We start from the raw sequence: 88,051 nt of genomic DNA on the forward strand, positions 1-88,051 counted from the left end.
GAGGTGCAAGCACCTCATCAACTCCGCTCGACTTGCATGTATTAGGCACGCCGCCAGCGTTCGTCCTGAGCCAGGATCAAACTCTCCATAAAAGTGTTTGACTTGCTCATTACTTAACTAGCTTAACGTTTCATTGAACCGGCTAGGCCCGTCCAATTCGACGTTATCTTTTGTCATTGGATTATGACATGATCCATTTGTTCAGTTTTCAAAGAACTTGTCTTCCGCAATTTCTCGCGGCGTCTGTATACTTTATCAGCTTCTCAATTCAGTGTCAAGCGTTTTTTATTCTCGCTTGTCACTGTTTTGTTGATGTCTCAGAAGCGACAAGAAATAATGTACCATATCCACAAAAGGAACGCAAGCATTATTTTAAAATTCTTTTCTCGATTCATTGCAGGACTGATTGCCGCCTCATATCTCCTTCTTAAAACCTACGGAGAGCAGCCTTTCGAAAGCGAGTGAATCCGACTTAGATGATTAAGCATCCGTATTTTCGCCGAGATGTGCATATATTGTAACGCAAGCCGGCAAAGGCGTATACTTTTCTTGGAAGCCGCTTTTTCAAAGCTGCTGTTTATGAATGAGCTACGCTCACTTCGCTTTTATCGAGGCCCGAATAAAATTATTGAGGGAGGAATTCTGCCATGGTCCATCAGCTTCAGCCTTATCGGCTTATACAGGAACAGAATATTAAGGAATTGCAGTCACAGGGTTATCTGCTTGAGCACAAAAAATCCGGCGCCAAAATTGTTGTGTTATCCAACAAGGACGACAACAAGGTATTCAGCATCGGTTTTCGTACGCCTCCAAACGATCATACCGGCGTAGCGCATATTCTTGAACATGCAGTATTGTGCGGTTCGCGAAAATTTCCGGCCAAGGACTCTTTTGTTGAATTGCTGAAGGGTTCTCTTAACACGTTTTTGAATGCCTTGACGTTTTCCGATAAAACCGTCTATCCCGTTGCCAGCCGCAACGACAAAGATTTTCAAAACCTGATGGATGTTTATCTGGACGCCGTCCTGCATCCCGCCATTTATAACAGGGAAGAAACGTTTCTTCAGGAAGGCTGGCATTACGAGCTTCAATCGGAGGATGGAGAGATTACTTATAATGGCGTCGTATACAATGAAATGAAAGGCGTCTTTTCCTCTGCCGAAGATGTCGTATACCAAAAGACGTTAAACGCGCTATTCCCGGATACGACGTACGGTTACGAGTCTGGCGGCTTGCCCGAATATATTACGGACTTGACCTATCAGGATTTGCTGGACTTCCACACTCGTTACTACCACCCTTCCAACAGCTACATATATTTGTATGGGGATATGGATGTGGAGCAAAAGCTGCTTTGGCTGGATGAAGCCTATTTGAGCGATTTCGATAGAGGGATCGTTGTTGACTCCGCCATTCCCTTACAGGCGCCTCCCCCGGAACGTGCCGACATCGTCATTCCATACTCCGCCGGAAGCTCGGAGCCGGAAATCGACAACAGCTTTTTGACCTGCAGCGCCGTTGTCGGCACCAGCCTCGATCAGGAATTGTCCATCGCTTTCAAAATATTGCTTTACGCTTTGCTGGACGCCCCGGGTGCGGTGTTGACGCAAGCGCTGCTGGACAAGGGCATTGCCGGAGATGTATACGGCAGCTACAACGACAGCATATATCAGCCCGTATTTACGGTTACGTTAAAACAGAGCAACCTGTCGAGCAAGGAGACGTTCCTGGATACGTTGACCGAGGTGCTGCAGCGAATCGTGAAGGACGGCTTTGACAAAAAATCGCTGCTGGCGGGCATTAACTCCCGGGAGTTTAAACATAGAGAAGCCGACTACGGAAATATGCCGAAGGGACTTGTCTACAATTTTAGCGCGCTAAAAAGCTGGCTTTACGACGATAACGCCCCATTCACCTATCTTGAAGCCAATGAAGTGTACAATCGTCTGCGGCAAAAGGTGGACGAAGGTTATTTCGAGCAATTGGTAGAGCAATATTTGCTCAATAACAGTCATGTTTCCTTTGTTGCCGGCATACCGGATCACGGTCTGGGGGAACGCAAGGAAGCAGCTCTTCAGGCCCGGTTAAAATCTTTGAAGGACGGACTGAACCACGAACAACTTGTGGAAATGGTTCAAAAAACAAAGCAGCTCGAAGCTTATCAAAACGAACCTTCGACTCGGGAACAGCAGGATTGCATTCCGCTTTTGGCCAAATCGGATATTAAGCCGCAGGCGTCTTCCTTGCAGTTGAAGGTGCATGAAAACAATGGAACAACCATTCTGCATCATCCTGTGTACAGCAATGGAATCGGCTATCTGAAGCTGCTCTTTGACGTTAAGGAGACGCCTCGGCATTTGCTGCCGTTCCTTGGCCTTTTGCCGCACGTCCTGAGTTTTGTGGATACAAAAAACTATGCTTTCAGTGAACTGGCGAATGAAATTAATTTGAACTCCGGCGGGATCGCGGTCAGGCTGAAAACGTTCAATAACGCCAATGATCCAAAGGAATATAGCGGACTGTTGGAGTTTGATGCCAAGGTATTGTACGACAAGCTTGGATTTGCATTTTCGATAATGGAAGAGATCATTCAAACCTCCAACCTGGATGATAGCAAAAGACTTCTTGAAATCGTCTCCCAGCTCAAAGGGCAGCTTCAGAGCGATCTCATTAGCGGCGGGCATGTTGCGGGCATTCGAAGATCCTCCGCGAATCATTCTCCGTCGGCCGCCTTCCGCGAAGCAACGGCCGGCATTGCCTTCTATCATTGGCTGGAGGAGCTGCATGCCAACTTTGCGGCCAGAAAAGGAGAGCTTTCCTCCGGCCTGAAGGAACTGATTGCGGTCGTTTTCCGCCCGGAGAACTTGCTGGTCAGCTACACGTCGGATGATGCAGGGTATGAGGGGGTAGAGGAATTGACGACCTCTTTTGCTCAAAAATTGTCCTCTCAGGGAGAACGTCCAAAGGCGGCTGCTTTTAACTCCGCACATAGGCGTGAAGGCATTAAAACCTCATCCGAGGTGCAATATGTCGCCCAAACCGGAAACTTCAGGAACGATGGCTACGGCTATACGGGAGACCTTAAGGTTCTGGAGGGTATTCTCTCGCTAGACTATCTGTGGAATCAAATTCGCGCCAAAGGCGGCGCCTATGGATGCATGGCTGGCTTCCAGCGCAACGGCGACAGCTATTTTGCTTCCTACCGCGACCCCAATCTGGAGCAGAGCTACAAGGTATACGAAGAAATCCCGTCATACCTGAGGAAATTCAAAGCAGACGAGCAAGAGATGACTCGTTATATTATCGGCGCCATTCAGAAGCTGGATATGCCAAAAACGCCGCGCGGCGAAGGCGAGTTTGCGCTTGCCTGCTATTTATCCAACGTAACAGAGGCCGATTTGCAGAAGGAGCGCGACGAAGTGTTATCGGCAACGGCTGAAAATATCGCTGCCTTTGCGCCTTTGACTGAAAAACTGCTGGAGCAGGGACATCGTTGCGTAATCGGCAACGAAAACAAAATTGCACAGGCGCGCGATCTCTTCGATTCCACACCAAACCTAATCCAAACGCACGCTGCAAAGGAAAACGAATAAGACATAAGCAGCTAAGAGAAGAAAACAGGGTGTGCGGGGGAAATGAGAGGTAACGACCAGTGATACAGTAGCGATGTGAAAGATGCGATTAGCAATTACACATCAATACACATCAATACACATCATTATAACCACAAAAGGTGTCCCTTCTGACCATGTCGGTATGAAGGGGCACCTTTTTTCAACTTTATTGCTATCAGTAAGCGCTTTGTTTAGTTATCATGACTCAATCAAGAATTCAGCGCTGGACTGTTTGCCTGACTAAGTAGCGAACTGGTAACGGAACTAGTAGCCGCTCTCTCTGACAACACTCCATTGATTTGGCAAGGAGTCTTGTTTGCAGTCCCTGCCTACTTCAGCATTTCCAGCATTTCCTCTTCGGAAATGACCGTAACGCCCAGCGATTCCGCTTTGGTCAGCTTGCTGCCGGCATTTTCGCCCGCAAGCACAAAATCGGTCTTTTTAGAGACGCTGCCGGAAATTTTGGCGCCGTTAGCCTCAAGCATCCGAGCAGCCTCATCCCGCGTCAGAGTAGGGAGCGTACCGGTGAGCACCACCGTTTTGCCGCTGAATACACTGTCGACGCGAACGACAGGAGCTTCCTCCGCCTCCGCTTTTACACCATATCCGCGCATTCTTGCGATGCTGTCTGCCATAATAGGATCACGGAAGAAACCAACGATGCTGTCCGCAACGATAGAACCAACATCAGGAAGCCCCACAAGCTCCTCTGCCGTAGCAGCCATTACCGCATCCAGGCCGCGATAATGATCGGCGAGCATTTTTGTCGTGGCTTTGCCTGTGTTGGGAATACCCAAAGCGAACAAAAAGGCAGCTAACTCGCGGCTTTTTGATTTTTCGAGCGCCTCCAGCAGCTTTTGCGCTTTTCTTTCACCAAACCGCTCCAGCTTGATCAAATCATCAAATGCCAGGCCAAACAAATCAGCGGGATCGCGGACTTCGCAGTCGTCATAAAGCTGTTCCGCCGTCATAATGCTGAAGGATTCGATATCCATGGCGTCGCGCGAAGCAAAATGCGTAATGCGCCCGATAATTTGCGGCCGGCAGCCAAGCTTGTTATTGCAGAACAGATGGGCTCCGCGCTGCTCCAATTCCAAGCCGCAGGACGGACAAACCGTTGGAAAAAGGATCTCCTCGCCCTGCTCTTCATCGGCCTTGCCCAAAATTTCGGGTATAACATCGTTGGAGCGGCGGATGGACACCAAGGTGCCAAGCGCATGCTTCAGGCCTTTACGCTCAATATCGCCGATATTGTTCAGCGTACAGTTTTGTACGGTAACGCCCGCCAGCTCAACAGCCTCGACGCGCGCAACCGGCGTTATTTTACCGGTACGGCCTACTTCCCAGGAAACGGACTGCAGCACGGTAGCCGCTTCCTCCGCTTCAAATTTAAACGCAACCGCCCACCGGGGAAACTTGTCGGTATACCCCAGCGCCTCGCGAGTGCGCATATCCGTTACCTTTACGACCGCTCCGTCGATCAGAAAATCAAACGTATGCCTCTTCGACTCTATATCGACGAGCTCGGCTTGAACTTCCTCTATGGTTGCTGCATATTTTACATACGGATTCACCCGGAAGCGGTTGTCTCGCAAAAATTGCTGCATTTCGGCATGATCCTGAAAAGCGACGCCTTCGGCAAAACCAACATTGTAGAAAAAGGCATCCAGCTTCCGCTGAGCGGTAATGGCGGGATTCAGGTTGCGCAACGCGCCGGCTGCCGCATTCCGGGCATTTTTAAGCGGCTCAACCGCCGTTTCGTTATATTTGGCCAGCACGGACAAGCCCATTATGCCTTCTCCCTGCACTTCAATAATCCCATCCGCAAATGGAATTGAGAGGGGTACGGAACGGATCGTGCGGACTTGCTGCAATATGCCTTCGCCTACAGTGCCATTGCCGCGTGTCGACGCCTGGATCAACTCGCCGTTTTCATAGGTCAAGTTCAACGTCAAGCCATCAAACTTCAGCTCGATGACATAAGCGGGATGAGGCAGCGGCTCGACATCAGGGTTTTTGGCATTATAGTCCGTGACGGCTTTTACAACCCGATTATGCCACGCCAGCAAATCCTCTTGATTCTGTGCTTTATCCAAGCTCCACAATCTCGCCCGATGACGATGCGGCAAAAAGCCCTTCAGCAGCTCGCCGCCCACCCTTAGCGTGGGAGAATCCGGCAACACCTGTCCCGTTTCCTTCTCCAACGCTACCAGTTCATCGTACAGCTTGTCATAATCCGCATCGTTGATCCGGGGTTGATCCATTGTATAGTAATAATAATTGTGCTCCGTAATTTGCTCCACAAGCTCTTGCATCCGAGCTAAAGGCTCCATAACGCCATGTCTCCCCTCATAAATCAATGATACCCGGCATCACAACTTGGTGATGGGGGCAAAGCTGGCAAGCAGGCGCTTGATGCCTACCGGAGCAGGGAATGCAATCTGCAATTCCATGTCCTGCCCCGTCCCTTTGACAGATACGACGGTTCCCTCGCCCCACTTGCCATGGGAAACGCGATCGCCCGCGCCATAGGAGACGCTTCCTCCTCCATTTGCCGCCGGTGCTCCCGCCGCTTTTTTCGCTGCGGCGTCAAGCGGCGTTGTAACAGTAACTCTGCCTCTGGAGGTTCCGCCGGCTCCTGTCGATCCGGCTGGTCTTCCTGCGCCAAATCCGGAAGCAGCAGGTTTGCCATCCCGGTTGGGCGATTGGGCGGAACCGCCCCTGCCGGACCATGATCCCGATGCGCCTTGGCTTCCGCTTCTCGACGAAGCTCCAAACTGCCCGCCGGATCTGCCTCCGATGGTATGCCCCGACTGCCCGGAATATCCTCCGCCCTGCGAGGATCCGCCTTCCCTGACCGTTTCGGGAATTTCCTGCAGGAACCGGGAAGGCATATTCATATTCGTTCGGCCAAACAGAGTCCGCATTCGGGCACAAGTCAGATACAGTCTTTCCTCTGCCCGCGTAATGCCCACGTATGCCAGACGCCGCTCCTCTTCCAGCTCTTCATTGTCGGTCAAGGCTCGGCTGTGCGGAAATACGCTTTCTTCCATCCCGATGATGAAAACAATCGGAAACTCCAATCCTTTGGCGCTATGCATCGTCATCAGCACGACGGCATCGTCGGGCTGATCCTTGTCTTCCTCGTCCTTGCCCATGGAGTCGATATCTGCGATCAGGGCCAAATCGGTCAGGAAGGATACAAGCGACTTGTCTTCATTCCGTTCTTCGAAGTCTTGCGTCACCGACAGGAACTCGTCAATATTTTCGATTCTCGCCTTGGACTCTAGCGTATTCTCGCGCTGCAGCTCCAAGCGGTATTGCGACAGCTCCAGCACTTTCTCCGTCAGCTCCGTCACGGTCAAATAATCCACCATGGCCGTCAAGTTGTAGACGAGTTCAAAAAAGTCCGCCAGCAAGGAGCGCGTGCGGCTATTGATATCCAGCTCTCCGAGATCGGACAACACGCGATAAACGGATACGCCTCTGCGAGCAGCCTCTTCCTCAAGCTTGCCCACCGTTGTATCTCCAATACCCCGCTTCGGCACATTAATGATCCGCGTAAGGCTGATATCGTCATCGGGATTGGAGATCAAGCGCAGGTAAGCCAATAGATCCTTGATCTCTTTGCGGTCGTAGAACTTGATACCCCCGACAATTTGATAAGGGATATCCGATTTAATGAGCGTTTCCTCGATAACCCGGGATTGCGCATTGGTCCGGTACAGGATGGCATGGTCGCCGAATTTGCGGCCTCTGCCTGTATTTTTCAGTATTTCTCCCGTTACAAAATAACCCTCGTCATGCTCGGAGTCCGCCTGGTATAGCCGGATGAGATCGCCGGGACCTTGGCTGGTCCACAGGTTTTTGGGCTTGCGGCCGCTATTCAGGGAAATGACGGCGTTGGCCGCATCCAAAATATTAGAAGTGGAGCGATAATTCTGCTCCAGCATAATGGTCCGAGCTTCGGGATAATCGCCCTCGAAATTGAGGATGTTGGTGATGTCAGCGCCGCGCCAGCGGTAGATGGACTGGTCGCTGTCGCCGACTACGCATATGTTGTGATGTTTGTCCGCCAGCATGCGGCAAAGCATATATTGGGCGCGGTTCGTATCCTGATACTCATCCACGTGAATGTAGCGAAATTTATTTTGATAAAATTCCAGCACTTCCGGCATTTCCTTGAATAAGTCGATGGTTTTCATGATCAGATCGTCAAAGTCCAGAGAGTTATTGCCTTTTAGGCGCTTCTGGTACATGCTATATACCTTTTCGACGATCTCCTCGTAATAATCCCCGGCTTTTTCGCCGTAGCGCTTTACGGAAATCAGCTCGTTTTTAGCAGAGCTTATCGTTGCCTGAACGGCTTTAGGCTCTATTTTTTTGGTGTCGATCTTCAAATCTTTCATACAATTGCGGATAACCGAAAGCTGGTCGGAGGAATCCAGTATTGTGAAGTTGGAGGAGTAGCCGATCCGCTCGATATCTTTGCGCAAGATGCGGACGCACATGGAGTGAAAGGTGGAAACCCATATATCCCTGCCGGAAGGTCCAACAAGGGAGCCCACTCTGTCCGACATTTCCCTGGCAGCCTTATTCGTAAACGTGATGGCGAGAATGCTCCATGGCGCTACCCGTTTTTTTTCGATAAGGTATGCGATACGATGCGTTAATACGCGCGTCTTGCCGCTTCCCGCTCCGGCCATAATAAGCAACGGTCCATCCGTGGCCTGAACCGCTTCCCGCTGGGGTGGATTCAGGTTTTGGACAGCCTGCTCGATCCCGATATGATTAAACATGATAGAACTCCTTTGTTCGCCATTTTGTTCGCCTATCCACAGTTTAGACAACACCGCACTGCGTGTCAATTTCCTCCCGCAAAATAAGCCGCCAGTCCCTGAAAGGCCGCTGCCGCATGCCGTTTGTCCGGTTCAGGCAAGTCTCGGCCAGCATCTACTGGGATAATAGGAGGTGATGAGGAATGGCTAGTCTGATTTTGCCCCGCGCCCTGTCGGTTACCGTTGATTACTCCATTTACAACTACTTCCTTCAAGCTCCCGCAGGAGGCATTACGCTTCCTGCCGCTACGGCTACGGACATCGGTCCCGGAGAGGAAACCTGGGCGGACGACAACGGCGCCACGATCACCGAGTTTGCCGTTGATATTAGCACTCCGCCCGCCGGCACGGTTTACGCCTACCAGCTGATTGTAGACGGGCAGGTGCAGGAGGAAGAACTGGTAACCAGCGCAACGGACACCGTATTGTCTTTGACTTCCGCGTCTGCAGCCGTAATTCCCGCAGGAGCCCGCGTCGTGTTTACGATTTTCGAAGTCGTTACGACTACCGTCTAACGCAGTATTTTTCACAGCATTGAAGCCACTAGCAACAGCAAAAAGCCTTCCTCGCCCGTTTTATGTTATGCGCGGGCCGGAAGGCTTTTGTCCGGCTTTTGCAGTATCGCGTTTGCGATGCATGCGCGGAGCTGGGACAGACCGCTATTTACCTTGCCCCTAAAAACGCCGTTCATTATGCCGTGGCGTTTTTTCGAGAAATACACCGATCCTTGAAAATAGAAATAAATTGAGCAATGATAACGGCATTGTTGACCGGTGGAGAACTAAAGCTGAGCTTGCCCGGCTCCAGCCGGTAAACGTTCGGAGGCTGAAGCATTCCGTCCACGAATACGTTAATGAACGACATCTTCCGGGAATCGGGCAGCCTGTTGTCATAACCAGGCGTAGCATCGGCAAGCGTAAATTGGCTCGATTCTCCATCACCAACCGCATAATAATAAAATACTTTTGTTTTCAGGGCGCGCTTTATCGCCTTATGTCTTCTTCGTTTGAAAAGCCGCCTTTTCGCCGGTCCGCAACGCCGTTTTGTTCGCGCTTCCGTTGATCTCCTGCATCGTTGGCCCATCCCTTCACCTCTGCCTGGCACGTTTTCGGTTATGCCATTTTATGCAGAACGGGCTGGAAATAAGGACGATATCCGTCCTTATCCGCTGTTGTCCGGCTCTTTGCCCGGCGTGGCAGCGTTCCGCGATTTCACAAACCGTGGGAATATTGACTTTGAGCGCAGACTAAAAGCTAACTCCTGCTCGCCGCTTCAAGCCGCTCACCGCATCGCGCGTTTAAGCCTGCTTAACCGCGTCAACCGTCGATAATGCCGCCTCCAGATTGCTGTAGACAATATTGCCAACTACGACGGTATGGGCATATTTCGCGGCGGCAGCCGCTTTTTCGGCATTATCAATACCCCCGCCGTAGAAAAGCCTGGCCTGGCTGATCAGGGGCCGCAGCCGTTTCAGCAGCTCCATATCGCCAAAACGTCCGCTGTATTCAATATAGACTACCGGCAGCCGCATCAGTTTATCGGCCATTGCGACGTGGGCAATGACCTGCGATTGGCTGATCTCCGTCTTCGCAGACGTCAAACGAGCAACCGTGGAGTCCCCATTCAAAATAATATAACCTTGTCCAGCCGTCGACTCCCAGGGAATAAACGCGCCGTATTCCTCAAGTCCGCGAAGCTGGTTCCCCATAATCCATTCCGGCTTGTCCGTATTCAGCACAACGGGGACAAAATAGCCGTCAAATCCCGGCACGGCTCCGTCCAGCGTAGATACTTCAAGCGCGCAATCCACTTCGTAACGACGGACTCTCGACATGAGCTCAACCGTGTTGCTAAACGTAACGCCGCTTGAGCCGCCTAGCAGGATCGCATCCGTTCCGGACAGACATACAGCTTCAAGATCGTTATCGGATATCTCCCGTTCGGGATCCAGCTTGAAGACATGCCGCCACTGCCCGTACCAGGACCCGCTTTCGCGGGATGTGAATCCTTGTTCTCCCATCATAAAATTGCCCACTTTCCCCAGAGCCGCATACTCGGCCCAGTAACTCTCAGTAACTCTTCCTTATATTTGACAGGCAGGTTTAGCCTACTTCACAAGCTGCCCGCGCGTAACGCCAAGCTGGTTCGTTGCTTTAAGATTGCGCCATACGCTGGTGCCGGTAATTTTGCCATCCAACGCATCCCGGTACAGCTTCAGAACCTCTTTCACCTTGTCTCCGCTCTCCTCCAGAAACTCCACGCGGTAGTGGGAGACGCCAAGAGAAACAAAGTTGGAGATGTATTCCGCGCCGGATTGCTCGATGGCGTTGTAAACCGTATTGCGGCAGCCCTCGTCTACGCGTACCGGATGCGACATGCCGATCCGGTCTTGCAAGGAAGCACGCTTCTCTTCGCACGGACGGCCGCAGTTCGTGTAGTTGGTGCCTTCGCTCATAAAAGTGCAGTATACGCAATGCTCCGTATGGAACATCGGGAGATGCTGATGGATTACGACTTCGACGGCCGACGTATCGGCGTGTTCCAGCAAATCAACCATTTGCTGAATGTTCAAGTCATAAGACGGAGTCACCAGATCCAATCCGGCTTCCGTAAACAGTTTAATCGCTTTATGATTAGCCGCGTTCAGCGAGAAGTCGCCGATCAGCTTCGGAAACGGCGCATCCGGCTGCGAAGCCCGAGCCCTCAAGTAATAATACAAAGCGCCCGTATTCCGCACCAAAACGGCGTCCGGCTGCAGCTTTAATATATTGGCATGGTAGCCGTTTTCTCCCGGCATATGGATGCGCGGAGTTGCCAGCGCGATAGGTTTGCCAGCCCGGCGCGCAGCTTGAACGGCGGCAGGGAATTGCTTGATGAATTCAAAGTCGGCGTAGATATAAGCAACGTCGGTCTCCAGCGCCGCTTCTACCTGCTCTACATTTCGGCACAACGCTGCAAGCTTTGCGCTTTTGCCGCTGACAGGCTCAAGCAATCCTCTGCCGTTGTCCGAAGACTTCGCCGTATCGGCAAAGGCGTCGACCTCATGTTTGATATAAACGGGAGGCAGCGGCCGCTTCCCAGCCAACTGCTCGACCGCTTCGCGACGCAAACGATTCAGTTCCCGGATCGGCAGAATCACATCGCCTGCAAGGTCGACTTGCAATTCCTCAAGCTGATATACGGTCCCGCCCAGCCGGCCAAGCTGATCTTCCAATAACGCTGCATCCATCGGACGTTTCTGTGCCTGTTCAAGCAGCAGCTCTGATTGCAGCTCGACGGTTGTGCCCTTCTGGACGTCGCTCCACCAGGTACGCATCGGTTCGCCTGCCGAACCAGTGACGCGCACGGACAGAGGAAATACGCGGTAGGGCTTTTCGGTCTCAAAGCTTGCCCGCAAACGCTTGTCGAGCGCGGGGTCGTTCGTTTTCCATACACGGTCTCCGACATGCACTTTGCGAAGGTCGACATCGCTGCGTCCCGGAACCAGCTCGATCAAAACGCCCTCCGGCGCTTCCCCCTCCAGCTTGACTCCTTGGCGGCGAACGTCGTACACGCGCCCGCCCTCTTCCTTTTTGGTCGGATCGCCGGCATCGAATACAATCCCGTCTCCACGCTTCAGCGGGGCCTCCAAACGAACGGTGACGGCATCGCGCATCACTCGTTCAACTTTTCCGAGGTAAACGCCCCGGCTTTTGGGGAAGGTTCCTTCCACCAGCTGTTTGTTATTGGTCCCATCCAGGAACCCGTGCGTGAATCCGCGCGAAAAGCTTTGCTGAAGCTCGCGGATTTCCTCCTTGGATGGTCTGGACTTGTCGCCGTCAAAATAGAGGTCGATCGCCTTGCGGTATTTGCTCACGACATTGGCTACATATTCCGGGCTTTTGAGTCTGCCCTCTATTTTAAAGGAGGTGACGCCGGCTTCAATCAGCTCGGGCACCAGATCAATTGCCGCCAAATCTTTGGGCGACAGCAAATAAGCAATATCCCCCATTGGCTGATGGACGCCGTCCACCATCAAATCGTAGGGAAGGCGGCATGCCTGCGCGCATTCTCCCCGATTCGCAGAGCGTCCGCCCCACATTTCCGACGTCAAGCATTGACCGGAATAGGAGACGCACAGGGCTCCATGCACAAAAACCTCCATCGGCAGTTTGGCTTGATCCCCGATCGTACGAATTTGCTTCAGGTTGTTTTCCCGTCCCAGTACAACCCGCTCCATGCCAAACGGCTTTGTAAACTCGACCGCTTCGGGAGACGTAATCGTCATTTGCGTGGAACCGTGGATCGGAAAATCCGGAGACATCTCCCGAATCAGCTTGACCAGCCCAAGATCCTGCACAATGACCGCGTCTACGCCAGCGTCTATGCACATGTCGATCAATTGCTGCGCATCCCTCAGCTCATCCTCAAACACAAGGATGTTGAAGGTCAAAAATCCCTTAACGCCATAGGTATGCAGGAACGCCATAATTTCCGGCAGTTCCTCGCTGCGGAAGTTGTTGGCGCGGGCGCGCGCATTGAATTTTTCCACGCCAAAAAATACGGCATCAGCGCCGTTGGCCACGGCTGCCCGCATACATTCCCAATCTCCGGCGGGCGCCAGCAGCTCTATATCCATTCTTGTTAATGCTGTAGATGTCATGATCTCAGTATCCTCTCAAAACGCTCTTTTCTTGTTATAGTTTAGCAAAGCTATCGCTCCTAATCCACCATTGCTTACTGGCAGATTCAGCATGTGCCTTCTTTTGTCCATTTGTTATGCGATTTTGCTCAAATGAATGTCCTGACATGTACGTTCTCCACAAAAATGATATACTGATAGTGATTTTTAAATCTAATCCGGCTAAAGGATCAGGGAGGTAACTTCAAAATGAAATTAGGCGTTTTTTCCGTCTTGTTTGCACAAAAATCATTGGAAGATGCACTCGATTATATTGCTTCCAAAGGGCTTAACGCTGTTGAAATCGGAACCGGCGGATATCCCGGCAACGCGCACTGCGATCCCGACACTTTGCTTGCAGACGCTGGCAAACTGAAAGCGTTTAAGCACGCCGTGGAATCCCGCGGTTTGATCATCAGCGCGCTTAGCTGCCATGCCAACCCACTGCATCCGCAAAAAGCCATTTCCAGCGAGCACGACAGCGCTATTCGCAAAACGATTGAGCTGGCCAACCGTCTTGAGGTTGGCGTTGTAAATACATTCTCGGGTTGCCCAGGCGATCACGAGGATGCCAAATACCCGAACTGGCCGGTAGCTCCATGGCCTAATGACTTCCAGGACATCCTGAAATGGCAATGGGAGCAAAAGGTTATTCCTTATTGGTCCGAAATAGGCTCCATCTCTGAAAGCGCAGGCGTAAAAATCGGACTTGAGCTGCATGGCGGCTTTTCCGTTCATAGCCCAGGCACCCTGCTCCGCCTTCGCGAGGCAGCCGGCAAAGCCATCGGCGCTAACCTTGATCCAAGCCATCTGTGGTGGCAAGGCATTGATCCTGTACAAGCCATTCATATTTTGGGCCGCGAAGGCGCGATCCATCATTTCCATGCCAAGGATACAACGATCGATCCCGTAAACGTAAATAAACACGGGGTAACGGATATGCAATCCTACGCGCTGATGCTGGATCGTGCTTGGCAGTTCCGCACCGTTGGTTACGGACATGATCTTAAAGTATGGGCTGATATTATTAGCGCATTGCGTCTGGTTGGCTATGATTATGTGGTCAGCATCGAGCATGAAGACGGCCTTATGTCCGTTGACGAAGGCTTCACCAAAGCGGTTCAAAACCTTAAGCAGGTTCTGATCACGGAGCCGCTTGGCGAGATGTGGTGGGTTTAATCCTCCGCTACAGCATCTACGCAAGATGATAACCTCTGACTGACGAGATCTTGCGAGGATGTAGTTATGCGTGGCAACAAAAAAAGTTCCGCTACCGCGGAACTTTTTTTGTGCGCAGCTGTCCATAATGACTGCTGTAACACAGTCATAGGTTCAGCTTTCCTTAACCAGCCGGCCAAACTTTAAAAATCATCACGTAATCGATAAACAAGAACAAACCTAAAGCCACCGTAGTAAACCCGATCGCAAATACATTTTTTCTTGGCCGCGCCGTCACAAGACGAACAAAGCCGATTGCAATAATAACCGTAAAGGCCAGCATAAACCAGTCAAACGGATCAATATTCAAACCAGCCGACTTTACTGCTTCCTCAGCGAGAAACATAAGGGACCCCCTCTTAATGACACGCAGCCTTATTTCAGCGTAGTCTAGTCTGAGTCTATGTTATCGTTTCGCCGCTTCTGATGCAAGTCTGAAACATTTTCGTAACAAATTTGTCACATCTAAGAATTGGAACCTACCTGCTCCTTGCTCTTATAACGGTTTTCTGTTCTTTCGCGATCACGCTCAAGGACCGGCTTAAGATAACGGCCTGTGTAGGAGCCTTCCACCTCAACAACCTTTTCCGGTGTACCGGCAGCCACGATAGTACCGCCGCCGCTGCCCCCTTCAGGACCAAGGTCAATTAAATAATCCGCTGTTTTGATAACATCCAGATTATGCTCAATGACCAAGACCGACTCGCCCGACTCTACCAGACGATGAAGAACGTCAAGAAGCCGGTCGATATCATGAACATGCAAGCCTGTAGTCGGCTCGTCCAGGATGTAGAGCGTTTTGCCTGTACTGCGGCGGTACAGCTCAGCAGCCAGCTTCACGCGTTGCGCTTCGCCGCCGGACAAGGTTGTGCCGGACTGGCCCAGCTTCATATAACCCAAGCCAACATCCATCAACGTTTTGATTTTGCGGTGAATGCGCGGAATATTTTCAAAGAAAGCACAGCCGTCTTCAATCGTCATATCCAATACATCCGCGATGTTTTTCCCCTTATAGCGGACTTCAAGCGTCTCACGGTTATAGCGTTCTCCCTTGCAAATTTCACAAGGTACATAAACGTCAGGCAGGAAATGCATTTCAATCTTAATAATGCCGTCCCCCCGACAAGCTTCGCAGCGCCCGCCTTTGACGTTAAAGCTAAACCGGCCCTTTTTGTAGCCGCGCACTTTGGATTCGGTCGTATTGGCATACAAGTCGCGGATATCGTCAAAAACACCGGTATACGTAGCCGGGTTGGAGCGCGGTGTCCGGCCGATCGGGGACTGGTCAATGTCAACGACCTTCTCCAGATGCTCCAGGCCGCGAAGTTCTTTGTATTGTCCTGGACGGGTTTTCGCTCTGTTCAAGTCGCGGGCTAACGTTTTATACAAGATTTCATTAACAAAAGTCGATTTGCCGGAACCGGACACGCCGGTGACCGCCGTAAATACACCCAATGGAATTTTGACATTAATATTCCGCAGGTTATTTTCCTTGGCCCCGCGAACCTCCAGCCATTTGTCGCCGGTATCGCGCCGCTGCAGCGGTACCTCGATAAATTTGCGTCCCGACAAATATTGTCCCGTCAAGGATTCCTCATGGCTCATCAGTTCCGTAGGCGTTCCTTGGGCGATGACTTGTCCGCCATGAATGCCGGCTCCAGGCCCGATATCGATAATATAATCCGCCGCCATCATCGTGTCTTCGTCATGCTCGACAACAATCAGCGTATTGCCGAGGTTGCGCATATGCTCCAGCGTCTGGATAAGCCGGTCATTGTCGCGCTGATGCAAGCCGATGCTTGGCTCATCCAAAATATACAAAACGCCCATCAAGCTGGACCCGATTTGCGTCGCCAAGCGGATCCGCTGCGCTTCGCCGCCGGACAACGTGCCCGCCGCCCTGCTGAGCGTCAAATATTCAAGGCCGACGTTTACAAGGAAGCCAAGCCGGCTGTTGATTTCCTTCAGAATCAAGTGAGCAATGGTCTGTTCCTTCTCCGTTAGCGAAAGTCCATCGAAATACCGCTGCGCATCGCCGATGGACAACGATGTTACATAAGCGATATTTTCGGAAGCGATCGTAACCGCCAACGTTTCTTTGCGCAGCCGTTGGCCTTTGCAGGTGCCGCAAGGTTTGGCGCTCATATAACCTTCGATATGCTCCCGCATGGATTCCGACGGCGTATCCCGGTAACGCCGCTCCAGATTGTTAACAATCCCTTCAAACGGCACATGCGCTTCCTTGCGGTGGCCAAAGTCGTTTTCATATATAAAACGGACGCGTTCTCCTCCGGTTCCGTACATCAGCTTTTTCATATGCTCCTGATCCAATTCCGAAACCGGAACATCCTCCGGAATGCCGTAGTGCTGGCAAACCGCGCTTAAAAATTGCGGATAATAATTGGAGGTGCTGCCTGCCCAGGCCAAAAATGCGCCTTCCTGAATGCTCTTACTGGAATCAGGAACCAGCAGCTCCGGGTCAACAATCATTTTGGCGCCGAGACCGTCGCATTCCGGACAAGCCCCAAATGGGCTGTTGAACGAAAACATACGCGGCGCCAGCTCTGGAATGCTGAAGCCGCATTCCGGACAAGCCAAATTGGAGCTGAACAAGAGCTCTTCCTGATCCATGACGTCCACCAGAACGCGGCCCTCGGCAAGCTTCAACGCTGTTTCCAGCGAATCCGCAAGGCGGGCATGAATGTCCGGCTTGATGACGATACGGTCCACAACCACTTCAATGTTGTGTTTTTTGTTCTTTTCCAGCTCGATCTTTTCGCCTAGGTCGCGCAGCTCTCCATTCACGCGAACACGAACAAAACCTTGCTTCTGAATATCGGCAAACAGCTTGGTATGCTCGCCCTTGCGCCCGGACACAAGCGGCGCCATAATTTGCAGGCGAGTGCGCTCCGGATATTCCATAATCCGGTCTACCATCTGCTGAACCGTTTGGGACGAAATTTCAATGCCGTGCTCCGGGCAATGGGGTCTGCCGACGCGCGCAAACAACAGGCGCAAATAATCGTAAATTTCGGTGACGGTGCCTACGGTTGAGCGCGGATTGCGGCTTGTTGTTTTCTGGTCGATGGAAATCGCGGGAGACAAGCCGTCGATGGAGTCCACGTCCGGCTTCTCCATCTGGCCCAGAAACTGCCTTGCGTACGCGCTTAGCGATTCCACATATCTGCGTTGTCCCTCCGCATAGATGGTATCAAATGCAAGCGATGATTTGCCGGAGCCGCTAAGCCCGGTCAACACGACGAATTTATCGCGAGGAATCGTTACATCAATATTTTTTAAATTATGGGCGCGAGCGCCTTTAACTACAATTTTGTCACTTGCCACCGGTTATTCCTCCTACGATCCCGTTTCTGCGCGCAGCTCCAGCAGCGCGTCGCGAAGCTCGGCCGCCCGTTCAAACTGCAGGCCTTTTGCCGCTTCCTTCATCTCTGCTTCCAGTCGCTGAATGAGCGACTGACGATCTTTCTTGGACATCTTGCCGCCATCCGCTCCGGCCAGATAGTCCGCTTTGCTCTCCGCAACCTTGGTTGCTTCGATGACATCATGGACCCGCTTGCGAATAGTCTGAGGCTCTATTCCGTGTTCGCTGTTATAAGCCATCTGAATAGCGCGGCGCCTCTCCGTTTCCTTCATCGCCCGGTCCATGGAATCCGTTATTTTATCGCCGTACATAATGACTCGGCCTTCGCTGTTGCGCGCTGCGCGCCCAATCGTTTGGATAAGGGAGCGGTCGGAGCGCAGGAATCCTTCCTTGTCCGCGTCCAGGATCGTAACCAGAGACACCTCCGGCAAATCCAGGCCTTCCCGGAGCAGGTTGATGCCGACCAGCACATGAAAAACGCCAAGCCTCAAATCCCGCAGGATGGCAAGCCGCTCCAATGTTTTAATATCGGAGTGGAGATAACGGACTTTAATGCCGACCTCTTTCAGGTAATCCGTCAAATCCTCCGCCATTTTCTTCGTAAGGGTAGTAACCAGCACTCTCTCGTCCTTCGCCATCCGATCTCTGATTTCGCCCAGCAAATCATCAATTTGTCCCTTGGTGGGGCGTACTTCGATGATGGGATCAACCAGACCCGTCGGACGAATAATCTGCTCCGTCATATAAGGGCAATGCTCCAGCTCATAAGGGCCGGGAGTCGCCGAAACGTAGATCAGTTGCTTGGTCTTTCCTTCAAACTCTTCAAACCGCAACGGCCGGTTATCCATGGCCGACGGCAAGCGGAAACCGTGATTAACAAGCATTTCCTTGCGGGCGCGGTCGCCGTTGAACATGGCGCGAAGCTGCGGCAGCGAGACGTGGGATTCATCGATCACAACCAGCATATCCTCCGGAAAATAGTCCAGAAGCGTATACGGCGTTGCCCCCCGTTCCCGGAACGTCAGCGGACCGGAGTAGTTTTCGATGCCGGAGCAAAAACCCATCTCCGCCATCATCTCCAGATCATAGCGGGTGCGCTGCTCCAGCCGCTGCGCCTCCAGCAGCTTGCCGGCTTCGCGCAATTCCGCCAGCCGCTCCTCCAGTTCCCGCTCGATATTAACCAGCGCCAGCTTCATCGTCTCTTCCTGGGTAACGAAGTGGGAAGCAGGGAAGATGGCGATATGCTCGCGGTCACCCACAATTTCGCCCGTCAGCACATCGATCTCGGAGATTCGTTCGATTTCATCGCCGAACAGCTCTACTCGAATGGCGCGTTCGTTATTGGCGACGGGGAATATTTCGATAATGTCTCCCCGTACACGGAACGTGCCCCGCGTAAAGCTGATATCATTTCTGGCATATTGAATATCCACAAGCTTGTGCAATATGGTGTCCCTCGGCTTTTCCATGCCGACCCTCAGCGACAAAACCAGGCTGGCGTATTCCTTGGGCGAACCCAAGCCGTAAATGCAGGATACGCTGGCGACGATTATGACGTCTCTCCTGTCGAACAATGCGCTTGTCGCGGAGTGTCTGAGCTTGTCGATTTCGTCATTGATGCTGGAGTCTTTCTCAATGAAGGTGTCCGTCGAAGGAATATACGCTTCCGGCTGATAGTAGTCGTAATAGCTTACAAAATATTCCACGGCATTTTCGGGGAAAAAGGTCTTGAACTCGCTGCACAACTGCGCCGCCAGCGTCTTGTTGTGGGCGATGACAAGCGTTGGCCGGTTCAGCTCCGCTATGGCGTTGGCAATGGTGTAGGTTTTGCCTGTGCCGGTGGCCCCCAGCAGCGTCTGATGGCGTTTGCCGGCCTTGACGCCTTCCACCAGATCCTTGATCGCCCGCGGCTGGTCCCCTTGAGGATTAAACTCGCTCCTCAGTTGGAATATGCTTTCTCCTTGCCCGGCTTTAGCCAATTCTATTCCCCCCAGCCCATTTCATATCAATTTGAATTTCGCTTATAGCTACAGTATAGTCGATTTTCAATTCATGCAGTCTCTTTACAAAATGAGAATATGTGTTCCTATCATTATAACGCCAAACCGCCATTGATTGCAATGGCGGTTTGAGGGAATATAAGCTACTGCCGGCTTCTCCACTGCTCCATCCAAGCAGCAAGACCGGCCGGAATCGGAAGGTCCAACTCTTCTCTGAACGCCGACTCCAAATAATTATAATAGGAAAGAACTCTGTCGTATTGCCCCAAACGGTCATATAGCGTCAAGACAGCTTGCCCCTCCGCTTCGTGAAACGGGTCCGTCTCCTGAATTTTCTCCAGCAGCCGAAGCACTTCCTCCATGCGTCTCTGCTCTTCCAGGTAGCTTGCCAATTGCCGCGCTTGTCCCAGCCATAACTGCCGGACTCTCTCCCGCTCGTGCTCTGCCCACAAATAATCATGATCGCGCAGATATCCGCCATCATATTCCTGAAGCAGCTCCGCGATTGCCTCATAACCTGCGGGAAGGTTTTCGCGGGCCTGCGTTATTTTGCGTTCCCATTGCTCGGATTCAACGGTCACATTTTCGCCCAGCCTCAGAATATAGCTTTCCTGAATACTGACATTGCTGATGGTCACATCCAGATCCAGCGCCTGCAGGCATTGCCTGATCTGATAAATTACCGTGTACAGCTGGGTCATGGCCCGCTTCTTATCCAGCTCCGGCAGCATCAGATCCAGAATGGTCGATTTATGGACGGCCTCGCCTCTCCGCATCAGCAAATAGGCAAAAAGCTCCTGCGCCTTGGTCGTTCGCCATTTCGGCAGCTCCGGAGGCTGGCCCGGCTTCCCGACAAGAATGGTACGGGAGTTGAGCAACATTTTGGGCTGACGTTCCTGACCCGCCCTCTGACTTTCCTGTAACGGTCTTGACCGCAGCAGCAGCCGTTGAAAGGTTTTCTCCAGCCTCTGCTTGACGAGCGGCTTTAACAAATAATCAATCGCGTTCAGCTCAAAGGCTTTAATCGCATAGTGGTCATAAGCCGTGAGAAACACAATGTTGACATGGGGAAATCGCTCCTGCAGCTGCTCGGCGACCTGCAGACCGGACAGCTCCGGCATATGAATATCCAGAAACGCTACCTGCGGCTTAAAACGTTCAGCCAGCTCCATCGCTTCAACGGGATTTTGCAGGGTCACGATTTCGATCGTTTCCAGAAACGGCTCCGCAATGGAGCGCAACGCTTTTTCCAATTGGACAAGAGCCAGTCTCTCGTCGTCTACAAGCATCATTTTCAACGGTAGAGCACCTCTATTTCGAAATCTGTTAACTGCAAAACATTAGCTTTATATATTTACGGCATCTGATAGCAAAAAGTTGTGTCCCAAAAACAGACTGTTTGTCCTTTTCGTCATTGTAAACGAAATTCTGACAAATTAATGTTCAGAAATTGTCTAGATGTGTTCAGTATAATCTCATATGTTCGCTTATTGTCCTACTCTCTGCCTCATCGTTTGAGTTTTTGACATACATAGACACAGAGAAGTGCAGAATCAGCGGCCAGATCAACACGTTTACTATCTTGAAAGGAATGATAACATGAGAGCTTCACGACTAAGACGAGGAGGCAATTCCCTGCAGCGGAGGATTCTCCACTGGATGGGCATCAGCGGGGCTCCCCTTGGCTCCAAAGATACTTTGGTGAGAAAAAGCATCGCGCTGGCGCTTGCTCTGATGATGGTGCTGCAGACGGCGCAGCTTGCGGGAGTCATCCAGCACTCATCGGCCGCAGGCGCTACGGTGCCGGACAGCATCATGAAGCAAACCCTGCTTCTGAACGGGCCGAGACTCGGCTCCGCGGAGGAAATTCTGGACTATTTCTCATCTCCTGCCACAGGTTCAAAAACGCTTGCGTATTTTGATACAAATGGCGCCATTTTGGGATATCCCAATGATTTTGAGGCTCAACTGGGTCAATCAAGCTATCCCTTCACGCTTCTCTATGAGTGGGAAATCGATCCAACAATCGCTACGCAAGGCGGCGACTACACCTTTAGCTTGCCGGCAAGCCTGAAATTGGAACGCGATTTGAGCGGCTCCCTGGGCAATGCCGGAACGTTCACCGTTAACAGGGCATCCAAGCAAGTCACTCTTAACTTTGCAGCCCAGAACGTTGCAGCGCCCGAAGATCTCTATCTGCGCGGCGGTCTGCAAATCGAGACGCTGCTGGAGGAAACGACGGTTATTACGGACAATGAGCTTATCATTGAAATTCCCGTAAATGCCAGCAACACGGTAACGGTTAATTTGCCGGTAAAATGGAATGGGGCAAATCCAACCATTACGAAAGATCTTGATCGTTCCAAAGGCACGAACAACAGCGGGCTTGACCGCCTGGTAAATACTTCCCGGGTTTATTGGACGATGGATGTCAACACCAAGCTGAGCACCATTGATAAACCGGTCATTATTGATACGCTTCCCGAAGAGCTTGAATACATCAGCCTGGAAGTATATCCGTTGACCGTCAACCTGCAGGGCAACGTTTCGCAAGGCGCGACCGCGCTGGACCCTGCCACGGAATACTCCGTTTTGTATACGCCATCCGTCCCTGACGCGCCTGGTGTTCCGGGAACGCCGGGCACAATTGCAATCGAGCTGGCTCAAAGCCATCAGCCTACTTCGAAAGCATATCGCATCCTGGTTACAACGGGTGTAAAAGGCACTGCGGACATTACCCAAGACGGCAAAAGCTTAACGAACTACATCGCCTTGCTGGATGATGCCTCGCAAATCGCGACCAGCAGCGCAAGCGTAACCGTGAAACGCGGACCGCTGACCAAAAAAACAAAAGGTTCTTACACTAGCGATACAAACGGCGCCGGAGACAATCAGACGGTGAATTGGACGCTGGACTATAACTTTGGGCAAATCCAAATGGACGATCCCGTCATTACGGATATCCTGCCTGTAGGCCACGAGCTGGTGCCAGGAAGCCTCAGAGTTACCAAAGTCGGCGTTGCGGACAACGGCTCGGCAACCGATCCCCGGGACCCTGTTGCGGCCGGTAACGGAGCTGATCAATACGCATTGGCGGAGACCAAAGCTCTCGCCGTCGACGCCTTTACTGTGGCGGATCAATTTGCATTGACGCTGAACGGCACCATCGATTCGGCTTATGTCATTGAATATGCGACCCGCTCCAAGGACATTGTTCCGATTACCGCAAACAACAACAAAACCAACACGTTCAGCAGCAGCTTTGATCCCGGCAAAAGCAGCAGCGAGTCCCACCAATACGTACAACGAGTGATTGACAAGTCCGGTCAGTTGACGAACTATGCCAGCAAAAAGATAAGCTGGACCATCGACCTGAACAGCAATAACTACTGGTTCAAAGGTACTGCTTCGGAACCATTGAAGCTTGTCGATACGTTTAATCGTCTTGGCCTTTCCCTTGACGCAGGCTCGCTGGTCATTACGAACAGAAGCGGAACTCCGCTGACGGAAGGCAACGAATATTCGCTTTCCCCAACGGTCAATGTCGAGAACAAGGAAACCGGTTTTGTCATTACGTTCAACAACAATTACGACTTTAATCAAAAGCATACCGTAACGTACACAACCACTTTTGACTACGAATTGTACGCTTCCAGTAATCCTTGGAATTCAACAAACAACAATACTTTCCAAAATTCAGGGGAGTTTTATTGGGAACAAATCGTAGATAAAGCAACCGGCACAACGGAATTGCAAGGCTCCGGCAGCCAAAGAGATTCCGATACAATCACGCCTAATTCGAATACGCTGCATAACGGATACAAAAACGGCAGCTATGATGCTAGAACAAAAGAAATTACGTGGAATGTACTCTTTAATTATCATAATGAATCCGTAGATGACGCCAGACTGGTGGACATTTTGCAATCCGGTCAGGAATACGTCGCCAACTCGCTACAAATTAGAAGCATGTCTCTGGCTGCCAATGGGAACTTGAATAACGGCGCGATCGTTCCTGCAGCCAATTACGATCTCGGCTACACGCCGGGCAGCGGAAACACAAACGGACAATTGCAGGTCGACTTTAAAAATACCATTAACGGCCCGCATCTGGTCACCTTCAAAACAACGCTGAGAGGCAAGCTTGTGCCGGATATCGTCCATAATACGGCTACCTTCAGCAGCAGCAACAATCTATTCCGCGCGACATTGAGCGCAAGCGTGTCCCCTTCGTTCGGCGACACCTTCGTCGACAAGGAAATCAGTCAACCGGCAGGAGCCAACGGCTGGAAGCTGGCGGAATGGACCATCTGGATTAACCCTGGCATGTCCCAGCTAAGCAACATCAAGCTGGAGGACCGTCCGGATCAGTATCAAACACTGCTTCCCGACACCTTCAAGCTGTTTGAGGCCGAGCCGAACACAGCGAATCCTAATGATTCCGGCGCGCCTCGGGACGCCGACTTTACATTGATAGAGGTTCCGATCGACAATGTGAACTACAAGCTGACTTTCAGCAATGATACATCGGCTCCTTTTAATCCAATGTTTACGCTGGAGGTACTGAATCCGCAAACGACGGAAAAGGCCTATAAGCTGGTTTATCGCACTTTGCTGGCCGACGGAGTAGGCAACAGCACTTCCAACAGCTACGCATTCAGCGCAACTGAAAAGTCCGTAACCCGTAACCATGCCCAGGAAACGCATGGCATTATTAAAAGCAACGGTGATGGCTTCTCGTTCCCCGGCAGCAACAACTACAGGGGCGGCGTGACGCTGAAGAAGGTAGCCGCAGACAAGCTGGACGAGCTGCTGGCAGGCGCCGAATTTACGCTTAGAGCTAAACACGGCAGCTTCACCCAAACTTTGACTACGGATAACAACGGCTCCATTACGTTCAGCGATGTGCCATTTGGCCAATACGAGCTGGTTGAAAAAACCGCTCCGACCGGCTACCAATTGGATACGACTCCAATCAACGTCGTCATTAATACAACTACGGACGTGGAGCTTACGGTCGAAAACGTAATCGGCTCCGGACGTATCGGCGATTACGTGTGGTGGGACAAAAACCGCAACGGCCTTCAGGATGCCGATGAGGACGGAGTTTCCGGAATCACGGTTCGACTCTTCAAGGAAGGCGATCCTGACACCGCCATTGCGACAACCACAACCGACAATGACGGGAAATATTTGTTCGATAATCTTGAGCCAGGCGACTATTATGTTCAGTTCCAATGGCCGCAGGATTACGAGCTGACCCGTAATGTCTCCGGTTCTCCGGGCGAAGATTCCAATCCGCTGGACAACAACCGGAAAACGGACAAAATTACAATTGACCGCAGCAATAACTTCCAAGACCTGACCATCGACCTTGGCCTCGTGCCAAGAGGCGCGATTGGCGATTACGTATGGCTGGATTGGGACATTGACGGACGGCAGGATACACATGCCAAGGAAAGAGGACTAAACGGCATTGAGGTTGTTCTGTACAAAGAAGTTGGCGGAGCTGCCGTTGAGGTTGAACGCGCAACAACCGGCAATTACCCTGCAGGCCATGCCAAAGCGGGCGAGCCAGGCTATTACTGGTTCGATCAATTGCTGGGCGGCAAGTATTGGGTAGAGTTCCTGCTTCCTGTCAGCTACAATCCGACAACAGAAGGCGTTGGAACGAACACCCAGGACTCCAACCCAACAACGGACGAAGGCACAACAGCCGATAGCCGCACCAAATACAGAACCGGAGAAATTAATATCGGACCTGCCAACTGGGTAGATCCAACCATCGATTTTGGCGTTGTAGCCTTGGGCAAAATCGGCGACTACGTATGGTTTGACAGCAACGACAACGGCATTCAGGAAACCGGCGAACCCGGCATCCAGGGTATCGAAGTCAAGCTGTACAAGGACAACGGAGCAAGCCGCGAGCTTGTGGATACCGTTTATACCGACCTGGACGGAAAATATCTGTTTGAACATTTGGAAGCCGGAAATTATTATGTGTGGTTCCAAACGCCATCCATTTACGACCTGGCCAAAATGGAATCCGCCGGCTCCAACAGCGGCAATGACTCCAACCGTATCCATGCAAGCGGAACAGACAAAGGCCTGACCGTCAATCCGATTCCAATCGGCCCAAGCGGCTGGGAAGATCTGAGCATCGACCTCGGCTTCACCGGCAAAGGCGCCATCGGGGACTATGTATGGCATGACCGCAACTGGAACGGCATTCAGGACGAAGGTCCGGAGCATGGCATCAACGGCGTCAAAGTCTATTTGTACCGCGACACGCCTACAGGAACGCCTTATAAAACCGACGTAACCAAAACCGTCGACGGTCGCCCTGGCTACTACAATTTTAAAGAGCTTCCACAGGGTACGTATTACGTGAAATTCGAATACCCTGAGGAATATGCAAAAACGGTTGCCGAATCCGATAACGACGCACCGAACGGCTCCAACTGGACCGATAACGACCACATCACAAGAGCCATTCACATTGGCGAAAACGAAACTCCTTACGGCTGGGTCAACCCAAGCATTGATTTGGGACTTGTGGCAAAAGGCGTGATCGGCAACTACGTCTGGCTGGATCGCAACCGAAACGGCATTCAAGACGAGGATGCTTCAGAAGGCTTAAACGGCATCACCGTGAAGCTGTTCAAAAACGGCACCACCGGCACAGCTTATGCCGAAACCGTAACGGCCAACGGGCCTGACGGCAAACCGGGATATTATCTGTTCGACAACCTGGCAAGCGGCAATTATTATGTTCAAGTCGTATTTGATGAAAACTATGAAGTAACGCTTGCGGAGCAAGGCAGCGGCGCTGGTGCCGATGAGCTTGACTCCAACGCAACACACGGAAACGGCTTTACCGATGTGATCAGAATCGGCGAAACGGCTCCAAGAGGCTGGGAAGATCTCACGATCGACTTCGGCTTGGTCCGAAAGGGCGCGATCGGTGATTACACATGGCTGGATGTCAACTATAACGGCAAACAGGATGAAGAGGATGTCCGGGGAATGAACGGCGTCACCGTGAAGCTGTTTGATTCCGACAAAAAGCTGATTGCCCAAACCATTACAGCAGACAAAAACGGCAAACCAGGGTACTATCTGTTTGACCATCTGTTCGCTGGCGACTATTACGTGACGTTCACAGCTCCGACGGGTTACTTAACTACAAAAGCGGGAGCTACTGGCGTTGCTGCCGATGAGGATTCCAACCCGATATTGGGCGGATACACAGAGGTTATCACGATTGGTTCCGGCACCGTATGGCGCGACATGACGATTGACCAAGGCTATTATTTTGTCGTCTATCCGCCGATCTTCCCGACACCTACACCGACGCCAACGCCGGGAACGGAAGAACCGGGAGAAACGCCAACGCCGGGCGAACCGACGCCTACACCAGGCGCGCCGACACCAACTCCGACGCCAGGCGTAACGCCGGCACCTACACCGACTACCGGACCGACTCCAACTCCAGTGACAGAGAAAACGGATGAGGAAACGCCGGTGGGCGGTACAGTGGAGGTGCCATCGGAAGGCACTACCGAAATCGGAACACCGCCAGCTAACGGCGGAATTACCATTACGCCGGATGGCAAATGGACCTACACGCCAAAACCAGGCTTTGTAGGCAAAGACAAATTCTCTATCATTGTCGTAGATAAAGATGGCAATGAAGAGGAAATCTGGTTTGAGATCGACGTTGATCCGATTCCGGAGGGCGGTACGGACAGTTCGCCAGACGGCGTCAACACGCTGCCAAAAACCGGACAGGAAAGCTATCTGCTCTTCTACCTGCTAGGTTCCATCCTAGTAGTTGGGGGCATTGCTCTCCGATTGGCGAGAAATCGTAAAACCAGCTAGTATAAAAAGGGTAGATTAAAACGGAAAAAGGCTTCCGCATCGGAATGATGCGGAAGCCTTCTGTTTTATCTATACAGCGTAATTACGCCTGCCGCCGATTGGAGGCCTTTCGCCCTCTTAACCAACCCGCCAGCGAAACCGACAAACCACCGGCGTAGAAATTAGCTGCTTCATCCGGGGCCAAAATTACGCCTAATTGATGATGCTCTCCGGCATATCGGGCACGCTGCGCAAATTTCAATTCACCGGATTCATTCAAAGCTTCCAGCTTGCAAAACGCCGGATTTAATGCCAAGGCATCATATAGCTCCGCTTTGGAATAGACTTTTTTGCCGTTAACCTTCTGGAGAATTTCTCCTGGCAGCAGCCCCATTGCTTCCGCAGGCGTGCCCGGCACAATGCCCAAAATCCTCAAACCTCTGGCATCATGGACAAAAAGCGGCGTCCCGCGATTTTCCGCAATGGAACTGCGCCAGACCAACGCTTCATGCAGCGAAATGGCTAGTACAGCCGCCACCGGCAGTAGGATCGGCCATTGCCAGGCCGCAACGGATGCCGCCGCAAGACAAAGGCTGTAGACCAGCAGGCCTTTTGCCGTATGTTTGGCTTTTCTGTGCGGCAGCATGGTTTTGGTCAGTTCCGTAAAGCCGATAACCATCGGCAAGGCCACTACCGTCCAGCCTGCCGAGCCGCCTCCGGCAAACAGCGGAGCCCAAGGCAGCATATCCCATGAACCGGCAGCCGTTCCGGTTCCCGCTCCCGCTGGAACCAGCAGCAGCAGCGGAATCGGCCAGAAGCCTTGCAGCACATAGCCGCCAACCAGCTTCCCTCTTTTTCCTTCAAGAAACAGCGGCGTCTTTAACCTGTCCCCATGCCAAAAGACAAGATGCGCTTCGGCCAGATGGAGCAGCGCTACCAACAGCAGCAGTCCTGCCGCATCAATGGCGGTTAGCGTTGACACGAGGCCCCCCAGCCAATCGCTTCTGTCCGCCAGCTCCGTAAAACCCGCAATCCATTGCAGAAGAGCAATGATGCCCGCGCTGTAGGCGAAGCATAGATAACGGATTCGCACCAGCATGAGCAAAGCCGCAATGCTCCAAAGCCATAATACGGCCGCAGGCGTAATCGCCGAGCCCAAAAACATGCTTACTGCCGAAAGGCCCAGACCGATCAGCAATCCGACGCCTACCGCCGTCAGGGTAAGCCGGACCCAATTGTGCAGCTTAACGGCAAACAATTGGCGCTCCACTCTGATTTGACGCAAATACTGCATGGCTATGAGAAAAACCGCTATATAGTAAAACGGCTGCGCCGCCATGCCCAGAACAGCCTCGCCTATCGAAGACAACATCGCTTTTACCGTATCCACCGCTTTTTCATCTCCCCTTGTGTAAAAAGCAAGAAGGCCCTGCTTCAACAAACGAAGCGGACCTTCTACTAATTCGACATGCGGGAGCTATTTCCTTCCCACTTCTTTAATCGCTTCCTGCAGCTGGATGTCATTTTCGTCCTTCTGCAGCCACGCGATAACTTCCTGCTCCAGCTTCTCCGCCGTTGCCTGATCAATTTCTCCGCTGTCAGGCAGACCGTGTTTTTGCTGGAATTTTTTGACCGCTTGTACGGTTTCCTGACTGTAATAGCCATCTTCTCTCGATGGGTCAAATCCGAGGCCATGCAGCATCACTTGAGCGCTGCGCACCGATTCGCTCAGGCTATCCGGCTTCAATGCCTCCTCAAGCGAAAGGCGGGCCACGGTGTAAAGCTCATGCGGGCCCACGGCAACATCGGGAGTAATCCCTTCACCATGAATCCAATTGCCGTTCGGCGTCAGCCATTTGGCAATTGTCATTTTGACCAGGCTTCCATCGCCCAGCGCTTTATTGTAGCTGACCTGGACCGTGCCTTTGCCAAACGATTGTTCCCCAACCACAACGGCCCCAGCTGCTTCCTGCAAAGCGCCCGCCAATATTTCCGATGCGCTTGCGCTGCCTTTGTTGGTTAATACCGCAATTGGATAATCCTTTTGCTCCCCGCCTTTGGCCAGCGTTTTCTCGCGGTTTCCGTTCCGATCCTCCACCTGCACCACGGTTGCGCCTTCCTTCATAAAAAGCTGGGACATCTCCACAACGACCGGAAGAACGCCGCCGGGATTGTTGCGGACATCCAGCACCAGCCCCTTCAGCCCTTCCCCTTCCAGCTTCTCCAGCTCTTCTTTGAACCGTTTGGCCGTGTTCATGGAAAACTGGCGGATTTCAATCACTCCGATACCATCTGGTCGCAAAGTTCCGTAAACCGTTTCGACATCGATATCGTCCCGAATCAGAACCAGCTGTATGGGCTCCGAAAAACCGGTGCGCTGTACAACGATTTTGGCCTTTGTCCCTTTGGGACCCCTTATTTTGGCAACTGCCTCCTGCAGGTTCAACCCCTCCAGGCTTTCGCCGTTGACGGAGATCAACACATCTTTGGCAAGCATCCCGGAGCGTTCCGCAGGGGAACCCTTAATGGGAGACACCACAACGATTTTGTTGTTATCCAACGTTACCTCGGCTCCGATTCCCGAAAAAGAACCTTCGACCGACTCCGAAAAATGCTGCGCGTCGTCTTCCTCCATATAGACGGAGTAGGGATCGCCAAGCGCATTCATGATGCCGCTGACCGCTCCGTCAACCAGCTCTTCCCGATCTACCTTTTCATAAAACTTGGTTTCGATCAATTCCAACACAGCGTTGATCTTCGCCATTTCTTCCTGCTTGAGCGAACTCGACTTTCCTTCATCGGCAGCGGCGACAACCGCGGTTATCGGCTCCTTCGTCCCCAGCCATTGATCCGCCATCGTTATTGTGACAAACACGGAGGCAATCATGGTCAATAAAACAAACGTTATGACTGTACGTCCTTTAAAGTACACCCCGGTACACCACCTTCTTGATTTCGAAGCTGCAAGACCACCATAGTATATGACAGGCATGGCATCATTATTTACATTAGCCCTTAATGGACAACAAGGGCAGCCCTAGGGCTGCCTCTTATTGATTGGTGTAAAGCTATTTTATCATTATTTCAAATATCCGCCAGGATTAACCGCTACTTCATTTTTTCTCACTTCAAAATGCAAGTGCGGTCCCGTGGAGTTGCCCGTACTGCCGACTTCGGCAATTTTGTCGCCTTTTTTGACGCTGTCGCCGACATTAACAAGCAAGCCGCCATTGCGAATATGCGCGTACAATGTCCACAAACCGTTGCCATGGTCGATAACAACAGCATTGCCATAACCGCTCCAGGCTTGCGACACGATGACAACGCCGGACTCCGCCGCATAAATGGCCGTTCCGGACGGCGCCGCAAAATCAATGCCGGTATGCGTATGCTTTTGTCCCGTTATTGGATGAATTCGAGTGCCAAAGTTTGAGGTTATCCGGTAGTTTCCTGTAATCGGCATTCCCAGCTTCCCGCCGGAATATGGGTTCTGGATACGTTTTTTCTCGCTATTTAATTTGGACACTTTTGCGGCAAGCTCCAGCAGCAGCTTCTCTTGCTCCTCGCTGATGACAACCAGCTGCTCCAAGGTATCCGACATTTCGCTCAAGTTTTGATTATAGCTGGCGATAAGCACTTCTTTCTCCGCTTCCTTCTTCACCAGATCCGCCTGCTTCAGCTCCAGCTCATGAAACAAATCCTGCACTTCAGCAAGTTGAATCTCAACCTGGGCTTTCTTCTCCTCGACAAGTTCCTTATCCTTTTTGTGCGCTTCCAGAATATCCTTGTCGGAATTCAAAATGGTCTGCAGAGCATCAAACCGATCCAGAAAATCGCTAAAGCTGTTTGCGCTAAGCAATACATCCATATAGGATACAAAGCCGTTTGTATACATCAGGCGCATTCTGGACTGAAGCAGCTCGTCCCGTTTTTCGACCCGCTCCACCGCTTCGTCCAACTGAATGCCGGTTTCAATCAATTCGTCTTCCTTAGCCTTTAATTCGGCTTCCGTCTTGTTTTTTTCCACGACAACTTTGTCGATTTCCGCCAGAAGCTGGTTAATTTCCTTCTGGGCATCCTCTTTTTTGACCGTCAAGTCCTGTTTCTGCTGTTCGACCGCGCCAGCTTCCCTCTCCGCAGCCGCCGCTTTGCTTTCGGCGTCTTTGATCTGCTGTCTTGCATTGGCGAGATCACGCTCGATTTGGGAAAGCGAAGAAGCTTCGCTGTCTCCAGGCTCCACGACAAAGCTGGTTAGCATAACAACCGCAATCAGCAATAAAAACAACCTTTTCATCCACCGGTTCACCTACACTTTCAGATACTTTCGGATCGAAATCGTGCTTCCCAAAATGCCAATCAAGGTGCCAATGCCAACAATGAGTACGGAAACTGCCAACGCCGCTTCTTTAAGCGGAACAAGCGTAATCAACATTAACGAAAATTCCGTTTGCGTAAGTTTCAACAGCTGGGCGTAACCCAGGATCATAATTCCCGAGGTAACGACCGAGCTGACCAAACCAATCAATGCTCCTTCGATAAAGAAAGGCCAGCGGATAAACGCATTTGTTGCTCCAACCAGCTTCATAATGCCGATTTCGCGGCGTCTTGCCACAATGGTCATTTTGATCGTGTTGGAAATGAGCAGCATAGCCGTTACGCCCAAGCCGATGACAATAACAAGGCCGATATACCGGAGGGCATTCGTAATTTTGAACAACGTTTCAACGGTGCCTTGTCCATATTTGATTCTATATATAGGCTCGTCGCTGTCCGTGCTGTTGATTGCTTGTATGGCGTCTGCGACGACCTGTACCGACTGAGGATCGTATACTTCGACCGTATAAGATACCATCAGCGGGTTGTTTTCATCGGAATAACCTTCCAGCCAATCCCCGTTTTCGTCCCCCATGGCTTCCCGCAAAATTTGCAAGCCTTCTTCCTTGGAGACAAAAGTCACTTTGCTCACTTCCGGCATGTTGCCGATCGTGTTTTGCAAATCCGCCACCTTGGCATCATCCACATCCGTATTCAGGAACACTCTGATTTGAACTTTGCTTTCGATTTGGTCCGCCATCATGTTGACGTTCATCGCCAGCAGGACAAAAACGCCCAAAATAAACAACGATATAAAAATAGAACTCATAGAAGCAAAAGACATCCAGCCATTGCGGATAATATTTTTCAAGCCTTCCCGTATATGGCGGAGCAACGTGCTAAACTTCATAGCCGTACTCCCCTCTTGCTTCATCCCGCACAATATTGCCGTTTTCGATCGCGATAACCCGCTTGCGCATGTTGTTTACAATATCCTTGTTGTGGGTAGCCATTACTATGGTCGAGCCTCTAAAGTTGATTTCTTCCAGCAAGTTCATAATGCCGGCCGATGTCTCGGGATCCAGGTTGCCCGTAGGCTCGTCCGCAACAATAACCGAAGGGTTGTTCACGATGGCTCGCGCGATGGACACTCGCTGCTGCTCGCCGCCGGAAAGCTGGGAAGGGAGACTGTTGTGCTTATGCTTGAGTCCAACCAGATCCAGCACTTCCATCGTCCGCTTCTTGATAATGCGGCGCGGCGCCTCTATGACCTCCATCGCAAACGCGACATTTTCATAGACCGTCAGCTTGGGCAACAGCCTGAAATCCTGAAAGATAACGCCTATGTTTCTTCTGACATAGGGGATTTTTCGCGATTTCAGCTTTCCGATATTAAAATCGTTGACGGAAATCTGGCCTTTGGTAGGAACCTCTTCCCGATAGATAAGCTTCATAAACGTCGACTTGCCCGCACCGGAGGGGCCTACCAGATACACAAATTCATTGCGATCTATACGAACCGATACGCCGCGCAGGGCATGTGTGCCGTCGGCGTAAGTTTTCCAAATGTCGTGCATTTCTATCACGGTATCACATCCTGTTTGTAGTCAATTTTACTATTTCGACAGCGTCCGGCTAATTCCTTCAACAGAGGCCCCTTTTCCGCTTTTTTCACAATTCTAATCTTTGAGACGGCTTGTCGATTTCTGCTGGCTGGCACCTCAAAACGACCATTATCCCCAGCAATTGACTCTGCCTCGCCGCTAACGTAACGCAAAAAACAGCCCGCAGCGCGAAAGCCGGGGCCGTTAATTGTTTATTCGCCATAATCGGCGATGATAGGACAGTTATTTATTTGCTGCGCTCGGCATATTCCGTTACCCAAGCACCGGTTTCCGCAAGACCGGCTTCCGCTCTGCCGATTGCGGCGAGCACCTGCTCCTTAGCCGTTCCGCCGTAAACGTTGCGCGCGTTGACGACCTGCTCCGGTTGAAGCACGGCATAGATCCGATCATCAAACAGGCTGGAAAATTGCTTGAATTCCTCCAGCTTCAGATCCAGCAAATATTTTTTCTCCTGGATGCAATACAGAACCGTTTTGCCGATGACTTCGTGCGCTTGGCGGAAAGGCATGCCTTTGCCCACGAGGAAGTCCGCGATATCCGTAGCGTTGGAGAAGTCCTGATTGACCGCCTGGCGCATCACGTCGACATTGACCTTCATAGTCGCGATCATCGGCGCAAATAGCTGAAGCGCGCCTTGCAGCGTTTTGACGGTGTCGAACATGCCTTCCTTGTCTTCCTGCATGTCCTTGTTGTAGGCCAGCGGCAGCGACTTCAGAACGGTCAGCAGGCCGACCAGGTTGCCGTATACGCGGCCTGTTTTGCCACGGACAAGCTCCGGCACGTCCGGATTTTTCTTCTGCGGCATAATGCTGCTGCCCGTACAGAACGCATCGTCCAGCTCCACAAAGCGGAATTCCGTGCTGGACCATAGAATCAGCTCTTCGCTGAGACGGGACAAATGCATCATGATGATGGACGCATGCGACAGAAACTCCAGAATGAAGTCGCGATCGCTAACGGCATCCAGGCTGTTTTCATAGACGCGGTCGAATTGCAGCTGCTCCGCTACAAAATGACGGTCGATCGGGAACGTGGTGCCGGCCAGCGCGCCTGCGCCCAGCGGGAGCACATTAATTCGCTTGTAGCTGTCCTGCAGCCGCTCGATATCGCGGCCAAACATAGACACATACGCCATCAGATGATGGGCGAACAGGATGGGCTGCGCCCGCTGCAAATGCGTATATCCCGGCAGGATTGTATCGCTGTTCGACTTGGCTTGCTCCACCAGTGCCGATTGCAGCTTCTGGAGCATATCCACAAACTCGACAACGCGCTTGCGCAGCCACAAATGCATATCGGTCGCTACCTGATCGTTCCGGCTGCGTCCGGTGTGCAGCTTGCCGCCGACCGGGCCTACATCGTCGATCAGCGTTTTTTCGATATTCATGTGAATATCTTCGTCGCCAATCGTGAATTCAACGTCGCCGCGGCGAATGCGCTGAAGGACGCGGTGCAGGCCGTCCTTGATTTTTTCCACATCGTCCGCAGGCAGTATGTTTTGTTTGCCCAGCATGGTAACATGCGCCAGGCTGCCTTGAATGTCTTCTTCGGCCAGCTCCTTGTCGAACATGATGGAAGCTGTATATTCTTCAACCAGCTGATCGGTTTTTTTCGTAAACCGGCCGCCCCATAATTTGCTCACTGTAGCTCGCGCCCCCTTGCGTGATCTATTAAAGGCGGGAGCTGACCTCTCAGCCGATAGGGCTGTACGTCTCCGCATAACATCCCATGCATGGAGCTAGGTCAGCCTTCCCGCCTCTTCTGCGCTATCGCAGCCTGTTACTGGTGTTACTGGTTTTTGTTCTGCTCGACGCCCGAAGATACTTTCAGACGCAGCGCGTTCAGGCGGATAAAGCCCGTTGCGTCGCCTTGATCATACGCCTTAGAAGGATCGGCTTCCATCGTTGCGATATCGGGATTGTACAGGCTGACCGGGCTTTTTACGCCGGCGCCAATCACGTTGCCTTTGTACAGTTTCAGGCGAACAACGCCTGTGACGTTTTTCTGGGACTCCGCTACGAGCGCTTGAAGAGCCAGGCGCTCCGGCGCAAACCAGAAGCCGTTATAAACAAGCTCGCTGTATTTGGCGATCAGGGAATCACGCAGATGCATAACCTCGCGGTCCATCGTCAGGGATTCCATTTTGCGATGCGCGGTGAACAGGATCGTGCCGCCCGGCGTTTCGTACACGCCGCGGCTCTTCATGCCGACAAAACGGTTTTCAACCATATCCACGCGTCCGATACCGTGTTTGCCGCCAAGCTCATTCAACTGCTCCATAATTTCAAGCGGGGACAACTCTTTGCCGTTGATGGCGGTACAGTTTCCTTTTTCAAACGCAAGCTCAACGTATTCCGCCTGATTCGGAGCCCGCTCCGGCGATACGCTCAGCACGTACATATCTTCGTTTTCCTCGGAGCTAGGATCGAACCAAGGATCCTCCAGCATGCCGCTTTCAAAGCTGATATGCAGCAGGTTGCGGTCAGTGGAATAAGGTTTGGCGGCGGATGCCGTTACCGGAATGCCGTGTTTTTCGGCATAAGCGATCATTTCGGCGCGACCCGGGAATTGCTCGCGGAACGCTTCCAGACGCCATGGGGCGATTACGCCGATTTCGGGAGCCAGAGCAGCAGCCGTCAGCTCGAAGCGGACTTGGTCGTTGCCTTTGCCCGTCGCGCCGTGCGCGATCGCAGTTGCGCCTTCAGCGCGTGCAATATCGACCATGCGTTTAGCAATCAGAGGACGGGCAATGGAGGTGCCCAGCAAATATTGACCTTCATACAGCGTACCCGCTTGAAACATCGGGTAAATAAAATCTTTGGCGAATTCATCGCGCAAGTCGTCGATGTACACTTTGGAAGCGCCGGTCGCCAATGCTTTGGCTTCCAGTCCGTCCAACTCGTCCTTTTGTCCGATATCCGCTGTAAAAGCGATGATTTCGGCATCATAAGTTTCCTTCAGCCACTTCAGAATAACGGAAGTGTCCAGGCCGCCGGAATAGGCCAGCACGATTTTTTCTTTTGCCATAATTGTTTTCCGCTCCTTTAACGTTGAGATGATATGGATTACGACATGATTGCGGCCATAATGGCTTTTTGCGCATGCAGCCGGTTTTCGGCTTGGTCGAATATAATGGATTGTTTGCCGTCGATGACGCTTTCGCTCACTTCTTCGCCGCGATGCGCTGGCAGACAATGCATGAACAGGAAGTCCTGCTTGGCATGCTTCACCAGCTCGTCATTGACTTGATATGCGGCAAAAGCAAGCTCCCGCTCCTTCTGCTCCGCTTCTTGACCCATGCTCGCCCAAACGTCGGTGTATACAACGTCTGCGCCTTCGATGGCTTCCCGAGGATCGCGGCATACATGAATGACCGCGCCTGTCTCGGCGGCAACCGCATTGGTCTGACGGACGATATCTTCGTCCGGCTCGTAGCCTTCAGGCGTCGCCACGGACATATGAACGCCCAGCTTGGCCGCCCCCATCATCAGGGAATGCACCATATTGTTGCCGTCGCCGATGTAGGCCATTTTCAGCCCTTCCAGCTTGCCCTTATGCTCATAGATCGTCTGGAAATCCGTCAGCGCCTGACAAGGATGCGACAGGTCGGTCAAGCCGTTAATAACAGGAATCGTAGCTCCCCGAGCCAGCTCCACCACTTTGCGATGGGCAAAGGTGCGGATCATGATGCCGTCCAGATAACGGGACAGCGTCTGAGCCGTATCCCAAATCGTTTCGCCACGGCCGATCTGCAAATCGTTGCCGCTCAGGAACAGCCCTTGGCCCCCCAATTGGTAGATGCCCACCTCAAAAGACACGCGCGTACGGGTAGACGATTTTTCAAAAATCATACCCAACGTTTTGCCCTTCAAAATGTGGTGAGTTTCACCGGCTTTCACTTTGGCCTTCAGCTCGATGGCCAGATCGATCAGGTAACGCAGCTCCTGCTGCGTAAAGTCCACCAGCATGAGGAAGTCGCGGCCTTTCAGGCTTTGCGCGATTTCTTCTTTTGTTATAACCACGGATTAACCGCCTCCTTTATGTGCATCATTTACATTTACAATTCCATTTGCATCTATGCCTGAACAGCTTTCAGCAGCTCCGCCAGAATGGCGACTGCCTCTTCGATTTCGTCATGGGTAACAAGCAGATTGGGGAGAAGCCGGACCACGTTTGGACCGGCCGACAAAACCAGCAGCCCCTTAGCCTGCGCTTCGGCCAGTACGGACGACACCGGACCTGCGCATTGAATGCCAACCAGAAGGCCAAGTCCACGAACGTCCTGCACGAATGGGACGCCGCTTAACTCTTCGCGCAGACGGCGCATCAGATATTCGCCCGCTTCCGCCGCCTTGGCCGGAACCCCTTCCTCCACCATTGTCTCCAGCGTTGCTTTGACAACGACCGTTGCGATTGGCGTACCGCCGAAGGTGGAACCGTGGCTGCCCGCCGTAAAGCCCTCGCGCAGCCTTTCCTTCGCCACCATCGCGCCTACCGGGAAGCCGCTTCCCAATCCTTTTGCCAGCGTGAAAATATCCGGTTCAATGCCAAAATGCTCATATGCAAACAATTTGCCTGTACGGCCCATTCCCGTCTGGATTTCATCCACGATCAGCAAGATGCCTTCGCGTTGGCACAATGCCTGCACGGCATGGATGTATTCCCGGTCAACGGGATGAATGCCGCCTTCCGCCTGCACAAGCTCCAGCATAATAGCCGCCGTTTGCTCTGTAACGGCTTCTTCCAGCAGCTTCAGGTCGTTCAAAGGGATTGTTTTGAAGCCGGCCGGAAGCGGCGCAAACCCTTCCTTCACCTTGCTCTGGCCGGTTGCCGTCAAGGTCGCAAGCGTTCTTCCATGGAAGGATTGCTCGAAGGTAATAATTTCAAAACGCCCGTTGTTCTGAACCAGCTGCTGATAACGGCGCGCCAGCTTGATCGCCGCTTCGTTGGCTTCCGCGCCGGAGTTGCAGAAAAATACCGCATCGCCGCAGCTGTTGTCCGTCAGCAGCTTGCCCGCTTCTTCCTGATTCGGAATGCGGAACAGATTGGACACATGCCACAGCTCGTCAAGCTGTTTTACCAGCGCTTCCTTGACGCGCGCAGGGGCATGACCCAGATTAGTTACGGCTATGCCGCTAATGAAATCAAGATACTCCTTGCCTTGATCGTCCCATACCCGGCTTCCCTCGCCCTTTACAAGTGCCAGCGGAAAACGGGCATAAGTCGGCAGCAAACTTTGGCTCATTTTACGATACCTTCCCTTCCCTGGTTTTGACGATCGCCGTGCCGACGCCGCCTTCCGTTACCGCGCGCGTCAAAACGCCGCTCTCCGTGCCGCTGACAATAATAACCTCGCTCACAGCGCCCTGAATGCATTGCACCGCAGCCCGCACCTTCGGAATCATGCCGCCGTAGATCTCGCCGCTTTGAATCATTTCGTCGATTTCCTCCACCGTTACGGATGGCAGCACCTTTTTCTCGCCGTCGACGGTTTTCATAATGCCGGGTACATCCGTAACGACGATCATCCGCTCTACGCCAAGCTGCGACGCAACAGCGCCCGCGGCCGTATCCGCGTTGATATTGTAGCGTTGTCCCGCACCGTCGATGCCGATAGGCGCAATGACGGGTATGTAGCCCATATTCATAATGCCTTCAATAATGGAGGCATTCACTTCCGTTACATCGCCGACAAAGCCGATTTCATGGCTGTTGGCAACCGGACGAGCCTGGATCAGACCTCCGTCCACTCCGGATAGCCCAAGCGCCTGCGCGCCGTTTAGTCCTATTTTGCGAACAATCTCTTTATTGATGCGTCCGGCCAGCACCATTTCGACAACATCCAATACGTCGTTGCTCGTCTTGCGGAGCCCGTTCACAAATTCGGACGGAATACCCAGCGTGGTGAGCGTTTCCGATATCGCCGGGCCGCCGCCGTGGACGATGACGGGTTTAACCCCGGCCTCTTGCAGCTCCTTCAATTCCTGAAAAAAAGGATCCGGCAGCGCCGCAAGCGTGCTGCCTCCGCATTTCATTACAAACCGTTTATCCATCTGCTCCACTATCCCTCCGTCCCTTTATGTCCGGTAAGCCGCGTTGATGCGCACATAATCATAGGTCAAGTCGCAGCCCCATGCTTTGGCAGATCCGTCCGCCATATGCAAATCGACGTGAATAACAACTGTATCTCCCTTTAGATACTCCAACGCCGCATCCTCGTCAAAGGAAATCGGGCGCGAGCCTTGGAGAGTCACGATATCTCCCAGCGCGATGTCAACCGTATCAGGGTTAACCGGCTGCCCCGCTCTCCCTACGGCAGCGATAATGCGTCCCCAGTTGGCGTCCGCTCCAAATACCGCCGATTTCACCAGAGACGAACCGATGACCGTTTTGGCAATGGCTTGCGCCGCTTGGTCGCTAACCGCGCCTCTGACTTGAACCTCAACCAGCTTTGTAGCACCTTCGCCGTCGCGGGCGATGGCTTTGGCAAGCACCTCGCATACATATCGCAAAGCCGCGGCAAAAGCTCCGCTGCCTTCATGCTCCGGCGTCAGAGCAGCATTGCCGGCAAGACCGCTTGCCATGGCTACCAGCATGTCGTTTGTGCTTGTATCTCCGTCCACCGTTATCATATTAAAGCTCAGATCTGTCGCTTCCCGCAGCAGCTGTTGCAGGTATGCGCTGTCGATCGCTGCATCCGTCGTAACAAACCCCAGCATGGTCGCCATGTTGGGATGAATCATGCCGGAGCCTTTGGCCGCGCCTGCCACATGCACGATTTGGCCGTTCAGCTCAAGCTGGACGCATACCATTTTCTGCACCAGATCCGTGGTCAAAATCGCTTGGCAAAACGACTCGGCGCCGTCCAAATCGCCAGCCAGCTTCTCCGGCAGCGAGTCGATGCCGTTCCGTACTTTATCCATCTTCAGGTTTTCACCAATGACGCCAGTTGATGCAACAGCCACCTGCGAAGCCTCAACGCCGATTGCCTCTGCAAAACGGGAGCGCATCTCGTAGGCATCAGTCTCGCCTTGTTCGCCCGTGCAGGCGTTGGCGTTGCCGCTGTTCACCAATACAGCGCGCAGCAGGCCGTCCGAAGCAATGCTTTCGCGGGTAACCTTGAGCGGAGCCGCTTGGAAAATATTCGTCGTATAGACGCCAGCCGCCGCAGCCGGAACCTCGCAAAGAATAGCGCCCAGATCATGGCGAGTCGTTTTTTTCAGTCCGCAATGAAGTCCTCCAGCCGAAAAACCTTTGGGTGATGTAATGGAGCCGTCTTCGATGACCCGGAATGGTTGTAGTCCCATATTGTCTCATGTCTCCTTCTAATGTGCTTTAAGGATAAACAGGAACAAATTGCAAACCAAGCGTCTCGTCCCAGCCCATCATCAAATTTAGGTTTTGGATAGCCTGGCCGGCAGCGCCTTTGACCAGATTGTCGATTACGGACACGATTGTTACGCGGCCCGTGCGCGCGTCAACGGCAAAGCCGATATCGCAATAATTGGAGCCCCAGACTTCTTTTGTTGCGGGCAACTGACCTTCCGGACGCACGCGCACAAAGGGCTTATCGCGGTAGAATTCGCGGTATAACTGTATAAAATCAGCATTGCTTACGCTGGCATCGCTTGTAATTGAAGCGTACATCGTCGACATAATGCCCCGTGTCATCGGCACCAGGTGGGTAGAAAAGGTGGAAACCACCGTTTTTCCCGCGGCGTCGGACAATACCATTTCGATTTCCGGAATATGTTGATGCTGATTCAGCTTATAGGCTTTGAAATTTTCGTTCAGCTCGGAATAATGCGTGCCAAGCGAAGCTCCTCTGCCAGCTCCCGATACGCCGGATTTGGCATCGATAATGATCGTGGCGGGATCGATCAAACCCGCTTTGACCGCCGGGACAAGCCCTAGCAGCGTAGCTGTCGGATAACAGCCCGGGTTCGAAATGAAATCCGCGCCCTTTACGTTTTCGCCGTAAATTTCCGCCAGTCCAAATACGGCTTTCTTCAGGAAGGCTTCATCTGCCGCAGGCTTTCTGTACCATTGCTCGTATACCGCCGGCTGCTTCAGACGGAAGTCGCCCGACAAGTCAATGATTTTGAGCCCTGCTTCCAGAAGCTCAGGAGCAAGCTTTGAGGCAACGCCCGCTGGCGTAGCCAGAAAAACAACATCCGCTTTGGCTTTAATACTGGCCGGCTCTACATCATCCAGCAATTCCTCGGTAATGCCAATCAGATGGGGGTACCCTTCAGTAATCGGCGTCCCGGCGCTGGAGGACGAAATGACCGACGTTACTTCCGCAAGGGGATGGCTCGCTAACAAACGAATCAATTCCACGCCGCCGTACCCCGTCGAGCCCACTATCGCCACTTTTACTTTTTCGCTCATATAAAGCCTCTCCCCGCACCTTATTTTCCACTCATTATCTATAAGGAGTTGACCCGGTTTTGATCCAAGGTTCCTCTATTTGACGATGTTTCTAGCTTAACGCATTGCATTATTATACATCCATATTCATATTAATACAATTCAATTTTCAAGCTTAAACCCTTGCCCAAGCACCTCTGCCGTATTGCTAATAATGACAAAAGCTTCAGGGTCGATGCTGCGGACAAGCTGCTTTAATCGGGGTACTTCATTTTGTCCCACAACGACCATTAGAACGGTTCTTCCTTCGCCGGTATAGCCGCCGTGCCCGTCCAGCCGGGTCAAGCCGCGATCCAGATCATACAGGATGGCATCGGCCACCTGCACGGAGCGCTCGCAGATGATAAAGGCTACCTTCGACAGCTGCAGGCCGTTCTGCACAAAATCGATCGTTTTGCTGGTCACGAACAAACCAATCAACGCGTACAGCGAAACCTCCGGCGAAAATACAAACCCCGCCGCGATAATAACGCAGCCGTCAAAGCACACTAACGCGATACTATAGGGAAGGCCCGTATATCTGTGCAGAATTTGCGCGGCCAAATCCAGCCCTCCGGTAGAGCCACCGCTGCGAAAAACAAGACCCAAGCCCAGCCCTACGCCAATGCCGCCATAAATCGCCGCCAGCAGCGGAATATTAGTGGGGCTCGGGATATGGGCGCTCACCAGAACGAACAGCGGCATAACGACCGTGCCGATTGCCGTTTTTGCGCCGAATTTCCGCCCCAGCAGCAGCACTCCCGCCGCAAATAGCGGAATGTTGATCGCCCATTGCGTATAAGCCGGAAGAAACCCCGTCAAGCTTTGCACCAAAATCGAAATACCGGATACTCCGCCGGAAGCGATGCCGTTAGGCACCAGAAACATATTAAAGCTGATTGCTACTATTAAAGAGCCCAGCAGAAGCTGTACGATATTCCATACGCTCTGCACCTTCGGGTTTTTCGGCCTGGCGTCGGCTCTCCTTTTGCTTTTGGCCGTTCTCACGTACTCCATCTCCCTACACGAAAGAAGAGCCCCGCACCAAAACATGCCGGAACTCTTCATTGCTATTTATGATGCGGCTTCATGCAGCGCGCTTTATTCTTCGGCTTGCTTGATCTGGCTCCGCAGATATCCATCAATAAACATATCCAGATCGCCATCCATTACTGCGCCTACATTGCCGGTTTCCACCGAGGTACGATGGTCCTTCACCATACTGTAGGGATGGAACACATAAGAGCGGATCTGACTGCCCCAGGCGATATCGGATTGAACGCCCCGGATTTCCGCCAGCTGCTTCATCTGCTCTTCGATTTTTCGTTCATACAGCTTCGACTTCAGCATTTTCATCGCGCGATCGCGGTTGGCGATCTGCGAACGCTCCTGTTGGCAGGCCACGACAATGCCGGTGGGAATATGCGTAATCCGGATAGCCGACTCCGTCTTGTTGACGTGCTGGCCGCCAGCGCCGCTTGCCCGGTACGTATCCACCTTCAAATCCTCGGAGCGAACTTCGATTTCGATGTTGTCATCGATTTCGGGCATGACGTCACAGGAAGCAAAAGACGTATGCCTGCGCCCCGCGGAATCAAACGGAGAAATGCGGACCAGACGATGCACGCCTTTTTCCGCTTTCAGGTAGCCGTAGGCATTGTAGCCCTTGATCAACATGGCAACGCTTTTGATGCCCGCCTCGTCGCCATCCTGATAGTCGAGCAGTTCGACCTTAAAGCCCCTTTTTTCCGCCCAGCGGGTATACATCCGGTACAGCATCAAGCCCCAGTCCTGAGACTCCGTGCCGCCAGCGCCTGGATGCAGCTCAAGGATGGCATTCAGCCTGTCGTAGGGTTGATTCAGCAGCAGCTGAAGCTCGAAATCGGCTACTTTGGTCAACAGCGCTTTTACGCCCTCCGTAAGCTCTTCCTCCATGGACTCGTCTTCCTCTTCCTGAGTCAGCTCCAGCAGCATTTCCAGTTCTTCATGGTCATTATTCAGACGGCTGTATTGCTCCACAACCGATTTGATCGCGTTAAGCTCGGCAATGATGCCTTGCGCCCGCTCGTTGTCATCCCAGAAGTCGGGATAAGACATTTTTTCCTCATAGTTGGCGATCAATTCCTGCTTCAGGTCTAAGTCAAAGAGACCCCCTGAGTTCTTGGAGACGCTTCGCCATTTCACGCAAATCCTGTTTTACCGATATGTCCAGCATGGCTTGCTTCACCTCAAATTTAAAATTACTTGCCGTGGCACTGCTTGTATTTCTTGCCGCTTCCGCACGGACACGGATCGTTGCGCCCAACGCGCTCCTCGCGCTTCGCGGGACGTTTTTCCTGCGTTTCACCGCCGCCGCTAGTGGAAGTGGTTTGCCCCTTCACAACTTCTTGACGCTCCAGGTTGCTTTCCACGCGGGCTTTCATAATATATTTGGCTACTTCCTCTTGAATGGATTCAATCATTTCCTTAAACATCTCGAAGCCTTCAAATTGGTATTCGCGCAGAGGGTCGGTACCGCCGTAAGCGCGAAGATGGATACCTTGACGAAGCTGATCCATCGCATCAATATGATCCATCCATTTGCTGTCCACCGCACGAAGGACGACAACCTTTTCGAATTCACGCATGGTTTCTTGACCAAGCTGCTCTTCACGCTCGTCGTAAAACGCGATAACCTTTTCCAGGATGTATTCCGAAATTTCTTCTTTTTCCTTGCCCCACAGCTCATCTTTGGTAATGGATTCGTCATCAAGAAGGTTTCCATGAACGTAATCCACGATGGCCTGGATATCCCATTCTTCCGGAATATCAGCTTCACAGTGAGCTTCCACGATCCGCTCCACCACCGGCTTGATCATATCCATCACTTCGCCCCGGATATCCGCGGACTCCAAAATATCCCGGCGCTGCTTATAGATAACCTCGCGCTGCTGGTTCATGACATCATCATACTGCAGGACGATCTTCCGCGTGTCAAAGTTGCTTCCCTCTACGCGTTTTTGCGCGGATTCAACGGCACGGCTGATCATCTTGCTTTCGATCGGCTGATCTTCCTCCAGACCAAGCCGGTCCATCATGGCCATAATATTTTCGGAGCCAAAACGGCGCATCAATTCATCCTCAAGCGACAAATAGAACTGGGAGGAGCCTGGGTCGCCTTGACGTCCCGCGCGTCCGCGCAGCTGATTGTCGATCCTGCGGCTCTCATGCCGTTCCGTACCAATAATATGCAGACCGCCCAGATCCGGCACATTGTCTCCAAGCAGGATGTCCGTACCACGGCCGGCCATATTCGTAGCGATCGTTACGGCTCCGTATTGTCCTGCGCGTGAAATGATTTCTGCTTCCTCCGCGTGGAACTTCGCATTCAGAACCTTGTGCTGGACGCCGCGCTTCTTCAGCATTTCGGACAGCTTCTCAGAGTTTTCGATCGAAATCGTGCCTACCAGCACCGGCTGCTTGTTGGCATGGCGGTTTACGATCTCTTCTACAACCGCGCGGAACTTTCCGTTTTCGCTCTTGTAGACGACATCCGGCATATCCTTGCGGACCATGGACCGGTTTGTCGGAATCTGGATAACATCCAGGCCATAGATTTTGCGGAACTCTTCTTCCTCCGTCTTGGCCGTACCCGTCATGCCCGCCAGCTTGCGGTACATCCGGAAATAGTTCTGGAACGTAATTGTAGCCAGAGTCATGCTTTCATTCTGAACCTTCAGCTGCTCTTTTGCTTCGATGGCCTGATGCAGACCGTCGCTGTAGCGGCGTCCGGACATCAAACGTCCAGTAAACTCGTCAACGATTACGACTTCTTCTTCCTGCACGACATAATCGACATCGCGCTTCATAATGCAGTTTGCTTTGAGCGCCTGTTGAATATGATGATTGATCAATACATTGGCGTGGTCGAACAGGTTTTCGATCGCAAAGGAACGCTCCGCCTTTTCAACGCCAGATTCCGTCAATGTCACGTTGCGAAGCTTGATATCGATTGTAAAATCTTCTTCTTCCTTTAACTTGGCCACAAAACGGTCAGCCGCATGATACAGCTCCGTCGACTTTGCGGCTTGTCCGGAAATAATGAGAGGCGTACGGGCTTCGTCGACCAGAATGGAGTCCACTTCGTCAATGATGGCATAATACAGAGGACGCTGAACCATTTGCTCCTTGTACAGAACCATATTATCGCGCAGGTAGTCAAACCCGAACTCGTTGTTCGTGCCGTAGGTAATATCGCAAGCGTAGGCTTCCTGTTTCTCCGCATGGGACAAGCCGTGCAGGTTACAGCCTACGGTCATTCCCAGGAAGTTGTACAGCTGGCCCATAATTTCGCTGTCGCGCTGCGCGAGGTAGCCGTTGACGGTAATGACATGAACGCCTTTACCCAGAAGCGCGTTCAAATAAACCGGAAGCGTCGCTACCAGCGTTTTGCCCTCACCGGTTTTCATCTCGGAGATTTTGCCTTCGTGCAGCACCATGCCGCCCAGCAGCTGCACGTCAAAGTGGCGCATGCCCAGCGTCCGCTTAGACGCCTCCCGTACAGTCGCAAATGCTTCCGGCAGGATCGAAAGAATATCCTCGCCTTTCTCCAGCCGACCTTTAAACTCTTCTGTCTTACCCTTTAATTGTTCATCCGACAGGGCGGTAAATTTAGGCTCCATGCCATTAATTTCATCTACCGTGCGCATGAGCCGTTTAACTTCCCGCTCGTTTGCGTCACCGAATATCTTTTTCACCAGTCCGAGCATGGTTTTCCCCTTTCGGTAGTAGGTCTATTTGTTTAAGATTGTAACAGTTTGCAGTCACTGCCGCAACGTTGTCCGTCACAGTCCGGCACATGTTGTGCCTCTCGCGACCAGACCGTCCGGCCTGTCGGAACAGACTAATCGGCAAGGACGCTCAAGACATTAGAAGAGACAACTCTCTCAGGACGGTCGAGACATCAAAACAGACCAATCGGCAAGGATGGTCAAGACATTAGAACAGACATATAGCTCAGAATGGCCAAGATGGTCAAGACAACAGGAAAACCCCGCTCCTGGGAGGGAGGCGGGGCGTTGTATACAATGTATGTGGGTCAGGTTTGTTCAATTAAGCCGTATTTGCCGTCGCCGCGTTTGTAAACGACGTTCACTTCTTTATTATCAACGTTGGAAAACACGAAAAACTCGTGTCCAAGCAAATTCATCTGAAGAATCGCCTCCTCAACATCCATAGGCTTGAGCGTAAAACGTTTCGTGCGGACAAGCTCAAGTTGATCCTCCTCTTCCTCAAGCACGCCTACTGCAGAGCCTTCTTCACGGAACAAGGCTTTCACTCCGCTGCCTTGTCTGAATTTACGATTCACTTTGGTTTTATGCTTGCGAATTTGCCGTTCCAGCTTATCCACAACAACATCTATAGAAGCATACATGTCCTCGCTTTTTTCCTCGGCCCTGAGCAGGACCCCTACCAGCGGGATTGTGACCTCCACCGTATGTTGGTTTTTCGTAACGGATAGGGTTACGTTGATTTCGGAGGTGATTGGTTCTTCAAAAAACTTCTCCAATCGGCTGAGCTTTTTCTCGACGTAATCTCTCAAAGCTTCTGTAACCTGAATGCGTTGGCCTCGAATGTTGTAGATCATGTGCATTCCTCCTTTACATGTCCTTATTATAACATATGCCAACGCCCATATCAAAAGATGTGTTTGATATTTTAGAATTTTCAGAATTTAATTGTCGAAAATGAAAACTGCACCCGCTTCAGCAGAAATAGACAGCATCGCGAACGCTGCTTTTCTATGGTTGATCAAAACTCTAGCCGGTATTCATTAACAAACCGGTACTCATTAACAGAAAAAAGCTCCGGTTGCCCGGAGCTCCATAATTGTGTTTGGCACGTTATCGAACCATCTATTCCTCAACTAAAGGTAGCTGAATGATTACAGTTTGATTACGTTTGCAGCTTGTGGACCGCGTGCGCCTTCTACGATGTCGAATTCAACCGATTGGCCTTCTTCGAGTGTCTTGAAGCCTTCGGATTGGATTGCGGAGAAATGAACAAATACGTCGCCGCCTTGCTCAGTCTCGATGAATCCATAACCTTTTTCTGCGTTGAACCATTTAACTTTACCTTGCATGTGCAAACATTCCCTTCATCTTCAAGTACTGTGAGGCGTTTTTGGTATGGCCCACAAATCGAATATAACACCGAAAACATGGAATTGTCAAACAATTTCTTGAAAACGGATTCATAAGCGATAAATCTCTAGTGGACATGAATATGTAAGAATTCCGTTCTGCTCATTTAAATATCAAATTCGGATTGTCTTGCATTGCATCCATTCACAGAACTCGTTTCATCTTTTAACTAATTTCAATTGTTAATGAACAGCGCCACGGTGAGTTTATAGAAATCACTTCCTTTATATAGCTATTTTTGACCCACAATATCTCTAATGTATGGATGTTAACGTATAAGATTTGAATCCGGGATTAGTGCATGCGAGCACTATCTATGAGAAAACTTAAGAATACCTTAGTACTATCCGTATTAGTTTATCTTTTATGTTAAGATTTTCAGACAAGTACTTTTGATTATTCAGGATTTTGGAACCCTTTTACATTGATTCGCTATAAGAGAAGAATAGTTCATAAAGTACAGTGCTGGACAGTCTGACAGTTAATATTTAAAGCTCATAACTTATGATGCTCCTTAACAAAGTCTTCAATACTATAAAACAAATCTAAATTCGCCTTTATTTTCTCATCATCCCAATCCCACCATTTTATGTCAAGCAAGGCTTCGATTATATGTGGCTCGAATCTATAACGGATTATTTTAGCTGGTACTCCTCCAACAATAGCATAGGGGGGGACTTCCTTAGTAACAACAGCTCCTGCTCCAATGATTGCTCCGTTTCGGATGGTTACCCCTGGCAAAATAATAGCATTTGTTCCAATCCACACATCATTTTCAATTACAATAGGAGGATTATATTTATTAATTAAGTTGGTATCTATCTCATCAACAAACCCCCAAGAAGGGTGATAAATAAAAGTTGATGTTGTAACTAAATCGAGCGGATGATTTCCTATAGTTCCTATAGCTGCAGTATGATTAATAGAACAAAAGCTTCCAACACTCTTTAAAAATCTATTAATAGCAACCGTATTACTATCTATACCATAAGTGTATCTTCCACATTTACTTTTTAGAGGTTCACTGACATCAAACTGTGTATCGTACTTATATGGAAAAAAAATATTCAACGTATCTACAGATGTATGATTCATTATCTCCATCAATATTTCGTCATAATATATACTCGCAATTATAACTCCTTTAACCTCCTCAAAGTTTACACTATGTACATTTTTTATCTCTTTCCCGCAAAAGTATCCACCACTCTCACTACTATCAATGAAATAAGAGATCTTGGAATAAAAATAGCCTAATTGGGCTACCAATTCTGCAGATCTGCCACCCGTACCGTAAATTACAATTTCATCATTACAATGCGTTAATTCTTTAATAATTCTATTAAACTCATCCTGATTCATTAAATCCACTCCAGATATGTTATTTGCTCAACCATCGCAGTTCATATTTTTTAATCGTCATATAGGTAAAAATACTTAATAGAAATTCATCTTCATTTCATTTTTAAGTGTGAATTCGACTACAAAAATCAAATCTTTTAAAACATATTTTTCTACTAGAAAACTACTACTAATTTTACAGGAGGTTAGGTGATCCTTTCCTTGAAACGATCCGATTAATTAAGGCTTATCAGTCCCTGGATGTAGCCAAAGCGACGAACGCCATCTTTCCTACCCATCGCATTTTTCAGTACTTCATCATCATTTGGTTATTCAACTGCGGAGTGCAAGTGCCAGTTCGTTGTGGGCCGTCCAAAAACGAAGTAGCTTCTTGTTAGCAATGTATGATCAGATAGTCGTTGCCGGATTCGACTACTCCGTCTAGAAGGTGTGCGGCAACCAGCAGAGAGCGGAGGTTTGGTTCAACAGTCAAAATCGCGGACGCAAGAGCCACCATTAAGAATCCCTAATGAAGAAACTAAACGGACAAACAGATATTGCAACGCTCATTGACTACCTTATTGTTCCAAGTAGCAATTTCACACTGTCACTTCATTTATATAGACTTTTAACCGATATAAGCACCATGGAATAGTAGTCGTGTTAATGTTAAAAATGCTCTAGAAGGTAGAGTGACATATTAATAGTACATTCATCAGGGGTGGAGTTTGATGAGGAAGTATCAACAAAAACAAATACATCATTTATTAATAACATTACAAGAGGCAACTGATGAAATTAAACGTCAATTTTTAAATAAAAACTATCAAACTGTAATTACCCTCTTGGGTGACTGCCAGGATGCGGCAATATATATAGGTGAGTTTATAGAAAACTTGGAAGGTGAAGACACACGAACAGTTACATTATTAACCGAATATCATGAGAGTCTTTACCATATTGCTATGGAAATTCAAACTATAGACGCAAGCTTTATTAAGCGACTAAAAAACCAACTCAGATTGATTGATAGCAATGTTAGGAATGAATTTAAGCAAAATAAAATTGAGGTAGCGTTCTTCCCTTATAAAGCTTCAATGTGGGATGCTCTTGAATCGATTTGGCTTGCTGCAAAGGAGGACCCGCAATGCGATGCTTACGTAGTTCCGATACCTTATTTTGATAGATTACCTAATGGTAAGGTAGGACAGATGCACTATGAAGGGCACCAATACCCTGATTATGTTCCAATCGTAGACTGGCAAACCTATAAGGTGGAGGAACGCCGCCCAGATGTAAGCTTCATTCATAATGGCTATGACGATTACAATAGAATCACAACCGTCCACCAAAATTATTACAGCGAAAACCTTAAAGAGCACACGGAACTTCTGTGCTACTCCCCATACTTTGTTACATCAAATACAATTGAGAAACATTCGTGCACTCTGCAAGGCGTTGTCTATTCTGATAGAGTATACGTGCAATCTGATAAGTTGCGCGACGAATACATCCAAGCCATTCAAGAGTTTGAAATGGAAAATCATTGCGTAGGACGTTTTGGGAAAGTGAAGGAAAAGATAGTGTCATCAGGATCACCAAAGTTCGATAAAGTGATCAACTCAAATCCAGATGATTTCAGGATTCCTGATGAATGGAATAAACTTATTGAGAAAGCTGATGGTTCACGAAAAAAAATAGTATTTTATAATACATCAATAGGTCCTATTCTTAGTGGAAATGAAAAGTATATAGCCAAATTGCGGTCTGTATTTTCTACCTTCCGTAACCTTGATGATGTGGTTCTTTGGTGGCGTCCTCATCCTTTGAGTGAAGCTGCTTACAGTACCATGCGATCGTTTCTCTTTGATGAATATGTCCAGCTCATTAAGGAATACAAGACAGAGGGATATGGTATTTATGATGATACAGCAGATTTGCATAGGGCTTTAAGTTTAAGCTCCGCTTTTTATGGGGATGGCACATCTGTAATGCAGATGTATCAATGTATGGATAAACCTGTAATGATTCAAAATATTGAACAAACCGATCTCCTCTCAATAGGAAGCTTGTGTGAATCAGAGGATTATTTGTGGTTTTTAACGTATCAAATAAATGGCTTTTTTCGATTAAACAAGAACACATGGGATGTTAAGTACATAGGAAGCTTTGTTGATGAAAAACAGTTTGATTGGATGGTTTACCATGCTATCCATCAAAGCGGCAATAAACTTTATTTCTCTCCGTATTCTGCTGGAGCCATAGCAATATATGATGTAACAGATTCATCTTTTCAATATGTTGATTTACCATTGCCAAAGGGAATGAAATATAACGACCAAAGTAAATTTTCAAAAATAATCGAATGTGATGGCTTTCTCTATTTTATTCCGTTTTATTACCCTGGCATTGTTAAATTAAATATGACTGATAACAGTACTGAAATTATAAACAACTGGGTAAAGCCCATCCAAAAAATTTGTGACCCTAAACTAGGATATTTTTGCAATGGTGTTTATAATGAAGCCACAAGTTCGCTTGTTTTGGCATTTATCAATGCAAATGCGGTTTTGGAATTTGATTTAAAAAACAACACTACCAGATTAAATACCATTAGCAATGACACACTCGGATATATGGATATAGCACAAGTTAATGGAGAATACTGGTTATTATCTGCAAACAAGGCGGCTTTAATCAGCTTTAATATTGAAACTAGTTCGATGATAGAGTATCAAATAAATCTTGATGCAATACCCGCAGATGGTTATGTGCAATTTCAAAAATTGGTTCATAGGGATGGTTTTCTATACTTAGTACCTGCTGGAACTAATTGTATGGTTAAATTCAACTTAGCAAACCAATCATTTTCTTATGTAAATGATTTTTGTCCAGGTAACTTGCAAGGGGACACTTCATTTGAAAGCATTCAAAATGGTTTTTACTACATGTCTTCAAATGCGAGCAATAAAATTTATGTCACAGAAAAACAGAGCAATAAGTTTACTGAATATGACCTATTTAATGGTTCCCTGCGTCAAGAGAGTATTGTGCTTAAGGACAACCTAGAGAGTTTCAAGGAATTCCTTTTCCAAAACCAAGGTAATGGATTTAGTGATGCTAATAGTTGTGCATTAATGGAACACCCTTACGGTGCATCGCTGGAAGACCTTCTTGATATGATTACGAAGCCCGCTCCAGATCCATGGCTTGAAAACCTATTGGACAAGCAGGTCAAATTACGTCTTGCAGAGATCTCCCATCCAGATGGAAAAGCGGGGGTTGAAATCTATGAGAATGCTAAAAAGGCGGTATTAAAATCATGAAGTATGACTAATTTATTGCTTGGGATCCTTTGGTTCTAGAATTGCATATTTTCATTTTTTGTGGTTGATTAGGCCGGATGTAAATGTTACAGAACATGGAAAAATAAACACTTTCCTTGATGTAGCAAGGAAAGGCTTCGCATAGCAGAACGATGATATATGACATAAGATTGAGGAGGGGAAGGCTTGAGGCAGCTATTAACTGGTTTAATAGGGTTGAAGATACGCGCCGGCGATGGCTTGCAAGAGCTGGGACATCCGGAGATGTTAAGCACCCCTCTTTTCTATTTGGCACACCCCGGCGAACGACTGAGGCTTATGGATTCGAATTATAAGTTCAACGTCGCCACCTACGCTGCGGAGATAAAAGATCGTTGGATTTACACCTATGATTATGCCCCTGACGAAAGCTGGACGGTTTACCGTCAGGATTTAAGCGGCGGCAGCTACAGGCAGGATGATTATATATTTTCAGAGCGTGTTTACTTCCGTGTATGTCTGAGAAAAATGAACGGGACAGATTTTGAAGGTTCTGAGGACCTTGATGGCATCCTTTCCTTCGAAACAACCCCAGCAGCCCCCCCGGTTGAAATGAAGCCGTGGCTAAGAAATGAAGTGGAACGAGTTTCTAGTCGTGTTAGGGATATTCGAAAAAAAAATGATCTTGCCTTTGTGCTAATGACCGACACTCATTATACCGTAAATGGCACTTGGGAGGATACGTCTTCTGCCATCCAACAACTCCATAAAGAAACAGAGCTCGACGGAATTGTTCACCTGGGTGATTTTACGGATGGGATGGTCACACGTGACGTAAGTCGCCATTATGTAGAGCAAATTTTGGATGACTTAAAAAAATGTAAGATTCCACTATGGGCTGCAATCGGAAATCATGACACAAACTATTTCAGGAATAATCAAGATCGCTTCTCCTTGAAAGAACAGTCCGAGCTGTATTTAGGCAGAGATGAGCCGAGATACTCGATTGATTTTGAAGCATCTAAACTGCGATTTATATTCTTAGATTCCTTTGATCCGGATGAAGCACTGCGTTATGGATACAATCCAACGTGCATCCAGTGGCTAAGCAAACAACTCGAGGATACACCTTATGATTGGCAGGTTATCATTTTTTCTCATCTTGCTCCTATTAGCCGTTTACAATATTGGGCGAACGAATTGCGCGGCGAAAAAGAGTTGATGGGATTGCTAAAGACTCATGCCTGCAAAATACTTGCTTACATAAACGGTCATAATCACGGCGACTTATTGGACAATGAAGAAGGCTTACCCATCCTCTCTATCGTTAACTCAAAGTGCGAGGCATTCACGGAGTATAAGCCAGATGCCTTTATCACCCCTGATCGTAAGCTGGGTGAGCCTTCGCAAGAAGCATTTGATGTTATGCTTGTTAACACCGAGAAAAGGCAAATTCGTTTTGTGAGGTTTGGCGCGGGTAAGGACAAGATCGTTGCACAGGGAAAGGCGGAGTGGCTTCAATGAAAATATGGGGTCATCGTGGAGCATATTCCTCCGCGCCAGAAAATACGCTCACTGCTTTTCAATTGGCAGCACAGATGGGTGCTGAAGGAGTAGAACTGGATATCCAGCTTACCAAGGACGGGGAAATCGTCGTCATTCACGATGAAACCATTGACCGGACAAGCAATGGGCAAGGGTGGGTGAAAGACTTTACCCTGTCTGAAATAAAAAAACTCAACTTCAATAAAAGCGGCCGCACTGAGCCGCTCTTTATGGAGGTGCCCACGTTAGCAGAAGTACTGGAGTTGCTAAATCCGACGGAATTGTCTATCAATATTGAGTTAAAAACAGGTGTCATCTATTATGATGGAATTGAGTCTATTGCGTTAAAACTAGTAGAAAAATACGGAATGTGCGATAGAGTTATTTGGTCGTCATTCAATCACTACTCTATACAGAATATTAAGCGGCTTGAGCCATCATCAAAAACGGCGTTGCTATGCGGCGGAGGCATACTGGTCACTGGCGAGCAATGCGAAAAGGTTGGAGCTGAAGCGCTGCATCCCAGCATTCACATGCTTCGTTATCCACCGCTTGTAGATGATTGTCGTAAGCGAGGTATATTGATGCGACCCTGGACGGTAACGGAAATTGAAGATCTTATGCTTGCAAGAGATCTCGGAGTAGATGCGGTGATGGTTAACCGAATTGATTGGGCGAAGGATGCTTTGACATATGGGATTTAAACGCCAGTTAGACAATATAAAAAAGGGCCCGCTCTCTTCAGAGGATTTAAGAGCCGTTCAACTCATACAAATTGAAATGTTAGCGGAAGTAGATAGACTTTGCCGTCTGCATAGCATTAATTATGCGATGATTGGAGGCACTATGCTTGGCGCTATCCGTCATAAGGGCTACATACCGTGGGATGATGATGCGGATATCGGTTTGCTTCGGGAAGAATACGAACGATTCCGCAAGATATGCGAAACAGACTTAGACCATGACCGATTTTATTTTCAAGACATGAGGGCAACTCCCGGTTACCGTTGGGGGTATGGGAAAATCAGACGTAAAAACACTTATTTTCTTAGAGATGGCCAAGCTCACATGCCCTATGAATCCGGAATTTTTATCGATATATTCCCTTTCGACAATGTGCCTGACGGAAAATTGGCCGCGAAGCTTCATAATCTTCATTGTACGATTATCCGAAAAACACTATGGTCTGAAGTTGGCAAAAAGACAGATGCAAGTCCCTTAATGCGTGGTATGTTTTCGTTGCTTAGCCTAATACCGCTTGAAATGGTCTCGAACCATCTGCAGCGTTTCTCTGAAAGTAGCAACCGCAGACAGAGTGAGCGTGTAAGAGTAATTACTTTTCCTGCTCGCGATCACGTGAGTGAGGGTAGACGTGAGTGGTACGTAAAAACAGTAGAATACCCATTTGAGAATATAAGTTTATTGGGGGCAGAAAGTGCCGACGAATACTTAAAACATAAATTCGGCGAGTATCGAGCAACACCTCCGGAAAGTGAAAGGAAATCGCACCCTGTTTCTCACTATAAACTTTTAGATTAAAAAAGGAGTAACAACCATGGAAAGAGCAATTATATATGGTGCTGGCCCGACTGGAAAGTCCGTATTCGAACACATTCAAAAAAAAGATATAAGATGTATAGCTTTTATTGACAACGATCCGAATTTGCAAGGTAAAACAATAGATGGAATACCGGTTATAACCCCTAGCGATATTGCAACACACCATTATGATAAAGTTTATATCGGCACAATAATGGATATCGACTTATTAAGACAACACCTTATTTCAATAGGAGTGTCTGAAAACAAAATAGATGACAGTTTCGTCTCCCTCTCATATAAAGCTCGGATTGCCTTTTTAAAATCTCAGGCAGAACTAATTAAAGATAGTGAAATAGAAGGTTCCTGTGCTGAATGTGGCGTGTTAAGCGGCTCCTTTGCCAAAGTAATAAATGAAACATTCCCTGACCGAACGTTATATCTATTTGATACATTTGAAGGCTTTGATCAACGCGATATAAGTATGGAATTAACTAATGGTTATTCAAACTCCCAAGCTGGTACTTTCGGTGGGTTTACATCTGCCGATGCTGTTATAAAATCTATGCCTTTTCCAGAAAAAGTGGTCATTAAAAAAGGCTATTTCCCAGACACTACAGTAGGAATTGAAGATACCTTCGCATTTGTAAATCTTGACTTTGATTTATATAAACCTACTTTAGCAGGTTTAAACTTTTTCTATCCAAAACTTTCAAATGGCGGAATATTGTTAATTCACGATTATTTCTCTATTCGTTTTAAAGGCGCCAAACAAGCAGTTAACGAGTTTTGCAAGAGCAACGCCTTAATTCCAATTCCAATTGGCGACTTATCAAGCGTAGTAATCGTTAAAAATGTTTAAGCCATTGCAGCTAGAACTTCTGAGAGCCGGGAGAGTGTTGCTATGTTAAACGAGACATTAAGACAATACTATGAAAACTCTCCATGGAAAGATTCAATTTTCTGCTGGTATCCCTTTGATGAAAAGGTTACCTATGAAATAGTAATGGATCCAAAAGACCTATCCGTCGAGGCTCTGGTAGCTTACAAAAAAAGACTAGGCGCTCACGGACGGTTGCTCTTGGTGTATGAGAATCCTTTTGCACTACGATATTGGGCAGGCGAACGAGCAGCAAACACTGGAGAGCCCTACGATACATTGTTTGGCCGGGGCAATCACCCGCTCCCAAGTAAAGCAGAACTTCAAACCCGGTTATGTCTTGCTGGTTTTGAGGGGCAAAAATGGTTTTATCCATTAACGGACCATTACTTTACACGCGAGGTCTATTCAGAAAATTACCTTCCTAATGAGTTTTTAAACCAACGATTTATTCCGTATATAAGAAATGATGAATCCTTGCAATTCGACGAACGCCCCCTTTATCGAGAGGTTATTCGGAGCGGAGCTTTTGAGTTTATGTGCGGCGCTTATTTTGTAGAGGCAAGGGTCTGTTCCGATGATCCGCCGTGCATTGTAGATTATGCGGCAATTACCATATATCGCGAGCCATCCAAACGCTTTGCCACAACGGTACGGGGGGATGGTACAGTTCATAAGACTCCCCTTCATCCCGACGGCAAGGCAAGCCTGCTGAGAATTTTGAGAAATCACGAGGAGCTTGCTGCTCTAGGCGTCAATGTAATAAATATGAAAATGCAACATGATTCGTTAGTTATGCCGCGGTTGGAGTTGCCCACGCTCTGGGATTATTGGGCTCAGAAACTTGCGAATGGCACATTTGATCCAAACGAAATGACCGCTCAATTTGATCGGATTCGAGAAGCCATTATGATAGGCGGACAAACTGGGAAATGCTTCTGGGAGCTCGTTCCGGCAAATTGTATTTATAATAAAGAGAATAATGAGCTGATCTTTATCGATCAGGAATATTATTGGGAGCATGCATCGCCAGATATTGCTGTTACAAGGGCATTATGGGCACTCCTCTATTCACCGGCGTTTGGCAGCGATTCTCGCAGGGATACCTGGCTGGAGCTTTTAAAAGAGCGGTATGGCTTAACAGATCGGTTTGATCTTTTGTCGGAACAAGCCGACCTTCAGACGCGAACCGAAGTATTCGGTGAGGCTACGATGCCGCTTGAGCTTGAAACGGAGCATGCAATTGTCAATATTGCTAATCGACGTCGCTACAATAAATTCCTTCCTATTATAGCTAAGCTATATGAGCTGGGATATAGTCGTCCGGCTATTTATGGATTTGGCCAGCGTGGAAAGACATTAAAACGTGTGTTTATCGATCACGAAGTCAATGTACCAACTGTTATTGATAAAACACTGAATAATAATAAGAATATTGAAGAAGTAATACTAACCAGCAACTGTGACGTTTTAATTGTAAGCATCCTTAAAGGCGAAGAAATCAAAAATGACTTAAGCGGGAAAGTAACCGTACCTATTTATACCTTAGGAGAATTAATCGGTGAATAAACTAGATGAGTTACAGGCAGTAGAGCTTGATATTCTAAAAGAATTTACAAGAGTCGCCAAGCAAAAAGGGCTTGCTTGGTTCGCTATGTTTGGAACTCTTCTTGGTGCGGTCCGTCATGAAGGGTTTATCCCTTGGGATGACGACATTGATATTGCTCTGCCGCGTAAAGAATATGATCGCCTAAGGCTTTCGCCGCATTGGTTTAGTGAACCCTATTTCCTGCAGACACCACAAAATGATCCTGCTGCAGCTCCTCGCTTTATAAGGCTGCGGAGAAGTGATACAACGGTTCTAATGAATTTTCCCAATGGACAAACTCGAGGAGGTCATATGGGGGCGTATATTGACATTCTTCCCCTCGACGATATGCCAGACGAAGATGCCGCTAGTTCTGTTCAGGAAATAGCACAAAAAATACAGCTTCAAATGTTGGCTACTTCTTCCCTCGACGAATGCGGAGGAGACGATATCCCCGAGCATAAAAAGGACTTTTGCTTCGGAGCCGGCGGAATAGCGGGGCAATATGATTTGCTAGCCAAGCGATATGAGCTGTTCTGCTCCAAGTATGCGGATCAGCCATGTTACTCGATCCCCGTTCTGGGAGGAGAAAATGGCAGAAGAGTTTATGACAAGGAATGGTTTACAAGTAAGATCGAAATGAATTTTGGTGATATAAAGGTTCCGGTACCTGTAGGTTTTAATGAAACGTTGATTACTTCCTACCCAGACGGACTACACGAGCCGGATATACATAATCGAAAACCAAAGCACAAGGACCATTGTTTAGTAGATTTAAGCCGCTCATACAGAGAATATGTCCGTCGCTACACAGACATGCTTATTGATATTGAAGGTAAAACAGTATATATTTTCGGTGCTGGCGATAGTCTTAGGATTTGGATGGAACGTTATAGTCACGGCTTACATGTTGCTTGTGCATTTGATAATAACAAAAGCACTTGGGGGAGTCTGGCATACGACGTACCGGTACGTGCTCCTTTCGAATTACCCGAACTGGTAGACAGGAATTCTCGGCTTATTATCGCAAGTATTTACCACAAGGAAATAGCCACCCAGCTAGAGGAAATGAATGTAACCGACTACTACTTTTTTATTGATGGATTTAACTATAAGAGGTGTTTAAACAATGCAGAGTAAAGTGAGCATGGTTGTACCTTGCTACAACAAAGTAAATGACATTGGGGCTATGCTGGAAAGCGTAATTGCACAGGTATGGGATAACATAGAACTAATACTCGTCAATGATGGTTCAAGCGATGGCACCCGAGAAGTGATCACCGAATACGAGCCCAAAATTCGTAACCGGGGATATGAGCTTATTATCGTGGATCAAATAAATGCAGGATGTTGCGCAGCTGTGCATGCCGGCCTAATTAAGATAACAGGAGATTACTTCTGCCTTGTTGACTGCGATGATAGTATCGAACCAGAGTATGTCTCCAAAATGGCTGGTTGGTTGGACGAGCATGAAGATTATGAATGGGCCGCTTGCTCGTACAGGCCATATTTGATACAGAACGGAAATGTTATACCTCAAAAAGTTGTTTCAAGCGCTAACATGGAAAATAATGACCAACTACTAGTCCATCATCTACTAAGAAAAGTTATTACTACTTCATGGATATATATGTCCAGGATGAGTTATGTAAGACGCTGCCGACTGATAGAGAATTTTTGTGTCGAGCGGAAAAGGACGTACGAGCCTCTATTTGCGGTGCCGTTAATGCTTGGTAACGGAAAACTAAAATGCTTTAGCGAGGATCTGTATAGATACAATCGGTTTGCAAGCGATCTATATTTCTTTGATACATTTGAAAAACTTGAAATGTTTTATAATGACTATTCTTATTTATATAAGTGGAGCATCGAACGTGCCGATATTCCACAAGCGGAAAAGAATAAATTATTGGCATTGGATGGTTATGGGAAATCAAAGGATTACTTAAGCCAATTAAACAACTTTGACCCCAATCATCAAGCTATGCAAAATAGAGAGCAGCACTTGGATGCATATTCCATAAAGGCAACGTCTTTAATTGACGAATTATTCCACCCCAAACCACGGCTGGAACCCGGATATTTCAAATCAAAACAGTATATTGAGTTAATGCATATTTTCGATTCCATTATTTTGGAAAATCAACAGAAAGAATTGAAACCGTCGGCTAATTCACGTATTTTCGCTTACGGAGCGCTTGGAGTAGTCGCTGAAAATCTATTACCGATGCTTACGGATACTAGATTAGAGCCCGATTATTATTGGGACATTTCAGCCGAACCTGAGACTTCTATTTTAGGAAAAACGGTCACCAGGCCCAATTTTGATGATCTAAAGAAAGATGATATTATTCTTGTTTTACCTAAATCACCTCAAATATATCAATATGTACAACAAAATTGTGGTTATGCACAAACAATGAATGCAGATGATATTTGGCTATATATCAATAAAAGCAGATACTCTAACGAAATTCCATCAAATTGCAAATTAGTTTATTAGTTACTTAACTTTCGCAACTTAGAGAAAGTGCATCATTATTTGACATGTTGGGGGCTAAACAATATGTTATCAACAGATACAAATAAACGATGGCGTACAGGTTATATCTCGGGTGTCTTCGATATGTTTCATATTGGGCACCTTAATTTAATTCGCCGTTCCAAGGACCGGTGTGACAGGCTGATTGTTGGTGTTCTTACAGATGAGCTGGTAGCCAAGCACAAAAATAAATGGCCAACCATACCTCTTAATGCACGCTTACAGATTGTAGAAGCACTCAAATATGTAGATGAGGTTGATGTCACTACAGAACCCTTGATAAATAAACTTGCCGCATTAGAAAAGTACCGTTTCGATGCAATGTTTAGTGGAGATGACCATGTTGCGGATGGGTGGGCACATGAAGAAAATAAATTAAAAGCATTAGGAGTCGACCTGGTATTTTTCCCATACACCAAAGAAATATCAACCAGTAGTTTGCAAGAGATTACTCTTCCCCCTAAAGCTTTAGAGGCCGATATAGCAAAAAAAATAGATGCTGGATTTCAATACTTGTTTCCCTTTGATAAGGTGAATAAAAAAGAGCGAATCATTATTTATGGAATTGGCAAGGTAGGAGAACAATATTTTCGCCAGCTTTCCGCTTTGAATTTCTGCGAAATTGTTGCATTTGCAGATACTTATGCAAAATCTGGAGATTTGTTCAACGGAAAACGTTGTTTTACCCCTGAGGAAATACGTTTAGTCGAGAATGAATATGACCGTATCATAATTGCTTCTACAGTTTATCATTCACAAATTATATCGCTTTTACGTTCACTAGGAATCGGACCGGGGAGAATAATATGAAAAAAGTGATAACTTACGGGACATTTGATTTATTTCATGAAGGCCACCGTCGATTATTGGAGCGTGCAAAAGCGCTAGGCGACTACCTTATCGTAGGCGTTACAACTGAACAATATGACATTCAAAGAGGAAAAATGAATGTTGTTGACTCCCTAATGCGTCGTATTGATAATGTGCGAAGCTGTGGCTATGCCGATGAAATAATTGTGGAAGATCATGAAAGTCAGAAGATTGGAGACGTTCAAAAGTTTAACATTGATATTTTCGTTGTGGGCTCCGATTGGCGCGGCACATTTGACTATCTAAATGAATATTGCGAGGTTGTATATCTAGAAAGGACAAAAGACATTTCTAGTACAGAACTGCGAATTGAACGAAACAGAACCATCAGGCTTGGTATCGTTGGTAGCGGCCGAATAGCAGAGAGAACAATGGATGAAACGAAATTTGTTAGCGGCATATCTGTGACATCGGTATTTAACCCGCGCTTAAGCAGCGCTAAAGCCTTTGCAAATCATTTTGAACTAGCTAAGGCATTTGATAACTATGAAATGTTTCTTGATGAAGTTGATAGTATTTATATTGCCTCGCCTCACGAAACCCATTATGAATATGCCCGTCAGGCTTTGTTGGCAGGAAAGCATGTGCTTTGCGAAAAACCAATGGTTCTGCGTGAAAACGAAGCGCGTGAGTTGTATGAATTGGCACGGCAAACAGGCCTTGTACTAATGGAAGCTATCAAAACAGCCTATGCTCCTAGCTTTCTCAACCTCCTTGCAATTGCAAAGAGTGGGCGGATCGGAAAAATATATGATGTGGAAGCCACATTCACAAAACTTATACCGAGAGACCCTGATGTCCGGGAATATCACTCCGTAGTCGGAGGCAGTTTTACTGAACTGGCGAGCTATAATTTGCTGCCCATTATGAAGTTGTTGGGAACAAAATTTAATGATGTACGGTTTGATTGTTTTAAAGATTCAAATGATGTAGATATCTATACAAAGGCATATTTCCGCTTTGACGATGCAATTGCTACAGTCAAAACCGGTATAGGTGTGAAAAGCGAAGGACAGTTAATTATTTCCGGAACTAAAGGATATATCCATGTTAAATCACCTTGGTGGCTGACTAAAACATTTGAGGTATGTTACGAAAATCCGGATCAAAATGAAAGCTTTTTCGCACCTTTCCCGGGATATGGAATGCGCTTTGAACTTGCAGACTTTGTTCGAAATATAAGCGAGCCAGCGAGGCGCAATTACAAATTAACTGCCGAAGAGTCCATCTCAATGGCGAGGGTTATAGAGCAGTTTTTGAACATAAGAGGGAATGAATCCTGATAGACTCGCAATTACTTATCTATAGATAACAGAGCGGAAACATTACAATTGAATTGGGATTGTGGCTTTGGCACAACAACCTCCTGAAATTAACAGGCATCTACCTCGCTACATGCCTACAAAAGCAGGCACACAAAAATACTGGGCGGAAAACTTTACGTTTTCTCGCCCAGCCCTTTTATTTTAATGGATTTTTGAATAGCCCAATCCGCCTTCTGCTTGACAAAAATTTTCAACACTATATGTGATTGTTTTTTTCAAAATTCCATGCATCCCGACACATAGAAAGTATATCGCGCTTTGCCATCCACATCAATTCGCTTTGCGCCTTTGCAACATCTGCATAACACAAAGGGATGTCGCCAGATCGCCGTTGAGCAAACTCAATAGGCACTTCTATATTATTTGCCTCTTCAAAGGCTCTTACAAGTTGTAATACACTTGTGCCACGCCCAGTACCCAGATTAAAAACATGAGAACCTCTTTTCATATGGTGCAAAGCCGCCAAGTGGCCCTCCGCAAGATCTACAACGTGAATATAATCGCGAACACCGGTACCATCTATAGTAGAGTAATCGTTTCCGAATATAGTCAGCTTTCCTAGCTTCCTCTTAGCTACTTGAGTAATAAAAGGCATCAGGTTGTTGGGCACACCCCGCGGTATCTCGCCTATTAAGCCACTTTCATGAGCTCCTGCTGGATTGAAATACCGGAGGATGGCCACACAAAGTTCAGGCGAGGACTGAACAATGCTTCTTAATATTTGTTCGCTCATAGCCTTTGTTTCGCCGTATGGATTCGTAGGAGGTAAAAGGCTCATCGATTCGACAAACGGCACCTGGTTGCAGCCGTATACGGTTGCCGAGGAGCTAAAAACAAGTCGGTTTACACCATATTTCTCGCAAGCTTCAATTAGAACTAATGTACCGATGACATTAGTTCTGTAATATCGGGCTGGTTGTTTTATAGACTCACCTACAGATTTTAGCCCAGCAAAATGCATAACAGCATCTATATGGTGATCTGCAAATATTTTATTAACAGAACAACTATCTGTTACATCAATTTGATAAAAGATAACCCCTTTACCAGTAATTTTTTGTACAGCTTGAATATTTTCAATTCTGCTGTTGCACAGATTATCTATTACAATGACTTGATGCCCCGCCTGAAGCAGAGCAATCGATGTATGACAACCTATATACCCTGCCCCACCCGTTACCAGAACATTCATTATCGTTGTCCTCTTTCAAGTTTAGTTCTGCCTAGTACCTTGACCGCGTAGCATTTTAGAATTACCCTCTTAAGTAGAAGTATATGGGAGGGTTACCAATGTACAAAAAATATACGATTGAACTGAGTGCAGAAGAGCGAGAGCAGATTAATCGGTTTGTGCATGACAATAAGACTTCCAAAGGGATCCGCAATCGCTGCCTCATTTTATTATTGGCTGATGAGAGCCAAGGTCCGATTCCGAAGCAGATTGAAATTGCCCAACGTGTCGGTGTCAGCGACGTTACAGTCCATCATACAATTAAAGACTATTGTACGCATGGCTTGGAATCGACACTTCACTATCGGCAGCGTCCTAATCCCGGTCGTCCTGCTGCAATTACCGGCGAAGAGGAAGCTCGCATCATTGCACTGGCATGCTCTGAGCCACCATCCGGATATGCCCGCTGGACGGTACGCCTTCTGACAAGTCGTGTGGTAGAACTGGGCATTATGGAGTCCGTTGGACGGGAAACCATTCGCCAAACGTTAAAAAAACGAAACTTAAGCCTCATTTAAAAAAGCAATGGTGCATACCTGCAAATGCCAATGCTGAATTTGTCGCCCGCATGGAAGACGTGCTTGAAACCTACGCGCTTCCGTATGATCCCGAAATCCCGCTCATTTGTATGGATGAGCAACCTGTGCAACTGCTTGATCATTCTCGCCCGCCAGAGAAGATGAAACCGGGAAAGGTACGCCGGGAAGACTATGAATACGAGCGTAAAGGCAGCTGCACCCTGTTTTTATTCACAGAACCTTTGGCCGGTTGGCGCCATGTTAGTGCCAGCCAAAGACGAACCAAATTGGACTGGGCAGAGCAGGTCCGCGAGCTACTTGAGGTCCATTATCGAAGTGCCAAGCGCATTCGACTCGTTATGGATAACTTGAACACACATACCATTTCGTCGCTGTACGAAACGTTTACGCCTGACGTAGCTCTCTCGTTAGCTAAGCGTTTGGAGATCCATTACACTCCTAAACACGGGAGCTGGCTAAACATCGTTGAAATTGAACTGAGCGCAATGACGATACAATGTCTGCACCGCCGAATTAGCTCAATTGAACAATTACAGCAAGAAGTAACGGCTTGGAAAAACAAGCGCAACCAGGATCAAAAATCGATCCAATGGCATTTCACAACAGAGCAAGCCAGAGGCAAATTAAAGCACTTATATCCTAAAATTTGATGCGGTCAAGGTACTAGGCTGCTAAGGCACCAGTTCAAGATAAGGCCCTCATTAATGTAGCATCGACCGGGATAATATGCTTAAAGCCCAAATAACTCAATCTCTGAAAAACCTCATATTGGTCGCGTTCTTTAATAGCGACAAGGACGACGTAATCTTCTTTAAAACTCGCTAATGTGTCTATTGCTTTTACAGGAAGACCCATTATGTCCAATGGGCTCTCAGGTGAAGATACCGCAAAGCATAGCGTGCGACTCGATTTCTTTTCATCCACGAGATACTGCATAACTCTTTGACCTATAACACCTGCGCCAAAAATAATATTCCCCGAAAAACCCTCTATCGTTTCAAAAAAAATCTTTCTATACATTTGCAAACTCAGGTTTGAATTAATCCACAATCGTTCATCTTTGCTGTCTTTGGATGTTCGCACGTAGAAAGTATCCCGGTCCTGAATGATAGCATGCAAATCGCTAATTTCAAGTGGAGAAAAAAAATCTTCGTTTATTAAGTCACGCTTTTGATCAAACTTCAGTTCTTTTTCCATCTTTAACAGGAACGCATATTGGAATGGAACAGAAAGTCTTTCGTAATTCCACCTATAATTCTTATACTTTACAGCAACATTAATCTCATGCATTCGATTTGAAGCGTCCGGCAATTCGGACAAAAATCTCTCAATTTCGGCATGCTCATCACATACGCAAAATATTTTTGATACCGAATTTATAGAGGAACCTAAGTTATCAATTCTATAGTACAAAAGCCCTTCATCCGTTAAAAAGGCTCGTTTTGCTAAAGCCCATACCTTAAACATAAAAGCTGTGTCCTGATAAGAAGCACCTGGCGTTTCGTTGAATGTAATTTCATTTTCTTTAAGAAAACTTGTTTTGTATATCCCGCTCCATATACTCGCAGTGGTAAGAAAAACAGCCGGATAGTCAGAGGGTGAAAAACAGATATGATAAGGACACCTATCTAAGTTCTCATTCAGAGTAAATGATTTCGGATGGCTCCTGTAACTAAAATAATTAGACTTCACAACCTCTACATCATTGGCATGAGCAATTTTATATAGCTTTTCAAACATGTCAAGCGCAGCAAAATCATCGCTCTCGATAATCCCAATATATTCACCGGTTGCACTCTTTAAGCCTTGGTTCATAGAATGTCCATAACCCGTATTCGGCTTGTCAATAATCTTAATCCGCGTATCCGCTGCAGCATATTCTTGAAGAAGTTGCAGTGAATTATCAGTTGAACCATCATTGATACAAATGATTTCAATATCCCGCAGAGTTTGATTAACAACGCTTTCCAAACATTGTTGCAAATATGGCTCAACATTAAAAACGGGAATAATTACCGATATTTTTACCATAAGGTCTCCTATATCAAAGTTTCATTTTTTTATCTAAATTTAGCCCGGTGAATAATATAGCTATATACCCAAACTCATATTTCTTCCCCTAATCCCGCCAGTTAAATCTCTTATTACTTAAGGCACAAGGCCTTCTAATTTTTTGTTAATTCTCTAATAAATAACAATATATTGTCAGCAAGTTTTTTTATTGCATTAGCATTCAGGTAAAATGGCTCGCAGCCATGCACGAAGTGTTTGTCAGAATAATTTATTTCTTCAGGAATACGAACTACTTTAATCCCTGGAAGATTGTCTTTAAAAAATGAGTAATAATGGCTTAAAATAATGTTTGCTTGATATACATTATTAAATGAATAAGTCATTTCCGTATTTTTGTCTTGATAATTTTCACATAAATAGGATTCTACTAGAATAATTCTCTCTAATGAAAATTTCCTTTTCAGGAGGTCAATCATCATCAAACAACTTTCTTCCCACAACTCTTTACATTCATTACTGTCACGCCGTATAACCGTAAAATCGCGTACAGAAAATGAACTTTGGTCCAATGCCTCACTTCTCGTTACAAAGGAATGATTTATTTTCAAAATATCATATCTTTCTTCCAGGAAGTCGAGCACAATGTAATCATTCTTGCTGCTCTCTAAGTGTTTAAATGTCTTTTCAAAATCCCTTCTCATCATATTGGTCCGAAAGGCATTCGTATGTTTCATTTCAAAGACATGCTCTTCTGACATGAGCGAAATGATACTGGAAAACCCATAATAAGTGGTTTCTTTTTCCGCTATATCAAAATCAAACATAAGATATTGCGCTAGTCTGCTTAAATTGTAGCTTCCCCATACCCATATTTTTTGTTGATATACACGCGCATTATCATCAAAATACTCTTGAAGCACATGCTTGAAACGCGATAATTCTTGTTGGTATTCTTCCACTTCCCACACTTTCTTGACTCGTTTCAAACCATATTTCATATTCAGAAAAGCAAGTGTGGCCAATTGATCTTTATTTGATTCATATATATTAAGTCTTTTAAATTCATTAATTAGACGATGGAATACCTCTGGGTATTGTTTTACATACTCTAAATTATTCATTATGCTTTTGCCGGTATTCACTCTATAATAGTACAATGACTTTTCTACAAAAACTGTGCTAGATGCTAGCCTATCCAATATTGGATAGGTTGCTAAATCCTCGTAAGCACCGAAGGGCATTTTTATATCATATTCGGTAAATAGGTTCTTATTAAATAATCGTCCCCACATATGAGGAAGTAGAAGGTTGGAGGCGGCTCCGCTTTTTTTAATGTTCCCTAATTCTTTTTTACTCTCATCAAACTCTTGGTAATCGCACGTACAAATATCAACATGTTCTCGTTCCATTTTTTCATACATAATCTTTATGAAATCATTGTCTATCCAGTCATCAGAATCTATAAATGTAATATATTTGCCCTTAGAAAGCTGAATTCCACGGTTCCTTGTCAAACCCAATCCGATATTACTATGCTGTACATAGGAGATCCTCTCATCCTTTTGAGCCCACCATTCACAAATACTCCCTGAGCTATCTGTGGAACCGTCATTAAGAACAATCACTTCAATGTTTTGATAACTTTGACTGCATACCGATCCTAGACATTGATCTAGATATAATTCAACGTTGTAGACAGGGATAACAACGGTTATCAAACAGTCCTCTTTAACACCCACCTTATCACATCCAGTCTAGCTTGCCGAAATTAAAATTTGATAATATTTTTAAAACCAAGTTCTTCTAACTTTTCATTTACTTTCTTCTTATACCTCGAAGAAATCCCCAATAGGATAACTACTTCATTTTTATAAGGAATTAAATCATTAATACCAACTACTGGATGCCCCATTAAAAACTTTTTATTAAGTGACACATCAGATACCGCAAAGCAATAAAGAGATTTATCATTTCTATTTAAGAGTTCTAATATATCTTTTGCTACTATCCCAGCGCCATATATAACAACTTTTGAGTGGATTTCTATTTGTCTTACTTTCTCTTCATTCTCTAATAAACCAAGCATAGCCGTATTTCCATTGTTTATATTTGAAATAAAGAGGGAAAACAACTGTCTAAAGTTTTGATGCGATGATGCAATTTTTTCAATATCTTCGATAGCAACATCACCATTTATTTTGAGGTAAGTGTTTTTTAAACTAGTAGAGAGACGAAATAGGTAATCTGCGATAGACTGGTTTACAATATTATTAAATTTTCGCTTTTCCCAAAACATTATGATCTCACAATAGCAAATAAAAACACCTATAAAATTTTTACGAGAAACTGCGGATGTAGTAATAGATTGCTCACGTATACGACGAATAAAGTACTGCTTTTTCAAACAGGATACTCTATTTGCATTAATAAGTGTTAAAAATGAAAATAATTCATCTTCATGAATAATATTTTCATAAAAACTAAAATTATTTTCTTTCAAATAATCTCGTCTCCAAAATTGACGACAAACACTCGCTACCCAATCCCTGTTTGAAATCAAATGGGTAAATAGTGCAGTTCCTGATGCAACATCGGGACAGAGCACATTAAACTCCTCTTTATAAGAATGGAATCGTGTATTAAGTTCTTTATTTTCGAAGAGTAACTGCGCTTCAAAATACACAATGTCCAGGTTCTTTTCTTCGGCATGTATAAACAATTCTTCTATAGCATTTGGAACGATTAAATCATCCGAATCAAGAAAATACACGTATTCCCCTCGTGCATGTGCTAATCCCTGATTTCTTGAATATGATAATCCCCTGTTTTCAGGACTATCAATAATCACAATTCGATTATCCATGTGAGCATACTTTCTTAAAATATCAAGTGAATGGTCGGTAGAAGCATCGTTTATACAAATTATTTCAATATCCCTGAATGTTTGATGTAGTAAACTATTAAGGCAGTCTTTTAAATACAATTCAACATTATACACCGGTACAATAATGGATACCTGGACAGCAGAATTCCTTTCCATAATAATCTCCCTCCTCCCCAGGTTTTTCAAACAGCTTCAACTGTTCGACCTGATAAGGAACCAAACAATTGAAATTCTTGAGCGTTAATCGGAAGAACATTTTTAAAGTTTAGTTCGCTTAATTTATGCGAAATCTCACTATGTAACCCTGTATAGGTAGATATAATTACCAACGCATCCTCTTTAAAACCTGTTAGTTCAGTTATCAACCTTACAGGAATGCCCATAACTTCATTGGGATTATCTACCATTGATGAAACGGCAAAATAATTCATGTTTATTTTTCCAACATCTTTTAAATATTTTGCTACCTTTACGCCCAAGCGTCCTGCTCCATACAAAATAATTGTGTTGAATGATTGTGTATACTTTAAAAATTGCTCCTCTTTAATCTGAATATTACTTGTAAAGGTATCTATTTCATCAGTTTTCAGAAAATAGTTTAATTCTTGCACATCTAAATTGTCAGATAATAACTCCAAATCGATTGATTCATTTATTTGTATCGCTAAAGAAAGTAAATCCTTATCCCCTTCAGCTATGTACTTATAAATAACGGGATATAGCGTTTCATAGCTATGATTTAATATAGTCCTGTGTACTTTATTTAATTTATTTTCTCTAGAAAACTTTAATAAACCTAGCACACCACTAGCCCAGTCTAGAGTTTTCTTAGGTGTAAGTTCAACTGCTTTGTGGCCTACTCTATAACAGTAAACAACGTTGGGAATAGCGTAAAATTCCTCGGCACGTGTCAAAGCTTCAACCAAAAAAGAAACATCCTGATATCTTGTGTACGTCGGAAATAAAATATGTTCCCTTTTCAAAAGATCAACATTATAAATGTACCTGGAAAAAGCATATGGGTACTGATATTCACTAAAGTTCATTCTATCTTCATTGGTGAACGTATAACCCTTTCGCCATCCTGTAAAATAAGTAGTTAAAAAACCTTCTTTAACTTGGCTGAAAGAGCCTCCACAAATTAACACATTTTGCTCCTTTGCCTTAACATATAACAATTCCAATACATTCTCATTAGGATAGTAATCGTCGGGGTCCATAAAAGCAACAAATTCCCCCTTTGCTAAAGCTAACCCTTGATTTCTTGCATTACCAACACCTTTATTTTCCTGATCAATTACAATTAAATGTTCATATTTTGATTGGAAATGTTTTAAAATACTTAGCGAATGATCTGTCGACCCATCATTTATACAAATAATCTCAATTTCATTCAATGTTTGGGATAATACACTCTCTAAACAGGTTCTTAGATACTGTTCGACATTATAAACAGGAATAATAACAGTTAATTTTAATCGCTTAGTAAGCTGCACCAAGCTCCCCCCTGACATTAGAATAATATATTCAAACGTTATTTTTTTTATTGTCCTATGTAATAATAATGTTACCTTCCCCGAAAAAAATCTGCACCGCCTTGTACAGGAAAAGAAACGTAATGTTCTTTACCTGCACCAAATTACAATTGCGACTACAAAATGAGTTTCAGGGAGGCTCGTTCACGATTTAAAAATCATATAATTGTTCTATGTTTTTTATTTGTTTTTTTATATCATAACCCTTATCAATTATAAATTGGTCAACATTATTTCTAACATATCCATTTGAATAAAAAATAATTCTCTCGACCCACTTATCAATTTCCAAAGGAATAAATTCAATGTTCTCTGTTACTGCCACCTCATTTGTGACATTTGAGCTTGATAAACACTTCACACCAGACGCCTGGGCTTCGATTAGAGAAATAGGTAATCCTTCAAACCTTGATGGCAATATAAATAGATCTATAGCTTGCAACAAATAATTAACGTCATTACGTTGCCCCATAAATATAACTTTATCACTAATACCATAGTATTTAACTTTATCAAGAATGCGTTGTTGTGTTGATCCAGTACCAATCAACATAAGCCGTACATTTGATTTAATAGTACAGACTTCTCTGAAGATATCAATAATCATCTCATGGTTTTTGGAATACGCAAATCTACCTACATGCCCGATTACAAAACACTTCTCTAACCCCAATTTTTCTCGGTACTCGGTTCTCTTCTCCTTGTTAAAAGAAAATTCTTCTACATTAATTGCGTTTTTGGCTATTGATATTTGTTTTTTTGGAATTTGATTACCAAACAACCAATCGGCAGCCAACTGTGAGCAAGCCCAAAAATCAGTAGCAAAATCACTTGAAAAAAGTTCCTTTTGTTTTTTGTGAACTTCAAGCGCTTTCTCTCTATCCCTATCGTTTAAAATCTCAACCATTGTGCTATGAGAATGAACAATGACTTTTTTTACCCCAAATTCCAAAGCCAACTTCTCAGCTAAAAAACTCTTCCATAGTGTTGTGTGAAGATGAACAATATCATAGCCTTCCTGTAGGACTTGTTTGAATTCCTTAGTAAACTTTTCTTCATCCTCTTCAACTGAACAAGACAAGTAATGTACTTTACAGCGGTATTGTGTAAGTTCTTCTTCAAAATCGAGTTTTTTACTCAAAGTAGCAAAATCAAATTGAAATCTTTCTTTATTTATAAATTCCCAGTTTTTCATAGCATATTGGGTTACTCCACCTCGGGAATTCGCAATTGGAAATTGTAACACTTTAATTCTTTTCATATGCCTCCAACCCATCAAAATAATAATATTTATTCACAATAATTTATACTTTGGGTTTTCATGAGTAATCACAGAGAATAATGAAATTTTATTATTTCTTCACCAGAATAGTAATACAGTCTATGTTTTCCATTCCCCAATCAATAACTTGTTGCTCTAGTATATCAAACCCATTTCTTTTGGCCATTCTTTTAATATCATTTGAAGATATATTTGATCTCCAGTGAGGATTTTCATGAAAATTATCACTTACACTATTCCCTTGTCCACTTACAACACTATTTAGATTTGAATGATGGATAAAACAATATCCACCAGTCTTCAAAATCCTTGAGAACTCACTGATATAAATATCCATCATTTTGTAATTAAAATGAACCATAGCATCCCAAGAGTAGATGAAATCTAACGTCTCACTCTCAATTGATAATGATTCTGGCTCACTTTGAATATAATCAAAATTTCTTTCATTAATAAATCTTTTGGAACAATAGTCAAGAGCATCTCTTGAAATATCACATAAAATAATTTTTTTATATTTATCTTTTAAAATATTGGCAATCCTTCCTCTTCCACAAGCAAAATCCATGGTTGACCATTCGGAGTTAAACATACTATATTTCTCGAAAATGGGTTTAATGTAATTTTGAAATTGACTCATAGCACCGCTTTCAGCATTGGTATAATAATTACTCCAGTCTCTGTCAATCGCTATCCCTGGCAGAAAACATTCATTGTTTTGAGGTACAATTATTTTCTCATCAGGGATAGATAATTCATTTTTAAGGAATTTTTCCATTTCAACTTTAAATGACTGTGTAGCTAAGACTATAAAATCGAATTCAAAACTCATCAGCTCCGCGGGGTTAAGCACCCTTATTTCTCCAGCAACTAATGTCTTTTCTTTAAACTTCTGATCAACACAAGCCTCGATATGACAGTAAGAGAGACTTAGTACTTGCCTTACAAAACTTTCTCCTATATCACCAGCACCATAAATTATAATATTACTATTACTAGGTATTCTATTAAACGGAAATAACTTGATGTTCATGATCCGTCTCTCCTCCAATATTGCTCACTATTTTCGTTAAGGTTTTTATATTTATGCATTATGTGTATCTCTCCTCAATATTTAGTAAAAGACCCCTCATTTATTAGTTTTTACATAAACGATCTCACACTGACACTGCGTTAGCCTCACTTTCAGTATCGCAGCACTAAGTTTAAATATATTATCGGCGAAATCAGAACATTTAATTAGAAAATCAATCATGGATAATACTGGGTTTAAAATATTTCCCCACTCTTACTATGAAATTGCGCCTAGCCTAACAATGGAAGGCTCATAACCCTCTTGAGCCGCCTTTTTATAGCATTCTACCGCCTTCTGAACAGCCCCCGTCACTTCATAAAACACACCTAGATTATGATAGGCCAAATAACTCCCCGTTCCCAGCACACTATCATATTGGTTGTTCTCGCCTATTTCCAGACAAGTCAGGTAGCAGCGCTCTATTTCGGGCAGCAGATCCATATACTTGGCGGTATGCTTCATGATTAGTTCCAAATAATAAAGCCCCGATACAAAATGGATATCGCTATAGTCTTGCCACCCGCTCCTAGCTGAGCGAACGACCTCAAGAACCTCCTCCAGCTTGCCGCACCCTATAGCGGCATAAACGAGGTCTACGACGATGTTAGGGTAAAACCCTGCCCGCGGGTCTCCATGGCGATAAGCCTGCTCCAAATGGCTGTATGCGGCAGAGTGATCTTCCAATCCGCGATACTCTTTGGCGATTTGATAATGATAGTAAGCATTTGAAGGGTCCGTAGCCAGCACCTTCTGCAAAAGCGGGATATTACGCTGCGAGCGCGTATTTTGATAATAACCGTCATGATTATATTCAATACCAACAATGATGCGCGGCAAATCAGAGTTTAACTGCTCATGGATGACGCCTGAATAGCGCAAATGGCTGGGATACAACCGGGATACAAAGCTTTGCGCGTAAGAGTCTCCCTCTTTTCCTTTGAATTTATCAATAATTTTGACCCGGCCGATTGCCGGCTCCCCCTCTATAAACTGGCGTAAGGCTGGACCGCAATCATTGGTAATATAATCATCGGCATCTAGAACCAGCGACCATCGACAGGTCGTTTTGGACAAAGCAAAATTACGCGCGTCTGAAAAATTGTCCGTCCACTGGAAGTCATATACCGTTGCTCCATAAGACAAGGCAATTTCTTTCGTATTATCGCTGGAACCCGTGTCTACCACTACCATTTCATCCACTAGAGGCTTCACGCTCTCCAAGCATCTGCCAATTACAGCTGCTTCGTTTTTTGCTATCATAACCAATGCTACAGTTGTCATAGAGACCTCCGTTTATTTATATATTGAACCGGAAATTCCGCCTGTATTATTCTCTTCTAACCTTGAAATCCTCTCACGGTACCAAATAATAAATGATATAATAATAGTACATTCACTTCATTATACTTTATTTGACCCCCACGAGGAGAAAACATGACCAAACTATTATCGGTTTGTTTAATTGTAAAAAATGAACAGGATGTCCTTGAACGCTGTTTGAATAGTATTCGAAACCTGGCCGACGAAATTATTGTTGTGGATACAGGATCTACCGATTCCACGAGAGAAATTGCTTTAAAATATACTCCCCACATTTATGACTTCAAATGGGTTAATGACTTTTCAGCGGCGCGTAATGAAAGCCTCCGGCATGCCACAGGAAAATGGATTCTAGTATTGGATGCGGATGAATATATTAATCCAGCAGATGCCGAGCAATTCAGGTGGTTTCTACACGAGACGGATACGTTGGACGATAAAGTCTATTCCATCTCGGTTGTTAGCTATCTAGGGAAATCAGTTCAAAATGCCAATATCTCAACCGCTCCTATCCCAAGACTAATCCCTAACGGTCAAGGGATCGTCTATCAGCGCCCCATACATGAACAGCTTACAGATAAAAATGGCGAGGCATTGGCGGCTTATACGGCCCCCTTCACCGTTTTCCATACGGGTTATTTGCAAGAGATGCTGGATTCCCGTAACAAATCGGAACGCAATCGCCAGATCTTCACTGCACTTAAAGAAAAAACAGGTTTTACACCATATGACCACTTTACCATTGGTAACGAACATGCGGTTAAAGGCGATTTTAAAAAAGCATTATACAGCTATGAAAGAGCATTAAGCAAAGCCGAATCAAACAACCCATGGCGTTGGAATTGTGCTTTCGACATGGTAAGCATCTATGCCAAACAGGACCGCTTGAGCGAAGCATTGGAAGTCGTTAATCGTATTTTCTCCACCCATCTGCAGTACCCGGAATACTATTGTTTGCTTGGGCTTATTTACGAATATGCCGGTCTGAACTCACAAGCCCGGCTTAATTATTTGGCCGCTTACGAAAAGGCGGACAAGTTATCTCAAACCCAGGATACTTTCTGGCTTGTTAACCCTGAGTATGGAACAACCATTCCTCTCATCAAAATGGTTCAATTAGCCCAAAAAGAAAATAACTTGACTGATCTTGTACACTACTCAACCAAGCTTCTGCAGATTAATCCCTATAATTACCCATATTTATTGAATCTCTTAGAGGTATTAACAGTCTCCGACACAACCGAGTCCATTATCGGACTTATGGAGAAGCTATATCCCGAAAATAAACAAAGCGATTACTTTATGCTATTAAGAATATCCATTGGGTTGGGGCAACTAGAACTGGCCAGTTACTATCGCAACAAATTACACGATCAAATTACCGTGCTGGCTAACGACGAAATGAAATGGGCTCTTCTTGAGCAAAATCAAGATCGATTCACCTCCGCAGTCCAAACACTGCCGCGACCGGTGAACGGTCAAGAAAGTATCCTTCTTCTCTTTTTAGGTTCTCAAGTTTTTGGCAGTCCCAATCTGGTCGCCAAGGAAACGATTCACCCTAATTTCCATTCCTACCTGGAACAACTAAACACCATTAACAATTCGGCTATTCAGGATGAATGGATACATCAGCATTCGGCCATCATCTTTACTTACCTATCTGAATTGCTTATTTTGAAACAATATGACTTGTTTGACTCTGCGATTGGAAAGTTTCAGCATCCAGTCATAATCAACCTGTTGGCTGGTTATTTCTATCGGGTCGGCCGTACAGATTTAGCTATTGATTACTTCAATTTATTAGCAGATTGGGATAGCCTTAATGCGGTTAACCATGCCAATTTTGCTATTCTCCATTTCAAAAATAATTTGGTAGCAGAAGGAATTCCATGGCTCGCAACAGCGATTGAAATAGAACCGCAGAACCGCGAATTCTATGGATTACTGTTTACGTGGTGTCAGGATCAAGACACACTGAAGGAGTTCAAAAAACGTTATCTTTCTTTATCCTCCCATCTTGCCAAAATGCCAGCTATTCTGAAGCTATAGCAAAAACACAAAGTCTCTGCCCGATGCAAGGGCAGAGACTTTATAATAACCAGTCTTATCATGGCAGTCTTATTTATTTCCGATAATCTATAAAATAGCTTTCTCCCGCCAGATCCATATCATAACCGGAGCGCTGCTTCCGCGTTTCTTCCAGCTTTTTCAATTGTTGTGCGGCATTATTGCGGTGCTCATGCATGCGCCGGTTAACTTCATTATCCAGCTGGGAAATTAGCTGAATATACATTTTTTCAGTTTCATTTAGAGCGCCGTGCAGGTACAGCTTTTGAATGATACTCTCTCTAAATTCAACAAGTTCGACATAATGCTCATAGGGAACTTCGGTCGTTTCCTCTACAAGCCCACGCGTCTTTTCGTATAAGAAGGCCAGCTCTTGAATCATTTTGACGCCCCTGCTTCAACTTGGCCCCCGCCTTGCTGCTTAATAGCCTGCTTCCAAGCCTCCCGCAACTCCTCGAGATGCGTAATCGCCTGTTCCGCTAACTCCGGCGATTTTTTTGTGTTGGCTTGAATCAGCAGATGGAGCAAATATTCATAAATGGAATAAAGATTTTTGGATATTTCAATATTCGTATCAAGGGAAGCAATTAACTCATGAATAATGGATTGGGCTTTAATAAAAAATTGATTTGCACCGGCATAACGCTGTTGTGAAACTTCGTGAATAGCTTGTTTTGTAAAACGAATAGCTCCATCATACAACATAATAATTAACTGAGCCGGAGTCGCTGTTTGAACAGACGACTCCTGATACTTGTGATATGGGTTATTAATCATAAGTTCCCATCTCCTTATCAACCCAAAAAGCTGGACAGGCTGCTTGATTGTGAATTGAATTTATTAATAGCCGACTCCATAGCCGTAAACTTCTTGTAATATTGTGTTTCCATTGAAAGCAATTGCCTGTTTAGATTCGTAATACGATCGTTAATTTGGCGTTTTTCAGTGCCTAATAATGAATTCTCCAGAAAATTCCCTGTTAAGGCTGTACTAACTTGCGATGTACCCGCTTTATCAGACAAAAGCTTTATCGATTCCATTAGAATATCGCTTACTCTTGTAAATACACCGGAATCCTTATTATTCACTTTTGTATATCCTTCAGCAGGTTTATCCGGTGATTTTGCAGTGAACAACTGCATGATTTGGTCAGGATCACTTTCAATTGCAGCAAGCAGCTTGCTTTCATCTGCAATAACCAGCTTCCCTTTTTCATGCCATTGTCCAGTTGTAATTCCGATGGATTGAATGTTAAAACCTTTTGTTGGTCCAAAATCGCTAATAAGCGCTTCCCGAAGTTTAGACACTGTCTGCGATAAAATACCGTCGTTTTTAAGCAAACCGCTTTTGGCTTTACTATCCCAAAGCTCTGCTTGTTTATCAGTTAGCTCTTCTCGTTGTTCATCTGTCAATGGAGCATAACTACGATATTTATCTTCTCCGAGCTTGCCATTTAGCGTATCAAGAACTTTATTATATTCGGAAATAAAGGTTTTTATATTGTCCAGAATTTTAACGCTGTCAGTAGCAACTGTTATCGTTGAAACTTCATTTAAAGGCGTTTCATGGTTAAGCTGAATAATAACCTCATTAACCGTAATTCTATTATTGGTAGCTGTCATCGTCAAGCCGTTAATTTCAACCTTACTATCACTGCCTGTTGTTGCTGTAGCGATAATTGAATTAGCGGGCGGCGGGGTTACACTGCTATCACTAATATTCCCGCCCTCAAGTGAAATTTTACGCTCCCCGTTTGATTTTGAGGTTAATACAATTTCACCAGTTGCTTCACTGTACAAGGCTGTTACATTGGCTGCTTTATTATTATTAATTTTGGTTAGCAAGGTATTAAGTGTATCGCTGCTATTATAGGAAATTTCAACACTCTTAGGATTTGAAGCATCTGTGTTGTCAACCAGTTTAATGCTGGTTCCTGTAAACCCCAAGTCTGCAAGTGTTGTACTATCAGTTGGTCCATTACCATCTAGTTTTAAATGAATAGATGAAGCTGTTCCCAATTCTTTGACTTTAACATTATATACGCCCGCCGGAGCACCGGTAGATGACGTTGTTACAGAAATGGCGGATGTATTTCCTGTTACAGTCGCTTTTTTGGCATTGATTGCAGAAGACCTACTTAGGTTGTCTTGCAGCTTATTGTTTCTAAGGTCGACCAAAGCCGTGCTGACCGAACGGTACGCTTCCTGCCTATATTCGATACCCAGCGACTTTTGCTGAAGCTTTACTAACGGAGCCCTACGTGCTTCCATCATTTGTTTAACAATGGAATCGATGTCCATTCCTGAAGCCAAGCCAGTCATTCTCATGATATACACCCCATTTCATCTATAGTTATACTTTTGTATCAATAAGCAATCCATTCACTTCAATGAGTTTGGCAACGATATCAAGCGTTTTTTCCGGAGGAATCTCGCGGATCATTTCGCCTGTGTCCGTATTTATGATTTTAATCATGATCGTATTGGTGGCGTCATGCACTGAAAGTTCCGCGCTGGTATGCGGACCTTGCATAGCCTTTATTGCACGGTCGACCATTTTAACCATTTGCTCATCACTAACGGACAGTTTTGAACCTGTTCGCTCTGCCTTCTTTAATTCTGAAGTTGAACGAAGATTATCGCCTTCATCCCTTTGTTTTGGCGCACTATCATAGCTGAAGCTCTCTGCTGCCGCTGGCCTTGTGGAAGATGAGGGTATAGAAGATATTTGGAAGGACATAATTCCACCTCATTTGCAAGGGTAATAGATCAAACTTGATTGAAAAACAAGCTTCTATACAAACAGAGACTTTGGATAAAAATCCAAAGCCTCTGTGTTTGATCCTCAAGCTGTCATTAACGGAGCAACGACAGTACGCCTTGCGGTGCCGAGTTGGCTTGCGCCAGCATCGCTTGCGAGGCTTGCAGCAAAATGTTGTTTTTGGTGAGCTCGACCATTTCCTTCGCCATGTCTGTATCGCGGATACGGGACTCAGCGGCAGTCAGGTTTTCAACAGTTGTACCCAAGTTGTTGGAAGTGTATTCCAGACGGTTTTGAGTAGCACCCAGCTTAGCGCGCTCGGAGGAAACCGCTGTAATAGCGCCCTCGATGGATTGCAACGTCATGGAAGTCAGGGCTGTGGAAGCAGTAAGTCCGCCTACACCTGCAGCGCCATTGGCAGCAGTACCAGTAATCGAAGCCGTGTTAATTCTCTTGATTTCGATTGTTTGAGTGCTGTCGTTAGCTTGGATCTTAACAACAGAACCAGTTGCTGTGGAACCAGCTGTGCCTGCAGTGCTGCTGATGGAAATACCGTTAAATTTGGTATCGTCCAGGATGTTGGAGATTTGAGTGCTGAGCTCGCTAACTTCTGTTTGGATGTTAGCCAGGTCAGTGGAAGAGTAAGTGCCGTTCAACGCTTGAACGTTCAGCTCTTTCATACGAGTCAGCATTGCGCTTACTTCGTTCATTGCGCCCTCAGCCGTTTGTACGAAGGAGATACCGTCTTGTACGTTACGTTGGGATTGCTCCAAGCCGCGGATTTGACCACGCATTTTTTCGGATACTGCCAGACCAGCAGCATCGTCGCCAGCACGGTTAATACGAAGACCGGAAGACAATTTTTCCATGTTTTTACCAGCAGCAGCTGTGTTAAGACCCATGTTACGGTGGTTGTTCAGAGCGGTAATGTTGTGATTAATACGCATTGATATTTCCTCCTTGAATGTTGGTTATATTTCCCACGTCCGTGTGGTAAACTGATTCAGGTCGGCCGCCCTTATCAGCCCTATGTACTATATCGGCAGTCCCGCGTCAAACGTTTATAGCTTTTTTAGATTTTTAATTTCACCAAATTGTCTTAGCAAATCTTCTTTGGAAATGGCCGAATGCTCGGCCGAAACATTGGTCCGCTCGACCTCAGCGTAGAGTTCTTTTCGCAAAATCCCCACCTCTTTGGGGGCTTTTATCCCGACTTTGACCACATCATTGGAAACCTCCAGTATGGTCACCTCTATATCGCCGTTTATGATCAGGGACTCCCCACTTTTCCTGCTAAGCACCAACATCCTATCTTCCTCCTTCGGCCGAAACTTCACCTGCAAATAACGGATGATGAATGGAGTATTTCCCATCGGGCAATATATATTGCGCGCCTTGCTTAAGATGGGTATTCAATATAATGGGGGCGCCCAAATTGATTGTAGCGGATGCCAACTCATTCCGGACAGAAATAATAGTTACGATTTTTACATGCTGCTCATTCTCTAGACCAAGACTTTCTTGAATTTCCTCTGGCAGCGTGAACTCATAACTTTCCAGAAAATCAAAAGGAGATACGACAATAAAAGATACGTCTCCATGATCAGCGGACTGCAGATACATGAACGGGCTGTCCTCAACTTCAATGACGGCATATCTCTGCACATGACGGAATCCCGGTATCCCTTGTTCAAAATGAAACAGCTCGTCCTCTTTAACGTCCAACTCTCCAAATCTTGAGGTTTGCACCAGCATGATGTCACTCTCCTTCTTTTTTCAAACAACCCCATCCGCCCCTGGTCAAAAGAAAAAGCTATGATCATCTCGATGGATTCATAGCTCCTTGTTTTAATTTCTATTATGGCATGGTTACAGGGTCAAATCAATTTGCGGCGATGTAATATGAACCGCCGGATATTGAGCCATGGATATGTTCACTCCGCCACGTTGATAGTTGATTTCAGGCTTATTCGGAACAATGGAAACCTCGGCTTTGCCAGGCGTTATTCGAATATCCGGCGGTGTAATTTGAACATTAAAGCTCAAATTTAACACCGAGGCATCCCCGTACACCTGCAGTTTGGGCGGTTTCCGAAACAAGCTTTGTCTGGCAATGTTCGGAATGGGATCAGTAGCCTGAGTCAAGTCTCCAATCTGATTGTAGTCCTGAACGGTCTGATTAATCGCATCCTGAACGAACTGGCCGAATTGATTATACAGCCGGTTCATAAACGAAAGCGAACCTCCGCCATTTAAAGCATCCCACGTTTTCGTCATATCCGCCATAACGACCGGTTGTTCCGTTTTGACGTCAATAACCGTTTGTGTCGTTTTTATGTCTATGGAAGCTTTTTTCTGAGTAATATGATATTCGCCCAGCTTTGATGAAATATCCAGCCTAGCCGGTGTTTGCCTGATATCAAGTTGTGGAAGTCTCATAGCTACCTCAGAAAGTCTACCAGCGATTTGCTAATCACTTTTGCCCCAACTGAGAGGGAAGCCTGGTAAATATTTTCGTTGATTTGGGCATCGATCAACAGTTTTTCAAAATCGGCATCCTCGGTTCTGGACTTCATATCCGTCAGGTTAATGCCCAAATCCTCCAAACGATTCTGAGTCAGCTCAAGTCTGTTGACCCGCGCGCCAACTTCAGACCGGAGACTTAGCATACGGTCCATGCTGGATTCGATATTGCCAATCTCCGAACTTACCGCGGAGTAATCACCGGATGTCAACCCTGCCATAATACGGTCAATAACTGAAAAGACATTATCTCCGTCACCGGTAGGATCAGCATTGCCAAAAACCTGCGCAGCCGAAAAGTTGATATCGATCCTTACGTTTGCTCCGATCGAGTAGTTGACAATTCCGCTATCCGCATCAACGGTTTTTGCGTCAAAGCCTGCAGCATTTTTATCAAACGGAGCTTCATTGAACTGCTCCCCGTTAAAAATGTATTTCCCGTTAATTGTACTGTTGCCGATTTCGATCAATTGGGTTTTCAACTGATCGATTTCGTTTTTGATATTTTCGAGGGCGATACCAGGGTTCGTTCCGTTAGCCCCTTGAGTAGTAAGTTCCTTAATGCGCTGCAGCACATCTCCAGCTTGACCAAGCACCGTATCATTAAAATCCAGCCAAGATAACGCAGAATCAACATTTTTCTTATATTGATCATTAGCGGAAATTTCTGCCCGATAGCGAAGAGAATACGTGATGCCTACCGGATCATCGGATGCCTTGTTGATCTTCCGGCCGGTTGTTGTTTGCATCTGAATCTGATCCATCTGAGACATGTTGCGGTTTAAATTGCGCATGAGCTGCAAATGCATCATGCCTTGGGTAACGCGAAGCGTCATCGCTGTTGCCTCCTTATGCCCTTGTATGCAAGCTGATCGTATAGGCAGCCTGCCTTGCCTCAAAAAATGTGATGAATATCCGAAGTCGCATCACTACATGCGCTTTTACATCATTACAAGCCTACGCGGCCCGTACCGTTGATCAGCTTGTTCAGCAGCTCGTCAAAGGTGGTCATAAACCGCGCCGACGCGCTGTATGCATATTGATATTTAATCAAGTCCGACATTTCCTCGTCCAACGATACGCCGCTAATGGACTTCCGGTTGCTTTCGACCTGATCCAATTGTGTTTGCGTATTCGTATAGAGACGGTCCGCTTCTTGGCTTTGAACGCCCAACGCGCCAACAACCGCGCTATAAAAATCGTTAATCGTTGCGTTTGTAATACCGCCGCCTTGAGCGGTTTCATCAAAGGCAAACTTGATATTCTGAAGCTCGGACATCAGAAGCGCAAGGCCGTTATTGCCTTTGACCACAGTTGTGCCCGCGGCATCTGTCGTTGTCCGAAGCGAGGTTGCAACCTTATTGGAGTCTGCTGCAATAACAGGATTAACCGCATAACTCCAGCCCGTTAAGGAATTGGGATCGGCTGTAAAAGTGAAAAAGTCTAGACCGGCCGCAGCGGGATCTTCAAGCGTATACCCCAGCTTGTGCAGACCGTTAATGCCGTTTACCGTGATCGTCTCCGGGGAAGTAATTGGCGTTGTTGTACCCGGTTTTACCGTTCCCGCAGGAAGCGTAACCTCGAACTCGCCATTAGCCAATGTGTTAGCCAGCGTATGTATCTGCTTTGCGAACTCGGTTACATAAGTATCGCGAGACACGATCATTCCGTAAGCCTCGCCGCCGGTTAATGCCCCGGTTGTAAAAGCCGTCTCCAATTGCGCAGCGCTTAGCGGGTTGACTGTTGTGCCCTCAAGCAGGTTCACGGCACCCATGTTGATGTTATAGCCAAGATCCGTTTCCGATACGGTAATGTTAACGATTTTGGACAGCTTATCGCTCATCAGGTCGCGCTGATCGCGCAAGTCGTTGGCATCATCGCCTAACGATTCAATGCGGCGAATTTCCTGGTTCAAGGAAGAGATGGTGGAGAGAAGTGAATTGGCCTCTGTGGCCTTTACTTCAATATTGGACGTCAGGTCTGCGTGCATATTCGTTAGTTGACGATTAAACTCATTAAAAGTGTCCGTCAATGCCTTGGAGGTTTCAACAAGGATTTCCCGCCCTGTTACGTTCTCGGGGTCCTTGCTCAAATCGGACCATGAGCTCCAAAATTTCTCGATAACGCCGCGAAGACCGTAATCTGACGGCTCATTTACGATGCCTTCAAGCTTTTTCAGGGTATCCGTTTGAATAGAAAGACTGCCCACGCCTTGATTTTGCTCACGGTATTGCAAATCCAGAAATGCATTCCGGATTCGGGTAATGGAAGTGAACTCAACGCCCGTGCCCAGTTGACCCGGCGCATTGGAGCGGTTCATGCCGTAGGCATCAATAGGTCGCGCGGCCACCATGCTGACCTTCTGGCGCGAATAACCTTCCGTATTGGCATTGGAAATATTATGTCCGACTGTATTGATAGCGGCCTGTTGGGTAAACAAGCTCCGTTTTGCCGTCTCCAGTGAGTGGAAGGTCGATCTCATTCATTCATCCCCTTTATGTGCGTGTTCAAAAGTTCATTTTTTTTAGGCCCTGGAATCAAACCAGGTCCTTTGCTTATTGGCACCCGATTGATTCATGGGATGCTGGTAGACCACATCCTCGCTTGGGTCCTCGACCATCAGGCTGATCGAGAAGTTGATATAATCCAGCGATTGCTGAATCAGCTGCTGGTTGGTGTCGTTGTAGTGCTTTAATTCCTTCAGCATTTCCGTCAACTCGTTGGACAGTGTCATTAATGCCTGCTTTTCTTCAGGCTGGTTGACGGATTTGATCAGGTCGGACAAAATGCCGGAACGGTTGCGGAAACCGATTTCCTTGAAATATTTTGCGGTAGACAGCAGTCTTTTGGTTTCAAGCTCGTCTGCTTGCGCTGTAAGGAGCTTTTCTTTTTGGGTCAGGACGTTCAATTGGACCACGTCGTTTTTCATAATCAGGTCTTTTTTTCCTTTTTCGCACTCCAAAATCCGCTCATACAGCCCCAACTGCTGCTGCAAAATAGCTATGATGCCTGCTATCAACATCAGACTTTTCCCCCGTCCCGCTGTTCTCAGTTATCGCGCAAATAAGGAAGCAGCTTCTCTGCGATTTTTCCGGCATCCACATGATAGGTACCCGAAGATACCGATTGCTTGAGCCCTTGAATATGTTGACTTCTATCCGTCTCATTAAGCTTGCTCGTGCTCAACATCTCCTTGGCGGCCGCGGAAATTTGAACCTCGTCCTTCTTTTTCGGAATCCGGGAATCCGTGGTCCTGATTTCGTTTTGCTTTTGATAAAGATTAGCCGCGCCGATTCGATTGCTTTCATTTATCTTCAATTCCATCACCTCATTATTTACAGAAACTAAAAAAGCCGATTACCTTATGCAAGTATTATCGGCTCTTTTGCTGTATTATTGAATAGCAAGTTTTTGGCTTACAAACTTTAGTATCTGTCTTTGTAACGGTCTATCCCTTTGTAGGAGTTGTCCGCTTTGGATCCCTGAGAATCTGCCTGCTTCCTGCTTCTCTCTTCGTCGATCATTTTGCGCGTATCCTTCGTCAGCCTTGATCTGCATCCATCGCACAAATTGCTTTCCCTGATCAACGTTCCGCACGACTCGCAAGGGTAAGACATGTTCGGCGCATTCATGATGGAGATTCGCCCTTCGCGAACGAATTTTGTAATTTGCTTGATGGAGACCCCTGTCATTTCCGAAAGCTCGCTTATAATAGCTCCCTTGTTCTGACGCAAATAATCGGCGCAAAGCTGATATTCTCTATCAATATCCCGAATGCACACCGGGCATACATCGCGAAAGCTCCGATTAAATAACCGGCCGCAGCGAGGGCAATTTTCCAAACTCATTATTTCATCCCCCTAACAAAATAAAAATATCTCTACTTCATTATTAACGGAAATTGCAAGCCATTTCATAAATGAACGGCAGGCGTTTCCCGGTAAAACGTATCCTTCCGGCATTACATAATTTCACGATTGAATCCAAAAACAATTCATTAATTAAACGACAATCCGTTCCTGCACAAGTGACGGTGCCTTTACTATACGGCAATCTTCTTGGAACAGTATATCATTTTTTTGCCTATGAATCACGCATTTACAGGCGATAGAGCAGAGATTTAAGGCTTGGTCAGGATCTCGCCCACGTCGCCACGTAGACAGCAGCGGTCCCCCCGCTTCCATCCCGAAGCGCTTTTGCGCAGGCTTCCGCGGTGCTGCCTGTTGTATAGATATCATCCACTAACAAAATATGTAGTCCTCTCCCTCGATCCAATGCTATTTGCCGGACATAGCTGCTGCTTTGCTGCTTCATTTCAAACAAGCTTTCTGTTTCAACAAGCCTTTCGCGCCTGGTTTTAAAGCTCATTTTACCGGCATGCCTGGTACGCTGGAGCGTTGCCAATGCATGCAGCCCAAGATTCCCTGCTAAATGGCGCGCGATCTCCTCCGCCTGATTAAAGCCGCGCTCTGTCGCCCTCTCCTCGCTGACCGGCACATAGGTGATGAAGTCCCATCTCTTAATCCCCATTTGACGCATCAATAGAGCGCAGGCAGGAAGCAGCATCTCTCCCAATAACGGCGCCAACCGCTCCTGCCCCCGGTATTTGTACAATGCAAGCCATTCCCTCATTGCCGGATCATAAGCTACGGCGCTTCGATTCATGACAAAAGAACGCCGGCTTCTCCGACTGCAATCTTCGCAGTGAACACCGCGCCCGCAGACGGGGCATACAATGCGCGCCATCCAGGGGATGGACTTTAAGCAGCTTGAGCAAAGAGATGCCGCCATAAGCGGCAAGTCCGGATACCCGTAAGGGAGATTGCTATCCCGATTTCGCCCCGCCCTTTTGGGCTTGCTGCAGACCAGGCATTCCGTTGACGCTGGCGCAAGCAATGCCATGGATTCATGCAGTATTTTCCTCGTAAACCTGGAAGTCAAATGATAAAACCAATCTAAGCTCATTGTTTACCTCACCCCTTTACTATCGCAAATAACCCTTGCGGCGGGCTGTCTTATTCATGCCGGCAATATGTCTGACGGCACGTAGCTGCGACTCATTACGTTCCTTGGCGAAAAAGGCGACTCTGCCAAAAGGATCGTCGGCTGACCGTCCGGCTCTGCCAGCCATTTGAACAAGCGAGGCTTCGTCGAACAAACGGCCGTCGGCATCCAGAATGTAGACGTCGCTGCGCGGAATCGTTACCCCCCGCTCCAGAATCGTGGTTGTCACCAGGACTCTAATATCGCAAGCTCTGAACCGTTTGACTTTTTCGGCCCGTTCCGGGTCTTGCGACGAGGTTGCGGCTACAAGCCGACATGGCAATTCTTGAGCAAGCAGTGCCGCCATTTCTTCGGTCTGGGCGATTCGCTGGACAAACACAAAACATTGCGCTCCCCGCTCAATCGATTCCCGCAATGCTTTTAAAAGGGCAGGCGGAACCTTTCTTCCGGCGAGCATTGCCGCAACAGGGGGAGATGCCGTTAGCCTCGGAACAGGCAATGGATGGCGATGGTAACGAACGGGCACTCGCGCATGCGCCAAACGCCCGCTCCTTGCCGCTGCTTGCATTTCTCTCGGAGGCGTAGCCGATAACAGGACGGTCGGGCCGCCCGGCAACCCGCATTTTCCCGCGGCATAATGAAGCATGGGATCGCCGTGATACGGGAATCCATACAGCATAATATGTATACAATAAGTTATGCACAACTGTTGATAAGTTAGTGAAAAAGGGGCTATAGCAGCCCCAATTGTTTTGCAAAGTTCGCTCCGGCTAAAAGTTTA

At 46.9% G+C, this 88,051-nt stretch carries 66 protein-coding genes, 1 rRNA gene and 2 pseudogenes; 18 read left to right on the forward strand and 51 right to left on the reverse strand.

Going from position 1 to position 88,051, the window contains the following annotated elements:
• A 16S ribosomal RNA gene (locus ACX93W_RS24695) occupies window positions 1-92 on the reverse strand; the annotation flags it as partial.
• Window positions 93-647: 555 nt separating this feature from the next.
• Here ACX93W_RS24695 and ACX93W_RS24700 point away from each other — a divergent pair.
• Complete coding sequence (locus tag ACX93W_RS24700; protein WP_459395038.1) at window positions 648-3,593, forward strand: insulinase family protein; 2,946 nt, start codon at window positions 648-650, stop codon at window positions 3,591-3,593.
• Between the two features lie 350 nt (window positions 3,594-3,943).
• On the opposite strand, the gene ligA is transcribed toward ACX93W_RS24700, so the two are convergent.
• Both ligA and pcrA read right to left on the reverse strand, forming a co-directional pair.
• Entirely contained in the window at window positions 3,944-5,947 is a 2,004-nt protein-coding gene (gene ligA, locus ACX93W_RS24705; RefSeq protein WP_459395039.1) for an NAD-dependent DNA ligase LigA, read from the reverse strand.
• Between the two features lie 39 nt (window positions 5,948-5,986).
• Window positions 5,987-8,413 (reverse strand): DNA helicase PcrA, encoded by a 2,427-nt coding sequence (gene pcrA / locus ACX93W_RS24710; protein WP_459395040.1) that lies wholly within the window; start codon window positions 8,411-8,413, stop codon window positions 5,987-5,989.
• Between the two features lie 182 nt (window positions 8,414-8,595).
• On the opposite strand from pcrA, the gene ACX93W_RS24715 reads away from it, so the two are divergent.
• Window positions 8,596-8,967: a hypothetical protein gene (locus ACX93W_RS24715; RefSeq protein ID WP_459395041.1), complete on the forward strand. Its 372-nt coding sequence runs from the start codon at window positions 8,596-8,598 to the stop codon at window positions 8,965-8,967.
• Window positions 8,968-9,142: 175 nt separating this feature from the next.
• On the opposite strand, the gene ACX93W_RS24720 is transcribed toward ACX93W_RS24715, so the two are convergent.
• The 3 genes from ACX93W_RS24720 to ACX93W_RS24730 form a co-directional block, all read right to left on the reverse strand.
• The gene (locus ACX93W_RS24720) at window positions 9,143-9,535 is read right to left on the reverse strand and encodes a DUF4183 domain-containing protein (protein WP_459395042.1); all 393 of its coding nucleotides are present in this window, start codon (window positions 9,533-9,535) and stop codon (window positions 9,143-9,145) included.
• Between the two features lie 214 nt (window positions 9,536-9,749).
• Window positions 9,750-10,475: a heptaprenylglyceryl phosphate synthase gene (gene pcrB, locus ACX93W_RS24725; RefSeq protein WP_459395043.1), complete on the reverse strand. Its 726-nt coding sequence runs from the start codon at window positions 10,473-10,475 to the stop codon at window positions 9,750-9,752.
• A gap of 84 nt (window positions 10,476-10,559) precedes the next feature.
• Window positions 10,560-13,094 carry a U32 family peptidase gene (locus ACX93W_RS24730; RefSeq protein WP_459395044.1) on the reverse strand — a complete coding sequence of 845 codons (2,535 nt, stop codon included), beginning with the start codon at window positions 13,092-13,094 and terminating at the stop codon, window positions 10,560-10,562.
• A 228-nt stretch (window positions 13,095-13,322) separates the two neighbouring features.
• Between ACX93W_RS24730 and ACX93W_RS24735 the strand changes: the two genes are divergently transcribed.
• On the forward strand, window positions 13,323-14,291 hold the full coding sequence (locus ACX93W_RS24735) for a sugar phosphate isomerase/epimerase family protein (RefSeq protein ID WP_459395045.1): 969 nt from the start codon (window positions 13,323-13,325) through the stop codon (window positions 14,289-14,291).
• A 163-nt stretch (window positions 14,292-14,454) separates the two neighbouring features.
• On the opposite strand, the gene ACX93W_RS24740 is transcribed toward ACX93W_RS24735, so the two are convergent.
• From ACX93W_RS24740 to ACX93W_RS24755, 4 genes are all read right to left on the reverse strand, one after another.
• Window positions 14,455-14,676, reverse strand: a complete 222-nt coding sequence (locus tag ACX93W_RS24740; protein WP_068685910.1) for a hypothetical protein — start codon at window positions 14,674-14,676, stop codon at window positions 14,455-14,457.
• 119 nt (window positions 14,677-14,795) lie between these two features.
• A complete protein-coding gene (uvrA, locus tag ACX93W_RS24745; protein ID WP_459395046.1) occupies window positions 14,796-17,675 on the reverse strand; it encodes an excinuclease ABC subunit UvrA in 2,880 nt (959 codons plus the stop codon).
• Between the two features lie 12 nt (window positions 17,676-17,687).
• Window positions 17,688-19,691: an excinuclease ABC subunit UvrB gene (gene uvrB, locus ACX93W_RS24750; RefSeq protein ID WP_459395047.1), complete on the reverse strand. Its 2,004-nt coding sequence runs from the start codon at window positions 19,689-19,691 to the stop codon at window positions 17,688-17,690.
• A gap of 164 nt (window positions 19,692-19,855) precedes the next feature.
• Window positions 19,856-21,004, reverse strand: coding sequence for a response regulator (locus ACX93W_RS24755; RefSeq protein ID WP_459395099.1), 1,149 nt, complete (start codon window positions 21,002-21,004; stop codon window positions 19,856-19,858).
• A gap of 367 nt (window positions 21,005-21,371) precedes the next feature.
• Between ACX93W_RS24755 and ACX93W_RS24760 the strand changes: the two genes are divergently transcribed.
• Window positions 21,372-27,593 carry an SdrD B-like domain-containing protein gene (locus ACX93W_RS24760; RefSeq protein WP_459395048.1) on the forward strand — a complete coding sequence of 2,074 codons (6,222 nt, stop codon included), beginning with the start codon at window positions 21,372-21,374 and terminating at the stop codon, window positions 27,591-27,593.
• Between the two features lie 82 nt (window positions 27,594-27,675).
• Here ACX93W_RS24760 and ACX93W_RS24765 read toward each other — a convergent pair whose 3' ends face one another.
• From ACX93W_RS24765 to ACX93W_RS24850, 18 genes are all read right to left on the reverse strand, one after another.
• A complete protein-coding gene (locus tag ACX93W_RS24765) occupies window positions 27,676-29,013 on the reverse strand; it encodes a PDZ domain-containing protein (protein ID WP_459395049.1) in 1,338 nt (445 codons plus the stop codon).
• Window positions 29,014-29,049: 36 nt separating this feature from the next.
• Window positions 29,050-30,504, reverse strand: coding sequence for a S41 family peptidase (locus tag ACX93W_RS24770; RefSeq protein WP_459395050.1), 1,455 nt, complete (start codon window positions 30,502-30,504; stop codon window positions 29,050-29,052).
• Between the two features lie 147 nt (window positions 30,505-30,651).
• Window positions 30,652-31,866, reverse strand: a complete 1,215-nt coding sequence (locus tag ACX93W_RS24775; protein ID WP_459395051.1) for a murein hydrolase activator EnvC family protein — start codon at window positions 31,864-31,866, stop codon at window positions 30,652-30,654.
• A 12-nt stretch (window positions 31,867-31,878) separates the two neighbouring features.
• The gene (gene ftsX, locus ACX93W_RS24780) at window positions 31,879-32,796 is read right to left on the reverse strand and encodes a permease-like cell division protein FtsX (protein WP_459395052.1); all 918 of its coding nucleotides are present in this window, start codon (window positions 32,794-32,796) and stop codon (window positions 31,879-31,881) included.
• Complete coding sequence (gene ftsE / locus ACX93W_RS24785) at window positions 32,786-33,472, reverse strand: cell division ATP-binding protein FtsE (protein ID WP_459395053.1); 687 nt, start codon at window positions 33,470-33,472, stop codon at window positions 32,786-32,788. Before ftsE ends, ftsX begins: the two co-directional genes overlap by 11 nt.
• 265 nt (window positions 33,473-33,737) lie before the next feature.
• Window positions 33,738-35,153, reverse strand: coding sequence for an argininosuccinate lyase (gene argH, locus ACX93W_RS24790; protein WP_459395054.1), 1,416 nt, complete (start codon window positions 35,151-35,153; stop codon window positions 33,738-33,740).
• Window positions 35,154-35,299: 146 nt separating this feature from the next.
• Entirely contained in the window at window positions 35,300-36,538 is a 1,239-nt protein-coding gene (locus ACX93W_RS24795) for an argininosuccinate synthase (RefSeq protein ID WP_459395055.1), read from the reverse strand.
• A gap of 38 nt (window positions 36,539-36,576) precedes the next feature.
• Entirely contained in the window at window positions 36,577-37,479 is a 903-nt protein-coding gene (gene argF, locus ACX93W_RS24800) for an ornithine carbamoyltransferase (RefSeq protein ID WP_459395100.1), read from the reverse strand.
• Between the two features lie 107 nt (window positions 37,480-37,586).
• Window positions 37,587-38,756 carry an acetylornithine transaminase gene (locus ACX93W_RS24805; protein ID WP_459395056.1) on the reverse strand — a complete coding sequence of 390 codons (1,170 nt, stop codon included), beginning with the start codon at window positions 38,754-38,756 and terminating at the stop codon, window positions 37,587-37,589.
• Between the two features lies 1 nt (window position 38,757).
• Entirely contained in the window at window positions 38,758-39,564 is an 807-nt protein-coding gene (gene argB / locus ACX93W_RS24810; protein ID WP_459395057.1) for an acetylglutamate kinase, read from the reverse strand.
• Between the two features lie 24 nt (window positions 39,565-39,588).
• Window positions 39,589-40,818 carry a bifunctional ornithine acetyltransferase/N-acetylglutamate synthase gene (gene argJ, locus ACX93W_RS24815; RefSeq protein WP_459395058.1) on the reverse strand — a complete coding sequence of 410 codons (1,230 nt, stop codon included), beginning with the start codon at window positions 40,816-40,818 and terminating at the stop codon, window positions 39,589-39,591.
• 28 nt (window positions 40,819-40,846) lie between these two features.
• Complete coding sequence (argC, locus tag ACX93W_RS24820) at window positions 40,847-41,902, reverse strand: N-acetyl-gamma-glutamyl-phosphate reductase (protein ID WP_459395059.1); 1,056 nt, start codon at window positions 41,900-41,902, stop codon at window positions 40,847-40,849.
• Between the two features lie 141 nt (window positions 41,903-42,043).
• A complete protein-coding gene (locus tag ACX93W_RS24825) occupies window positions 42,044-42,928 on the reverse strand; it encodes a YitT family protein (protein WP_459395060.1) in 885 nt (294 codons plus the stop codon).
• Between the two features lie 93 nt (window positions 42,929-43,021).
• A protein-coding gene (prfB, locus tag ACX93W_RS24830; RefSeq protein ID WP_459395061.1) for a peptide chain release factor 2 occupies window positions 43,022-44,135 on the reverse strand; the annotation gives its coding sequence in 2 pieces (ribosomal slippage) (window positions 43,022-44,062 and window positions 44,064-44,135; 1,113 coding nt in all).
• A gap of 25 nt (window positions 44,136-44,160) precedes the next feature.
• Window positions 44,161-46,668 carry a preprotein translocase subunit SecA gene (secA, locus tag ACX93W_RS24835; RefSeq protein ID WP_459395062.1) on the reverse strand — a complete coding sequence of 836 codons (2,508 nt, stop codon included), beginning with the start codon at window positions 46,666-46,668 and terminating at the stop codon, window positions 44,161-44,163.
• Window positions 46,669-46,997: 329 nt separating this feature from the next.
• Window positions 46,998-47,546 (reverse strand): ribosome hibernation-promoting factor, HPF/YfiA family, encoded by a 549-nt coding sequence (gene hpf, locus ACX93W_RS24840; protein ID WP_459395063.1) that lies wholly within the window; start codon window positions 47,544-47,546, stop codon window positions 46,998-47,000.
• A 297-nt stretch (window positions 47,547-47,843) separates the two neighbouring features.
• The gene (locus ACX93W_RS24845) at window positions 47,844-48,041 is read right to left on the reverse strand and encodes a cold-shock protein (protein ID WP_042170033.1); all 198 of its coding nucleotides are present in this window, start codon (window positions 48,039-48,041) and stop codon (window positions 47,844-47,846) included.
• 556 nt (window positions 48,042-48,597) lie between these two features.
• A complete protein-coding gene (locus tag ACX93W_RS24850; RefSeq protein WP_459395064.1) occupies window positions 48,598-49,464 on the reverse strand; it encodes a CatB-related O-acetyltransferase in 867 nt (288 codons plus the stop codon).
• Window positions 49,465-50,174: 710 nt separating this feature from the next.
• Here ACX93W_RS24850 and ACX93W_RS24855 point away from each other — a divergent pair.
• The 11 genes and pseudogenes from ACX93W_RS24855 to ACX93W_RS24905 form a co-directional block, all read left to right on the forward strand.
• Window positions 50,175-52,769: a hypothetical protein gene (locus ACX93W_RS24855; RefSeq protein ID WP_459395065.1), complete on the forward strand. Its 2,595-nt coding sequence runs from the start codon at window positions 50,175-50,177 to the stop codon at window positions 52,767-52,769.
• A gap of 186 nt (window positions 52,770-52,955) precedes the next feature.
• Window positions 52,956-54,272: a metallophosphoesterase family protein gene (locus ACX93W_RS24860; protein ID WP_459395066.1), complete on the forward strand. Its 1,317-nt coding sequence runs from the start codon at window positions 52,956-52,958 to the stop codon at window positions 54,270-54,272.
• Window positions 54,269-54,997: a glycerophosphodiester phosphodiesterase gene (locus ACX93W_RS24865; protein WP_459395067.1), complete on the forward strand. Its 729-nt coding sequence runs from the start codon at window positions 54,269-54,271 to the stop codon at window positions 54,995-54,997. Before ACX93W_RS24860 ends, ACX93W_RS24865 begins: the two co-directional genes overlap by 4 nt.
• Window positions 54,987-55,832, forward strand: coding sequence for a LicD family protein (locus ACX93W_RS24870; RefSeq protein WP_459395068.1), 846 nt, complete (start codon window positions 54,987-54,989; stop codon window positions 55,830-55,832). The genes ACX93W_RS24865 and ACX93W_RS24870 overlap by 11 nt, the downstream gene beginning before the upstream one ends.
• A 16-nt stretch (window positions 55,833-55,848) precedes the next feature.
• Entirely contained in the window at window positions 55,849-56,694 is an 846-nt protein-coding gene (locus ACX93W_RS24875; RefSeq protein ID WP_459395069.1) for a TylF/MycF/NovP-related O-methyltransferase, read from the forward strand.
• Between the two features lie 42 nt (window positions 56,695-56,736).
• Window positions 56,737-58,281, forward strand: a complete 1,545-nt coding sequence (locus ACX93W_RS24880; protein ID WP_459395070.1) for a hypothetical protein — start codon at window positions 56,737-56,739, stop codon at window positions 58,279-58,281.
• Complete coding sequence (locus ACX93W_RS24885; RefSeq protein ID WP_459395071.1) at window positions 58,274-59,440, forward strand: LicD family protein; 1,167 nt, start codon at window positions 58,274-58,276, stop codon at window positions 59,438-59,440. Before ACX93W_RS24880 ends, ACX93W_RS24885 begins: the two co-directional genes overlap by 8 nt.
• A complete protein-coding gene (locus tag ACX93W_RS24890; protein WP_459395072.1) occupies window positions 59,430-60,803 on the forward strand; it encodes a glycosyltransferase family 2 protein in 1,374 nt (457 codons plus the stop codon). The genes ACX93W_RS24885 and ACX93W_RS24890 overlap by 11 nt, the downstream gene beginning before the upstream one ends.
• Before the next feature lie 63 nt (window positions 60,804-60,866).
• Window positions 60,867-61,652 carry an adenylyltransferase/cytidyltransferase family protein gene (locus ACX93W_RS24895; protein ID WP_459395073.1) on the forward strand — a complete coding sequence of 262 codons (786 nt, stop codon included), beginning with the start codon at window positions 60,867-60,869 and terminating at the stop codon, window positions 61,650-61,652.
• Window positions 61,649-62,020 (forward strand): annotated as a pseudogene (locus ACX93W_RS24900) (adenylyltransferase/cytidyltransferase family protein); the annotation flags it as partial. The gene ACX93W_RS24895 and the pseudogene ACX93W_RS24900, both read left to right, overlap by 4 nt.
• Before the next feature lie 30 nt (window positions 62,021-62,050).
• Window positions 62,051-62,995: pseudogene (locus ACX93W_RS24905) on the forward strand (Gfo/Idh/MocA family protein); the annotation flags it as partial.
• 238 nt (window positions 62,996-63,233) lie between these two features.
• Here the strand turns inward: ACX93W_RS24905 and galE are convergent.
• A complete protein-coding gene (galE, locus tag ACX93W_RS24910) occupies window positions 63,234-64,229 on the reverse strand; it encodes a UDP-glucose 4-epimerase GalE (protein WP_459395074.1) in 996 nt (331 codons plus the stop codon).
• A gap of 98 nt (window positions 64,230-64,327) precedes the next feature.
• On the opposite strand from galE, the gene ACX93W_RS24915 reads away from it, so the two are divergent.
• Together ACX93W_RS24915 and ACX93W_RS24920 are read left to right on the forward strand one after the other, a co-directional pair.
• Entirely contained in the window at window positions 64,328-64,786 is a 459-nt protein-coding gene (locus ACX93W_RS24915) for a helix-turn-helix domain-containing protein (RefSeq protein ID WP_459395075.1), read from the forward strand.
• A gap of 14 nt (window positions 64,787-64,800) precedes the next feature.
• Window positions 64,801-65,457, forward strand: coding sequence for an IS630 family transposase (locus ACX93W_RS24920; RefSeq protein WP_459395101.1), 657 nt, complete (start codon window positions 64,801-64,803; stop codon window positions 65,455-65,457).
• Window positions 65,458-65,491: 34 nt separating this feature from the next.
• Here ACX93W_RS24920 and ACX93W_RS24925 read toward each other — a convergent pair whose 3' ends face one another.
• From ACX93W_RS24925 to ACX93W_RS24955, 7 genes are all read right to left on the reverse strand, one after another.
• Window positions 65,492-66,838: a glycosyltransferase gene (locus ACX93W_RS24925; protein WP_459395076.1), complete on the reverse strand. Its 1,347-nt coding sequence runs from the start codon at window positions 66,836-66,838 to the stop codon at window positions 65,492-65,494.
• A 134-nt stretch (window positions 66,839-66,972) separates the two neighbouring features.
• On the reverse strand, window positions 66,973-68,559 hold the full coding sequence (locus ACX93W_RS24930) for a glycosyltransferase (RefSeq protein ID WP_459395077.1): 1,587 nt from the start codon (window positions 68,557-68,559) through the stop codon (window positions 66,973-66,975).
• Between the two features lie 29 nt (window positions 68,560-68,588).
• Window positions 68,589-69,860 carry a glycosyltransferase family 2 protein gene (locus tag ACX93W_RS24935; RefSeq protein WP_459395078.1) on the reverse strand — a complete coding sequence of 424 codons (1,272 nt, stop codon included), beginning with the start codon at window positions 69,858-69,860 and terminating at the stop codon, window positions 68,589-68,591.
• A gap of 26 nt (window positions 69,861-69,886) precedes the next feature.
• Window positions 69,887-71,200 carry a glycosyltransferase family 2 protein gene (locus ACX93W_RS24940; RefSeq protein WP_459395079.1) on the reverse strand — a complete coding sequence of 438 codons (1,314 nt, stop codon included), beginning with the start codon at window positions 71,198-71,200 and terminating at the stop codon, window positions 69,887-69,889.
• A 190-nt stretch (window positions 71,201-71,390) separates the two neighbouring features.
• The gene (locus tag ACX93W_RS24945; protein WP_459395080.1) at window positions 71,391-72,500 is read right to left on the reverse strand and encodes a glycosyltransferase; all 1,110 of its coding nucleotides are present in this window, start codon (window positions 72,498-72,500) and stop codon (window positions 71,391-71,393) included.
• Between the two features lie 91 nt (window positions 72,501-72,591).
• A complete protein-coding gene (locus ACX93W_RS24950) occupies window positions 72,592-73,554 on the reverse strand; it encodes a class I SAM-dependent methyltransferase (protein WP_459395081.1) in 963 nt (320 codons plus the stop codon).
• Between the two features lie 258 nt (window positions 73,555-73,812).
• Window positions 73,813-74,877, reverse strand: coding sequence for a glycosyltransferase (locus tag ACX93W_RS24955; RefSeq protein WP_459395082.1), 1,065 nt, complete (start codon window positions 74,875-74,877; stop codon window positions 73,813-73,815).
• Window positions 74,878-75,030: 153 nt separating this feature from the next.
• Between ACX93W_RS24955 and ACX93W_RS24960 the strand changes: the two genes are divergently transcribed.
• Window positions 75,031-76,965, forward strand: a complete 1,935-nt coding sequence (locus ACX93W_RS24960; RefSeq protein ID WP_459395083.1) for a tetratricopeptide repeat-containing glycosyltransferase family 2 protein — start codon at window positions 75,031-75,033, stop codon at window positions 76,963-76,965.
• A gap of 73 nt (window positions 76,966-77,038) precedes the next feature.
• Here the strand turns inward: ACX93W_RS24960 and ACX93W_RS24965 are convergent, their stop codons facing one another.
• From ACX93W_RS24965 to ACX93W_RS25035, 15 genes are all read right to left on the reverse strand, one after another.
• Window positions 77,039-77,365, reverse strand: a complete 327-nt coding sequence (locus tag ACX93W_RS24965) for a hypothetical protein (protein ID WP_459395084.1) — start codon at window positions 77,363-77,365, stop codon at window positions 77,039-77,041.
• Window positions 77,362-77,760: a flagellar export chaperone FliS gene (gene fliS / locus ACX93W_RS24970; protein WP_459395085.1), complete on the reverse strand. Its 399-nt coding sequence runs from the start codon at window positions 77,758-77,760 to the stop codon at window positions 77,362-77,364. The genes ACX93W_RS24965 and fliS overlap by 4 nt, the downstream gene beginning before the upstream one ends.
• A 17-nt stretch (window positions 77,761-77,777) precedes the next feature.
• Window positions 77,778-79,310 (reverse strand): flagellar filament capping protein FliD, encoded by a 1,533-nt coding sequence (gene fliD / locus ACX93W_RS24975; protein WP_459395086.1) that lies wholly within the window; start codon window positions 79,308-79,310, stop codon window positions 77,778-77,780.
• Between the two features lie 25 nt (window positions 79,311-79,335).
• A complete protein-coding gene (locus tag ACX93W_RS24980) occupies window positions 79,336-79,722 on the reverse strand; it encodes a flagellar protein FlaG (RefSeq protein ID WP_459395087.1) in 387 nt (128 codons plus the stop codon).
• Between the two features lie 116 nt (window positions 79,723-79,838).
• The gene (locus ACX93W_RS24985; RefSeq protein WP_459395088.1) at window positions 79,839-80,690 is read right to left on the reverse strand and encodes a flagellin N-terminal helical domain-containing protein; all 852 of its coding nucleotides are present in this window, start codon (window positions 80,688-80,690) and stop codon (window positions 79,839-79,841) included.
• 114 nt (window positions 80,691-80,804) lie between these two features.
• Window positions 80,805-81,050 (reverse strand): carbon storage regulator CsrA, encoded by a 246-nt coding sequence (gene csrA / locus ACX93W_RS24990; protein ID WP_459395089.1) that lies wholly within the window; start codon window positions 81,048-81,050, stop codon window positions 80,805-80,807.
• 1 nt (window position 81,051) lies between these two features.
• Window positions 81,052-81,498 carry a flagellar assembly protein FliW gene (fliW, locus tag ACX93W_RS24995; protein ID WP_459395090.1) on the reverse strand — a complete coding sequence of 149 codons (447 nt, stop codon included), beginning with the start codon at window positions 81,496-81,498 and terminating at the stop codon, window positions 81,052-81,054.
• A 114-nt stretch (window positions 81,499-81,612) separates the two neighbouring features.
• Window positions 81,613-82,182: a DUF6470 family protein gene (locus ACX93W_RS25000; protein ID WP_459395091.1), complete on the reverse strand. Its 570-nt coding sequence runs from the start codon at window positions 82,180-82,182 to the stop codon at window positions 81,613-81,615.
• 2 nt (window positions 82,183-82,184) lie between these two features.
• The gene (gene flgL / locus ACX93W_RS25005) at window positions 82,185-83,102 is read right to left on the reverse strand and encodes a flagellar hook-associated protein FlgL (protein ID WP_459395092.1); all 918 of its coding nucleotides are present in this window, start codon (window positions 83,100-83,102) and stop codon (window positions 82,185-82,187) included.
• Window positions 83,103-83,215: 113 nt separating this feature from the next.
• Window positions 83,216-84,748, reverse strand: a complete 1,533-nt coding sequence (gene flgK / locus ACX93W_RS25010; protein ID WP_459395093.1) for a flagellar hook-associated protein FlgK — start codon at window positions 84,746-84,748, stop codon at window positions 83,216-83,218.
• 42 nt (window positions 84,749-84,790) lie between these two features.
• Window positions 84,791-85,288, reverse strand: coding sequence for a flagellar protein FlgN (locus ACX93W_RS25015; RefSeq protein WP_459395094.1), 498 nt, complete (start codon window positions 85,286-85,288; stop codon window positions 84,791-84,793).
• A 26-nt stretch (window positions 85,289-85,314) separates the two neighbouring features.
• Window positions 85,315-85,584, reverse strand: a complete 270-nt coding sequence (gene flgM, locus ACX93W_RS25020; protein ID WP_459395095.1) for a flagellar biosynthesis anti-sigma factor FlgM — start codon at window positions 85,582-85,584, stop codon at window positions 85,315-85,317.
• Between the two features lie 107 nt (window positions 85,585-85,691).
• Window positions 85,692-86,114: a TIGR03826 family flagellar region protein gene (locus ACX93W_RS25025; protein WP_459395096.1), complete on the reverse strand. Its 423-nt coding sequence runs from the start codon at window positions 86,112-86,114 to the stop codon at window positions 85,692-85,694.
• Between the two features lie 283 nt (window positions 86,115-86,397).
• Complete coding sequence (locus ACX93W_RS25030) at window positions 86,398-87,231, reverse strand: ComF family protein (RefSeq protein WP_459395097.1); 834 nt, start codon at window positions 87,229-87,231, stop codon at window positions 86,398-86,400.
• Between the two features lie 19 nt (window positions 87,232-87,250).
• Window positions 87,251-87,811, reverse strand: a complete 561-nt coding sequence (locus tag ACX93W_RS25035) for a helicase-related protein (protein WP_459395098.1) — start codon at window positions 87,809-87,811, stop codon at window positions 87,251-87,253.
• Between the last annotated feature and the right edge of the window lie 240 nt (window positions 87,812-88,051).

Source organism: Paenibacillus sp. CAU 1782 (assembly GCF_054551715.1).

Coding starts and splice junctions, on each gene's coding strand:
- ACX93W_RS24700 (WP_459395038.1), top strand. CDS start 648: ATGGTCCATCAGCTTCAGCCTTATCGGCTTATACAGGAACAGAATATT.
- ligA (WP_459395039.1), bottom strand. CDS start 5,947: ATGGAGCCTTTAGCTCGGATGCAAGAGCTTGTGGAGCAAATTACGGAG.
- pcrA (WP_459395040.1), bottom strand. CDS start 8,413: ATGTTTAATCATATCGGGATCGAGCAGGCTGTCCAAAACCTGAATCCA.
- ACX93W_RS24715 (WP_459395041.1), top strand. CDS start 8,596: ATGGCTAGTCTGATTTTGCCCCGCGCCCTGTCGGTTACCGTTGATTAC.
- ACX93W_RS24720 (WP_459395042.1), bottom strand. CDS start 9,535: ATGGGCCAACGATGCAGGAGATCAACGGAAGCGCGAACAAAACGGCGT.
- pcrB (WP_459395043.1), bottom strand. CDS start 10,475: ATGATGGGAGAACAAGGATTCACATCCCGCGAAAGCGGGTCCTGGTAC.
- ACX93W_RS24730 (WP_459395044.1), bottom strand. CDS start 13,094: ATGACATCTACAGCATTAACAAGAATGGATATAGAGCTGCTGGCGCCC.
- ACX93W_RS24735 (WP_459395045.1), top strand. CDS start 13,323: ATGAAATTAGGCGTTTTTTCCGTCTTGTTTGCACAAAAATCATTGGAA.
- ACX93W_RS24740 (WP_068685910.1), bottom strand. CDS start 14,676: ATGTTTCTCGCTGAGGAAGCAGTAAAGTCGGCTGGTTTGAATATTGAT.
- ACX93W_RS24755 (WP_459395099.1), bottom strand. CDS start 21,004: ATGATGCTTGTAGACGACGAGAGACTGGCTCTTGTCCAATTGGAAAAA.
- ACX93W_RS24760 (WP_459395048.1), top strand. CDS start 21,372: ATGGGCATCAGCGGGGCTCCCCTTGGCTCCAAAGATACTTTGGTGAGA.
- ACX93W_RS24775 (WP_459395051.1), bottom strand. CDS start 31,866: ATGAAAAGGTTGTTTTTATTGCTGATTGCGGTTGTTATGCTAACCAGC.
- ftsX (WP_459395052.1), bottom strand. CDS start 32,796: ATGAAGTTTAGCACGTTGCTCCGCCATATACGGGAAGGCTTGAAAAAT.
- ACX93W_RS24795 (WP_459395055.1), bottom strand. CDS start 36,538: ATGGCAAAAGAAAAAATCGTGCTGGCCTATTCCGGCGGCCTGGACACT.
- argF (WP_459395100.1), bottom strand. CDS start 37,479: ATGCTGGTGGACTTTACGCAGCAGGAGCTGCGTTACCTGATCGATCTG.
- ACX93W_RS24805 (WP_459395056.1), bottom strand. CDS start 38,756: ATGAGCCAAAGTTTGCTGCCGACTTATGCCCGTTTTCCGCTGGCACTT.
- argB (WP_459395057.1), bottom strand. CDS start 39,564: ATGGATAAACGGTTTGTAATGAAATGCGGAGGCAGCACGCTTGCGGCG.
- argJ (WP_459395058.1), bottom strand. CDS start 40,818: ATGGGACTACAACCATTCCGGGTCATCGAAGACGGCTCCATTACATCA.
- argC (WP_459395059.1), bottom strand. CDS start 41,902: ATGAGCGAAAAAGTAAAAGTGGCGATAGTGGGCTCGACGGGGTACGGC.
- secA (WP_459395062.1), bottom strand. CDS start 46,668: ATGCTCGGACTGGTGAAAAAGATATTCGGTGACGCAAACGAGCGGGAA.
- hpf (WP_459395063.1), bottom strand. CDS start 47,546: ATGATCTACAACATTCGAGGCCAACGCATTCAGGTTACAGAAGCTTTG.
- ACX93W_RS24845 (WP_042170033.1), bottom strand. CDS start 48,041: ATGCAAGGTAAAGTTAAATGGTTCAACGCAGAAAAAGGTTATGGATTC.
- ACX93W_RS24850 (WP_459395064.1), bottom strand. CDS start 49,464: ATGAATCAGGATGAGTTTAATAGAATTATTAAAGAATTAACGCATTGT.
- ACX93W_RS24855 (WP_459395065.1), top strand. CDS start 50,175: ATGAGGAAGTATCAACAAAAACAAATACATCATTTATTAATAACATTA.
- ACX93W_RS24865 (WP_459395067.1), top strand. CDS start 54,269: ATGAAAATATGGGGTCATCGTGGAGCATATTCCTCCGCGCCAGAAAAT.
- ACX93W_RS24870 (WP_459395068.1), top strand. CDS start 54,987: ATGGGATTTAAACGCCAGTTAGACAATATAAAAAAGGGCCCGCTCTCT.
- ACX93W_RS24875 (WP_459395069.1), top strand. CDS start 55,849: ATGGAAAGAGCAATTATATATGGTGCTGGCCCGACTGGAAAGTCCGTA.
- ACX93W_RS24880 (WP_459395070.1), top strand. CDS start 56,737: ATGTTAAACGAGACATTAAGACAATACTATGAAAACTCTCCATGGAAA.
- ACX93W_RS24890 (WP_459395072.1), top strand. CDS start 59,430: ATGCAGAGTAAAGTGAGCATGGTTGTACCTTGCTACAACAAAGTAAAT.
- ACX93W_RS24895 (WP_459395073.1), top strand. CDS start 60,867: ATGTTATCAACAGATACAAATAAACGATGGCGTACAGGTTATATCTCG.
- galE (WP_459395074.1), bottom strand. CDS start 64,229: ATGAATGTTCTGGTAACGGGTGGGGCAGGGTATATAGGTTGTCATACA.
- ACX93W_RS24915 (WP_459395075.1), top strand. CDS start 64,328: ATGTACAAAAAATATACGATTGAACTGAGTGCAGAAGAGCGAGAGCAG.
- ACX93W_RS24925 (WP_459395076.1), bottom strand. CDS start 66,838: ATGGTAAAAATATCGGTAATTATTCCCGTTTTTAATGTTGAGCCATAT.
- ACX93W_RS24935 (WP_459395078.1), bottom strand. CDS start 69,860: ATGGAAAGGAATTCTGCTGTCCAGGTATCCATTATTGTACCGGTGTAT.
- ACX93W_RS24945 (WP_459395080.1), bottom strand. CDS start 72,500: ATGAAAAGAATTAAAGTGTTACAATTTCCAATTGCGAATTCCCGAGGT.
- ACX93W_RS24950 (WP_459395081.1), bottom strand. CDS start 73,554: ATGAACATCAAGTTATTTCCGTTTAATAGAATACCTAGTAATAGTAAT.
- ACX93W_RS24955 (WP_459395082.1), bottom strand. CDS start 74,877: ATGACAACTGTAGCATTGGTTATGATAGCAAAAAACGAAGCAGCTGTA.
- ACX93W_RS24960 (WP_459395083.1), top strand. CDS start 75,031: ATGACCAAACTATTATCGGTTTGTTTAATTGTAAAAAATGAACAGGAT.
- ACX93W_RS24965 (WP_459395084.1), bottom strand. CDS start 77,365: ATGATTCAAGAGCTGGCCTTCTTATACGAAAAGACGCGTGGGCTTGTA.
- fliS (WP_459395085.1), bottom strand. CDS start 77,760: ATGATTAATAACCCATATCACAAGTATCAGGAGTCGTCTGTTCAAACA.
- fliD (WP_459395086.1), bottom strand. CDS start 79,310: ATGAGAATGACTGGCTTGGCTTCAGGAATGGACATCGATTCCATTGTT.
- ACX93W_RS24980 (WP_459395087.1), bottom strand. CDS start 79,722: ATGTCCTTCCAAATATCTTCTATACCCTCATCTTCCACAAGGCCAGCG.
- ACX93W_RS24985 (WP_459395088.1), bottom strand. CDS start 80,690: ATGCGTATTAATCACAACATTACCGCTCTGAACAACCACCGTAACATG.
- csrA (WP_459395089.1), bottom strand. CDS start 81,050: ATGTTGGTGCTTAGCAGGAAAAGTGGGGAGTCCCTGATCATAAACGGC.
- fliW (WP_459395090.1), bottom strand. CDS start 81,498: ATGCTGGTGCAAACCTCAAGATTTGGAGAGTTGGACGTTAAAGAGGAC.
- ACX93W_RS25000 (WP_459395091.1), bottom strand. CDS start 82,182: ATGAGACTTCCACAACTTGATATCAGGCAAACACCGGCTAGGCTGGAT.
- flgL (WP_459395092.1), bottom strand. CDS start 83,102: ATGACGCTTCGCGTTACCCAAGGCATGATGCATTTGCAGCTCATGCGC.
- flgK (WP_459395093.1), bottom strand. CDS start 84,748: ATGAGATCGACCTTCCACTCACTGGAGACGGCAAAACGGAGCTTGTTT.
- ACX93W_RS25015 (WP_459395094.1), bottom strand. CDS start 85,288: ATGTTGATAGCAGGCATCATAGCTATTTTGCAGCAGCAGTTGGGGCTG.
- ACX93W_RS25025 (WP_459395096.1), bottom strand. CDS start 86,114: ATGAGTTTGGAAAATTGCCCTCGCTGCGGCCGGTTATTTAATCGGAGC.
- ACX93W_RS25030 (WP_459395097.1), bottom strand. CDS start 87,231: ATGAGCTTAGATTGGTTTTATCATTTGACTTCCAGGTTTACGAGGAAA.